The 114,587-nt window shown below is 32.9% G+C and carries 133 protein-coding genes, 3 tRNA genes and 12 pseudogenes (1 of these 148 cut by a window edge); 79 read left to right on the forward strand and 69 right to left on the reverse strand.

Annotated elements, in window-relative coordinates:
- From AAHN00_RS10330 to AAHN00_RS10340, 3 genes are all read right to left on the reverse strand, one after another.
- Positions 1-11, reverse strand: the 5' end (the start) of a protein-coding gene (locus AAHN00_RS10330; protein ID WP_342271208.1) for an AAA family ATPase. Its footprint begins 1,837 nt before the window's first position; only the first 11 of its 1,848 coding nucleotides appear in the window; it begins with the start codon at positions 9-11; the stop codon falls past the left edge of the window.
- 66 nt (positions 12-77) lie between these two features.
- The gene (locus tag AAHN00_RS10335; protein WP_342271209.1) at positions 78-314 is read right to left on the reverse strand and encodes a hypothetical protein; all 237 of its coding nucleotides are present in this window, start codon (positions 312-314) and stop codon (positions 78-80) included.
- Between the two features lie 133 nt (positions 315-447).
- Positions 448-1,155, reverse strand: a complete 708-nt coding sequence (locus AAHN00_RS10340; RefSeq protein ID WP_342270905.1) for an IS6 family transposase — start codon at positions 1,153-1,155, stop codon at positions 448-450.
- A gap of 126 nt (positions 1,156-1,281) precedes the next feature.
- On the opposite strand from AAHN00_RS10340, the gene AAHN00_RS10345 reads away from it, so the two are divergent.
- Positions 1,282-1,677 (forward strand): hypothetical protein, encoded by a 396-nt coding sequence (locus AAHN00_RS10345; protein WP_342271210.1) that lies wholly within the window; start codon positions 1,282-1,284, stop codon positions 1,675-1,677.
- Here the strand turns inward: AAHN00_RS10345 and AAHN00_RS10350 are convergent.
- On the reverse strand, positions 1,658-2,365 hold the full coding sequence (locus AAHN00_RS10350; RefSeq protein WP_342270905.1) for an IS6 family transposase: 708 nt from the start codon (positions 2,363-2,365) through the stop codon (positions 1,658-1,660). The two genes, AAHN00_RS10345 and AAHN00_RS10350, sit on opposite strands and share 20 nt — an antisense overlap.
- A 65-nt stretch (positions 2,366-2,430) precedes the next feature.
- Between AAHN00_RS10350 and AAHN00_RS10355 the strand changes: the two are divergent.
- Positions 2,431-2,835 (forward strand): annotated as a pseudogene (locus tag AAHN00_RS10355) (IS6 family transposase); the annotation flags it as partial.
- Between the two features lie 75 nt (positions 2,836-2,910).
- Here AAHN00_RS10355 and AAHN00_RS10360 read toward each other — a convergent pair.
- Positions 2,911-4,584 (reverse strand): ribonuclease J, encoded by a 1,674-nt coding sequence (locus AAHN00_RS10360; RefSeq protein WP_342271211.1) that lies wholly within the window; start codon positions 4,582-4,584, stop codon positions 2,911-2,913.
- A 246-nt stretch (positions 4,585-4,830) separates the two neighbouring features.
- On the opposite strand from AAHN00_RS10360, the gene AAHN00_RS10365 reads away from it, so the two are divergent.
- The 10 genes from AAHN00_RS10365 (at position 4,831) to AAHN00_RS10410 (ending at position 11,565) form a co-directional block, all read left to right on the forward strand.
- Positions 4,831-5,295, forward strand: coding sequence for a hypothetical protein (locus tag AAHN00_RS10365; protein WP_342271212.1), 465 nt, complete (start codon positions 4,831-4,833; stop codon positions 5,293-5,295).
- Positions 5,253-5,906: a transposase gene (locus AAHN00_RS10370; RefSeq protein WP_342271213.1), complete on the forward strand. Its 654-nt coding sequence runs from the start codon at positions 5,253-5,255 to the stop codon at positions 5,904-5,906. Before AAHN00_RS10365 ends, AAHN00_RS10370 begins: the two co-directional genes overlap by 43 nt.
- Positions 5,907-6,008: 102 nt before the next feature.
- Positions 6,009-6,299: a hypothetical protein gene (locus tag AAHN00_RS10375; protein ID WP_342271214.1), complete on the forward strand. Its 291-nt coding sequence runs from the start codon at positions 6,009-6,011 to the stop codon at positions 6,297-6,299.
- Positions 6,292-6,972: a phosphatase PAP2 family protein gene (locus AAHN00_RS10380; RefSeq protein ID WP_342271215.1), complete on the forward strand. Its 681-nt coding sequence runs from the start codon at positions 6,292-6,294 to the stop codon at positions 6,970-6,972. Before AAHN00_RS10375 ends, AAHN00_RS10380 begins: the two co-directional genes overlap by 8 nt.
- The gene (locus AAHN00_RS10385) at positions 6,963-7,730 is read left to right on the forward strand and encodes an NAD kinase (protein ID WP_342272649.1); all 768 of its coding nucleotides are present in this window, start codon (positions 6,963-6,965) and stop codon (positions 7,728-7,730) included. Before AAHN00_RS10380 ends, AAHN00_RS10385 begins: the two co-directional genes overlap by 10 nt.
- Positions 7,731-8,211: 481 nt before the next feature.
- Positions 8,212-8,382 (forward strand): hypothetical protein, encoded by a 171-nt coding sequence (locus AAHN00_RS10390; protein ID WP_342271216.1) that lies wholly within the window; start codon positions 8,212-8,214, stop codon positions 8,380-8,382.
- Positions 8,372-8,815 carry a DUF2335 domain-containing protein gene (locus tag AAHN00_RS10395; RefSeq protein WP_375331075.1) on the forward strand — a complete coding sequence of 148 codons (444 nt, stop codon included), beginning with the start codon at positions 8,372-8,374 and terminating at the stop codon, positions 8,813-8,815. The genes AAHN00_RS10390 and AAHN00_RS10395 overlap by 11 nt, the downstream gene beginning before the upstream one ends.
- A 37-nt stretch (positions 8,816-8,852) precedes the next feature.
- On the forward strand, positions 8,853-10,412 hold the full coding sequence (locus AAHN00_RS10400) for a patatin-like phospholipase family protein (RefSeq protein ID WP_342271217.1): 1,560 nt from the start codon (positions 8,853-8,855) through the stop codon (positions 10,410-10,412).
- Positions 10,355-10,723 (forward strand): hypothetical protein, encoded by a 369-nt coding sequence (locus AAHN00_RS10405; protein WP_342271218.1) that lies wholly within the window; start codon positions 10,355-10,357, stop codon positions 10,721-10,723. Before AAHN00_RS10400 ends, AAHN00_RS10405 begins: the two co-directional genes overlap by 58 nt.
- 410 nt (positions 10,724-11,133) lie before the next feature.
- Complete coding sequence (locus tag AAHN00_RS10410; protein ID WP_342271219.1) at positions 11,134-11,565, forward strand: MepB family protein; 432 nt, start codon at positions 11,134-11,136, stop codon at positions 11,563-11,565.
- A gap of 271 nt (positions 11,566-11,836) precedes the next feature.
- On the opposite strand, the gene AAHN00_RS10415 is transcribed toward AAHN00_RS10410, so the two are convergent.
- The gene (locus AAHN00_RS10415; RefSeq protein ID WP_342271220.1) at positions 11,837-12,979 is read right to left on the reverse strand and encodes a glycosyltransferase family 4 protein; all 1,143 of its coding nucleotides are present in this window, start codon (positions 12,977-12,979) and stop codon (positions 11,837-11,839) included.
- Positions 12,980-13,068: 89 nt separating this feature from the next.
- Here AAHN00_RS10415 and AAHN00_RS10420 point away from each other — a divergent pair, with 89 nt between their 5' ends.
- The 6 genes from AAHN00_RS10420 (at position 13,069) to AAHN00_RS10445 (ending at position 22,736) form a co-directional block, all read left to right on the forward strand.
- On the forward strand, positions 13,069-13,983 hold the full coding sequence (locus AAHN00_RS10420) for an NAD-dependent epimerase/dehydratase family protein (RefSeq protein ID WP_342271221.1): 915 nt from the start codon (positions 13,069-13,071) through the stop codon (positions 13,981-13,983).
- Positions 13,980-16,349: a glycosyltransferase gene (locus AAHN00_RS10425; protein WP_342271222.1), complete on the forward strand. Its 2,370-nt coding sequence runs from the start codon at positions 13,980-13,982 to the stop codon at positions 16,347-16,349. Before AAHN00_RS10420 ends, AAHN00_RS10425 begins: the two co-directional genes overlap by 4 nt.
- Positions 16,350-16,449: 100 nt before the next feature.
- Positions 16,450-17,346 (forward strand): PD-(D/E)XK nuclease family transposase, encoded by an 897-nt coding sequence (locus tag AAHN00_RS10430; RefSeq protein ID WP_342271223.1) that lies wholly within the window; start codon positions 16,450-16,452, stop codon positions 17,344-17,346.
- Between the two features lie 149 nt (positions 17,347-17,495).
- Positions 17,496-19,469 (forward strand): UvrD-helicase domain-containing protein, encoded by a 1,974-nt coding sequence (locus tag AAHN00_RS10435; protein WP_342271224.1) that lies wholly within the window; start codon positions 17,496-17,498, stop codon positions 19,467-19,469.
- A gap of 155 nt (positions 19,470-19,624) precedes the next feature.
- The gene (gene aspS, locus AAHN00_RS10440; protein WP_342271225.1) at positions 19,625-21,439 is read left to right on the forward strand and encodes an aspartate--tRNA ligase; all 1,815 of its coding nucleotides are present in this window, start codon (positions 19,625-19,627) and stop codon (positions 21,437-21,439) included.
- Between the two features lie 22 nt (positions 21,440-21,461).
- Positions 21,462-22,736, forward strand: a complete 1,275-nt coding sequence (locus tag AAHN00_RS10445; RefSeq protein ID WP_342272650.1) for an MFS transporter — start codon at positions 21,462-21,464, stop codon at positions 22,734-22,736.
- A 263-nt stretch (positions 22,737-22,999) separates the two neighbouring features.
- Here AAHN00_RS10445 and AAHN00_RS10450 read toward each other — a convergent pair whose 3' ends face one another.
- Positions 23,000-24,577, reverse strand: a complete 1,578-nt coding sequence (locus tag AAHN00_RS10450) for a lysine--tRNA ligase (RefSeq protein ID WP_342271226.1) — start codon at positions 24,575-24,577, stop codon at positions 23,000-23,002.
- Between the two features lie 136 nt (positions 24,578-24,713).
- Between AAHN00_RS10450 and AAHN00_RS10455 the strand changes: the two genes are divergently transcribed.
- A complete protein-coding gene (locus tag AAHN00_RS10455) occupies positions 24,714-25,238 on the forward strand; it encodes a disulfide bond formation protein B (RefSeq protein ID WP_341751902.1) in 525 nt (174 codons plus the stop codon).
- A 70-nt stretch (positions 25,239-25,308) separates the two neighbouring features.
- On the opposite strand, the gene AAHN00_RS10460 is transcribed toward AAHN00_RS10455, so the two are convergent.
- The 4 genes from AAHN00_RS10460 to AAHN00_RS10475 form a co-directional block, all read right to left on the reverse strand.
- Positions 25,309-26,217: a cell envelope integrity protein TolA gene (locus tag AAHN00_RS10460; RefSeq protein WP_342271227.1), complete on the reverse strand. Its 909-nt coding sequence runs from the start codon at positions 26,215-26,217 to the stop codon at positions 25,309-25,311.
- Complete coding sequence (gene tolR / locus AAHN00_RS10465; protein ID WP_342271228.1) at positions 26,207-26,641, reverse strand: protein TolR; 435 nt, start codon at positions 26,639-26,641, stop codon at positions 26,207-26,209. The genes AAHN00_RS10460 and tolR overlap by 11 nt, the downstream gene beginning before the upstream one ends.
- Positions 26,641-27,366 (reverse strand): protein TolQ, encoded by a 726-nt coding sequence (tolQ, locus tag AAHN00_RS10470; protein ID WP_342271229.1) that lies wholly within the window; start codon positions 27,364-27,366, stop codon positions 26,641-26,643. The genes tolR and tolQ overlap by 1 nt, the downstream gene beginning before the upstream one ends.
- Positions 27,367-27,667: 301 nt before the next feature.
- Positions 27,668-27,752: transfer RNA gene (locus tag AAHN00_RS10475), tRNA-Leu, on the reverse strand.
- Positions 27,753-28,300: 548 nt separating this feature from the next.
- Between AAHN00_RS10475 and AAHN00_RS10480 the strand changes: the two genes are divergently transcribed.
- Positions 28,301-29,146, forward strand: a complete 846-nt coding sequence (locus AAHN00_RS10480; protein WP_342271230.1) for a hypothetical protein — start codon at positions 28,301-28,303, stop codon at positions 29,144-29,146.
- On the opposite strand, the gene tnpA (AAHN00_RS10485) is transcribed toward AAHN00_RS10480, so the two are convergent.
- Positions 29,091-29,516 (reverse strand): IS200/IS605 family transposase, encoded by a 426-nt coding sequence (tnpA, locus tag AAHN00_RS10485; protein ID WP_342271231.1) that lies wholly within the window; start codon positions 29,514-29,516, stop codon positions 29,091-29,093. The two genes, AAHN00_RS10480 and tnpA (AAHN00_RS10485), sit on opposite strands and share 56 nt — an antisense overlap.
- A gap of 36 nt (positions 29,517-29,552) precedes the next feature.
- Here tnpA (AAHN00_RS10485) and AAHN00_RS10490 point away from each other — a divergent pair, with 36 nt between their 5' ends.
- Positions 29,553-29,750, forward strand: coding sequence for a hypothetical protein (locus AAHN00_RS10490; RefSeq protein WP_342271232.1), 198 nt, complete (start codon positions 29,553-29,555; stop codon positions 29,748-29,750).
- A 370-nt stretch (positions 29,751-30,120) separates the two neighbouring features.
- Here AAHN00_RS10490 and AAHN00_RS10495 read toward each other — a convergent pair whose 3' ends face one another.
- The gene (locus tag AAHN00_RS10495; RefSeq protein WP_342270912.1) at positions 30,121-31,305 is read right to left on the reverse strand and encodes an IS3 family transposase; all 1,185 of its coding nucleotides are present in this window, start codon (positions 31,303-31,305) and stop codon (positions 30,121-30,123) included.
- Between the two features lie 62 nt (positions 31,306-31,367).
- Here AAHN00_RS10495 and AAHN00_RS10500 point away from each other — a divergent pair, with 62 nt between their 5' ends.
- The 5 genes from AAHN00_RS10500 (at position 31,368) to AAHN00_RS10520 (ending at position 34,067) form a co-directional block, all read left to right on the forward strand.
- Positions 31,368-31,628, forward strand: coding sequence for a hypothetical protein (locus AAHN00_RS10500; protein ID WP_342271233.1), 261 nt, complete (start codon positions 31,368-31,370; stop codon positions 31,626-31,628).
- Between the two features lie 112 nt (positions 31,629-31,740).
- Positions 31,741-31,926, forward strand: coding sequence for a hypothetical protein (locus AAHN00_RS10505; RefSeq protein WP_342271234.1), 186 nt, complete (start codon positions 31,741-31,743; stop codon positions 31,924-31,926).
- Between the two features lie 33 nt (positions 31,927-31,959).
- Positions 31,960-32,166: a hypothetical protein gene (locus tag AAHN00_RS10510; RefSeq protein WP_342271235.1), complete on the forward strand. Its 207-nt coding sequence runs from the start codon at positions 31,960-31,962 to the stop codon at positions 32,164-32,166.
- 99 nt (positions 32,167-32,265) lie between these two features.
- Positions 32,266-33,144 carry an IS982 family transposase gene (locus AAHN00_RS10515; RefSeq protein WP_342271236.1) on the forward strand — a complete coding sequence of 293 codons (879 nt, stop codon included), beginning with the start codon at positions 32,266-32,268 and terminating at the stop codon, positions 33,142-33,144.
- Positions 33,145-33,332: 188 nt separating this feature from the next.
- Positions 33,333-34,067, forward strand: coding sequence for a Bax inhibitor-1/YccA family protein (locus tag AAHN00_RS10520; protein ID WP_341751895.1), 735 nt, complete (start codon positions 33,333-33,335; stop codon positions 34,065-34,067).
- A 465-nt stretch (positions 34,068-34,532) separates the two neighbouring features.
- On the opposite strand, the gene AAHN00_RS10525 is transcribed toward AAHN00_RS10520, so the two are convergent.
- The 4 genes from AAHN00_RS10525 to ubiG form a co-directional block, all read right to left on the reverse strand.
- Positions 34,533-34,697: a DUF6314 family protein gene (locus AAHN00_RS10525; RefSeq protein WP_342272651.1), complete on the reverse strand. Its 165-nt coding sequence runs from the start codon at positions 34,695-34,697 to the stop codon at positions 34,533-34,535.
- Positions 34,698-35,064: 367 nt separating this feature from the next.
- The gene (locus tag AAHN00_RS10530; protein WP_342271237.1) at positions 35,065-35,430 is read right to left on the reverse strand and encodes a DUF6314 family protein; all 366 of its coding nucleotides are present in this window, start codon (positions 35,428-35,430) and stop codon (positions 35,065-35,067) included.
- 17 nt (positions 35,431-35,447) lie between these two features.
- On the reverse strand, positions 35,448-36,857 hold the full coding sequence (gene gltX / locus AAHN00_RS10535) for a glutamate--tRNA ligase (protein WP_342272652.1): 1,410 nt from the start codon (positions 36,855-36,857) through the stop codon (positions 35,448-35,450).
- 13 nt (positions 36,858-36,870) lie between these two features.
- Positions 36,871-37,629, reverse strand: a complete 759-nt coding sequence (gene ubiG / locus AAHN00_RS10540) for a bifunctional 2-polyprenyl-6-hydroxyphenol methylase/3-demethylubiquinol 3-O-methyltransferase UbiG (protein ID WP_341747496.1) — start codon at positions 37,627-37,629, stop codon at positions 36,871-36,873.
- A 96-nt stretch (positions 37,630-37,725) separates the two neighbouring features.
- Between ubiG and AAHN00_RS10545 the strand changes: the two genes are divergently transcribed.
- A complete protein-coding gene (locus AAHN00_RS10545) occupies positions 37,726-38,490 on the forward strand; it encodes a metal ABC transporter permease (protein WP_342271238.1) in 765 nt (254 codons plus the stop codon).
- Between the two features lie 375 nt (positions 38,491-38,865).
- On the opposite strand, the gene mutM is transcribed toward AAHN00_RS10545, so the two are convergent.
- Positions 38,866-39,684 (reverse strand): bifunctional DNA-formamidopyrimidine glycosylase/DNA-(apurinic or apyrimidinic site) lyase, encoded by an 819-nt coding sequence (gene mutM / locus AAHN00_RS10550; RefSeq protein WP_342271239.1) that lies wholly within the window; start codon positions 39,682-39,684, stop codon positions 38,866-38,868.
- Between the two features lie 205 nt (positions 39,685-39,889).
- On the opposite strand from mutM, the gene ubiE reads away from it, so the two are divergent.
- The 4 genes and pseudogenes from ubiE to AAHN00_RS10570 all read left to right on the forward strand — a co-directional run.
- On the forward strand, positions 39,890-40,654 hold the full coding sequence (gene ubiE / locus AAHN00_RS10555) for a bifunctional demethylmenaquinone methyltransferase/2-methoxy-6-polyprenyl-1,4-benzoquinol methylase UbiE (protein WP_342271240.1): 765 nt from the start codon (positions 39,890-39,892) through the stop codon (positions 40,652-40,654).
- Positions 40,655-41,016: 362 nt separating this feature from the next.
- Positions 41,017-42,009, forward strand: coding sequence for a hypothetical protein (locus AAHN00_RS10560; protein ID WP_342271241.1), 993 nt, complete (start codon positions 41,017-41,019; stop codon positions 42,007-42,009).
- A 13-nt stretch (positions 42,010-42,022) separates the two neighbouring features.
- Positions 42,023-42,442 (forward strand): annotated as a pseudogene (locus AAHN00_RS10565) (IS6 family transposase); the annotation flags it as partial.
- Positions 42,443-42,796: 354 nt separating this feature from the next.
- A pseudogene (locus AAHN00_RS10570) lies at positions 42,797-43,072 on the forward strand (DDE-type integrase/transposase/recombinase); the annotation flags it as partial.
- 3 nt (positions 43,073-43,075) lie between these two features.
- On the opposite strand, the pseudogene AAHN00_RS10575 reads toward AAHN00_RS10570, so the two are convergent.
- A pseudogene (locus AAHN00_RS10575) lies at positions 43,076-43,387 on the reverse strand (transposase); the annotation flags it as partial.
- A 93-nt stretch (positions 43,388-43,480) separates the two neighbouring features.
- On the opposite strand from AAHN00_RS10575, the gene AAHN00_RS10580 reads away from it, so the two are divergent.
- The gene (locus AAHN00_RS10580) at positions 43,481-44,107 is read left to right on the forward strand and encodes a transposase (RefSeq protein WP_342271242.1); all 627 of its coding nucleotides are present in this window, start codon (positions 43,481-43,483) and stop codon (positions 44,105-44,107) included.
- Here AAHN00_RS10580 and AAHN00_RS10585 read toward each other — a convergent pair.
- From AAHN00_RS10585 to AAHN00_RS10605, 5 genes are all read right to left on the reverse strand, one after another.
- Positions 44,099-44,455 (reverse strand): transposase, encoded by a 357-nt coding sequence (locus tag AAHN00_RS10585; protein WP_342271243.1) that lies wholly within the window; start codon positions 44,453-44,455, stop codon positions 44,099-44,101. The genes AAHN00_RS10580 and AAHN00_RS10585 overlap by 9 nt on opposite strands.
- Entirely contained in the window at positions 44,439-45,008 is a 570-nt protein-coding gene (locus AAHN00_RS10590; RefSeq protein WP_342271244.1) for a transposase, read from the reverse strand. The genes AAHN00_RS10585 and AAHN00_RS10590 overlap by 17 nt, the downstream gene beginning before the upstream one ends.
- A 12-nt stretch (positions 45,009-45,020) precedes the next feature.
- Positions 45,021-46,205: an IS3 family transposase gene (locus AAHN00_RS10595; protein WP_342270912.1), complete on the reverse strand. Its 1,185-nt coding sequence runs from the start codon at positions 46,203-46,205 to the stop codon at positions 45,021-45,023.
- Between the two features lie 75 nt (positions 46,206-46,280).
- The gene (locus tag AAHN00_RS10600) at positions 46,281-47,156 is read right to left on the reverse strand and encodes an IS66 family transposase (RefSeq protein WP_342271245.1); all 876 of its coding nucleotides are present in this window, start codon (positions 47,154-47,156) and stop codon (positions 46,281-46,283) included.
- Between the two features lie 215 nt (positions 47,157-47,371).
- Positions 47,372-47,605: a hypothetical protein gene (locus AAHN00_RS10605; RefSeq protein WP_250310741.1), complete on the reverse strand. Its 234-nt coding sequence runs from the start codon at positions 47,603-47,605 to the stop codon at positions 47,372-47,374.
- Between the two features lie 301 nt (positions 47,606-47,906).
- Between AAHN00_RS10605 and AAHN00_RS10610 the strand changes: the two are divergent.
- Positions 47,907-48,548: pseudogene (locus AAHN00_RS10610) on the forward strand (IS256 family transposase); the annotation flags it as partial.
- A 127-nt stretch (positions 48,549-48,675) separates the two neighbouring features.
- On the opposite strand, the gene AAHN00_RS10615 reads toward AAHN00_RS10610, so the two are convergent.
- From AAHN00_RS10615 to AAHN00_RS10625, 3 genes are read right to left on the reverse strand one after another with little or no spacing between them, the layout of a single operon-like run.
- Positions 48,676-50,013 carry an IS1634 family transposase gene (locus tag AAHN00_RS10615; RefSeq protein WP_342271246.1) on the reverse strand — a complete coding sequence of 446 codons (1,338 nt, stop codon included), beginning with the start codon at positions 50,011-50,013 and terminating at the stop codon, positions 48,676-48,678.
- 12 nt (positions 50,014-50,025) lie between these two features.
- The gene (locus tag AAHN00_RS10620; RefSeq protein ID WP_342270912.1) at positions 50,026-51,210 is read right to left on the reverse strand and encodes an IS3 family transposase; all 1,185 of its coding nucleotides are present in this window, start codon (positions 51,208-51,210) and stop codon (positions 50,026-50,028) included.
- Between the two features lie 34 nt (positions 51,211-51,244).
- Complete coding sequence (locus AAHN00_RS10625; protein WP_342271247.1) at positions 51,245-51,706, reverse strand: hypothetical protein; 462 nt, start codon at positions 51,704-51,706, stop codon at positions 51,245-51,247.
- Between the two features lie 338 nt (positions 51,707-52,044).
- Here AAHN00_RS10625 and AAHN00_RS15155 point away from each other — a divergent pair, with 338 nt between their 5' ends.
- Entirely contained in the window at positions 52,045-52,326 is a 282-nt protein-coding gene (locus AAHN00_RS15155) for an IS66 family transposase (RefSeq protein ID WP_410521447.1), read from the forward strand.
- Here the strand turns inward: AAHN00_RS15155 and AAHN00_RS10630 are convergent.
- The 4 genes and pseudogenes from AAHN00_RS10630 to AAHN00_RS10645 all read right to left on the reverse strand — a co-directional run bounded on the left by AAHN00_RS10630 (position 52,239) and on the right by AAHN00_RS10645 (position 55,859).
- Positions 52,239-53,132 (reverse strand): IS66 family transposase, encoded by an 894-nt coding sequence (locus tag AAHN00_RS10630; RefSeq protein ID WP_342271248.1) that lies wholly within the window; start codon positions 53,130-53,132, stop codon positions 52,239-52,241. The genes AAHN00_RS15155 and AAHN00_RS10630 overlap by 88 nt on opposite strands.
- A 92-nt stretch (positions 53,133-53,224) precedes the next feature.
- A pseudogene (locus tag AAHN00_RS10635) lies at positions 53,225-54,413 on the reverse strand (IS256 family transposase).
- A gap of 520 nt (positions 54,414-54,933) precedes the next feature.
- Positions 54,934-55,266: a LysM peptidoglycan-binding domain-containing protein gene (locus AAHN00_RS10640; protein ID WP_342271249.1), complete on the reverse strand. Its 333-nt coding sequence runs from the start codon at positions 55,264-55,266 to the stop codon at positions 54,934-54,936.
- Positions 55,267-55,463: 197 nt separating this feature from the next.
- Positions 55,464-55,859, reverse strand: coding sequence for a tyrosine-type recombinase/integrase (locus tag AAHN00_RS10645; protein WP_342271250.1), 396 nt, complete (start codon positions 55,857-55,859; stop codon positions 55,464-55,466).
- Positions 55,860-55,940: 81 nt separating this feature from the next.
- On the opposite strand from AAHN00_RS10645, the gene AAHN00_RS10650 reads away from it, so the two are divergent.
- The 5 genes from AAHN00_RS10650 to AAHN00_RS10670 all read left to right on the forward strand — a co-directional run bounded on the left by AAHN00_RS10650 (position 55,941) and on the right by AAHN00_RS10670 (position 59,791).
- Entirely contained in the window at positions 55,941-56,267 is a 327-nt protein-coding gene (locus tag AAHN00_RS10650) for a transposase (protein ID WP_342271251.1), read from the forward strand.
- Positions 56,268-56,317: 50 nt separating this feature from the next.
- Complete coding sequence (locus tag AAHN00_RS10655) at positions 56,318-56,608, forward strand: transposase (RefSeq protein WP_342271252.1); 291 nt, start codon at positions 56,318-56,320, stop codon at positions 56,606-56,608.
- Between the two features lie 11 nt (positions 56,609-56,619).
- On the forward strand, positions 56,620-57,423 hold the full coding sequence (locus tag AAHN00_RS10660) for an IS3 family transposase (RefSeq protein WP_342272653.1): 804 nt from the start codon (positions 56,620-56,622) through the stop codon (positions 57,421-57,423).
- A gap of 44 nt (positions 57,424-57,467) precedes the next feature.
- A complete protein-coding gene (locus AAHN00_RS10665; RefSeq protein ID WP_342271253.1) occupies positions 57,468-58,523 on the forward strand; it encodes an IS256 family transposase in 1,056 nt (351 codons plus the stop codon).
- Between the two features lie 83 nt (positions 58,524-58,606).
- Positions 58,607-59,791 carry an IS3 family transposase gene (locus tag AAHN00_RS10670; RefSeq protein ID WP_342270912.1) on the forward strand — a complete coding sequence of 395 codons (1,185 nt, stop codon included), beginning with the start codon at positions 58,607-58,609 and terminating at the stop codon, positions 59,789-59,791.
- A gap of 50 nt (positions 59,792-59,841) precedes the next feature.
- Here the strand turns inward: AAHN00_RS10670 and AAHN00_RS10675 are convergent, their stop codons facing one another.
- Positions 59,842-59,976, reverse strand: a complete 135-nt coding sequence (locus tag AAHN00_RS10675; RefSeq protein ID WP_342271254.1) for a hypothetical protein — start codon at positions 59,974-59,976, stop codon at positions 59,842-59,844.
- Positions 59,977-60,081: 105 nt separating this feature from the next.
- Between AAHN00_RS10675 and AAHN00_RS10680 the strand changes: the two genes are divergently transcribed.
- Genes AAHN00_RS10680 through tnpA (AAHN00_RS10690) form a run of 3 tightly spaced genes read left to right on the forward strand, consistent with a single transcriptional unit; the run spans position 60,082 to position 62,454 of the window.
- Entirely contained in the window at positions 60,082-61,149 is a 1,068-nt protein-coding gene (locus AAHN00_RS10680) for an IS256 family transposase (RefSeq protein ID WP_342271255.1), read from the forward strand.
- A gap of 15 nt (positions 61,150-61,164) precedes the next feature.
- Positions 61,165-62,061, forward strand: a complete 897-nt coding sequence (locus AAHN00_RS10685; protein WP_342271256.1) for an IS982 family transposase — start codon at positions 61,165-61,167, stop codon at positions 62,059-62,061.
- 9 nt (positions 62,062-62,070) lie between these two features.
- Positions 62,071-62,454 carry an IS200/IS605 family transposase gene (tnpA, locus tag AAHN00_RS10690; RefSeq protein WP_342272654.1) on the forward strand — a complete coding sequence of 128 codons (384 nt, stop codon included), beginning with the start codon at positions 62,071-62,073 and terminating at the stop codon, positions 62,452-62,454.
- A 6-nt stretch (positions 62,455-62,460) separates the two neighbouring features.
- Here tnpA (AAHN00_RS10690) and AAHN00_RS10695 read toward each other — a convergent pair whose 3' ends face one another.
- On the reverse strand, positions 62,461-62,589 hold the full coding sequence (locus tag AAHN00_RS10695) for a hypothetical protein (RefSeq protein ID WP_342271257.1): 129 nt from the start codon (positions 62,587-62,589) through the stop codon (positions 62,461-62,463).
- A gap of 302 nt (positions 62,590-62,891) precedes the next feature.
- Between AAHN00_RS10695 and AAHN00_RS10700 the strand changes: the two genes are divergently transcribed.
- Positions 62,892-64,154, forward strand: a complete 1,263-nt coding sequence (locus AAHN00_RS10700) for an IS256 family transposase (protein ID WP_342270914.1) — start codon at positions 62,892-62,894, stop codon at positions 64,152-64,154.
- Here the strand turns inward: AAHN00_RS10700 and AAHN00_RS10705 are convergent.
- Positions 64,123-65,088: a transposase gene (locus tag AAHN00_RS10705; RefSeq protein ID WP_342271258.1), complete on the reverse strand. Its 966-nt coding sequence runs from the start codon at positions 65,086-65,088 to the stop codon at positions 64,123-64,125. The two genes, AAHN00_RS10700 and AAHN00_RS10705, sit on opposite strands and share 32 nt — an antisense overlap.
- Before the next feature lie 74 nt (positions 65,089-65,162).
- Between AAHN00_RS10705 and AAHN00_RS10710 the strand changes: the two are divergent.
- A pseudogene (locus tag AAHN00_RS10710) lies at positions 65,163-65,843 on the forward strand (IS256 family transposase); the annotation flags it as partial.
- Positions 65,844-65,858: 15 nt separating this feature from the next.
- A complete protein-coding gene (locus AAHN00_RS10715) occupies positions 65,859-66,188 on the forward strand; it encodes an IS66 family transposase (protein ID WP_342271259.1) in 330 nt (109 codons plus the stop codon).
- On the opposite strand, the gene tnpB (AAHN00_RS10720) is transcribed toward AAHN00_RS10715, so the two are convergent.
- The 4 genes from tnpB (AAHN00_RS10720) to AAHN00_RS10735 are packed head-to-tail and all read right to left on the reverse strand — an operon-like array spanning position 66,185 to position 68,947.
- On the reverse strand, positions 66,185-66,538 hold the full coding sequence (gene tnpB / locus AAHN00_RS10720; protein WP_341752109.1) for an IS66 family insertion sequence element accessory protein TnpB: 354 nt from the start codon (positions 66,536-66,538) through the stop codon (positions 66,185-66,187). The genes AAHN00_RS10715 and tnpB (AAHN00_RS10720) overlap by 4 nt on opposite strands.
- Entirely contained in the window at positions 66,526-66,975 is a 450-nt protein-coding gene (locus AAHN00_RS10725) for a hypothetical protein (RefSeq protein ID WP_342271260.1), read from the reverse strand. The genes tnpB (AAHN00_RS10720) and AAHN00_RS10725 overlap by 13 nt, the downstream gene beginning before the upstream one ends.
- Positions 66,976-67,031: 56 nt before the next feature.
- Positions 67,032-68,294, reverse strand: a complete 1,263-nt coding sequence (locus AAHN00_RS10730) for an IS256 family transposase (protein ID WP_342270914.1) — start codon at positions 68,292-68,294, stop codon at positions 67,032-67,034.
- A 44-nt stretch (positions 68,295-68,338) separates the two neighbouring features.
- Entirely contained in the window at positions 68,339-68,947 is a 609-nt protein-coding gene (locus tag AAHN00_RS10735) for a type IV secretion system DNA-binding domain-containing protein (protein WP_342272656.1), read from the reverse strand.
- A 48-nt stretch (positions 68,948-68,995) separates the two neighbouring features.
- Between AAHN00_RS10735 and AAHN00_RS10740 the strand changes: the two genes are divergently transcribed.
- Entirely contained in the window at positions 68,996-69,421 is a 426-nt protein-coding gene (locus AAHN00_RS10740) for a hypothetical protein (RefSeq protein WP_342271098.1), read from the forward strand.
- Complete coding sequence (gene tnpB / locus AAHN00_RS10745; RefSeq protein WP_341752109.1) at positions 69,409-69,762, forward strand: IS66 family insertion sequence element accessory protein TnpB; 354 nt, start codon at positions 69,409-69,411, stop codon at positions 69,760-69,762. The genes AAHN00_RS10740 and tnpB (AAHN00_RS10745) overlap by 13 nt, the downstream gene beginning before the upstream one ends.
- On the opposite strand, the gene AAHN00_RS10750 is transcribed toward tnpB (AAHN00_RS10745), so the two are convergent.
- From AAHN00_RS10750 to AAHN00_RS10770, 5 genes are all read right to left on the reverse strand, one after another.
- A complete protein-coding gene (locus AAHN00_RS10750) occupies positions 69,759-70,058 on the reverse strand; it encodes an IS66 family transposase (RefSeq protein ID WP_342271261.1) in 300 nt (99 codons plus the stop codon). The genes tnpB (AAHN00_RS10745) and AAHN00_RS10750 overlap by 4 nt on opposite strands.
- Complete coding sequence (locus AAHN00_RS10755) at positions 70,051-70,953, reverse strand: IS3 family transposase (protein ID WP_342272567.1); 903 nt, start codon at positions 70,951-70,953, stop codon at positions 70,051-70,053. The genes AAHN00_RS10750 and AAHN00_RS10755 overlap by 8 nt, the downstream gene beginning before the upstream one ends.
- Positions 70,911-71,201: a transposase gene (locus AAHN00_RS10760; RefSeq protein ID WP_342270937.1), complete on the reverse strand. Its 291-nt coding sequence runs from the start codon at positions 71,199-71,201 to the stop codon at positions 70,911-70,913. Before AAHN00_RS10760 ends, AAHN00_RS10755 begins: the two co-directional genes overlap by 43 nt.
- Before the next feature lie 61 nt (positions 71,202-71,262).
- Positions 71,263-71,715, reverse strand: a complete 453-nt coding sequence (locus AAHN00_RS10765) for a hypothetical protein (protein ID WP_342271262.1) — start codon at positions 71,713-71,715, stop codon at positions 71,263-71,265.
- A 215-nt stretch (positions 71,716-71,930) separates the two neighbouring features.
- A complete protein-coding gene (locus AAHN00_RS10770; protein WP_342271086.1) occupies positions 71,931-72,164 on the reverse strand; it encodes a hypothetical protein in 234 nt (77 codons plus the stop codon).
- A gap of 374 nt (positions 72,165-72,538) precedes the next feature.
- Between AAHN00_RS10770 and AAHN00_RS10775 the strand changes: the two are divergent.
- Positions 72,539-72,637 (forward strand): annotated as a pseudogene (locus AAHN00_RS10775) (transposase); the annotation flags it as partial.
- A 14-nt stretch (positions 72,638-72,651) separates the two neighbouring features.
- Here AAHN00_RS10775 and AAHN00_RS10780 read toward each other — a convergent pair.
- The gene (locus tag AAHN00_RS10780) at positions 72,652-73,305 is read right to left on the reverse strand and encodes a transposase (protein ID WP_342271263.1); all 654 of its coding nucleotides are present in this window, start codon (positions 73,303-73,305) and stop codon (positions 72,652-72,654) included.
- Between the two features lie 56 nt (positions 73,306-73,361).
- Here AAHN00_RS10780 and AAHN00_RS10785 point away from each other — a divergent pair, with 56 nt between their 5' ends.
- Positions 73,362-74,624: an IS256 family transposase gene (locus AAHN00_RS10785; RefSeq protein ID WP_342270914.1), complete on the forward strand. Its 1,263-nt coding sequence runs from the start codon at positions 73,362-73,364 to the stop codon at positions 74,622-74,624.
- Between the two features lie 172 nt (positions 74,625-74,796).
- Here AAHN00_RS10785 and AAHN00_RS10790 read toward each other — a convergent pair whose 3' ends face one another.
- The 11 genes and pseudogenes from AAHN00_RS10790 to AAHN00_RS10840 form a co-directional block, all read right to left on the reverse strand.
- Positions 74,797-75,099, reverse strand: coding sequence for an ATP-binding protein (locus tag AAHN00_RS10790; RefSeq protein WP_342260130.1), 303 nt, complete (start codon positions 75,097-75,099; stop codon positions 74,797-74,799).
- 40 nt (positions 75,100-75,139) lie between these two features.
- The gene (locus AAHN00_RS10795) at positions 75,140-75,400 is read right to left on the reverse strand and encodes a hypothetical protein (protein ID WP_342271264.1); all 261 of its coding nucleotides are present in this window, start codon (positions 75,398-75,400) and stop codon (positions 75,140-75,142) included.
- A complete protein-coding gene (locus tag AAHN00_RS10800; RefSeq protein WP_342271236.1) occupies positions 75,384-76,262 on the reverse strand; it encodes an IS982 family transposase in 879 nt (292 codons plus the stop codon). Before AAHN00_RS10800 ends, AAHN00_RS10795 begins: the two co-directional genes overlap by 17 nt.
- A 339-nt stretch (positions 76,263-76,601) precedes the next feature.
- Positions 76,602-76,745 (reverse strand): hypothetical protein, encoded by a 144-nt coding sequence (locus tag AAHN00_RS10805; protein ID WP_342260128.1) that lies wholly within the window; start codon positions 76,743-76,745, stop codon positions 76,602-76,604.
- A gap of 143 nt (positions 76,746-76,888) precedes the next feature.
- Positions 76,889-77,827, reverse strand: coding sequence for an Rpn family recombination-promoting nuclease/putative transposase (locus tag AAHN00_RS10810; RefSeq protein WP_342272658.1), 939 nt, complete (start codon positions 77,825-77,827; stop codon positions 76,889-76,891).
- 29 nt (positions 77,828-77,856) lie between these two features.
- A complete protein-coding gene (locus AAHN00_RS10815) occupies positions 77,857-78,114 on the reverse strand; it encodes a hypothetical protein (RefSeq protein WP_342271265.1) in 258 nt (85 codons plus the stop codon).
- Positions 78,035-78,196: a hypothetical protein gene (locus AAHN00_RS10820; protein ID WP_342271266.1), complete on the reverse strand. Its 162-nt coding sequence runs from the start codon at positions 78,194-78,196 to the stop codon at positions 78,035-78,037. The genes AAHN00_RS10815 and AAHN00_RS10820 overlap by 80 nt, the downstream gene beginning before the upstream one ends.
- Before the next feature lie 20 nt (positions 78,197-78,216).
- The gene (locus tag AAHN00_RS10825; protein ID WP_342271267.1) at positions 78,217-78,489 is read right to left on the reverse strand and encodes a hypothetical protein; all 273 of its coding nucleotides are present in this window, start codon (positions 78,487-78,489) and stop codon (positions 78,217-78,219) included.
- A gap of 65 nt (positions 78,490-78,554) precedes the next feature.
- Positions 78,555-78,722, reverse strand: a complete 168-nt coding sequence (locus AAHN00_RS10830) for a hypothetical protein (RefSeq protein ID WP_342271268.1) — start codon at positions 78,720-78,722, stop codon at positions 78,555-78,557.
- Positions 78,723-78,852: 130 nt separating this feature from the next.
- Positions 78,853-79,788 (reverse strand): annotated as a pseudogene (locus tag AAHN00_RS10835) (toprim domain-containing protein); the annotation flags it as partial.
- Positions 79,789-79,851: 63 nt separating this feature from the next.
- Positions 79,852-81,099 carry an IS3 family transposase gene (locus tag AAHN00_RS10840; protein ID WP_342271269.1) on the reverse strand — a complete coding sequence of 416 codons (1,248 nt, stop codon included), beginning with the start codon at positions 81,097-81,099 and terminating at the stop codon, positions 79,852-79,854.
- A gap of 153 nt (positions 81,100-81,252) precedes the next feature.
- On the opposite strand from AAHN00_RS10840, the gene AAHN00_RS10845 reads away from it, so the two are divergent.
- The 3 genes and pseudogenes from AAHN00_RS10845 (at position 81,253) to AAHN00_RS10855 (ending at position 84,599) form a co-directional block, all read left to right on the forward strand.
- Complete coding sequence (locus AAHN00_RS10845; protein WP_342270981.1) at positions 81,253-82,143, forward strand: IS982 family transposase; 891 nt, start codon at positions 81,253-81,255, stop codon at positions 82,141-82,143.
- A 147-nt stretch (positions 82,144-82,290) separates the two neighbouring features.
- Positions 82,291-83,202 (forward strand): transposase, encoded by a 912-nt coding sequence (locus AAHN00_RS10850; RefSeq protein WP_342271270.1) that lies wholly within the window; start codon positions 82,291-82,293, stop codon positions 83,200-83,202.
- Positions 83,203-83,335: 133 nt separating this feature from the next.
- Positions 83,336-84,599, forward strand: a pseudogene (locus tag AAHN00_RS10855) (IS256 family transposase).
- On the opposite strand, the gene AAHN00_RS10860 reads toward AAHN00_RS10855, so the two are convergent.
- The 5 genes from AAHN00_RS10860 to AAHN00_RS10880 form a co-directional block, all read right to left on the reverse strand.
- Positions 84,568-85,824, reverse strand: a complete 1,257-nt coding sequence (locus AAHN00_RS10860) for an IS256 family transposase (RefSeq protein ID WP_342271271.1) — start codon at positions 85,822-85,824, stop codon at positions 84,568-84,570. The pseudogene AAHN00_RS10855 and the gene AAHN00_RS10860 overlap by 32 nt on opposite strands.
- A gap of 80 nt (positions 85,825-85,904) precedes the next feature.
- Positions 85,905-86,087: a hypothetical protein gene (locus tag AAHN00_RS10865; RefSeq protein ID WP_342271272.1), complete on the reverse strand. Its 183-nt coding sequence runs from the start codon at positions 86,085-86,087 to the stop codon at positions 85,905-85,907.
- The gene (locus AAHN00_RS10870) at positions 86,081-86,434 is read right to left on the reverse strand and encodes a helix-turn-helix domain-containing protein (protein WP_342271273.1); all 354 of its coding nucleotides are present in this window, start codon (positions 86,432-86,434) and stop codon (positions 86,081-86,083) included. Before AAHN00_RS10870 ends, AAHN00_RS10865 begins: the two co-directional genes overlap by 7 nt.
- 9 nt (positions 86,435-86,443) lie before the next feature.
- Positions 86,444-86,971, reverse strand: coding sequence for an IS630 family transposase (locus AAHN00_RS10875; RefSeq protein WP_342271274.1), 528 nt, complete (start codon positions 86,969-86,971; stop codon positions 86,444-86,446).
- On the reverse strand, positions 86,971-87,693 hold the full coding sequence (locus AAHN00_RS10880) for a winged helix-turn-helix domain-containing protein (RefSeq protein WP_342271275.1): 723 nt from the start codon (positions 87,691-87,693) through the stop codon (positions 86,971-86,973). The genes AAHN00_RS10875 and AAHN00_RS10880 overlap by 1 nt, the downstream gene beginning before the upstream one ends.
- A gap of 363 nt (positions 87,694-88,056) precedes the next feature.
- On the opposite strand from AAHN00_RS10880, the gene AAHN00_RS10885 reads away from it, so the two are divergent.
- From AAHN00_RS10885 to AAHN00_RS10910, 6 genes are all read left to right on the forward strand, one after another.
- Entirely contained in the window at positions 88,057-88,299 is a 243-nt protein-coding gene (locus AAHN00_RS10885) for a hypothetical protein (RefSeq protein WP_342271276.1), read from the forward strand.
- Between the two features lie 348 nt (positions 88,300-88,647).
- Positions 88,648-88,965, forward strand: coding sequence for a 50S ribosomal protein L21 (rplU, locus tag AAHN00_RS10890; protein ID WP_341751386.1), 318 nt, complete (start codon positions 88,648-88,650; stop codon positions 88,963-88,965).
- Positions 88,966-88,989: 24 nt separating this feature from the next.
- The gene (gene rpmA, locus AAHN00_RS10895) at positions 88,990-89,238 is read left to right on the forward strand and encodes a 50S ribosomal protein L27 (protein WP_341755317.1); all 249 of its coding nucleotides are present in this window, start codon (positions 88,990-88,992) and stop codon (positions 89,236-89,238) included.
- Positions 89,239-89,396: 158 nt separating this feature from the next.
- On the forward strand, positions 89,397-90,617 hold the full coding sequence (locus AAHN00_RS10900; RefSeq protein ID WP_342271277.1) for an aspartate kinase: 1,221 nt from the start codon (positions 89,397-89,399) through the stop codon (positions 90,615-90,617).
- Positions 90,618-90,625: 8 nt separating this feature from the next.
- A complete protein-coding gene (locus tag AAHN00_RS10905) occupies positions 90,626-91,225 on the forward strand; it encodes a phosphatidylglycerophosphatase A (RefSeq protein WP_342259898.1) in 600 nt (199 codons plus the stop codon).
- 574 nt (positions 91,226-91,799) lie between these two features.
- A tRNA-Arg gene (locus AAHN00_RS10910) sits at positions 91,800-91,876 on the forward strand.
- Positions 91,877-92,385: 509 nt separating this feature from the next.
- Here AAHN00_RS10910 and AAHN00_RS10915 read toward each other — a convergent pair.
- Together AAHN00_RS10915 and AAHN00_RS10920 are read right to left on the reverse strand one after the other, a co-directional pair.
- Complete coding sequence (locus tag AAHN00_RS10915) at positions 92,386-92,628, reverse strand: hypothetical protein (protein WP_342271278.1); 243 nt, start codon at positions 92,626-92,628, stop codon at positions 92,386-92,388.
- A 719-nt stretch (positions 92,629-93,347) separates the two neighbouring features.
- Positions 93,348-93,515 (reverse strand): hypothetical protein, encoded by a 168-nt coding sequence (locus AAHN00_RS10920; protein ID WP_342271279.1) that lies wholly within the window; start codon positions 93,513-93,515, stop codon positions 93,348-93,350.
- A 52-nt stretch (positions 93,516-93,567) separates the two neighbouring features.
- On the opposite strand from AAHN00_RS10920, the gene tnpA (AAHN00_RS10925) reads away from it, so the two are divergent.
- On the forward strand, positions 93,568-93,993 hold the full coding sequence (tnpA, locus tag AAHN00_RS10925; protein ID WP_342271231.1) for an IS200/IS605 family transposase: 426 nt from the start codon (positions 93,568-93,570) through the stop codon (positions 93,991-93,993).
- A gap of 97 nt (positions 93,994-94,090) precedes the next feature.
- On the forward strand, positions 94,091-94,528 hold the full coding sequence (locus AAHN00_RS10930; protein WP_342271280.1) for a hypothetical protein: 438 nt from the start codon (positions 94,091-94,093) through the stop codon (positions 94,526-94,528).
- A gap of 30 nt (positions 94,529-94,558) precedes the next feature.
- On the opposite strand, the gene AAHN00_RS10935 is transcribed toward AAHN00_RS10930, so the two are convergent.
- Positions 94,559-94,633, reverse strand: a tRNA-Ala gene (locus AAHN00_RS10935).
- A gap of 80 nt (positions 94,634-94,713) precedes the next feature.
- Positions 94,714-94,917, reverse strand: coding sequence for a hypothetical protein (locus tag AAHN00_RS10940; RefSeq protein ID WP_341748342.1), 204 nt, complete (start codon positions 94,915-94,917; stop codon positions 94,714-94,716).
- A 153-nt stretch (positions 94,918-95,070) separates the two neighbouring features.
- Here AAHN00_RS10940 and AAHN00_RS10945 point away from each other — a divergent pair, with 153 nt between their 5' ends.
- The 19 genes from AAHN00_RS10945 (at position 95,071) to AAHN00_RS11040 (ending at position 109,971) form a co-directional block, all read left to right on the forward strand.
- Entirely contained in the window at positions 95,071-95,577 is a 507-nt protein-coding gene (locus AAHN00_RS10945; protein WP_342271281.1) for a DNA-3-methyladenine glycosylase, read from the forward strand.
- A gap of 182 nt (positions 95,578-95,759) precedes the next feature.
- Positions 95,760-96,326 (forward strand): ribonuclease HI, encoded by a 567-nt coding sequence (locus AAHN00_RS10950; protein ID WP_342271282.1) that lies wholly within the window; start codon positions 95,760-95,762, stop codon positions 96,324-96,326.
- On the forward strand, positions 96,314-96,655 hold the full coding sequence (locus AAHN00_RS10955; protein WP_342271283.1) for a complex I NDUFA12 subunit family protein: 342 nt from the start codon (positions 96,314-96,316) through the stop codon (positions 96,653-96,655). The genes AAHN00_RS10950 and AAHN00_RS10955 overlap by 13 nt, the downstream gene beginning before the upstream one ends.
- Positions 96,655-97,110: an outer membrane lipid asymmetry maintenance protein MlaD gene (gene mlaD / locus AAHN00_RS10960; protein WP_342271284.1), complete on the forward strand. Its 456-nt coding sequence runs from the start codon at positions 96,655-96,657 to the stop codon at positions 97,108-97,110. Before AAHN00_RS10955 ends, mlaD begins: the two co-directional genes overlap by 1 nt.
- Positions 97,111-97,517: 407 nt before the next feature.
- On the forward strand, positions 97,518-98,237 hold the full coding sequence (locus AAHN00_RS10965; RefSeq protein ID WP_342271285.1) for a virB8 family protein: 720 nt from the start codon (positions 97,518-97,520) through the stop codon (positions 98,235-98,237).
- Positions 98,224-98,676: a TrbG/VirB9 family P-type conjugative transfer protein gene (locus AAHN00_RS10970; protein ID WP_341751373.1), complete on the forward strand. Its 453-nt coding sequence runs from the start codon at positions 98,224-98,226 to the stop codon at positions 98,674-98,676. Before AAHN00_RS10965 ends, AAHN00_RS10970 begins: the two co-directional genes overlap by 14 nt.
- Before the next feature lie 69 nt (positions 98,677-98,745).
- Positions 98,746-100,188 carry a TrbI/VirB10 family protein gene (locus AAHN00_RS10975; RefSeq protein WP_342271286.1) on the forward strand — a complete coding sequence of 481 codons (1,443 nt, stop codon included), beginning with the start codon at positions 98,746-98,748 and terminating at the stop codon, positions 100,186-100,188.
- Positions 100,185-101,177, forward strand: a complete 993-nt coding sequence (gene virB11 / locus AAHN00_RS10980; protein WP_342271287.1) for a P-type DNA transfer ATPase VirB11 — start codon at positions 100,185-100,187, stop codon at positions 101,175-101,177. Before AAHN00_RS10975 ends, virB11 begins: the two co-directional genes overlap by 4 nt.
- Positions 101,178-101,179: 2 nt before the next feature.
- Entirely contained in the window at positions 101,180-102,949 is a 1,770-nt protein-coding gene (locus tag AAHN00_RS10985; RefSeq protein WP_410521448.1) for a type IV secretory system conjugative DNA transfer family protein, read from the forward strand.
- 30 nt (positions 102,950-102,979) lie between these two features.
- Positions 102,980-104,422 carry a Ppx/GppA family phosphatase gene (locus tag AAHN00_RS10990; protein ID WP_341755306.1) on the forward strand — a complete coding sequence of 481 codons (1,443 nt, stop codon included), beginning with the start codon at positions 102,980-102,982 and terminating at the stop codon, positions 104,420-104,422.
- 137 nt (positions 104,423-104,559) lie between these two features.
- Positions 104,560-104,964, forward strand: coding sequence for a preprotein translocase subunit YajC (gene yajC, locus AAHN00_RS10995; protein ID WP_342271289.1), 405 nt, complete (start codon positions 104,560-104,562; stop codon positions 104,962-104,964).
- Between the two features lie 3 nt (positions 104,965-104,967).
- Entirely contained in the window at positions 104,968-106,521 is a 1,554-nt protein-coding gene (gene secD, locus AAHN00_RS11000; protein ID WP_342271290.1) for a protein translocase subunit SecD, read from the forward strand.
- Positions 106,522-106,542: 21 nt separating this feature from the next.
- The gene (locus AAHN00_RS11005; protein ID WP_342271291.1) at positions 106,543-107,340 is read left to right on the forward strand and encodes a hypothetical protein; all 798 of its coding nucleotides are present in this window, start codon (positions 106,543-106,545) and stop codon (positions 107,338-107,340) included.
- Positions 107,341-107,429: 89 nt separating this feature from the next.
- Positions 107,430-107,867: a transposase gene (locus AAHN00_RS11010; protein WP_342270975.1), complete on the forward strand. Its 438-nt coding sequence runs from the start codon at positions 107,430-107,432 to the stop codon at positions 107,865-107,867.
- Complete coding sequence (locus tag AAHN00_RS11015; RefSeq protein ID WP_342271292.1) at positions 107,834-108,292, forward strand: hypothetical protein; 459 nt, start codon at positions 107,834-107,836, stop codon at positions 108,290-108,292. Before AAHN00_RS11010 ends, AAHN00_RS11015 begins: the two co-directional genes overlap by 34 nt.
- Positions 108,293-108,297: 5 nt before the next feature.
- Positions 108,298-108,756 carry a transposase gene (locus AAHN00_RS11020; RefSeq protein ID WP_342272659.1) on the forward strand — a complete coding sequence of 153 codons (459 nt, stop codon included), beginning with the start codon at positions 108,298-108,300 and terminating at the stop codon, positions 108,754-108,756.
- Positions 108,757-108,908: 152 nt separating this feature from the next.
- Positions 108,909-109,088: a hypothetical protein gene (locus AAHN00_RS11025; protein ID WP_342271293.1), complete on the forward strand. Its 180-nt coding sequence runs from the start codon at positions 108,909-108,911 to the stop codon at positions 109,086-109,088.
- 113 nt (positions 109,089-109,201) lie between these two features.
- A complete protein-coding gene (locus AAHN00_RS11030; protein ID WP_342271294.1) occupies positions 109,202-109,579 on the forward strand; it encodes a hypothetical protein in 378 nt (125 codons plus the stop codon).
- Positions 109,580-109,812: 233 nt separating this feature from the next.
- Positions 109,813-109,971 carry a hypothetical protein gene (locus AAHN00_RS11040; RefSeq protein ID WP_342271132.1) on the forward strand — a complete coding sequence of 53 codons (159 nt, stop codon included), beginning with the start codon at positions 109,813-109,815 and terminating at the stop codon, positions 109,969-109,971.
- On the opposite strand, the pseudogene AAHN00_RS11045 reads toward AAHN00_RS11040, so the two are convergent.
- The 5 genes and pseudogenes from AAHN00_RS11045 to AAHN00_RS11065 all read right to left on the reverse strand — a co-directional run.
- Positions 109,904-110,782: pseudogene (locus AAHN00_RS11045) on the reverse strand (IS256 family transposase); the annotation flags it as partial. The gene AAHN00_RS11040 and the pseudogene AAHN00_RS11045 sit on opposite strands and share 68 nt — an antisense overlap.
- A 14-nt stretch (positions 110,783-110,796) precedes the next feature.
- Positions 110,797-111,777: a transposase gene (locus tag AAHN00_RS11050; protein WP_342271025.1), complete on the reverse strand. Its 981-nt coding sequence runs from the start codon at positions 111,775-111,777 to the stop codon at positions 110,797-110,799.
- Positions 111,778-111,779: 2 nt separating this feature from the next.
- Positions 111,780-112,262 (reverse strand): transposase, encoded by a 483-nt coding sequence (locus AAHN00_RS11055; RefSeq protein ID WP_342271295.1) that lies wholly within the window; start codon positions 112,260-112,262, stop codon positions 111,780-111,782.
- A gap of 93 nt (positions 112,263-112,355) precedes the next feature.
- Positions 112,356-112,649, reverse strand: a pseudogene (gene tnpA, locus AAHN00_RS11060) (IS200/IS605 family transposase); the annotation flags it as partial.
- A gap of 884 nt (positions 112,650-113,533) precedes the next feature.
- Positions 113,534-114,424, reverse strand: coding sequence for an IS982 family transposase (locus AAHN00_RS11065; protein ID WP_342270939.1), 891 nt, complete (start codon positions 114,422-114,424; stop codon positions 113,534-113,536).
- Positions 114,425-114,587: the final 163 nt, after the last annotated feature.

Consider the following 114,587-nt stretch of genomic DNA (forward strand, 5'->3'; position numbering starts at 1 on the left):
TTAAAGGTCATATTATTTGATAATTTACTTGGTTGTATGAAGGTTTAGTTTTTATAACGAAACCTTTATGGTATTAATCAATTTAATGTGTAAGGTTCTCTAGCATATAAGAACCATTGTTCCATGATTTCTTTAGCCCACATCTTTTTAAACATTAATTCAGGGTCTTTATAAATTTTCATGTATAATTTAAGGTTTTCTTTGGTTAACGCCATCTTAGATATTTGTTTTATCATCTTGATAGCATTGCTTGCTGCTTTAGAAGTTAATACTAAACAAACTGATGATAGTAAATACTCCTGATTTACCTTCACTACACGACACCCTATAATATCTCCTATCTCCATATCTGAGTTACTGTCTATGCCTTGTATGGTAATTGGTTTGGGTTTTGTCGCATCTATAAATCATACTACATCAAGATTGTTAAAACTAAGGTTTTGGACATTATGATGCCATTAACATAGCAAAATTCTCAAAAGTAGAAAGATTATCATTAGCTCCAATTATTTGTCTTTTTTGCATCATACGAATATTTTCTATACCGGTAATAGTCATTTCTGCAGAATGAAAACTCTTAAAACCAAGCATTGGCTTTGTACGTTTTTTGATAAACCTATGATCTTGTTCTACAAGATTATTCAGGTATTTGGTCTGAATAACCTTAATTTTATAATCTTTAGGAACTTCTGTATTCAAATCATTAAGAGCAGCCGTATTACTACCGCTTTTATCAATTACTACTTTCTCAGGAAAATTATTCTCTCTAAAGGCTTTACGAAAAAATGCAAGTGCTGCAGGCTTGTCTCTATGCTTACGTAGCAGAAAGTCTACAGTATTACCAAGACTATCTAGTGCTCTATATAAATAAACCCATTTACCGTTTAATTTAATATAAGTCTCATCCATTCTCCAACTACTACCAACTGGCTTCTTTCTTTTTCTAACCACCTGATCTATCAATGGTACAAATTTTATAACCCATCTTTGTAATGTAGAGTGATCAATTTTTGCTCCCCTTATACTCATCATTTCTTCCAAATCTCGATAACTTAAAGAAAATCGGCATTTCATATAGACAAATAACATTATTATTTCTGGTGAAGAACAAAATCCTTTGAAATATGATAATAATCTTGCAGTAATACGAAACATCTTAACATCTTTTTTAGATCATTATATCAATCTTTTTTCTATTGTCCAACATATGCGACAGAACCACAATATTTAGATGTTTGGCAAGAAGGTGGTGGAGCTGAAATTTACGGGGTATTATTGGAAATGGCTGCCGAATGTAGTTCACTGAACCTTGATGATACTAGAGCTAGGATTTTAGAAATTACTATAGCCAATAAGAAATTACGTACTCAAAATAAGAAAGGACGCAGCTGTTATACTACTACAATATGTGCTAAGACTGCAAATAATGAGGTGATAGTTTTATATTTTACCGGTAATAGGCATGGTGGAGAAAATATAGGTAACGTACTAAAGAATCGTAAGAATAGAACAGATTCTATCCAATTAATGACTGACGCAAGTAACAATAATAACCCGGTATTATCAGAAGCAGATCAAGAATTACTGGCAATAATAGGGTTTTGTCGCATCTATAAATCATACTACATCAAGATTGTTAAAACTAAGGTTTTGGACATTATGATGCCATTAACATAGCAAAATTCTCAAAAGTAGAAAGATTATCATTAGCTCCAATTATTTGTCTTTTTTGCATCATACGAATATTTTCTATACCGGTAATAGTCATTTCTGCAGAATGAAAACTCTTAAAACCAAGCATTGGCTTTGTACGTTTTTTGATAAACCTATGATCTTGTTCTACAAGATTATTCAGGTATTTGGTCTGAATAACCTTAATTTTATAATCTTTAGGAACTTCTGTATTCAAATCATTAAGAGCAGCCGTATTACTACCGCTTTTATCAATTACTACTTTCTCAGGAAAATTATTCTCTCTAAAGGCTTTACGAAAAAATGCAAGTGCTGCAGGCTTGTCTCTATGCTTACGTAGCAGAAAGTCTACAGTATTACCAAGACTATCTAGTGCTCTATATAAATAAACCCATTTACCGTTTAATTTAATATAAGTCTCATCCATTCTCCAACTACTACCAACTGGCTTCTTTCTTTTTCTAACCACCTGATCTATCAATGGTACAAATTTTATAACCCATCTTTGTAATGTAGAGTGATCAATTTTTGCTCCCCTTATACTCATCATTTCTTCCAAATCTCGATAACTTAAAGAAAATCGGCATTTCATATAGACAAATAACATTATTATTTCTGGTGAAGAACAAAATCCTTTGAAATATGATAATAATCTTGCAGTAATACGAAACATCTTAACATCTTTTTTAGATCATTATATCAATCTTTTTTCTATTGTCCAACATATGCGACAGAACCGATAGTCTTGGTAATACTGTAGACTTTCTGCTACGTAAGCATAGAGACAAGCCTGCAGCACTTGCATTTTTTCGTAAAGCCTTTAGAGAGAATAATTTTCCTGAGAAAGTAGTAATTGATAAAAGCGGTAGTAATACGGCTGCTCTTAATGATTTGAATACAGAAGTTCCTAAAGATTATAAAATTAAGGTTATTCAGACCAAATACCTGAATAATCTTGTAGAACAAGATCATAGGTTTATCAAAAAACGTACAAAGCCAATGCTTGGTTTTAAGAGTTTTCATTCTGCAGAAATGACTATTACCGGTATAGAAAATATTCGTATGATGCAAAAAAGACAAATAATTGGAGCTAATGATAATCTTTCTACTTTTGAGAATTTTGCTATGTTAATGGCATCATAATGTCCAAAACCTTAGTTTTAACAATCTTGATGTAGTATGATTTATAGATGCGACAAAACCTTAATCAACTAGTTTTCAATAAGCTTTTTCCACATTGACTATGATAATGGGTGATTTATTTATCTCATGTTTCAATGTCTTACGAATAGCTGATCTTACAGCATTCTCAATCTGTTCATTGAGAATGTTACCTTTTGATTTCCTCTGAATTTCTATCGTTTCAGTAATATCATCTTTAATCATATTAATTAGTTGTGCATCATCGTCAGGGTCAAGCAGACCCGGCATAGATAAAATAGGTCTGCAACTAAGGCTACCATTCTTATTTATTACCAAACTTGCCACTACTATACCAGAATCACGCATACGTCTACGAGTTCTAAAAATCGATGAGTCTGCTGGTAAAAGATAATTGCCATCTACAGCTAAATAACCTGTTGTTACCTTGGATAAAATACGAGGATTATGAGGATCAAGTAATACTAAGCTACCATTTTCGACTTCAACAGCATGTTTTATACCATTTTTACGAGCTAATTTCGCGTGTTCATGTATATGTACCGGCTCACCATGCACTGGTACGCAAATCTGAGGTCTAATTAGAGAGTACATGTGTTTGAGTTCGTCAATTGATGGATGCCCAGAAACATGTACAAAGTGATCTCGTTCAGTTACCACTTCAATTCCTGACCTCACAAAAATATTAAACATACGGAAAATTTTCTTTTCATTGCCAGGAATAATTTTTGAAGAAAATATAATTGTATCTTTAGGAGCTAACTTTATACTAGGGTGACTATTATTTGCCATTTTTGCACTAGCTGCTAGAGGTTCACCTTGGCAACCAGTAGCAATAACTAAAAGTTCTTGCCTTTTAAATCTTGCTATATCTCGTTCATCGATCAAAGGGGCAATATCTTTCATATAACCACTTTCCTGTGCTGCAAGCAAAATTCTATGCAAACTTCTTCCCGATAGGACAACTTTTCTTTTTGCCATCTGACCTGCGTGAATTAGAGTCTCAAGACGAGCCAAATTTGAGGCAAAAGTTGTTACCACAACCATCTGAGAGCAACCTGCTATAATATCTACTAAACTTTTACGCACTTCTCCTTCTGAACCAGAAGTTCCTTCATTAAATACATTAGTTGAGTCACAGACTAAAGCTAGAACCCCTTCATCACCATAAGATTTTAGTAGAGCTTCATCAGCTTTCTTACCAAGTACCGGATCATTATCAAATTTCCAGTCTCCTGTATGGAGAATATTGCCAGCTTCTGTACGTATCATAATCGCCTGCATTTCTGGAGCTGAGTGGGTTAGCGGTATCATCTCTAGTTGGAATGGATCAAGATTTATTTTTGCCGAAGGCTTTACTTCATGAATTTTTATAGTTTTAGCAAAATTATATTCTGCTAATCTAAGTTTTAGAAAATTTGCTGTAAAGGTAGTGGCATATATTGGACATTCTAGGCTACTCCACAAATATTGGATTGCTCCCAAATGGTCTTCATGTGCGTGAGTTAGAACTAAACTTACTATATCTTTTTTATAGCGTTCAATAAAGCTAATATCAGCAATTATCATGTCAACACCTGGTAAATAATCATCGGCAAAACCGCTACCGCAGTCAACCATCAACCATTTTCCTTGATAATGATATAGATTGACATTTATGCCTATTTCATTTGCACCACCAAGTGGTAAAAATAGTAAATCATTTTTATGGTTTTTAATGTTAAATGACATATTAACTTCTATATGATGTAGGATTTAAGTATACTTTTATAACTTATTTTTGGCTTTTAGTCTATGATTAACTCACCTTACGCAGGGGAAAGAAAAGCTGGATAAAAATAACGATGTAAATATAGTTAGTTGTATCAAGTTAACCACTCTGCACTGCAAGTGCAGAGCTTAATATTACGGCATGAATGCCTCATGTATGTACTAACTTAAAAGTTAGAAACTATTTGTGTATGGCTCATTTAGAAAGTGTCACAACACAAAAAGAATATATCTGTGAAGTGTAAGATTTTGTTAAAAAATATCTGTATGATTCATTCTTATCTTTTCTTGATAAGATATTTAAAATTTATGTTGAAACGACGCACTGCAAGTGCGGGGTTTTTCTCCCAAAGTGGGACAATAAAAATGCATGAGACCTTAGATATCTATAGTGATTATTTAATTTGCCAAAATAACAAAGCAACAGCTACTGGATTAGCTGATTTATTATGCGGCGAGATAAGTCATGATAAGTTTACTAGATTTTTAAATGGTAAGGCTTTAGGTTCAGCAGAACTTTGGATTTACATCAAAGGCGAAGTCAGGAGAAATGAGAAGAAAGCAGGAGGTGTTTTAATATTAGACGATTCAATTGAAGAGAAGCCATATACTGATGAGAACGAGATTATGTGTTGGCTTCGCATGCTAAATCTAGGCATGTTAAAGGTGTAAATATACTATCATGCCTTGTTCGTTATGGAGACATTACACTACCAATAGGATATGAGATTACCCATAAGGATGTAGTTTTTTCTGATATAGCCAGTAAAAAAATCAAGAAGAAAGCTAGCCTAACTAAAAACGAACATTTTCGTAATTTGATAAAACAAAGTATGACAAACAAAGTGTTGTTTGAATATGTACTAGCCGATAACTGGTTTGGAGCAAAAGATAATTTGGAATATATACATAATTTGAATAGGTATTTTATAATCGGTATAAAGTCAAATCGTACTTTTGCTTTGTCGCTAGAAGATAAAATAAAAGGTCAATTTCAACAAGTAACATCATTAAATCTGAAAGATGGTCAGTCGATTAAGGTGTGGCTTAAGGGGCTAGAATTTCCTGTAATGCTCATTAAAAAAGTCTTCATAAACGAAGATAACTCAACTGGTATTCTCTATTTAGTTTCAAATGATCTTAACCATGATGCTGATCATCTATACGAAATATACCAAAAACGGTGGCAAATAGAGGTTTATCATAAATCAGTTAACCACTCTGCACTGCAAGTGCAGAGCTTAATATTACGGCATGAATGCCTCATGTATGTACTAACTTAAAAGTTAGAAACTATTTGTGTATGGCTCATTTAGAAAGTGTCACAACACAAAAAAATATATCTGTGAAGTGTAAGATTTTGTTAAAAAATATCCTATCTTTTCTTGATAAGATATTTAAAATTTATGTTGAAACGACGCACTGCAAGTGCGGGGTTTTTCTCCCAAAGTGGGACAATAAAGCAAAATGCTAGTTTAGCGAAATCACCAACAAAAAAGGTTATATCACAATCGAATCATATTTTTGCTTCAATTATAGCCTTTTGCAAGCTTGAGATACTTCAATTAAAAACTTGTATGAATCATTTTGCACTTAAGTATAAATTAATTTTACGAGCAAATCAGGCTGCCATGATAGAACTACAAAATTTACGTAAATTATTACCAAATGCGTAAGGTGAGGATTAATACTAATTTAGTTTATACTAGTATATTCACCTTTGGTATAGTTTTATTATTAACTATACTATTTCCTAATTTGGATATAGATTTCTCAAAATTATTCTACGACAGCAATAATGGATTTATCTATCGTAACAATAATATTGTACAATTATTATTTGAAGTTATTCCAATATTAACTACTATACTGACTATAGTAATATTATTATACCTATTTTACTTAATTGTTAAGTACAAAACTTTTAATAAGCTTATTATTTCAGGGGGTTTTTATATAATTTTATCTACAGCAATAGGTCCTGGACTACTAGTAAATTATATATTTAAAGAAAATTTTGGTAGGGCTCGTCCGCTGCAGATTAAAGAGTTTAATGGTACAAAAAATTTTACTAGAGCCTTCTCAATCTCTAATGAATGTTTACATAATTGCTCATTTTCATCAGGTCATGCAGCTATGGCGTATAGCTTAACTAGTTTTGCTTATGTTGCTCCTTTGATATTTTTCTCAAGAATTTATAGTATCACATTGATTTTTGGTACATTAGTTGGACTAAGTCGTATATTAATGGGAGGACATTTTTTAAGTGATGTACTGGCTTCATGTGTTGTTACACTAATAATTAATCATCTATTATATTTATGTTGGCAAAAACTAAAATTAATTTAAATAAAATTGCGATTGTTTATAATAGTGCTAAAAAATCATTAGAGCTAGTTAGACAGCTTGAATTAGTTTATAAGTTTTGTAAGGTAGAAGAAGCTGAAATAATTGTTGTAGTTGGAGGGGACGGAGAATTACTACATGCGATACACCGTTATATGCATCTTGATGTTTCTTTTTATGGAATTAATTCTGGTAACATTGGATTTTTAATGAATCCAGTTATTGTTGAAAAGTTAATGGATAATTTACAAGAATCTATAATTTCTCATTTATACCCTTTAAAAATGCAAGCCGAAAGCATAGACAATAAAACCTATACTGCCCTAGCTATTAATGAAGTATCAATATTTCGTAAAACCAACCAAGCTGCTAAATTCAAGATCGAAATTGATCAAGTTGAGCGTATGAGTGAATTAGTAGCCGATGGGGCAATGGTTGCAACCCCAGCTGGCAGTAGTGCATACAACTTATCTGCTGGAGGTCCTATTTTGCCACTTGAGTCAAACGTATTATGCCTCACATCAATTTGTCCTTTCCGTCCAAGACGCTGGCATGGTGCGTTACTACCATTTTCTACTACTATAAAGTTTGAAATCTTAGAAAGTAATAAAAGACCAGTAAATGCAGCTGCAGATTTTCAAGAGTTTGATAATATTAAGTCAGTATTAATTAAATCTGTAAAAAACAAGAAGATAAAGTTACTATTTGATAAGAAAAATAGCCTTGAAAATCGAATTATTAAAGAGCAATTTAATGAGTAATTCACCTTACGTATAACATAAAAGTCATAGGGAGAATAGCCTAGAGCTATTAGCGAGGAGTTACTTTGGTGACATCCCCCCTAATGGCGATGATTACTTGAGTCTACTATAATTTATTACATTGAACTGAGGTTAAAAAAATAATTTTTATCAAAACTAAAGATTATTTCTCCCATTTTTCTTAAAGCTTTGTTATAATCACTCTAGGTGCTGTGAACCTAGTATCATAGTATCTTACATTTTTCTATAATCGTCATAGCAAGGCTCTTTAGATGCCGTGGCGATCTAGGTAAACAGCGAAGCTGTTTTTTTAGAGTAACGCTTCGCGTATCCTAGATTGCCGCGTTGCTGCTTTTTCGTGACTCCTCGCTAATAGACGCTCGGAAGGATTCTTAACAGTAGTGACATAAAAAATGTAGGATTGCTATGACCTAGTATACTTTTGCATACTTGCTAATCTTATAATTTAATATGAGAATAAATGAATAAAGAATTTGTAAGACATTTCCTAATAGGCTTTTTTAGTGTATTTAAAATATCTCAAACGACAGTAAGAAAAAAGCCAGAGACAGATTTACTTGAATACTTTATTAGAGTAGAAAAAGATATTAATTCAACATTTAAAGAAATAAGAAAAGAATATGAAAGATAGTAAAAGTTTTTTTGCTAATAACAATAGGTTGAATAAAGGATATTTAAAAGTTAGTAATCCTAAGGAGTCGGATAATAGCTTCTATAGTAAGAAGTTTGCACATGTTTTGCCACCTGTAGATTTAATGGCAGAATATGAAAATATTTATCCAGGAACATTGACAAAGCTAATTGCCATGGCAGAAAAAGAGCAAGTACATAGACATCAGATGGATATTAAAAGTATTGAGGTTTATGAAAGCGTAACAAAAAAAGGTAGAATAAGTAGCATTATATTCATGATAATGGTCTGTATTACTACTGTAGTTTTGGCTGTGTTGGGGCATTTTATGATTGCCAGTATTTTCACGGTTTCAGTATTGTTAGGTATAGGAACTGGAGTATTCTTGTCTTCTGCTAAATTTACTAAGCGGAAAGACTATACTAGAAGGTAAAATTATATAAGAATCTTATAATAATTGAGTAAAGATTATGAGTAAATTACAAAAAGAAATGCAAGAAAGGCAGCAAAGTCCTTTTAAATATGTGGCTTTTAGTGGTGGTGGAGCTAAGGGGGCTGGATATTCTGGTGTTTATGAGGGTTTGAATGAATCTAAAGTAATTGAAGGGGTAGAAGCAGTTGCAGGATCATCGGCAGGGGCAATAGCTGCTGCAGTGACTGCATTTGGTATACCACCTAAAGAATATGAAGCTATTTCAAAAAATACAAACTTCAAAGATTTACTTGGGACTCAAGGATTTTCAATTGGTCCGGTACCGCTTAGCAAAGATGGTACTCCATTATACGAGCTTGTAGATAAGACTATAAGAAAAGGTGCTTATAATTTTTTAAAGGGCAAAAATTTTGTGGAACTTGCTACAGCGAGACATGAAAGGATTTCAGAAGAACTGAGAGAGTTAGACAAAAAAAGGCAAGATCTTTTAAATACGATTGAAACATTAAAACAACAAGATGATAGTAATAGTCAGCAGATTGCTGATATAAATGAAAATATTCAAGGTTTAGATTTTCAGGAACAAAATTTTAAAAAACAATCCAAGAAAACTCAAGCTATAATAGAATCTAACGGGAAAGAATTCATTGAATTAACAGACAAATGTCAAAAGGGTGGTGAACTCCTTTTTAAGGATTTAGCTCTTTTAAGACTTCTTGATCCAGTGCAATTTAAAGACTTATTAATTACTGCAGTAAGGCGAGATGATAGTACTTTGCAAATTTTTAGTGCTGAAAATACTCCTGATGTTCCAATTGCTAGAGCTTGCCATGCTTCCGCTTCTCTTCCTTTAGTTTTTCAACCTGTAAAAATTGATGGTGTCGAGTATGTCGATGGGGGGTATAGAGACAATACTCCTATAGACTATTTCCCCGAAAATGACAGTAAAATCGATGTTGCGGAAGAGTTGGATGGTTTTGAGAATGTTACCCTAGCAAAAAAGCAAGGTAGGGTTTTAGCTCTTGCCTTCGCTAGTGGTATGGATGATTCAGCAAATATTGCTATATATAGTGCTAAGAATTTTGAAGGTCCAAATGCCCTAGTGAAATTTTTAATTGATGTAGTATATAAAATGCTAGCTAAAGTTGGTGGAAATCTTATACACACAGAAACTAATAAAAAGACTTTTGATGATTTACGTGAGAATGCATTAAATACGGTTGCATTAAATACTCAAGGTATATCTACTCTCAGCTTTGATGATGCTGAACAATATGCAAGTTACTTACATATTAAAGGTCGTTTTCAGACTTTGGAGTATTTAGATAATTTTGAACTTGGTAAAGAGGTAGATAAAGCATTTGAACAACAAAAATTTCTCCTAAATGTTTATGAAGTTTATGATAATGAAAATTTGAATAAAACTTTTTTTAATAAGCTATTAAATCACATAGCCCCACCCCCACCGGAAGAAACTAAAAAAAAAACTCTTGGCGAGATCGTGATGTTATGCGAAATCATCAAGAAAAAGCTGACACATTGTTATCTTTTTGTACGGAAGAACGCTGGAAGGGGAAAGATAACAAGGCTGTATTAAAAGAGTATGTAATAGTTGCAGCAACTGCACGCAATAATGAACTTAAAAATGATACCAAGTCTATAGAATCACTGATTAAGACCTTAAATAATCCAACAACACCGAGTAAAATTAAAAATGATTTTGTAGAATTATTAGCTATTGATAAAAAACAAGATCAGAGATTTGATACAAGTAAAAGTCCAGCAAAGAATATTACTGAGTTTAAGTTTACAAAAGAAGATTTTAAAGATTTTCTAGGTAAAAATAAAAGTGAGGCATTTCGAATTAATAGTGGAGGAAAGGGAGTAGGGCAGGCTAAGGGGGAATGACCATAAATATAGAAATTAATTATGGGAATAATTATGCAAATTACCACGTCTATTATCGAATAAGTAGCGAAGCACTACGAAGCAATCTATTTTTGGTTACTTTTATGTATAATATTCGTTGTAATGACTCTTTGTTCATTATATCATCTCGTTGAATAGCTGGATATTTATAAACAAAGGGGTGCTAATTATCCCAATTCGGGATAAGAATTAGTTAATTCTTATCCCGAATTCGCGTTAATTCAAAAGCTATTCTCAACTTTTAACAAATCTGTGGTACTATGGTGAATAATCTTATTTGTAATCCTACCAGCAAACCTTGGAGTACTAATGATTTAATCCACTCGGAACTTATTACATCGAGAGAACTAATATATAATCCATGTCAGTTTATATGTTCTGAACCAGTAATGGAAAGTGAAAGTATTGCATATGGAGCCTACATGTTCAAGTTAAATTCTATGAATATTAGATTTCGTGTTGCTAAGATTACTCCTACAAAAATTGGTCAATTTGTAACACTATGGAAGAGAATTGGGAATGGATCAATTCAGCCGTATGATATTGCAGATTCAATTGATCTTTTTATTGTAACAACGCGTAAAGGAGATAAGTTTGGTCAATTTATATTTCCACAATCTGTTCTGTATAAATATGATATAGTCTCGCATAATAACCAAGGTGGTAAGAGAGCAATAAGGGTATATCCACCTTGGGACATTGTTATAAACAAGCAAGCTAAAAAAACTCAAGCATGGCAACTAGAATATTTTTTAGAAATTCCAAGAAATAAACCAATTAACTACGCAAGAGCACAAATGCTTTATAATCAAGTTAAATAGTCATTACTAATTTTGGATCAAGGCAATAGATTGGCTTGCCTATGTCTAATCTCTTGATTGCTGCATTGCAGCTCCTCGCAATGATGGTGGTACTCTTACTGACAAAATATTTGTGGGTAATGCTAAGAAATAGGCTTTTCGTAGTGACGTAAGTTTGGTATATAGTTAAACCTATTGAATTAGGTGATATAAATAGAAAAAATATCATTAACCTTTAAGAAATTATTGTTATATTCTTGTCACCTAATATTACAGGTTTTACTATAAATACTTATTCGGGATAGTCGTAGAAATTAACCATCTTCTCGGATATTAATTGGCAATCATATTTTTCTAAAATATCTTGTCGAATTTTTTTACCTAGGTGTTTTCTAAGTAGAGGCATAGTGATTAATAGCTCCATAGCTCTTGCTAAATCTTCTGTATTTTGCGGTTTAACTAATAATCCGTTTATTTGGTCTTGTATTAATTCTCTACCACCTGGGGCATCAGTAGTAATAATGGCTCTACCATATGCTCCAGCCTCTAAAAGACTACGACTTAGCCCTTCACGGTAGGAAGGTAATACTGCAATATGTGCTTTTTTCCATATTTCTTCTATATTTTTCTGATAACCAAGATATTTGATATATCCTAGATTTTGATAGTCTTCTAATATTGATTGTGCTATTGATTGCTTATTATCTTTGTCAGGTTCGCCAACTAACCAAAACTCAGCATCTATACCTTTTTGTTTTAATATTTTTGCAGCATATATAAATTCATATATACCTTTATCAATAATCATTCTAGCTACCAATGCCACCACTATTTTACTACCTAGTGGTTCTAGAAGAAAAGGAAACTTTTCAGTTTCTATACCAACGCTGCATTGTTTAACAATTAAATTTTTGGGTGCTATAGCTAATTTTACCAGTAAGGCTAAATCATCATCGTTTTGTACGACAAATAACATACTTCTATAATATCCTATTATGGATATTATTCTAACTATAATGCTTCTAACTAATCTTAGCAAAAAATTGCTACTTATAAAAATTAAACCCATACCAACAAAAGTGTTAATAACTTGCGGTAAACTCTTCTGTTTTGAGCATATACTGCATAAGAAGGCAGTTATACTCCCATAAAAAATTGGTTTTATAGTAAAATTATGCAATATATCCGGTTTCTCTTTATTTAATATGCTAATTAACTTGATTAATAATAGTAAATCAGTAAAAGGGTTGATACTTCCACGCTTTATTGAAATTGGGATTACTTGTAAACTATGCTGTTCTATCTTATCTTTGAATTCACTAATATTTGTTAACACTTTAACTTCATAGCCTTGCATTTTAGCAGTTAAAGCAATTGGTAGAAGATGGGCATAAAAGTGCCAATCTGTATTTGTGAAAATGATAATTTTTTTCATTTGCTTTTCTTAATAAGAATTCTATAAATATACCTATAGAGCAAATACCCACTTAATTATATCATAAAAATTAATTGCACTAATAGCATATGTCAAATTATTTAGTTACTGGAGGTGCTGGTTTCATCGGTTCACATCTTGTTAACTTACTAGTAAAAGAAGGTAATCAGGTTGTAATATTAGATGATCTTTCAACAGGTAATTTCAATAATTCGTTTAATAAAAATGTTGAATTTGTTCAAGGAAATATCTTAGATCAAGATATTTTAGAAAAACTATTTAGAAATATTGATGGTTGCTTCCATCTTGCAGCGATAGCAAATGTACAGGAATCAATTGATAATTGGTATCACAATCATCAAGTGAATTTAACAGGAACTATTAATATATTTCTTCAGGCAAGTAAACAGAATATACCCGTTGTATATGCATCATCTGCTGCCGTTTACGGCACAGTAAGTGACTTTCCTTTACAAGAGAATGGTAAGGTAAACCCGCTTTCTCCTTATGCAGTGGATAAATTAGCCTGTGAGTTGCAAGCTAAGGTTTTTGGTGGGCTTAAATCTCTTAAAACTTGTGGTTTACGCCTTTTTAATGTTTATGGTAAAGGGCAACTTAGAGGTTCTGATTACTCTAGTGTAATATCAATATTTAAACAGAAAGTAGAAGAGGGTAAGGAGCTGGTTGTTTTTGGTGATGGTAATCAAAGTCGTGATTTTATACATGTTTCAGATGTTACCAATATGTGTGTTAGAGCCTTGTCTATTGCGAGTAGCTCAGCCCCTATACTAAATGTTTGTACGGGACGTACCTACTCTATAAATGAACTTATTCAACTAATTAATAAGATTGCTATTGTCAAAGGGGTAAAATATCTACCAACTCAGGCCGGGAGTATAAATATTTCTGTTGGCAGCACAGAATTGGCTCAGCAGCTTTTAAATTATATGCCAGTATATGAGTTAGAAGCTGGATTATTAGAGCTATTTAGTGTAAATTTATGAATTCAAAAGAAACCCTGATTTTAGTATCTGATATTAGGGGATGGGCTTTTGATAACGTCGCTCAATATGTTCAATCTTTGCTAAGCAACCAATATGATTGTCATATTATTTACAGCTGTGATTACAAAACATATAAGGATTTTTTAATCAAATTAAACCAATATACTTCTATTAAATTAATACATTTTTTCTATCGTGGCTATCTGACAGAATTACTAAGAAGCATAGCAGATAATTCTAGTAATAGTAAGGCTACAGGAGAAATATTAGTAAATACTACCATTACCACTAGCATACCTGATCATCTATTTATTGAAAGTGAAAGTGAAATATTAAAAAATTTACCAACTTTCCAATTTATTGATAACTACTACACTACTTCTAAAAGATTATATGATATTTATGTAAATATCATAGATTATCCAAAGCCTTGGCAAGTAATTTATGATAATGTACTAATTCATGATGCGGAATCAAGTCATGATGAAGATCATGCAAGTTTAGTTGTAACATGGATTGGTAATAGTTCTTGGGGAAGTTGGTATAGTAGCACTCCTGATTATAAAGGTCTAAAAACAGTAATTATACCGGCACTAGAACAGATTGATAAAGATGGAATTCATATCAAAAGATGTATAGTGGATAAAAATGAGCGAATACGTTCTAAACAAGAAATTTGGGAGATTTTAAAAAAAACAGACATTTTGCTAATAGCATCTGTGCAAGAAGGAACGCCGCTAACCATTATTGAAGCTATGGCATTTGGTTGTGCAATTATTACTACGGATGTAGGTATTGCTAGGGAGGTGTTACCTGAGGTGCAACATGAATTTATAATTAACCGGAATCATACAGGATTTATAAATGCAATAAAAAAATTAAATGTTGAAAGGGAACTATTAGCAAAGATTAAACAACAAAACTGTCTGTCTTATCAAGAAATCTTTGCAAATAAAACTCAAATGCAAAACTTATGGTATTCATTTATAGAAGATTCAGTAAATAATCATACTAAAAAACAGATATTACAAACAAAACAACAAATTTTAAGAAATATAGAGCTTGTTAATAATAAAGATTCTTCCTTTGTAACGTATAGACTACTCTCAAGACTCCTTTCCTTACCCTTTCTTAAGAAAATAGCGCGATTTCTTCTAAAATATTCTTGGGTTAAGTTGCCTGTTAGACGAATAATTACTATATTCTATTCTTTTTTTTCAAAAAATGACTATGATAATTTTAAAAATTTTATAATCAAATATCAAGGACAAAAACAATATCGATGTCATTCCAGCAACGGCGGAAATCTAGACCCGCTGCCTCTAGGACAAAAAGATATGGATGATATTTATGTAATTTATCCTAGCATTTTTCCTGGAGTTGCTAATTCTACTAAAGGATTATTTAATAAAACCATTCCTTTTCCTATGGGGAAACTCAACGTTTTGATAAGTTATATTAACTCGTATTTACCTGACAAAATTATTACTCAAATAGCAAAATTACTTATAAAAACAGGTATTAAAAACTTAATTATATCTGGAGGGCTTGATGTTCATATGCAATTAGTAGAGAAGCTACATGAAGTGAAAGGGGATAATTGTTTAAATATCTACTATTTATGGCATGGCTCTCCTGCCCAATGGGTAGGTATTGGTCATTGCCAAACTTTTTATAAATGGTTGTATTTATATAAGCAGCATAAAATTAAATCCATTATCACTCTGAAAAATGGTCTAGAACAATTTCTTATAGCCAATGGTGTACAATCTTATCTATTACAAAACTTCATACCATTGCTGCTAGAAAAAAAGATAATTTCCCGAGAAACTGGTAAATTTAAAATTGGTATATGGAGCACATCAAACATATGGATCAAGAATCTCTACCCTCAATTTGCGGCGATAAGTATGTTCAAAGATCGAGTTTGTTGTTATACTAATTTCTCTTTTGATAACAATAAATATGCTTCTTGGATGATGGAAGATGTAGAACTTAAAGTTTTTCCTGAGAATTTACCACATAAAGAATTAATAAAATTGATGGCAAATACTAATTTAACTTTATACATTACTAATTCGGAATGTTCCCCTATGATAGTTTTAGAAAGCCTAGGTTTAGGAGTGCCTTGCTTAGTTGGTCCTACAGCAGATGTTTATGATGATGAATTTTTACGTGATATGTTAACGGTTAACCGTGTTGACTGTCCGTTAACTATATTTAATGCCATAGAAAAGGTTCAACAAAATATTGATATAATCTGTTCTAAGCTACCTGACTTCATTAAAAAATATAATGAAAAAGCTCTTGTTTTAAAAAACTCTTTGCTGACAGTTATAAAAGATAATCATAATACTACAGTGTAGATTTATCAGGGTAATTTAATAATGAAGCTAGTAGTACTATTGATTTTATGCTATATTAGCTTTAATAACTTCACACAGCCTAACAACATAAATAATGATTATGAATAATGATAAACCATTAATTTCCTTTCACTATGCTATTAAATACCTTCTGAAAGATAAAGGCGATTATTCTATAGCAGAAGGTTTTATCTCAGATCTTCTTAAGACCAAGGGTTATAAAGACGTTAAAATAGTAGCATTACTTGAGAGCGAGAGTAACAAAGAAGACAGTAAAAGTAAAAGAAGTCTAGCTGATGTAATTGTAGAAGACGAAGATCACCATAAATATATTATTGAAATCGAGCGTAATGTTAAGGATTCTTTTATTCATAAGGCATGTTTTAATACCTCAAGACTTATAGTTGATACTCTTGCCCAAAGAGAAGATTATACTCAAATAATCAAGATATTTCATATATCGCTACTCTATTTTCCTATAGGAAATGGTAATGGAGTTATTTACCATGGTAAAACTATTATTCATGAGGTAGAAACTAATGAAAGATTAAATGTGCATATTAAAAATATGGAGACTTCTGAGGTTTTTGATGCTACTAACATCCTACCAGAATATTTTTATATATCAGTACCTTTATTTAATGATCGTTTAGAGAAAGAGATTGATGACTGGCTACATGTCATGAAATATGATGAAGTCCCACCAAACTATCATTCGCCTTATATGAGACAAGTAGCAGACAAGCTGAGCATTCTCAAAATGACCAAAGAAGAGAGGGCAAACTACTCCTATTACCAAAAAAAGCTTTATAACGATAGAGATGAATTGCAAGCTGCTGAAGCTAGAGGAGAAGCTAGAGAAAAAATTGTTATAGCTAAAAATTTACTTAAAGCTGGATTATCAATTGATATCATTGCTAAGTCTACTGGTTTGAGTACAGAGGAAATCCAAAAATTAACTCTTGTAGCTAATGAACCCATAACTGTTAAAAGTTAAAAACCGTCCATTAGCTAAGTGCTATTGTAAGGTTTAAAAGTCTATTAGCAGTTGTGTGGATAACACCGAAGCTGCTTAAGTTAACAAAACGCACACTTGGTAAACTATCTGACTATAACTCCACTAATCTACAATTGTAGTACTAGATCATGACACAACAAAGTTTCCTAAACTCATTAAATCCTCAACAACTGCTAGCAGTGTCCCATGTACATGGTCCTATTCTTGTGCTTGCTGGAGCAGGGACTGGTAAAACTAAAGTGTTAACGACTAGAATAGCCAACATAATCCAGCAAGGGTTAACTCTACCTCAAAATATTCTAGCAGTTACTTTTACTAATAAAGCTGCTAGAGAAATGCAAGATCGAATCAACAAAATGATTGATTGTTATGGGCTAAATATAGGTACATTTCATTCTATAGCAGCAAGAATTTTGCGTCAGCAAGCAGAACATTTGAATTTTAGCTTGAATAGTAGGTTTACTATTATTAGCCCTGATGATCAACTTAAATTGGTTAAAGATATAGTTAAGCAGAAAAATATAGATACCAAAAAATATGTTCCCAAACTTTTACATATTATTATTTCGTGTTGGAAAGATCAGGGATTATTGCCGTATAAACTTTCTGAATCTGATATTAAGCTACCAATTCATAAAGTGGCTCAATTTGTCTATGACGAATATCAGCAAAATTTACTAGCATCTAATGTAGTAGATTTCGGGGATTTACTACTTTACAATAATGAATTGTTTATAAAAAACCCTATAATATTAAAGTATTATCAGGAACAATATAAATATATTCTGATTGATGAGTATCAAGACACTAACGCTGTTCAGTATCTTTGGGCGAGGATGCTGGCAAGTAGCTCAAAAAATATCTGCTGTGTTGGTGATGATGATCAATCTATATATAGTTGGCGGGGTGCAGAAGTCGGTAATATATTACGTTTTGAAAAGGATTTTCCAAATGCTACAATAATAAAATTAGAACAAAATTATAGATCTAGTTCAAAAATTTTATTAGCTGCATCAAGTGTAATTAACCATAATAAGAATCGTCACGGTAAAACATTATGGACTGATAAAAATGATGGAGAAAAAATTAAAATTATATCTTGTTGGAATGATAAAGAAGAAGCAAGATTCGTTGTATCTGAAATTAGCAAGTTAGTTACAGAGGGAAAGTATAATGCAGGATTAGTTGCGATATTAGTTAGAGCAGGTTTCCAAACTAGAGCATTTGAAGAAGTGTTTATTAGTAATGCATTACCATACAAAATTATAGGTGCTCTTAAGTTTTATGAACGAATGGAGATACGTGACTTACTTGCCTATATACGTATCACTTTAAATCATAGTGACAATCTTGCTCTTGAACGCATAATAAATGTTCCAAGGAGAGCAATTGGTAATATCACATTAAAACAAATAAAAGATTATGCGGTTGAACATAATATACCTATTATTGCTGCCATTCGTCAGATGTTACAAGCAGAAATTTTTAAAAATAAAGTCAAAGATAGTCTAAACAAATTTATTAGTAATATCGATAATTGGAGTTTACGATATAGAAATGACCCAGCTATTAATGTCACTAAGTCTTTACTAGAAGAATCAGGTTATCTTGAGATGCTACAAGAAGAAAAAACAGATGAAGCAACTGGCAGAATTGAAAATATTAATGAAATGCTTAGAGCAATCGCGGAATTCGATAATATTCAAGATTTTATAGAACATTCTAGTTTGGTAATGGAAAATGAGGAATTAGAATCAAATTTTGGTGGTTCTGTTAGCATTATGACTCTTCATGCTGCTAAAGGTCTTGAATTTGATCTAGTTTTTCTACCAGGTTGGGAAGAGGGGGTGTTTCCACATCAGCGATCACTAAGAGAGGGGGAAAAAGGTCTAGAAGAAGAGAGAAGAATCGCCTATGTGGGTATTACTAGAGCTAAGAAAGACCTGTATATTACTTATGCAGAAAGTCGTTTTATGTTTTATGAAATAATAAGATCCTCTCCTTCTAGGTTTCTTGGAGAAATACCAGGTAATGTTTGTATTAGAACTTCTTCAACCAAACAACTTAATTATTTAGGTACAAAACACAAAGTTTCTTTTTAATCTTTATAAAATTATTTCATAAATGGTATTAGTGTATTCAAATTTTATGATATATTGTTTACAAGTTTTAAGAGAAATTTAGCTTGCAAGGATGAAGAAGCTTATTGCTTAATGGAGATATTTTTATATAATCCTTTCATTTTAAGAGATATAGAATGCATAAATACAGGACGCATAATTGTAATGAATTGCGATTAAAGGATGCTGGGCAAAGGGTAAAATTATCCGGCTGGGTACATAGAAGAAGGGATCACGGTAATTTAGTCTTTATTGATCTTAGGGATCATTTTGGTATAAGCCAGTTGGTATTTACTGATCAAAATCCAAGTTTAATGGATGATGCTAGTCGGTTAAGGTATGAATCAGTTATAACTGTTGTAGGTAAAGTGATAGCAAGGAGTGATGAAACAATAAACGACTCGTTAATGACTGGTAAAATTGAAATATTGGCAAGTGAGTTTATAGTTGAGTCTAATGCTGAAAATTTACCATTGTTAGTCAATTCTGATCAACCTGCCCCTGAAGACACTAGACTAAAATATCGCTTCTTAGATCTTAGACGCGAGAAATTACATAATAACATTATGTTAAGATCGCAAGTTATTGCTCACGTGCGGCATCTGATGACGCAAAAAGGGTTTACGGAGTTTCAAACACCGATTCTAACAGCTAGTTCACCAGAAGGAGCTAGGGACTTCTTGGTTCCAAGCAGATTGCATCCTGGTAAATTTTATGCATTACCGCAAGCTCCTCAGCAATTTAAACAATTACTGATGGTATCAGGATTTGATCGCTATTTTCAGATAGCTCCTTGTTTTAGAGATGAAGATGCTAGGGCTGATAGGTCACCAGGCGAATTCTACCAATTGGATGTAGAGATGTCTTTTGTTACGCAGGAAGAGGTATTTAATACCATTGAGCCGGTAATGTATGAGATATTCAGCAAATTTTCTGATAAAGAAGTATCAAATACACCTTTTGTACAAATTCCATATGAACAAGCAATGTTAAAATATGGTTCTGATAAGCCAGATCTTAGAAACCCACTGATCATTGCAGATGTTACAGAATTATTTAGAAATTCTAACTTTGCTATTTTTAAAGAAAATATAAAAAATGGCTCTGTTGTTAGAGCTGTGCCAGCTCCTAAAGCTTCTGCTTTACCTAGAAGCTTCTTTGACAAAATGGCAGAATTTGCAACTTCCGAGGGAGCAAGCGGGCTTGGTTATATCCAGTTTCTAGAAAATGGACAAGCTAAAGGACCTATTGTTAAATTTCTAACAGATGAGCAATTATTGAATTTAAAGTCTTTAGCGAATCTACAAAATGGTGATGCTGTCTTCTTCTCTAGTGATAAAGCTGATAAAGCATCTAAACTTGCTGGCAAGCTACGAACTAAATTAGGGGAAGAATTAGACCTACTTAAAAAAGATTGTTTTGAGTTTTGTTGGATAACAGATTTCCCATTTTATGAATTAAATGAGCAAACCAAGAAAATAGATTTTAGCCATAACCCATTTTCTATGCCTCAAGGTGGCATGGAAGTGCTAGAATCAGCCAAAACAGTAGATGATTTACTAGCCATCAAAGCATATCAATATGATATTGTTTGTAATGGTATTGAGTTATCTAGTGGAGCAATTAGAAATCATAAACCGGAAATAATGTATAAAGCTTTTGAGATTGCTGGATACCCCCCGGAAATTGTTGATAAAAGATTTGGTGGAATGATCATAGCATTTAAATTTGGTGCTCCGCCACATGGAGGGATAGCCCCCGGCATAGATAGGATTGTTATGTTATTAACTGATTCAACTAATATTAGAGAGGTAATAGCTTTCCCATTAAATCAACAGGCAGAAGATTTATTGATGAATGCTCCTGATTATATTGATGAAAAAGCTTTAAAAGAGCTTAATATTAACTTAGCACCTTTAGTTAGAAATAAATTGTTAACTGAAGGCTCTTAAACAGAGTACTAAAGAGCAGTATATAGTGAAAAAAAAAACAAGAAATAAAATTATCGGAGCATTTCTAGGTACAATAGTTGAATATTATGATTATGGTTTGTATGGTTTCTCTGCTGGTATTATGGCAGCAAAATTCTTTCCAAATACTGATTATCTAACTAATCTAATAAATGTTTTTGCTATTTATGCGATAGCATATTTATCAAAACCTATGGGATCACTGATTTTTGGCCGTATCGGAGACTTGTATGGGCGTAAAACTGCATTAAGTATAACCATCGTAGGTATTGGAATACCTACGATGGTTATAGGCTTCCTGCCAGAATACTCATCTATTGGTGTGTGGGGTGCAATAATTTTGGCTTTGTGTCGCTTTATGCAAGGTTTTTTTATAGGTGGAGAATATGATGGAGCGGCTATTTATGTTATCGAACATTTAGGGGAGAAATACCGATATACAGCTTCAGCAATAACTCGTTGTACTGGGGTTGTAGGTTTATTACTAGGGAATGGGGCAACCAATTTTTTTAATGCCCATATTTTTCCAGATTGGAGTTGGCGTATTCCTTTTTTCTTTAGTTTACCTTTAGCTTTAATCGTTTTATATTTTCGCCGAACATTTGATGAAACACCGGAATTTAAAAAGAATCAAGACAGTAAAACGAAGACGCAAAGCTTAGCTATTTTAATTAAGAAGCAGTGGCGAGTTATTTTGATGGCAGTGTTTCTTGCTGGTGGATTTGGTGCGACTTATCAAATATCCGTTATGTTTATGAAACAATATTTGCCTATGATCCTACCGCAAACTAGTTTCATTATTAGTACATTTTCAGTTTTAATAACCATATGTTTTGCCATTCCTATGCCTATTGCTGGCTTGTTAGCAGATCGGCTTAGTCAAATGTTAGTATTTAAGTTTAGCTTATTTGGTACTATTGTATCTAGTCTATTATTTATTATATCCGTTAACTATCAGATGGTTAATTTAACTTTGGGTTCTTGTTTAATGCTAGCATGTTTTGTTGCTCCTTTCAATGCTCTTTCGCATGGTATAATGACAAAAGCTTTTGCTGTCAATGATCGTTATCGTGCAGTAAGTCTTGGTCATAATATTGGGTCAATGTTGATGTCTGGCAGCGCTAATTCTGTTTGTTTAATATTAATGAGATACCTAAATTTTCAATTATTGCCAATCATATATCTTATGTTCTTTGCAATATTAGCATATTTTATGGCAAAATGTTTTGAGAAAGATTATAAAAACAAAATTAAGTTGCAAATTGATATCAATTTATAAAATTATACTACTATAGTTGTAGTACTAGCGTCAAAACAATATCATCCCACAACTGTTGAAAGTTAGTAAATACAGCTTCTTTATACGTCTATTAGCGAGGAGAGGCGATGGAATCGCCAACGCGGCAATTTTGTTGTGAAGTAGGGACAAGTATTACTTCAAAAGATTGCTACGACGACGCTTTCCGCAACTCCCCGCTAATAGACGTATTTTTTAATAATTCTAAAAAACTTGATTATCGAGTCTTACATCGACACTTAAGATTAAACTAGTTTCTGTTGAATTAAATTTATAGAGTCGTTAATACCAAAAAGCTTAATAAAAGACCCAAGCCTTGGTCCTTCAGTTTGCCCAAGTAATATTTGATATAATTCTTTAAAATAATCTCTTAAATTATTATAACCATGCTTATTACCAATATCATAAATTTTTTCTTGGATTTGCTCGGAAGTAATATCTCCCGGCAAAACATTTAACATAGCGATAATTTCTTGTAAGATAATTTTTTGCTGATCATTAGGAACTAAATAGCACTTATTAGTTTTAATAAAGTCATTATAATAACGAGTGGCAAAATCTGTCAAATGATCAAGGTACGGGGCATTTTGTTTCGTTGCATTCGGGGCGTACTTACTGATAAATCCCCAAAGTACCGATTTATCTTCAGGATTGCAAACCGATGCAAGGTTTAGCAATAAGCTAAAACTAATGCCAAAAGTTTCGATATTAGGCACATTCCCGTGATGAATATGATGTACTGGATTGGCAAAACGCTTTACTTGATCTAGTTCTAAATGATATTTTTTATTGAAGGTAATATATTCATCAACATTTTTAGGTATCACATCAAAATGTAAACGTTTGGCTCTTGTTGGATTTTGGTACATAAATAACGACATACTTTCCATCGGTGCATATTGCAGCCATTGTTCAACAGTAATGCCATTGCCTGTAGATTTAGAGATTTTCTCTCCGCTTTCATTAAGAAATAATTCATAAAAAAATTGTACTGGTGGAATCCCCTCTAAAATTCGACAAATCTCAGAATATAACCTAGCATTAGGCATATGCTCCTTACCATACATTTCATAATCCACTTGCAGGGCAGCCCACCGCATACCCAAATCAGCTTTCCATTGCAGCTTACAATGTCCCTTTGTCACAGGAACTTCCACAAACTTCCCTTCATTGTCTTTATAGGTAATAGTAGCGGCTAAGCGATCGATCTTTGCAATAGGTACTTGTAATACAATACCGGTTTTTGGACAAATTGGCATAAAAGGTGAATAAGTTGCCTGTCGTTCTTCTCGAAAAGTTGGTAACATTAGAGCCATTATTTCATCATATTTGTCTATAACTTTAAGCATCATCTGATCAAATAAACCGGATTTATAACATTCTGTACTACTAAAAAATTCATATTTGAAGCCAAATCTATCTAAAAATGAGCGAAGCTTAGCGTTCATATAATGTCCATAACTTTCACATTCGCCAAAAGGGTCAGGAATAGATGTTAAAGGCTTGCCAATATGTGATGCCACCATATCAAGGTTTGGGATATTATTTGGGACTTTACGCAAACCATCCATATCATCAGAAAAACAGATAATCTTAGTTGGGATATTGGATAGTTGTTTAAATGCTTCTTGCACCATTATAGATCTAGCAACTTCTGCAAATGTACCTATATGTGGTATCCCTGACGGTCCATAACCAGTTTCAAATAATACATAACCTTTAGCTGGAATTTTGCTACCCAGTTGATCTAATATTTTTTTTGCTTCTAAAAAAGGCCAAGCATTTGACTTAACAGCATCTTCTAAAATTTCTAATTCTGACATCTATATATCCATTTCCATATAGTTTGATTTCGCATATTGAATATAATATACGTGGTTTCTATAAATTTATAAATTTATCTCTTGAGTTTTTTCTAATATTCTTAGACAATAGCGGATTAAAAATTAGTATTTACTTATGACTATTCTTTCTATTGTCCATTTTATTCGCAAAGATAGCTTTAGAGTTTTACATATAGCCCTAATTTGCACATGCATCTTTGCCTTATCTTTGGCTTATTTTGTCGAATATATATTACATTTTTCACCTTGCCCTTTGTGTATTTATCAAAGATTCCCATATTTATTTATAATCAAGATTTCAGTTGTAGCGATTCTTATCAAGAAAATCAGCAAATATACTTTATTTTTTATCGTTCTAAACTTATTAGGTGCTTGCATATTAGCAGGCTATCATAGTGGAGTGGAAAGAGGGATATTTGAACCAAGTAGTCTTTGTTCAACTTTAATCCATATTCCAAAGCACTTATCCATTCAAGATATTAAAGAAATATTTTATAGCCAACCTATTGCGACTTGCACAAAACCGGCAGTTAAATTATTTGATATATCTATGACAGAATGGAATTTACTACTAAACCTATCTTTATTATTTGCCGTACTCTTTATTTGGTTTTATCCTAATCCCAAATCTAAAAATTAATACTAATATAGAGGAAATTTGACTAGCACTAAGTATAAATCTTGAAAAATATAATAATTATGCAAATATTTTACATACTTGGATCAAAAAGAAAATTAAATTCTTTCCAGCTATTGTAACGCTGAGGGTCTAGATTATTAATAGGACTTGCTTGCCATACTGCTCTCATTGCACTGTCAGATAGAGCGTCACAAGCTATTTTTGTTATATTTGGGCATATTGTTTCTTTGACTTTTACTTCTTTGACACTGCCATCTTGATTTAAAGCTATATACAAAGTTACCCGTAGCTGCTCAAGGTTTTGTATCCCAATAGGTTTACTCCATACTCTCTCTATTTGTTGTTTAATTAGAGATATTTCACTGATGGAAAGAGGCAATGTGTCATCGTAAGGACCTTTTGATTCTTGGGTTTCTTTATTTTCTTTGGACCTAGCTTGTTTATTTGATTTTGCACTCGACCCTTCAGATGATTGTTCTAAATTTTTAAGCAAAGAATCTAAGTCACTTTTATTAGGAATTTTCTTTTTTTTCTCGAGTGGCTTCTTTGTTTCTACAGGTTTTTTTTCTTCTGCAGGCTTCTTCTCTTCTATAAGTTTTTTATCTATAATCTTCTTTTCCTCGATAGGAAGCTTGTCTTCAATAGGTTTCTTTTCTTCTATAGGCTTTGTATCTACAGGTTTCTTTTCTTCTAGAAGTTTCTCTAGAGGCTTCTCTAAGGGTCTCTTCTCTTCTGTATCATCAGGTTTGCTTTGTTCTACTTTTTTTGCATCTTGATTTTCTATAGCTTTTTCAGGTTGTTTGGTTTTATTGGGTATATTAGATTTAGTATTAATTGGTAACATTTCAAAAACTATTACTTGTTCTTCAGGAGATTTTTTAAACAATGATGGAAGACCAAATAAGAAAAAATATATTATTAGTAAATGAAGTACTACGGAGCAAATAAAAGAAATAGAAAAAATATTATTATTTTTCATTATATTTAATATTTGAAACTAGTGCTACCTTAGAAAAGCCTGCTGCATGGATTTCAGATACAACGCTAACTACCTCGCCATATGGCACATTTTTGTCGCCTCTTACAAAAATTCTAATATCTTTTTTTTCTTTTGTAATATTAGTTAGCTTAGTAGCTAAATTTTGTCTCTCTATTTTAGATTCCAATAAATATAATTCTCCTTTGTTGTTAATACTAATCACTAACGGTTCATCTTGCCCTGACAGGGGGGTAGAAGTTGTTTCTGGTAAATCAACATTAATACCGGATACTAGCATTGGAGAGGTTATCATAAAGATGATCAATAGCACTAACATGACGTCAACGAGTGGTATAACGTTGATCTCACTGACTAAATTACGTCTAGATCTTTGATTGTTTGCATTTGGTAATTGTATAGCCATTACATTTTCCCTTCATCTATGGCTCTTGATAGTATAGAACTAAGCTCATTAATGAAATCATCAATTTTGTTATTAATCTTAATTATTTGTGAAGAAAGGTAGTTGTAAAAAATCACTGCCGGAATTGCTGCAAATAGACCTATTGCTGTTGCAAGTAGAGCTTCTGCAATGCCAGGAGCTACGATAGCAAGTGAGGTATTTTTTGATGCTGCAATAGATTGAAAACTATGCATAATCCCCCAAATAGTACCAAATAACCCTATAAATGGTGTACTAGAAGCAACAGTTGCCAAAAAACCTAAATTTTGCTCTAATCTTTCAAGTTCACGATTCCTTATCAAGTACATAGATTGTATTATTCGCTCTTTATGGCTAATTTTAAGTGCATCAGTGAGGTTGTTAGGATTTTGGCGTTTACATTCGTTCATAGCTGCTACAAAAACTGCGGCAAGAGGATTATTCATTGTTCTTTTAATAGTTTCATATAACTGATCTAAAACTGCTCCAGACCAAAAAGTAGCTTCAAAAATTGTAATTTTCTTTCTTATTTGAACTAAATGAACTATTTTATCTATAATTATTGTCCATGCCCAAATTGAAGCAATTACCAAAATTATCATAACAGATTTTCCTATAATATCAGTGGATGATATCATAGAGAAAATTGATGAACCACTTTGTGCTGTAATTTCTACAACGTCATTAATATTGTTATGTGTACTCATTTGATGTAACTAACCTTCATTGCTTAAATATTGTTTCTGTATATATACTCAGCTAGACCTTCAAGAATTAAGGTTATCGTACCCTAAAAAGATCAAAGTTGTTCTGTTACTCATGTATACTGCTCGTAAATGAAGAGCTGCTAGACGATAGTATAACTTCAAGAAGAGCTAGGCAGTAGCAAAGTCGAGCAGCGTAGCGTACATGAGTAACGGAGCAGCTTCGATCTTTAGACACGACAACGCCAATTCTTGAAGTTCTACCTGAGTATACGCACAGCTAGCTCTTCTTGAAGTTATACGATGGTACCTCTGACCGGACTTGAACCAGCAGGCCTTTTGAGCTGTAGATTTTGAGTCTACCGTGTCTACCATTCCACCACAGAGGCATTAAATCCCTAAAAATTAGTTCATATTTTTTAACTTTTGTAGACAAAATAGCAATATCTTTGTATCATGTAAATAACTAAATTAGACTTGCTGCATAAATCAAAGAAGCTTTCGGGATTTTTAGGAGAAACGAAGCCGAGTGCCGCAGCGTACACAGACGTACGTGAGGAGCGGAGGCGAGTTTCGACGACAAAATCACCAACTAGATTGGCTTATGCAGTAAGTCTATTGCCTTGGACTAAATTCCGTTACAAATTCGAGAACGGAAATAACAATCTATAAGACCATTAGATAGAAATGTCCCCACAACCTAAATTATCCTTGTCGTATTTATTATCTTATCTTGACAAAGTGATAAAAAGTATAGTTAATTATAGTTAGTTTTAATTAATTAAGATTCCTTATGAAAAATATATCCAACCCAAAACCAGTTTCTGTTAGTTACTAGAACATAGACCTTACAAATTCTAAAGAAAAAGCAAAATTAATAACACAGCTAAGAAAAAAGAATGTCGATGCTCTTGATTTATCTAATAGTAAGGTTCAATTGGACAAAGAGATATTAGAGGCTATTATAGGAAATCCAATTTCCGAGTTTGATTTATCTGGTAACAATTTGGGAGATACCGGAGCTAAGGCAGTTGCAGGCATTATTCAGAATAATACTAAGCTTAAGATTCTAAAGTTAAGTAACAACCAAATTGGAGGTGAGGGCATGGGAGCTTTGTCATCCGCTTTTGATCATAATAAAACTGTTACTGATCTTGATCTATCGAATAATTATCTAGGAGATGAAGGAGCTAAAGAAGTTGCAACACTTCTTACTAATAATTCTACTATTACTGATATAAATTTAGATCATAACGAAATTGGAACAAACGGTCTGATACATTTACCATTCTCTCTTCTTAATCGAAACACTACTAATATTTCTTTAGCTGCTGCTGATATTCCAGAACAAGCTGTTGCACGTTTTGCAAAAGTGTTACAACAGAACGGAAACGTACACTCAATTAACTTCGTGGATAAAGAGCAAAATGGTAATATAGAAGTGTATGCTCAAAAATTAGTTGATACTATAATTAAAATTAGAGATTCCAATGGTCTTGATAAAGAAAGTCAGAAAGAATTTAATAACCTAGTTTGGGAATGTATTGTCCCACGTCCCAAGTGGAAAGATCTTTTTAAGGACTTAGTAACAAACTCTAAGGAACCTTACTTATTTGACCCGAATACTCTTGATGCAGACGGAAAGCGAATGTTATCCCAAGTCAGAACGCCCTCGCAAAGCGAGGGGCTTGACGGTTATGAGCAGCCCAAAGGGCTGCCATTGTTAATTAAAATTCTCCTGATTCGTCAGAGCCTAAACTATCAAGTTGCTCTTGATTCTTAATGTAGTGTTTGATCTGATTCTCTTCAAATCCTACAGTTGAGACCGCATAACCTCTAGCCCACAACTTTTCTCCATTAAAATTACGTTTTCGTCCACCAAACTGCCTAGCAACGGCTATAGCACTTTTCCCCTTGATATAGCCTATTACTTCAGCTACAGAATATTTAGGAGGAATCTTGATGAGCATATGCACATGATCTTGTACCATATGCCCCTCTATGATCTTGCTCCCACGTTGAAAAGCTAACTCATGGAATACGTTCCCAAGATATTTTCTAACCTTCCCGTACAATTCTTTTTTACGACACTTTGGAGTTAACCACTCTGCACTGCAAGTGCAGAGCTTAATATTACGGCATGAATGCCTCATGTATGTACTAACTTAAAAGTTAGAAACTATTTGTGTATGGCTCATTTAGAAAGTGTCACAACACAAAAAAATATATCTGTGAAGTGTAAGATTTTGTTAAAAAATATCCTATCTTTTCTTGATAAGATATTTAAAATTTATGTTGAAACGACGCACTGCAAGTGCGGGGTTTTTCTCCCAAAGTGGGACAATAAACACAATATGATATTTGCAATCCCATTTAGAATGATTTAAACTTTCGTATGTTGTCATATATTTTCTCCTTTGACCGTCAAGCCAAAGAAGTTATATATGATAACTTTTTATAGTCACCTTTTTGGTTAAAACCCCCAGCTTCAGCTGGGAAAGACTTCAGTCCTTGTTCTAATATTTCAATTCACTATAACTTGAATATATGATATTTTAATATACATAAGAGCAAGCTCTTCATGTATATTAAAATATCATATATGACAGATTATAACAAGACTAGCCACACTGTATTTTACCATCGCTTTCATGTTGTTTGGATCACTAAATATCGCTACAAAGTATTGCAGGGGAAACTGGACTGATTTTTCAAGACAAATTTTTCACTAATTTTGTTTCCCATTTTACATAATTTTTAAGCTGCATTTTGTAAGTAATCAAGATACACGTTCATCGGTTTTTTATAACCAATACTTGAATGGAATCTTTGATTGTTATATTTATCCATGTATTTATCAATACCATCTTTAAGTTCTGCGATATTTTTAAAATCATTTATAAATATACAATTATATTTTAAAGTTCTAAAAAATCTTTCAATCACAATATTATCAATGCTTCTACCCTTACCGTTCATTGAGATTTGTATATTATTCTCTTTTAGAATTCCCGTATGCTCATGTCCAGTATATTGACTACCCTGATCACTATTGAATATTTGTGGTGCAGGGTATTTATTCAGTGCATCTTTTAATACATCGGTTACAAGTGATGCATCCATAGAATTAGATACTTTATAACTTAGTATTGCCTTACTATGCCAATCTATAATCGCCACAAGATACATAAATCCTCCGTTAGTTCTAATATAAGTAATGTCACCACTCCACACTTGATTAACATAAGGTACATGAATAGTTCTATTCGTTCCTGATTTGTGCCAGTACGGCTCAAGCAAATAGCTATAAATTTTATGTTGACCATCCTTCACAGAAGTAGATTGCTTTTTATGAGGATGAATAGCTTCTATACCCATTATTCCCATATATTTAAGCACCCTATCTCTGCCCACATTAAAGCCGTCTTCCAATAATTGTTTGTATATATAACGATAACCATACTCAGGGTTATCCGTATATATTTCATCTATTCTATTTAAAATATCAAGATTATATAAGCTCATTACTTTAGCTTTATAATATACTCCAGATCTGCTTATCTTTAATAGTTCACATTGCCTTGTCTTTGCTAACGTACTCAGCTTGGGGTCGACAAGACTTTTCTTATTTGATAAGTCCAAGCTGTTTAGCTTTCCCACCGCCCAGTCCCTCTCGACTGTAGCCTTACCTAATGCTTTTGCAAGTTCATCGTTTTGATTCTTAAGTTCACTAATCTGCCCTTTGTACTCACTAACAGCTTTTGCTGGCTCAAATGCCAATGACGCATTATCTAAAAATTGTCGTTTCCAGTTTTGCATAGTTTTAGCCGTTACTTCATATTTGACCGATAACTGACCTATTGTTGATTCTTCTTTTAACATCTCTAATACTATTTTAGTTTTTGCTTCTGCACTAAAATTTTTAATTTGTTTTTTACCCATTTGTTTCTCTTTAATTTTATTTATTATTCTATACTTATTGAGAAACAAAAATACCTGCTTCTTTGTCTAATTTTTTCAGTCCATTATACTCACATCTTGACCTACTAACTAGGACAATTGTTCATGGTCAAGATGTATCAACAACAGATAGATTATCGTCCGTTGCTCCTAAAAAAGCTACACCAGAATATAACCCAAAAATGCAAGTAGCGGTAGAAAAGCTGGGAAAAACTATGTCTTCATATATGGCTTCCACATCTCAAAGTAATGCTACACCCAATACAGGCAAAAAACATGAGCAATCTAGTGGTTTTACAAGATAACTTAGTTAACCACTCTGCACTGCAAGTGCAGAGCTTAATATTACGGCATGAATGCCTAATTTATGTACTAACTTAAAAGTTAGAAACTATTTGTGTATGGCTCATTTAGAAAGTGTCACAACACAAAAAGAATATATCTGTGAAGTGTAAGATTTTGTTAAAAAATATCTGTATGATTCATTCTTATCTTTTCTTGATAAGATATTTAAAATTTATGTTGAAACGACGCACTGCAAGTGCGGGGTTTTTCTCCCAAAGTGGGACAATAAAAACTCATAGGATCGATATCTACTTTTAATTTTATAAATCTTACATTTGACATAAATATTGTATGCCCAAAAAAACTAAAAACATAAAAGATGATATAGACAAGGGCTATCTAGCTGACTTAGAAGATAATGAAGATAAATTACCTAAAAATAGAAGTACTAAAATTTATAATATTTCTATTTGGGACGAAATGAATGCGGCGGATGGCAAGATACATGAGCTGAAACTTGCTGGTAATGATGATAATTCTGATAGTGTTAGTGAATAATAAATAACCCCAGTTGCCAATTAAATAGGAGAGATGAAAGGTAGATTTTAAAAGGGACATAGGTTATTTTATCTTTTTCAACCAATAACAAAATAACCTATGAAAAAAGATTTTACCGCAATTTACTGTTTTGTCGACGATTTTATAAAGAATTTGGAAAATAATTTGCCTACAATTAATAGTAGTAAATTTAAACCTGGTGTAAGTAATTATTTATCAATAAGCGAAGTAGTAACCATATTAATTGGTTACTATGATTCATATTGTGATTGTTTTAAGCATTATTACAAACAAGTAATCTTACATAATTATACAGAAGATTTTAAACTTGTTAGCTATGAACATTTTACTAAATTGATAGGTAGAAGTATGCCTTATTTAGCAATATTACTGAATCATTTGCTTGCTGAATGCACAGGTCTGTCTTTTGTAGATGCTACAGGTATAGCCGTATGTAAGAATTATCGTATAAGTTCACATAAGGTTTTTAAAGGAATAGCGGCAAGAGGAAAAACCACTAAGGGGTGGTTTTATGGACTAAAGTTACATTTAATCATAGATACCGAAGGTAATCTGATAAAGGTATCTTTCAGCAGTGGTAATAAGGATGATAGGAAAGGGCTTAAAGGAATGATATCTGGTATATATGGCAAAGTTTTTGGCGATCGCGGTTATATATCTAAAGAATTATTTGATGATTTGCATGACAAAGGCATCCAACTTATTACTCGGGTTAAAAAGAATATGAAAAATATATTACTCCCTATTACAGATAAGGTTATGTTGCTCAAAAGAACTCTGATAGAAACCGTAATAGGCAAACTTAAATTTCTTGATAAATTGGAGCATTCTAGACATAGATCAGTTACAAATGCATTTAGTCATATGCTATCCTGCCTAATCAATTATCAGTTGCTAGAAAACAAACCTTCTATCAAAACTTTGCTGCCTATAGAACTTTTTGATATACCAAATTAATTGGCAACTGGGGTTAAATATTAATCTAGGAAACTAAATTATAAAATTTCCTCTCTAATCTTTTCTTTGCTTTTATAAACGTTTCATGATAATTTAAATAAATATTTCACTATTTTCTTCTTGAAAAGAAAAGGTATGAAGCTTATACTATTATAGTATAAATAATAACATGATTCATGGGGTTTCTTATGATTGATTACACAAAGACTTTTACTGCTACTCAGAAAACATATGATGTCGGACTGAGAGAATATATGCTTAAGGTCTATAATTATATGGCGTTAGCTCTTGTGCTAACTGGAGTAATGGCTTTTGCTACTATATCATTTGAGCCATTAACTAGGCTTTTATTTCAAGTTGAAGCAAATGGACAGTTCATGGGCTATACCGGTTTAGGAACATTGGTAATGATTTCTCCTGTGGGAATTGCTTTGTACTTTTTTATGGGATTTGGCAGGATGAGTCTAGATACTACTAAAGTATTGTTTTGGGTTTATGCTGCTTTAACTGGTATGTCTTTAGCATCCCTCGGGCTTATCTATACAGGAGAGTCAATTGCTCGAACTTTCTTTATTTGTGCATCTGTTTTTGGTGCAATGAGCCTTTATGGGTATAGTACCAATAGGGATTTGACATCAATGGGGTCATTTCTTATCATGGGGTTATTTGGTCTTATCATTGTGTCACTAGTCAACATATTTTTACAAAGCTCAGCTATATATTTTGCAACGTCTCTCATTGGGGTTGGTATATTTATGGGTATTATTGCATGGGATACTCAAAAAATTAAGTCTATGTATTTTATGTCTGGAGGTGGAGAGTTAGGACAAAAAATGTCCATAATGGCCGCTTTTAATTTGTATTTAGACTTTATTAATTTGTTCTTACATCTTCTAAGATTCTTTGGTAATAGAAGAAACTAGTATTACAGTTGTAGTTACGAACTACCATTCCCGTGAAGGCACAACAGTTGTGAGTTATAAAAAACCGTCTATTAGGCACGAGGTGCTGTTGTTAAACCGTCATTGCGAGGAGTCGCTGTAAGCGGCGACGTGGCAATCCAAAAATTGCAGTGGCAAAAAATAAAACAGCAAGCTGTTTATTTGGATTGCCACGCCACTTTGTGGTTCACGATGACAATTATTTGTTTCTATAATAGACCTCTTTCGAAACTCGCTTATGTGCAAGGGTGTGAAGGAGACGCTTCACCTCGAACCACAGCGTACTCTAATTCCGTTACGGATTCGAGTGCCGCATCATTGTCCAAATCACCAACTAGAAGTAGAGTTTCGAAAGAGGTCTAATTTAGTATTTTCTGTCATTAGTTGAGACCTTTAAACTACCCTAGGGTGACATTGAAGGTACGGTAATGTTAGATTATATTGAGTTCAGGATATTCTAGTAAAACTAGTTTTTATCGTATAATTTTTGTTAGGGCCTAAAACTTTATAACTCAGTTCAAAAGAATTCTTATTTAAAAATGTGTAATTAGCTTGATAAATATCCAAGTTACATTGATGTGTACCTTTAGCCTGAAAAGGAGTATTAGAGATAAAATGTAATTGGTAAACTCAATAACAACCAGCTGAAGCTGGTGGGTTGATATCTAGACTGGAAGTCGCTATTACTCTAAAGAGATATTACTAATGCCTGTGCTATCTCTCTGATCCTAATTCTTATAAGTTACCCTGCAATACTTTTGTAGCGATATTTAGTGATCCAAACAACATGAAAGCGATGGTAAAATACAGTGTGGCTAGTCTTGTTATAATCTGTCATATATGATATTTTAATATACATGAAGAGCTTGCTCTTATGTATATTAAAATATCATATATTCAAGTTATAGTGAATTGAAATATTAGAACAAGGACTGAAGTCTTTCCCAGCTGAAGCTGGGGGTTTTAACCAAAAAGGTGACTATAAACCATTGTTATTTTCATTAACAAAATATTTAACAATTTTGTTTTGCTCTAGAGAGTATAGATACTCCTTAAAAGCTTTTACCCTATTGGTATTAGCATAATATTCAACATCAAGCTCCTCTCTGTATAATATACGTGAATGAGGTGAGCTATGTCCTTTATCTTCTATAAAGTAAGCGATTCCTTTAGCTGTACCATAATTGCCTAAAATTCTCGTAATAGCATATGTTCCAACTAGGTTGTGAAATATATTTAAGTGATTCTCTAAATTAGTTCTCGCAAATACTTGCTGGGAATTCACGTACTGACGTACTTCATGTATAGCTAGTCCGCTCATCCCTTGTTTATTGTCCCCATTCATAGGATCATTTAAATCTATTAAATCATTTGAGTACATTTCAACCTAGCAATAGCATTTTCTTTACCAATTATGGCGATAATTTCAAAAATACTTGGAGAAGCAGTCATGCCTGTTATTAGAGATCTAATGGATTGCATGAGATTTGCAAGTTTAATATTATTATTCTTGGCTATTTCTTTAAATTTTATTTGAATTGAGTCTTTATCAGAATTTTGTAAATTTTTTAATTCCTCAATAACTTGCTCTAGCAAATTTTTATCACAATTCTTGATTATCTCTTTGGCTTCCTCAGAGTAGATAATAGGAACGTTAATCAAGTAAATCTTGGCTAGTTCAGCTAATTCGACTAAATTTGTGCTTCTTATCTTCAAGTTTGGCATTGCTTGCTTAATATATTCCGTTTCTTCCGTGGTAATTTTATAAGTTTTTTGCAAATTCTCACAAATCATTTTTGTTAATAGCTTAGCATCAAGCTGACGTAGATAATGAGCATTTAAATTATCCATTTTGGCAAAATCAAGACGGGAAGGTGATTTACCAAGCCCTTCAAGGTTAAACCATTCTATAGCTTGTTGTCTTGAAATAATCTCATTATCTTTGTGACTCCATCCTAACCTTAGTAAATAATTACACAAGCTCTCGGGTAAATATCCCATATCTTGGTATGCTTTTATTCCAAGAGCACCATGTCTTTTAGATAATTTTGTTCCATCATCACCGTGTATTAATGGTATATGTATCATATGTGGTACATCCCAACCAAAGGCTTGATAAAGTAGGGTTTGACGAGCAGCATTAGTTAAATGGTCATCCCCCCTGATAATATGGGTAATCTGCATATCGTGGTCGTCCACTACTACTGCCAACATATAGGTGCTACTTCCATCGCTACGTAACAGCACCATATCATCTAGGTGGGAGTTTTCAATGGTAACATCCCCTTGTAAAGCATCATGGATAGTTGTATAGCCAGTTCTTGGAGCTTTCAGCCTAATCACTGCTTTTGTGGATCGGTAACCTTTCGGAAAGTTACAAGGGTCAGCATCTCGCCAAGGACTTTGAAATAAAAAATGTTGTTTATTAGCTATAGCATTATCTCGCTGCCGATCTATTTCTTCTTGAGGTGTAAAACAATAATAAGCTTTTCCTTCATCTAGTAATTTCAGAGCTGCTTTTTTGTATAAATCATTTCTTTTAGACTGAAAAACCACTTCACCGTCCCAGTCTAAACCAAGCCATTTCAAACCAGAAAATATAGCATTTACTGCATCTTCGGTTGATCTTGTTTTATCAGTATCCTCAATTCGAAGTAAAAATTTGCCATTATGGTGTTTGGCAAATAAATAATTAAACAATGCTGTCCTTGCCCCGCCAATATGCAAGAAGCCACTAGGGGAGGGGGCGAATCTAGTAATTATAGTCATAATATTTCCTTGAAAGTTAATCTAGAGGGAGTTCTGCAAGAGGTCTAGTTAAATAAGCAAAATAATTTACCTCTATATCATCACTCAACTGCCAACTTCTATTGACAATATTATAAGTTAAGCCCTTAAGCTCTTTAAGCTCTATGTTATTTTTACTAAACATAGAATAAATTTCAGATGGTTTAAGAAATTTACTATGGTCATGGGTTTTTTTTGGTATCCAATTAAGCAGGTATTCTGCCATCAAAATAGCTAACATATAAGCTTTTACAGTACGGTTAATTGTTGAAATTATAATCATGCCATTTGGTTTTACTAGATTGGCAAGGTTTTTTACAAAATCACTAGGATTGTCTATATGTTCCATAACTTCTAAACATAGTACCACATCATACTGTTTGCTATTTGAGTATACTAATTCCTCAGCAGTAGATTTAAGATATTGTATATTCAAATTTTCTTCTTCAGCATGCTTCATCGCAATATCTATATTACTTTGTAGTGCATCTATGCCAGTAATTGTGCCATTTAGTTTACAGAGAGCAGAGGTAATTAATCCCCCGCCACATCCTACGTCTAAAATATCTAATTTTGAAGGTAGTACTACATCATCATCTATATTAAAATGATCTTTTATCTTATCTATTATGTAACCAAGACGAATAGGATTTATTTGATGAAGAATTTTAAACTCTCCATCTTCCTGCCACCACCCGCTAGAAATTTTACTAAACTTTTCTAGTTCTATTTGATTAATAGAAGATTTTGTAGACATATTTCTTTACTGGTTATAGAATCCATTCCTAATATACCATAGAAATCATGAAGCACTAAGTGCTATTCTCAAATTATTTAGCAAAAATCGTATAAAATGACTATAATAATATTAACTATAATTCTAATCAGTCTAATTTTTGCTCCTCTTGGTTGTATAAGCTTATGGAAAAAATATATTTATTTTGGTGATGGTCTTTCGCACGCGAGTTTACTGGCTGGAAGTATTAGTATCCTTGTCCATTTGCCTGTTGTTTATTCAGGACTAGTTGTTGCCGTTATATTTGCTATCTTGGTGTTTACGTTAAAACATAGGTCAGGTGGTAGTAGCGTGGTAATGTTAATATCAAGTTTTATGTTATCTTTAGCCTTAGTAGTAGGTTATATGTACCCACTACAGATTAAGATCACTAACCTATTATTTGGCGATATTTTATCTGCCTCTTTAAATGATATATTAACCTTATCAATTATACTTATATTCGTTATTTCTTTCGTTTGGTATTTCTATAGCCAAATTATTCTAATTGTCATTAATAGAGATATTGCACAAATTAAGGGGGTGAAAGTAAGAACGATTGAATTGGCATTTTTGTTACTGTTATCTTTATCAGTATTCTTGACTATTAAGATTGTTGGGGCATTACTCGTTACTAGTATTTTGCTGATTCCAGCCATGACTGCTAGGATGATTTCTAGTAATCCAGTACAAATGATTATCAATTCAGTTATCGTAGCTTTAATTGTAGACTTCCTTGGCTTAGTAGTGTCATTATATCTTGACATACCAATTACCCCAATAATTACGGTAATAAACACCATAGTTTATTGTTTATTCTATATAATTTCACGGGCAAGTTAACCACTCTGCACTGCAAGTGCAGAGCTTAATATTACGGCATGAATGCCTCATGTATGTACTAACTTAAAAGTTAGAAACTATTTGTGTATGGTTCATTTAAAAAGTGTCACAACACAAAAAGAATATATCTGTGAAGTGTAAGATTTTGTTAAAAAAATATCTTATCTTTTCTTGATAAGATATTTAAAATTTATGTTGAAACGACGCACTGCAAGTGCGGGGTTTTTCTCCCAAAGTGGGACAATAAAACAGGATTTTTTAGATTATAGTCAATTGATAAGAGTTTGGTAACGTCGTCTTCGATCGCTTCCCTATTATCTAGAGGCTTCGTTCCATCGTTCCTGCTATCCAATTCTCCTGAATTGATTATATCTCTTATTTTTGGCAAATAGAACAATAGAAACTAGTTCTGCCGGATTGTTTTATTTTCCTTATTATTCCCTCGCAGTTTAGACATTTTTGATTTTCTCGTGCATAGACCTGTAATTCTTGTTGGAAGTAACCAGGTTTACTATCACCGCTAACAAAATCTTTGAGAGTAGTACCTCCTGCTGATATTGCCTTTGTTAAAACATTTTTAATGGCTAATACCAAATTACTTATTTCCTTGTTTGACAAACTACTACCCAGTCTGCTTGGGTGTATTTTAGCAATAAAAAGGCTTTCAGAAGCATATATATTACCAACACCGACAATAATCCGATTATCCATTAATAAATTTTTTATCGGAACAGAGCGATTTAATAATTTTGTTTTTAGATACTCATCAGACATATCATTTGACAAAGGTTCTACACCTAAATTTAGTAAAAACTTTTCTTGGGCAAGGTTTGTTAGCATACTATAAATCATCCCGAAACGTCGTGGATCATTAAAAACTAATTTCTCACAAGTTGTCAAAGATATAACTACGTGATCATGCGTTTGTAGCCTATAATCACTAGGTTGTAGGGTCAGCCTACCAGTCATGCCAAGATGTACAATAATGGAATAATAATTATCCAAATCTATTAGCAAATATTTTGCCCTACGTCTTAAAGCTACAATTCTTGCTAACTCTACATTTGACTCTAACTGATCGCTTAGTTTATAGCGTATATCATCTCGTTTCTTATCGAGTTTATTGATGGTAGCCCCTACTATTCGCTGTTCTAGACAACGTTTTAATGTTTCAACCTCAGGAAGTTCTGGCATTTTTACATTTTAACACTATTAATTATTCATTATATATCATAATATAACATATACTCGGTGAACTTCAAGAATTGGCGTTGTCGTGTCTAAAGATCGAAGCTGCTCACGTACTAATGTACGCTCCGCTCCCCGACTTTGACACTCCTAGCTCTTCTTGAAGTTGACCTTCGTCTACCAACTCTTCATTTACGAGCAGTATAGTAATATGAAAAATAATGATAACCAATCTGAGCAAGTAAATTTTGGCTTCTCAAAAGTGAGCTTTGATCAGAAAAGAGATTTAGTTAAAGATATCTTTTCTAGTGTTGCTAATAAATATGATGTAATGAATGACTTAATGAGTTTGGGAGTACATCGTTTGTGGAAAGATGAATTTGTTAGACATATCCCCAATTTAAAATCAAATATATTGGATGTGGCAAGTGGCACAGGTGACATAGCTTTTAGAATAATAAAGCGAGCATCGACAAAAAATATATTAGTGCAGTTGACAATGTGTGATATAAATCATGATATGCTGGAGGTAGCACGTCACAAAGCTGTTGATACTAATATATTACAGGGATTAGAGTATGTCGTCGCTGATGCAGAAAGCTTACCTTTTGCTGATAATAGTTTCGATTATTATACTATAGCATTTGGTATTAGGAATGTGGCAAAAATTGACAATGCCCTAAAAGAAGCATATCGAGTACTAAAACCTGGGGGTAAATTTTTATGTTTAGAATTTTCTAAAGTGGAATACGATTGTTTGAAGCAATTATACCAGTTTTATTCGTTTAATATTATTCCTAAGATTGGTAAAATTATAGCAAACAACGAATCAGCTTATCAATATTTGGTGGAAAGTATTAATGTATTCCCAGCTCAGGAGAGTTTTGCAATTATGCTAAAGGATGTCGGCTTTACTGATGTTAGTTATAAGAATCTTACTTTAGGTGTTGCTGCTATTCATAGTGCTTATAAATAATAGACTTGCTGCATAAATCAAAGATAGTTGAGGGATTTTTAGGAGAAACGAAGCCGGCTACCTTCGCGTACACAGACGTACGTGAGGAGCGGAGGCGAGTTTCGACGACAAAATCACCAACTAGATTGACTTATGCAGCAAGTCTAATGAAGATGTTGCTAAAATATCAACTGAGATCAGAGAGTTATTGACCATCATTCACATATACCATGCTAGTGAATTATTGGATATTGTTTTTATAGATAAAAAATATTAGAATAATAGTTACAATTTAAGAATGCTTGACTAATAATTTAGTATTAGTTTTAATAATAAAATAGTTAACCAAACCCTAATATGGTGAAATATAAGTGAAATATAAAATGACCAATGATTTAGATAATGATGCTTCTAAGAGGAATTTTATTAAAAAAGAGTATGAGAAATTTGAGGGAAGGGTACGTAATGCTACTTCAAGGACACAATTAGCTTTGATTATAGCTGATGCTGGTAGTTTAGCTTTAATGGCTAGTCAGCTAGGGATAGATATTGGAATACTGGAATTAATAGCAACTGCAGTAAGTAAAACTCTTGGTTATGAAACAACTGAGCAAATCCAAGTTGTGGATTTCAATGAGGGCATAAGATTAGCAAAAGAACAAGAAAAAATTGATAGAGAGCATAAAGTTCAAGGCATTTATAAAGCTTTTGATTCTTTTTATGATGATTCTCTTAATAGACAAAGGAAAGATAATGAAAGTTTACACGAAATCTTTGAAGCTACAAAAGCAGGTCGGAAACTTACTGAGGAAGAAAAGCAGAAATTTAGTAAAACACCTGAACAAATAAAAGAAGAAAACGCTCGTAGTAAACACATGCGGCTAACTAAAAAGCTAGCTAAAATAGAACGAGAACATCACTCTAATGAAATAAAGAAAATTGAGGAATATGAGGAACAAGTTAAGCATTTATCAGAGAATCACCTGGAAAGAATCTTGTTGGCTAATCAGAAAAAACATCATGAAGATTACTGTAATTTAGTTAATAAGAAAATAGATCAGTACAAAGCATACAAGCAAGGAATAAAACAACAGGCTTACAATATTTGTCTTAATAAAGAGTTAGCTGAGAACAATAGATGTAACGAAGATGCGGCACAATTTTGGGAGGAAGTATTTCATAAGGTATACGATGTTACTCCAGAGGAAATGGCTAAAAAGTTAACTCCAATGGAAAAACAGCCCCAAACTTTTATTACTTTGCCACCTTCAAAAGCTAGAAGTACATTATCGTCAAAAATCCTAGCCATTCCAGCATCTCAACAGGTTCTGTCGCATATGTTGGACAATAGAAAAAAGATTGATATAATGATCTAAAAAAGATGTTAAGATGTTTCGTATTACTGCAAGATTATTATCATATTTCAAAGGATTTTGTTCTTCACCAGAAATAATAATGTTATTTGTCTATATGAAATCCCGATTTTCTTTAAGTTATCGAGATTTGGAAGAAATGATGAGTATAAGGGAAGCAAAAATTGATCACTCTACATTACAAAGATGGGTTATAAAATTTGTACCATTGATAGATCAGGTGGTTAGAAAAAGAAAGAAGCCAGTTGGTAGTAGTTGGAGAATGGATGAGACTTATATTAAATTAAACGGTAAATGGGTTTATTTATATAGAGCACTAGATAGTCTTGGTAATACTGTAGACTTTCTGCTACGTAAGCATAGAGACAAGCCTGCAGCACTTGCATTTTTTCGTAAAGCCTTTAGAGAGAATAATTTTCCTGAGAAAGTAGTAATTGCTCAATAACAACCAGCTGAAGCTGGTGGGTTGATATCTAGACTGGAAGTCGCTATTACTCTAAAGAGATATTACTAATGCCTGTGCTATCTCTCTGATCCTAATTCTTATAAGTTACCCTGCAATACTTTGTAGCGATATTTAGTGATCCAAACAACATGAAAGCGATGGTAAAATACAGTGTGGCTAGTCTTGTTATAATCTGTCATATATGATATTTTAATATACATAAGAGCAAGCTCTTCATGTATATTAAAATATCATATATTCAAGTTATAGTGAATTGAAATATTAGAACAAGGACTGAAGTCTTTCCCAGCTGAAGCTGGGGGTTTTAACCAAAAAGGTGACTATAAAAGCGGTAGTAATACGGCTGCTCTTAATGATTTGAATATAGAAGTTCCTAAAGATTATAAAATTAAGGTTATTCAGACCAAATACCTGAATAATCTTGTAGAACAAGATCATAGGTTTATCAAAAAACGTACAAAGCCAATGCTTGGTTTTAAGAGTTTTCATTCTGCAGAAATGACTATTACCGGTATAGAAAATATTCGTATGATGCAAAAAAGACAAATAATTGGAGCTAATGATAGAGTCTTTCTAATTAAGTGTGTAAATTTTTCATAGGGCTTAAATTCTACCTTCAAATTTTATCAAAAAGTGAGCCATAGCTGCGTTCCAGTTTGGAATCGGCATAACCCATTTCTTGGTCATATAATCAATTGCCAAATATAAGGTCTTAAAAACAGCATTATCATTTGGAAAAACCCGTTTATTCTTAGTAACCTTACGTAATTGGCTATTGACAGATTCTACACTATTAGTTGTGTATATTACTTTCCTTATCGCCTCAGGGTATCCTAGAAAAACCATTAAATTTTCCCAATGAACATACCAAGATTTAGCAATTTGTGGATACTGTTTACTCCATTTAGCTTCAAAAGATTCGAGTCTGTCCTATAGTTTGTGTAAGTTGCAAAGAAAGCAGTAAGAGATTACTGTAAAAAAAGTAACTTAAGCAAGCAAGGAGGAATTATGGCTAAAAAATTAGATACAGATAAAGATACATTAGACATCAGTAATCAGCTAGTAGAAGAATTATTATCAAAAGCAGATCCATCGGAGTTATTTGGTCGAGATGGTTTATTTCAACAGCTAAAGAAGCAAATAGTTGAGAAAATATTAGCAAGTGAGTTGGATCATGAATTAGGATATTCAAAACATAGCAAGATGCCAAAAGTAGATAATAATCGTCGTAATGGTAGCTATGAGAAGACAGTAATTGATGGGGATGGTCGTAAGCTGACAGTAGAAGTACCAAGAGATCGGGAAGGAGAGTATAATCCTCAATTAATACCAAAAGGGCTGAGGAGATTTAATGGATTTGATGAGAAAGTGATATCCCTTTATGGTCGCGGTATGACAGTCAGCGAGATCCGAGGGCATTTAGAAGAAATATATCAAACTGATGTATCTGGTGACTTGATATCCACCATAACAGATGGGGTGATAGAAGAAGTAACTAGGTGGCAAAATCGTTGTTTAGATAGGGTGTATCCAATATTATACTTGGACTGTATCTATGTAAAATCTAGAGACAATCACATAGTAATAAATAAAGCAGTATATTTAGCACTTGCTGTAAATATAACCTCAGTTTGATGCAAGATGAAGGTTGAGATTGTTTAATTTTCCAAAAGCTACAGAAATTTTATTAGGTTTGAAAACATAGGCAAGTAGCCCAGCTAATACATTAGTTTGAAAATTCATAACAGATCTATGCCTTGTATGGTCTATATGAAAAAGGTTTTTCAATTGATCATTAATGGTTTCAATAATGTGCCTTTTATTTAAAAACTGCTTTTTAATAGGATCTATTATTCTTTCTTTCATATTACTTTTAATTTTTGTTATTAGTTCTAAACCTTGATTAGCAAGGGATTGAGTGAGTTTTTGAGCCTTTCTAATTAAGTGTGTAAATTTTTCATAGGGCTTAAATTCTACCTTCAAATTTTATCAAAAAGTGAGCCATAGCTGCGTTCCAGTTTGGAATCGGCATAACCCATTTCTTGGTCATATAATCAATTGCCAAATACAAGGTCTTAAAAACGGCATTATCATTTGGAAAAACCCGTTTATTCTTAGTAACCTTACGTAATTGGCTATTGACAGATTCTACACTATTAGTTGTGTATATTACTTTCCTTATCGCCTCAGGGTATCCTAGAAAAACCATTAAATTTTCCCAATGAACATACCAAGATTTAGCAATTTGTGGATACTGTTTACTCCATTTAGCTTCAAAAGATTCTAAAGCAAGATGTGCTTCTTCCTCTGTGCTAGCAGTATATATAGGCTTTAAATCAGCCGCTAATTCTTTTCGGTCTTTATATGATACATATTTTAAACTATTTCTAATCTGATGTACAATACATAATTGATGTTCGGTTTTCGGAAAAACTGCTTCTATTGCCTCAGACATACCGGTTAAATTATCACTGCAAGCAATAAGGAAACTGGACTGATTTTTCAAGACAAATTTTTCACTAATTTTGTTTCCCATTTTACATAATTTTTAAGCTGCATTTTGTAAGTAATCAAGATACACGTTCATCGGTTTTTTATAACCAATACTTGAATGGAATCTTTGATTGTTATATTTATCCATGTATTTATCAATACCATCTTTAAGTTCTGCGATATTTTTAAAATCATTTATAAATATACAATTATATTTTAAAGTTCTAAAAAATCTTTCAATCACAATATTATCAATGCTTCTACCCTTACCGTTCATTGAGATTTGTATATTATTCTCTTTTAGAATTCCCGTATGCTCATGTCCAGTATATTGACTACCCTGATCACTATTGAATATTTGTGGTGCAGGGTATTTATTCAGTGCATCTTTTAATACATCGGTTACAAGTGATGCATCCATAGAATTAGATACTTTATAACTTAGTATTGCCTTACTATGCCAATCTATAATCGCCACAAGATACATAAATCCTCCGTTAGTTCTAATATAAGTAATGTCACCACTCCACACTTGATTAACATAAGGTACATGAATAGTTCTATTCGTTCCTGATTTGTGCCAGTACGGCTCAAGCAAATAGCTATAAATTTTATGTTGACCATCCTTCACAGAAGTAGATTGCTTTTTATGAGGATGAATAGCTTCTATACCCATTATTCCCATATATTTAAGCACCCTATCTCTGCCCACATTAAAGCCGTCTTCCAATAATTGTTTGTATATATAACGATAACCATACTCAGGGTTATCCGTATATATTTCATCTATTCTATTTAAAATATCAAGATTATATAAGCTCATTACTTTAGCTTTATAATATACTCCAGATCTGCTTATCTTTAATAGTTCACATTGCCTTGTCTTTGCTAACGTACTCAGCTTGGGGTCGACAAGACTTTTCTTATTTGATAAGTCCAAGCTGTTTAGCTTTCCCACCGCCCAGTCCCTCTCGACTGTAGCCTTACCTAATGCTTTTGCAAGTTCATCGTTTTGATTCTTAAGTTCACTAATCTGCCCTTTGTACTCACTAACAGCTTTTGCTGGCTCAAATGCCAATGACGCATTATCTAAAAATTGTCGTTTCCAGTTTTGCATAGTTTTAGCCGTTACTTCATATTTGACCGATAACTGACCTATTGTTGATTCTTCTTTTAACATCTCTAATACTATTTTAGTTTTTGCTTCTGCACTAAAATTTTTAATTTGTTTTTTACCCATTTGTTTCTCTTTAATTTTATTTATTATTCTATACTTATTGAGAAACAAAAATACCTGCTTCTTTGTCTAATTTTTTCAGTCCATTATAGCTTGTCCAAGCCTACTATTAGGCTCAACTTTCTTGTCGTTAAATAATTCGTCTATTTTGTTATATATGTTTTCTATATATTTACTGCTATGTTCCTGATGATACCCAAGTTTTTCTTCAGGACTCATCTCTTTACATTGATGTTCATTGTGGTAAATCCCTCGTGTTTGTTTGAGAAAATATCCGCATTCTTCAGGGTAATATAGTTCATTCTCTGTAAATTTTCTCTGACCATGTGACAAACAATTGATCATCACTATTATTGCCAGTAATTCTTGATCTGCTTCTGATAATACCGGGTTATTATTGTTACTTGCGTCAGTCATTAATTGGATAGAATCTGTTCTATTCTTACGATTCTTTAGTACGTTACCTATATTTTCTCCACCATGCCTATTACCGGTAAAATATAAAACTATCACCTCATTATTTGCAGTCTTAGCACATATTGTAGTAGTATAACAGCTGCGTCCTTTCTTATTTTGAGTACGTAATTTCTTATTGGCTATAGTAATTTCTAAAATCCTAGCTCTAGTATCATCAAGGTTCAGTGAACTACATTCGGCAGCCATTTCCAATAATACCCCGTAAATTTCAGCTCCACCACCTTCTTGCCAAACATCTAAATATTGTTGCCAGAGCGAGCTATATGCCACAGGAACACCACTTAAACTTTGCAGCCTAGATAAACGGTAGAAAGGAGTACCATAGGTCTTTTGTAACACTATTGCACTTCTGCTACTATTTGTCCATTTGTTGATATTTTTATTGTTCATAACTATATAATCACAAGCATTACAACGTAGCGTTTTCTTTACATATCTGTTGACTGTAATTGGAGCATTACCTGTAAATTGTAGCAATTTTCTAGCTTCACTATTATATAGTTTGCCATTACAACAGTGAGGACAGCTATCACCACTACAAAAATTCTCAGGAGTTAAATAGCTGGTATTCGCATCCTTATAATCATCAAACCCATATTTACCTTGCCAATTACTACGATCTATCTTTTTGGGCTTATCGCACTCTTCTTCATTACCACCATTCCCGTTATCAGATTCACTTGGCGGTTCTTTTAATGAATCTGAACTATCTTTTTTTTGTTATCTGCCTTAAAACCAATCAGCATTTCCTTAAGCTTATTTATACTGATATTTGATGATGCTAGCTTGTCTATTAGCTCATTACAAAATTTCACAAGTTCTACTATCGTTTGCTGTTCATCTCCCGTTAATGAACTTTCCTTGACATGTTGTATTAGTTCTTCTCGTTCTTCAGCACTTAAGGTCGCTACTTTTGGTTTTTTCATTTGATTAATTATCATTATTATTAATATTTCAAATGTTATAATATAATTGGTACTTTTTCAACTAGTTTTTATTACAAAACTTACGCTATGTTATCTCAAGTATGACTAAAAACCTTGGCTGAAAGCCATTTTTTCATAGTAAAGAATTTTAATAATATCTCAGTACAAAGCCACTTATCATAAAACATAGCGTAAGTTTTGATTAATCGGTGATATTTGCATAGTAGAAACCCAAATTTATACAATAAATTCATACTAGCAAAAAAATTAGATAGTGTTACGCAGTTTTGCTGCAAGTATACAAAAGGAGTTACTTGGCATTTGGATAGGCAAAAATGAAGGTGCTAAATTTTGGATGCAAGTAGTTACTGAGTTAAAGAATCGAGGAATTGAACAAATTTATGTTGCTTGTGTGGATGGTTTAAAGGGCTTTCCAGAAGCTATAAGCAGTGTATTCCCGAGTACTATAGTACAATTATGTATTGTACATATGGTTCGCAATTCAGTAAAGTATGTGTCATATAAAGATTTAAAAGAGGTCACATCAGATCTAAAACAAATTTATACAGCTAATAATGACGAAATGGCACGTTTAAAACTTCAGCAATTTGGTGTAAAATGGGATAAAAAATATCCGGTAATTTCTGATATTTGGCAACGTAATTGGTCTGGGATAATACCGTTTTTTGCCTTTCCTGAAGAGATCAGAAAGGTAATTTATACTACTAACACTATAGAATCTGTAAATCGTCAAATTAGAAAAATTATCAAAAATAAGGGGGTGTTTCCAGATGATAAGTCAATTCAAAAAATAATATTTTTATCCCTACAAAATGCAGCCAAAAAATGGACCATGCCTATTAAAGATTGGTCTTTAGCTTTAAATCAATTTGAAATACTTTGTGGAGATTTTAAATATGATTTATTGGAAAATAAAAAATGAACTTACACAAATTAAATGATTGACTCAATTCATACTAGCAAAAACATTAGATAAAGTTATGCAGTTTTGCTGCAGGTATACAAATAATCCTATAATAATTATTAGCTTTACTACTTGATTATTTCTTTTACTCTCCTGATGATATTAAATAAGGAATAGTGCTAATCGGTAAATTCATTGCTTTATAAATAATCTTTGCCTCATCTGATACCGGGGATGGAATGCCAAATACTCTTTTATCTTTAATGTGTACTACACTGGTAATCTCCACCCCAATTAGTGCCTTACGTAATCGTTCCGGTGATAGTTTAATTGACTGTAAATTTACTCGATATTCTAAATGCCTGATACATACTAACGCCATAAAACATAAAGCAATATGTGCCTTGATTCTGCTAGGACTCCAATGATAAATTGGTCTAATCTTAATATCGTGTTTACTAATTCGAAATGTTTCTTCAATTTGCCACAATCCTTTATAACGAGACAATATATACGCTACATCAACATTTTCTAGGTTACTAATAACTCCATGCAAACCGTCCCATTTGCTATCTTCCTCTATCTTTTGCTCGTTTACTGTAAACTTATCATTATTATTAATTATTAAATATTTTTTATAACCACTAGCAGAAATTAACGACTTAACTCCTTTACTTTTTTTCATTTTTTTCATTAATTTCTTCAATGCTTGCTCTCTATCTTGAGCATCTTTATAAGCCCTTTTGCTACTATAGCTCATAATCAGTTTGCGACCCTTTTCAGCTAGTTCAATTATTTTTCCCTTATATTCTTCTGCATCAACGGTTAATGGCTGATAATCATCATTATTTAAGATTTTAGCTGTAATATCCTTAGTCATATTCTTAATTTTAGCACCTACTATATATTGATAGCCAGCCTGTTCTAATAGAGCTAAATTTTCATTATTCAACATATCGCTGTCTGCTACAAACACTACTTTATCAATAGCAAACCTGCCTTTCAAGCTATCTAAAGCTTTCAATAAAGTATGACCTTCATAGGTCGCCCCAGGAAATATCTCATAACCGATTGGAATACCATTATTAGTAACAAAAATGCTCAGCATTACCTGTACTTCATTGAATTTATGATCTTTACTAAACCCCTTACTCTTCAACTCATCTTCAGTAAATGATTCAAAATAAAGAGTTGTTGCATCATAAAATAGTACATCGATTTTTTCTTTAAACAACTTTTGAGTGCTAAGTAAAGCACACTGCTCGATTTTCTCAACCACCTTATCATCTATTTTATCCATAGTTTTGTATACCGAATCAAGCTTTAAATCTACTCCATAATTATTGACCAATAAATTGACTGTTTCACGCTTACTAGTTGGGTTAGCAATACGAGCTAAAACAACATTGCGTATTATGTTTATGCTTGACACGAAACTGGACTGATTTTTCAAGACAAATTTTTCACTAATTTTGTTTCCCATTTTACATAATTTTTAAGCTGCATTTTGTAAGTAATCAAGATACACGTTCATCGGTTTTTTATAACCAATACTTGAATGGAATCTTTGATTGTTATATTTATCCATGTATTTATCAATACCATCTTTAAGTTCTGCGATATTTTTAAAATCATTTATAAATATACAATTATATTTTAAAGTTCTAAAAAATCTTTCAATCACAATATTATCAATGCTTCTACCCTTACCGTTCATTGAGATTTGTATATTATTCTCTTTTAGAATTCCCGTATGCTCATGTCCAGTATATTGACTACCCTGATCACTATTGAATATTTGTGGTGCAGGGTATTTATTCAGTGCATCTTTTAATACATCGGTTACAAGTGATGCATCCATAGAATTAGATACTTTATAACTTAGTATTGCCTTACTATGCCAATCTATAATCGCCACAAGATACATAAATCCTCCGTTAGTTCTAATATAAGTAATGTCACCACTCCACACTTGATTAACATAAGGTACATGAATAGTTCTATTCGTTCCTGATTTGTGCCAGTACGGCTCAAGCAAATAGCTATAAATTTTATGTTGACCATCCTTCACAGAAGTAGATTGCTTTTTATGAGGATGAATAGCTTCTATACCCATTATTCCCATATATTTAAGCACCCTATCTCTGCCCACATTAAAGCCGTCTTCCAATAATTGTTTGTATATATAACGATAACCATACTCAGGGTTATCCGTATATATTTCATCTATTCTATTTAAAATATCAAGATTATATAAGCTCATTACTTTAGCTTTATAATATACTCCAGATCTGCTTATCTTTAATAGTTCACATTGCCTTGTCTTTGCTAACGTACTCAGCTTGGGGTCGACAAGACTTTTCTTATTTGATAAGTCCAAGCTGTTTAGCTTTCCCACCGCCCAGTCCCTCTCGACTGTAGCCTTACCTAATGCTTTTGCAAGTTCATCGTTTTGATTCTTAAGTTCACTAATCTGCCCTTTGTACTCACTAACAGCTTTTGCTGGCTCAAATGCCAATGACGCATTATCTAAAAATTGTCGTTTCCAGTTTTGCATAGTTTTAGCCGTTACTTCATATTTGACCGATAACTGACCTATTGTTGATTCTTCTTTTAACATCTCTAATACTATTTTAGTTTTTGCTTCTGCACTAAAATTTTTAATTTGTTTTTTACCCATTTGTTTCTCTTTAATTTTATTTATTATTCTATACTTATTGAGAAACAAAAATACCTGCTTCTTTGTCTAATTTTTTCAGTCCATTATACACTTCCCTGGCAGGATTAGGTAAGATTCTATTAAAACCAAGTTGGTCATAAATTTTTCCATACACCTCATGAATGCCGATGATAGTGCTTCCTTGACTACGTAAATTGCTGATATCATCAATAGGTTGTGGTTGTATTTGTTCTTTCTCGTACCGCTGTCTAGCTGACATTGCCATCGATACTATATCCTTGTCTGGGATAAGATTAGGTTGAGTGCTACTAGCGATTTCAACCTTAATGAATTCAGCAAGCTCTATTAGTTTAGTTATTTCTTCTTGGTCTGATGCACTACCAATATGTCGAACAACCCGTTGTTTTACTTTATTAGTTATGGGATCGCGTATCCCTTCTACTAGTTGAACAGCGTTAACATTACGGGTAGCAGATTTTTTGACTCTAACGAACATATCAGTAGCATATTTAAAACTAATTGTTGGTTAGTATATCTACTAAAATATTGTATGTCAATAATAAAAATATATGGAGGCACAACAAACGCCCTCTAATTAACAAAACCTTTTTTCTCCTGCTTTTTCTATACACTTATCTTTAACTATTTTCCGAAGTCAGGAAAAGTATAAATCTGGACTTGATGATTATAAATTATTAGGTAAGAACGCTGAAAGTATAATTAGTGCTTTGAGTAGATTTTTTAATAATAGTAAGCGAGAAGTTCAAGGCATTTTAAGTCAAATATTTAATCTTAATATAAGTCTTGGTTTGATCTCAAAATACGGAAAGGAGTATATCTAATACACTGGAATCAAACTACAACAAGCTAGTGGAGTTAGTTAAAGCAAGTAGCTATGTTCATCTAGATGAAACAAGTGCAAAAAATAAGGGAGATAAGCATTGGTGTTGGGTAGCAACAAATAAATCTTCTACGGTATTTAAGATAGCTAATTCAAGAGGGAAAAAAGTCAAAACTTACGCTATGTTTTATGACAAATGGCTTAATACTGGGGTTTTATTAAAATACTCCATTATAAAAAAATGCCTTCTAGCCAAGGTTTTTAGTCGCATTTGAAATAACATAGCGTAAGTTTTGCCTCTTGAATTAGCTATCTTAAATACCGTAGAAGATTTATTTGTTGCTACCCAACACCAATGCTTATCTCCCTTATTTTTTGCACTTGTTTCATCTAGATGAACATAGCTACTTGCTTTAACTAACTCCACTAGCTTGTTGTAGTTTGATTCCAGTGTATTAGATATTCTCCTTTCCGTATTTGAGATCAAACCAAGACTTATATTAAGATTAAATATTTGACTTAAAATGCCTTGAACTTCTCGCTTACTATTATTAAAAAATTCACTCAAAGCACTAATTATACTTTCAGCGTTCTTACCTAATAATTTATAATCATCAAGTCCAGATTTATACTTTTTGTTACATGCAGAACATCTTTTCTCATGCAACTTATATTCTGTTACAACAGGCTTAATAATAGGAATTTCTATTTTTTGATATGTAGTATATTCTTCCAATACCAATGGATTGCCACATATGCAAGTTTCTTCATCAGGAATAACATCTATATTTATGTCAGGAGTTTTCTTTTGATAACTATTATATTTATGACCTATTTGTGCCCCAGGACTCCTGTCACTTTTTGGCTTTGATTTCTTTTCTATTCGATAAACTTCTCTAGAAGTCGGAAGACCAGAATTGCTAGAATTTATATTTAACTTGTCTTTGAGTTGAATTATTATATTTTTGAGTTGAATAACCTGAAGTTTTAATCTTTCATTTTCAAGTAGTAACTGTTGATTCTGTGATATCAGTTGTACTAGGGGTAATTCTGCAACTTGTTCTTCTGGATCAATTGCCATTACTAATTCACTATAATTTATCTGTCCTATAACTTACAAAATCTTATACCTATTTTTAACTACTTTTTTTTATCTTTAATACTCGTGAACGGTCACTGAGCCATAGCTTCGTTCCAGTTTGGAATCGGCATAACCCATTTCTTGGTCATATAATCAATTGCCAAATATAAGGTCTTAAAAACGGCATTATCATTTGGAAAAACCCGTTTATTCTTAGTAACCTTACGTAATTGGCTATTGACAGATTCTACACTATTAGTTGTGTATATTACCCTCCTTATCGCCTCAGGGTATCCTAAAAAAACCATTAAATTTTCCCAATGAACATACCAAGATTTAGCAATTTGTGGATACTGTTTACTCCATTTAGCTTCAAAAAATTCTAAAGCAAGATGTGCTTCTTCCTCTGTGCTAGCAGCTATAAATAGGCTTTAAATCAGCCGCTAATTCTTTTAGGTCTTTATATAATACATATTTTAAACTATTTCTAATCTGATGTACAATACATAATTGATGCTCGGTTTTCGGAAAAACTGCTTCTATTGCCTCAGACATACCGGTTAAATTATCACTGCAAACAATCAGCATGTCTTGCATACCTCTGTTCTTCATCTCAGTAAAATTACCAAACCAAAATTTCGCTCCTTCATTTTCACTGATCCACAATCCTAAAATATCCTTTCTGCCACATCAATCAATACCTAATGCTATATATACAGACTTATTGATAATTCGTTTATCTTGACGTACTTTTACTACTAAACAGTCAAAAAATACTATAGCATATACTCGATCCAATGGTCGGCTTTGCCATATCTTAACATCCTCAATTACATCATCAGTAATTTGACTTATCAAACTTTCGCTAACGTCAGCTCCATACAATTCTTGCATTTGAATCTTAATATCAGATAAGCTCATTCCTTTAGCGTATAACGATATTATTTTATCATCAAATCCTTCAATACGTCTTTGACGCTTCGGAATTAATGCAGGTTCAAATGTACTACTTCTATCCCTTGGAACCTCAATCTCTACAACTCCATTATTTGTTACTAGATTCTTTACATTCCTACCATTACAAACATTATCACTATCAGTATGACAATATTTATCATATCCTAAGTGATTATTCATCTCTGACTGCAATGCCTTCTCTACAAGCCGCTTGGTTAATTGTTTTAATAAACCATCCTCTTTAAGTAATGTTGATATATCTGTATCATTATTTATTAATAAATCTATCGCTTGATTCATTGCTTCATTTTGTTTTTGGTGCATTATAATTTCTCCTTTTGTTATATTATATTTTTATATAACCTTTGAGAAATTTCCACACTTCTATATCCCCTCTCAGCTCCCTTGGGTTTTACTCTTGTCGGCTGATACTTCAAAAAAATGGAAGAGAATATAGGATATCCCACGTTCATAGATAAACTTTTATTACATGCCATGCTCTCCGACCCCGGAAACCTAAACCTATATCTGCCTAATTTACGATATAGATAATGTTGCATTCCTTTATCGTAACAAAGTCTGCGATCTCATATAACATTTTTAACGTGGCTCAATCACTACGACCTGTAATATCTCTGCCTACGCTTAGCATAATTGTTGCCAATTTCTGCCCAAGGCTCGATACTTAGTGTGCTAGGTCAACACTTCTAAGACTGTTCTTTCAACAGCTAGTTTATCTACACTTCGTGGCATACTAAGATCAAATCTTGACTTCTACAAACCTTTTGGTACTATTTTGTCAGACAATTTCAATTTTTTAAAACTAACACTTGCTCTATAAATATTAGGATATTTTGAATACATACACCTTATCACCAGGGTGAATCAAATCTGGATTATTTATAAATTGTTGATTTTCTGCAATATCTAATAATTGTCTGAGTGTCATATTATAGCGTTGAGCAATTTTTGTCAAAGTATCACCTAAGACAACCGAGTAAGCCACACCATCCGTACTAAGATATACTACATTGCCTGGATAAATCAAATCTGGATGTGCTTTATACCTCTCATTCCCTGGAATATTCAATAACTGCTCTAGAGTCATTTTATACTCATGTGCAATTCCACTTAAAGTATTTTCTGGTTTAACTACATATGTAATTTTAATGTTCATAATATGATGTCTCCTAATTTTATTCATTAATGGATTAATAAGTTTGTACATAATATGCTTCCAAAGCATAACATCTTTTACAAGAGAGTCAATATTATTTGCAAAACTTACGCTATGTTTTACAACAAGTGGCTTAGTACTAGGATATTATTAAAATTCCTTACTATGAAAAAATGGCTTTTAGCTAAGGTTTTTAGTCATACTTGAGATAACATAGCGTAAGTTTTGTAAGGTTGTATCAAAGCATCATCAATACCTTGCTTTTTCATCCAGGTAAATAGAAAATGTCTTAATTTATGAGGAGTTATAGTATGATTCATATTGGCTTGTTGAGTATAAGTCATTAGAATCTTCCGAATACCACGCTCAGAATAAGGTTTATTCCAATTTGACTCAAATAAGTATTCTACTTTCTTCTTGTTCTTTATACTTTTAATATAAAGAGCTAACACTTCTCTAAAACCTGTTGGGAAAGGTACTATCCTGTCTTTTTTACCTTTGCCATCATTAATGCGTATCTGACACTTATTAAGCTCGACATCATCTGCTTTAATTTTTACCAACTCACCTACTCTAACTCCAGTATATAGCATTGTTTATAATGGTCCCCATATTTTGGACAAAAAAACAGAAGAAATGAGATAGAATTCTTTAGCCAAAAAGGAGAGCTAGAGATGAAAAAACAAGTAAGGCAATATAGTGCTGAGGAGAAATCAAGAATTGTCATAGAGACAATCAAGGGTGAGCTAACAATAGCCCAGATAACTAGTAAGTATGGTGTTCATACAACACAGATAAGTAATTGGAAAAAACAGGGGCTTGAATTATTAGTACAAGGCTTTAAGAGTAAAACACAGAGTGCTGATCCAAATCAGCAGGAATTAATTAAGAATCTATATGAGCAAATTGGTCAGTTAAGTGTGGAGCGTGACTGGCTCAAAAAAAATCTGCATTGTTTGGAGTCAAAGGTTAGGTGTAATATGATAGTGATGTGGTTATAGTTTTCCGGACAGTTAATAGGAGACAATATTAACAGAAAGGAAGTACAAAAATGACTAATAGCACACCAAAGGTTTATCCGGCTGAATTTAAAGAGTCAGCAGTTAAATTAGCAATTGAGTCCAAGCGACCTGTGTCACAAACAGCTAAAGAGTTAGGTATTACTAGAAATACTCTATATACTTGGGTAGATAAATATTCCAAACCTAAAGAATCAATAATGCGAACAGATGAACATCTCTATGATGAATTAAAAAGATTAAAGAAAGATTTAGCTAGGGTAACGCAGGAGCGTGATCTATTAAAAAAGGCTGCCGCGTACTTTGCGAAAGAGTCCCAATAAAGTACGCATGGATAAAGAAGCATAAAGGTGATTTTTCAACTGCGATTATGTGCAAATTTATGAAAGTATCACGTAGTGGCTATTATGAATGGTTAACTACCCCTGAATGCAATAGGGACAAAGAAGATAATGCTTTAACCTGTAAGATTAAAACAATTTTTCAAGAAGGTAGAAGGAATTATGGATCTAGACCCATTAAAAAGGAACTATCTAGACACGGTATAATTGTTAGTCGGAAGCGGATTGCAAGGCTAATGAATGAAGCTGGTTTAGTATGTAAAAGCAAACATAAATTTAAAGCAACTACTGATTCTAGTCATAATAAGCAAGTTGCTCCTAATTTATTGGATAGAAAGTTCAAGGTCTATGCTGCTAATTGTTATTGGGTTGGGGACATCACATATGTTCCAACTGAAGAAGGTTGGCTGTACTTAGCAACCGTTATTGATCTATTTTCTAGGAAAATTATAGGGTGGTCAATGAATAGTAACATGAAAGCTGATTTAGTTAATAATGCTCTGCTAATGGCAATATGGCAACGTAAACCACCTAAAGGACTTATTTGGCATACTGATAGAGGTAGTCAATATTGTTCTGATAGCCATTCAAAACTTACAAAACAACATGGTATTATACAGAGTATGAGCGGTAAAGGAAATTGTTGGGATAATGCTGTTGCTGAAAGCTTTTTTCACACTATAAAAACAGAACTAATTTATCAATATAAATTTAAAACTAGGGAGGAAGCAAAATATGCCATATTTGAATATATGAGTCTGTCCTATAGTTTGTGTAAGTTGCAAAGAAAGCAGTAAGAGATTACTGTAAAAAAAGTAACTTAAGCAAGCAAGGAGGAATTATGGCTAAAAAATTAGATACAGATAAAGATACATTAGACATCAGTAATCAGCTAGTAGAAGAATTATTATCAAAAGCAGATCCATCGGAGTTATTTGGTCGAGATGGTTTATTTCAACAGCTAAAGAAGCAAATAGTTGAGAAAATATTAGCAAGTGAGTTGGATCATGAATTAGGATATTCAAAACATAGCAAGATGCCAAAAGTAGATAATAATCGTCGTAATGGTAGCTATGAGAAGACAGTAATTGATGGGGATGGTCGTAAGCTGACAGTAGAAGTACCAAGAGATCGGGAAGGAGAGTATAATCCTCAATTAATACCAAAAGGGCTGAGGAGATTTAATGGATTTGATGAGAAAGTGATATCCCTTTATGGTCGCGGTATGACAGTCAGCGAGATCCGAGGGCATTTAGAAGAAATATATCAAACTGATGTATCTGGTGACTTGATATCCACCATAACAGATGGGGTGATAGAAGAAGTAACTAGGTGGCAAAATCGTTGTTTAGATAGGGTGTATCCAATATTATACTTGGACTGTATCTATGTAAAATCTAGAGACAATCACATAGTAATAAATAAAGCAGTATATTTAGCACTTGCTGTAAATATAGAAGGGAAAAAGGAGTTACTTGGCATTTGGATAGGCAAAAATGAAGGTGCTAAATTTTGGATGCAAGTAGTTACTGAGTTAAAGAATCGAGGAATTGAACAAATTTATGTTGCTTGTGTGGATGGTTTAAAGGGCTTTCCAGAAGCTATAAGCAGTGTATTCCCGAGTACTATAGTACAATTATGTATTGTACATATGGTTCGCAATTCAGTAAAGTATGTGTCATATAAAGATTTAAAAGAGGTCACATCAGATCTAAAACAAATTTATACAGCTAATAATGACGAAATGGCACGTTTAAAACTTCAGCAATTTGGTGTAAAATGGGATAAAAAATATCCGGTAATTTCTGATATTTGGCAACGTAATTGGTCTGGGATAATACCGTTTTTTGCCTTTCCTGAAGAGATCAGAAAGGTAATTTATACTACTAACATATAATGGACTGAAAAAATTAGACAAAGAAGCAGGTATTTTTGTTTCTCAATAAGTATAGAATAATAAATAAAATTAAAGAGAAACAAATGGGTAAAAAACAAATTAAAAATTTTAGTGCAGAAGCAAAAACTAAAATAGTATTAGAGATGTTAAAAGAAGAATCAACAATAGGTCAGTTATCGGTCAAATATGAAGTAACGGCTAAAACTATGCAAAACTGGAAACGACAATTTTTAGATAATGCGTCATTGGCATTTGAGCCAGCAAAAGCTGTTAGTGAGTACAAAGGGCAGATTAGTGAACTTAAGAATCAAAACGATGAACTTGCAAAAGCATTAGGTAAGGCTACAGTCGAGAGGGACTGGGCGGTGGGAAAGCTAAACAGCTTGGACTTATCAAATAAGAAAAGTCTTGTCGACCCCAAGCTGAGTACGTTAGCAAAGACAAGGCAATGTGAACTATTAAAGATAAGCAGATCTGGAGTATATTATAAAGCTAAAGTAATGAGCTTATATAATCTTGATATTTTAAATAGAATAGATGAAATATATACGGATAACCCTGAGTATGGTTATCGTTATATATACAAACAATTATTGGAAGACGGCTTTAATGTGGGCAGAGATAGGGTGCTTAAATATATGGGAATAATGGGTATAGAAGCTATTCATCCTCATAAAAAGCAATCTACTTCTGTGAAGGATGGTCAACATAAAATTTATAGCTATTTGCTTGAGCCGTACTGGCACAAATCAGGAACGAATAGAACTATTCATGTACCTTATGTTAATCAAGTGTGGAGTGGTGACATTACTTATATTAGAACTAACGGAGGATTTATGTATCTTGTGGCGATTATAGATTGGCATAGTAAGGCAATACTAAGTTATAAAGTATCTAATTCTATGGATGCATCACTTGTAACCGATGTATTAAAAGATGCACTGAATAAATACCCTGCACCACAAATATTCAATAGTGATCAGGGTAGTCAATATACTGGACATGAGCATACGGGAATTCTAAAAGAGAATAATATACAAATCTCAATGAACGGTAAGGGTAGAAGCATTGATAATATTGTGATTGAAAGATTTTTTAGAACTTTAAAATATAATTGTATATTTATAAATGATTTTAAAAATATCGCAGAACTTAAAGATGGTATTGATAAATACATGGATAAATATAACAATCAAAGATTCCATTCAAGTATTGGTTATAAAAAACCGATGAACGTGTATCTTGATTACTTACAAAATGCAGCTTAAAAATTATGTAAAATGGGAAACAAAATTAGTGAAAAATTTGTCTTGAAAAATCAGTCCAGTTTCGTTTTAGCCGTTACTTCATATTTGACCGATAACTGACCTATTGTTGATTCTTCTTTTAACATCTCTAATACTATTTTAGTTTTTGCTTCTGCACTAAAATTTTTAATTTGTTTTTTACCCATTTGTTTCTCTTTAATTTTATTTATTATTCTATACTTATTGAGAAACAAAAATACCTGCTTCTTTGTCTAATTTTTTCAGTCCATTATAATTCAAAACATAGCAAGATGCCAAAAGTAGATAATAATCGTCGTAATGGTAGCTATGAGAAGACAGTAATTGATGGGGATGGTCGTAAGCTGACAGTAGAAGTACCAAGAGATCGGGAAGGAGAGTATAATCCTCAATTAATACCAAAAGGGCTGAGGAGATTTAATGGATTTGATGAGAAAGTGATATCCCTTTATGGTCGCGGTATGACAGTCAGCGAGATCCGAGGGCATTTAGAAGAAATATATCAAACTGATGTATCTGGTGACTTGATATCCACCATAACAGATGGGGTGATAGAAGAAGTAACTAGGTGGCAAAATCGTTGTTTAGATAGGGTGTATCCAATATTATACTTGGACTGTATCTATGTAAAATCTAGAGACAATCACATAGTAATAAATAAAGCAGTATATTTAGCACTTGCTGTAAATATAGAAGGGAAAAAGGAGTTACTTGGCATTTGGATAGGCAAAAATGAAGGTGCTAAATTTTGGATGCAAGTAGTTACTGAGTTAAAGAATCGAGGAATTGAACAAATTTATGTTGCTTGTGTGGATGGTTTAAAGGGCTTTCCAGAAGCTATAAGCAGTGTATTCCCGAGTACTATAGTACAATTATGTATTGTACATATGGTTCGCAATTCAGTAAAGTATGTGTCATATAAAGATTTAAAAGAGGTCACATCAGATCTAAAACAAATTTATACAGCTAATAATGACGAAATGGCACGTTTAAAACTTCAGCAATTTGGTGTAAAATGGGATAAAAAATATCCGGTAATTTCTGATATTTGGCAACGTAATTGGTCTGGGATAATACCGTTTTTTGCCTTTCCTGAAGAGATCAGAAAGGTAATTTATACTACTAACACTATAGAATCTGTAAATCGTCAAATTAGAAAAATTATCAAAAATAAGGGGGTGTTTCCAGATGATAAGTCAATTCAAAAAATAATATTTTTATCCCTACAAAATGCAGCCAAAAAATGGACCATGCCTATTAAAGATTGGTCTTTAGCTTTAAATCAATTTGAAATACTTTGTGGAGATTTTAAATATGATTTATTGGAAAATAAAAAATGAACTTACACAAATTAAATGATTGACTCCCCTCTTACGGAGATTTTCTGCTTAATTGATGATTTTTGCAAGCATTTTGATACGGAGCGAAATAAATATATATTACCAAATCCTAACCGTAAGCGTAAAGTGGGCTGCAGTATAGGACTCTCAGAGATTATTACTATTATAGTAATGTTTCACTTGAGTCACTACCGTACCTTTAAAGATTTTTATTTATGCTGCCTATGCCAAAGTTATAGAAAGGAATTTCCAAAACTTGTGAGCTATAGTCGTTTTGTTCAGTTAATGCCAATGAGCTTCATGCCCATGGTGTTACTGCTAAAAAGCCTAACAGGAAAACAAACTGGTCAATATTATATCGACTCTACTAAACTTCCTGCTTGCCATAATTTAAGAATTAATAGACATAAAGTATTCAAAGACATAGCAAAAAGAGGTAAGACTTCCACTGGGTGGTTCTTTGGCTGTAAGCTACATATTGTCATTAACAGTTGCGGAGAGATTATGAGTTTTTCTTTAACTCCTGGAAATGTCGATGATAGAGCAGTGGTGGAAAATTTAGTAGATAAATTACAAGGCTGGCTTTTTGGTGATCGTGGGTATATCAGTAAAAAACTCACTCAATCCCTTGCTAATCAAGGTTTAGAACTAATAACAAAAATTAAAAGTAATATGAAAGAAAGAATAATAGATCCTATTAAAAAGCAGTTTTTAAATAAAAGGCACATTATTGAAACCATTAATGATCAATTGAAAAACCTTTTTCATATAGACCATACAAGGCATAGATCTGTTATGAATTTTCAAACTAATGTATTAGCTGGGCTACTTGCCTATGTTTTCAAACCTAATAAAATTTCTGTAGCTTTTGGAAAATTAAACAATCTCAACCTTCATCTTGCATCAAACTGAGGTTATCATATAGTTTGGGTAACGAAGTATAGATATAAAGTATTAATAGGAGATATTGGGAGACGCACCAAAGATCTAGTACAGGAGATATGTAAAGATAATGGAGTTGAAATAATAAGAGGCAAGGTTGCCGCTAATCACGTGCATATATATGTATCAATACCTCCATATCAAAGTGTTAGCAAGCTGGTACAATATTTGAAGGGTAAGAGTTCTAGAAAGATTCAGCAAGAATTTCCGGAATTAAAAAAGAGATATTGGGGTAAACATTTATGGGCTACAGGATATTTTGTAAGAACTACAGGTAATGTCACAGATCAGATGATCAAAGCCTACATAGAAAAGCATGAAGGTAAAGATGATGCTGTGGGAGACTTTCAAGTTGAAAATTAGCTGAGGCTAAAGGCATTTATGCCGTAATATTAAGCTCTGCACTTGCAGTGCAGAGTGGTTAACTGTCCCACTTTGGGAGAAAAACCCCGCACTTGCAGTGCGTCGTTTCAACATAAATTTTAAATATCTTATCAAGAAAAGATAAGATATTTTTTTAACAAAATCGAGTCAATCATTTAATTTGTGTAAGTTCATTTTTTATTTTCCAATAAATCATATTTAAAATCTCCACAAAGTATTTCAAATTGATTTAAAGCTAAAGACCAATCTTTAATAGGCATGGTCCATTTTTTGGCTGCATTTTGTAGGGATAAAAATATTATTTTTTGAATTGACTTATCATCTGGAAAGAGTCTGTCCTATAGTTTGTGTAAGTTGCAAAGAAAGCAGTAAGAGATTACTGTAAAAAAAGTAACTTAAGCAAGCAAGGAGGAATTATGGCTAAAAAATTAGATACAGATAAAGATACATTAGACATCAGTAATCAGCTAGTAGAAGAATTATTATCAAAAGCAGATCCATCGGAGTTATTTGGTCGAGATGGTTTATTTCAACAGCTAAAGAAGCAAATAGTTGAGAAAATATTAGCAAGTGAGTTGGATCATGAATTAGGATATTCAAAACATAGCAAGATGCCAAAAGTAGATAATAATCGTCGTAATGGTAGCTATGAGAAGACAGTAATTGATGGGGATGGTCGTAAGCTGACAGTAGAAGTACCAAGAGATCGGGAAGGAGAGTATAATCCTCAATTAATACCAAAAGGGCTGAGGAGATTTAATGGATTTGATGAGAAAGTGATATCCCTTTATGGTCGCGGTATGACAGTCAGCGAGATCCGAGGGCATTTAGAAGAAATATATCAAACTGATGTATCTGGTGACTTGATATCCACCATAACAGATGGGGTGATAGAAGAAGTAACTAGGTGGCAAAATCGTTGTTTAGATAGGGTGTATCCAATATTATACTTGGACTGTATCTATGTAAAATCTAGAGACAATCACATAGTAATAAATAAAGCAGTATATTTAGCACTTGCTGTAAATATAGAAGGGAAAAAGGAGTTACTTGGCATTTGGATAGGCAAAAATGAAGGTGCTAAATTTTGGATGCAAGTAGTTACTGAGTTAAAGAATCGAGGAATTGAACAAATTTATGTTGCTTGTGTGGATGGTTTAAAGGGCTTTCCAGAAGCTATAAGCAGTGTATTCCCGAGTACTATAGTACAATTATGTATTGTACATATGGTTCGCAATTCAGTAAAGTATGTGTCATATAAAGATTTAAAAGAGGTCACATCAGATCTAAAACAAATTTATACAGCTAATAATGACGAAATGGCACGTTTAAAACTTCAGCAATTTGGTGTAAAATGGGATAAAAAATATCCGGTAATTTCTGATATTTGGCAACGTAATTGGTCTGGGATAATACCGTTTTTTGCCTTTCCTGAAGAGATCAGAAAGGTAATTTATACTACTAACACTATAGAATCTGTAAATCGTCAAATTAGAAAAATTATCAAAAATAAGGGGGTGTTTCCAGATGATAAGTCAATTCAAAAAATAATATTTTTATCCCTACAAAATGCAGCCAAAAAATGGACCATGCCTATTAAAGATTGGTCTTTAGCTTTAAATCAATTTGAAATACTTTGTGGAGATTTTAAATATGATTTATTGGAAAATAAAAAATGAACTTACACAAATTAAATGATTGACTCTGTTGATATAAAGTAATTTTTTCATTTATCCTCCTTTTGTTCATATCGAGCCAAGCAAATACGGCAAGGCAAATATGATTTCTCTGAGCTCGACCCGTGCGTGCCTGACAGCGTTCAATACCACAAGTTTGTTTTAATTCTCGATGATAAACTTCTATAGACCACCGTGCCTTAACAATTTTCTCTATTTGTTCACGTGTTGGATTTTCTAAGTTAGTTGTTATGTAATCAATGCGACCATTTTTTGCCACAAACTTAAATACCGTAACCCAACCGTATCCACGTAGGTGAATTTTTAGTCCCTCATCAGGAATCTCTAAACTTTCTAAGCTAACATTATGATTAACTTTTCTATTTTTTCTTAGGTTACTAACCCATGTCCAACCTAAATTACGTATATGTTTCAAATTCTCCAAACCGCTATACCACGCATCCATTACTACTGCATCAGGATTGATCCCTCTTTCCTTAGCTAAAGTAAGCATATCACAAAAATGCTCATTCTTTGTTTTTCCATCAGTTTCTTTATCATATATTCTATAATCTACAGGGGTAGATTGATCAGTTTTAGCATTGTAATGCAGTAAGTTGACCATCCCTATACCAGGTATAACATCATGTACAGCTCCAGAATATTGATAATGTACAAGCTCAATTTTCTTACTGTATTGCTTTGACAATAACGTGTCATCTCCCACTAATAAACAAGAAGCTTCCCTATCAATATATTTTGACACTTCTCTGTAGATCCCGCTAGGGCGGAAATCCTTACTATTTAACCATCGACTTGCACTATCATGAGATAGGTTTATTGGACTTACTTCAGATAATGCTTTACCACTATATCTTACGCTACTTGCTTGTAAAAATGATTTATATAAGTCTTTGCTACATTTTGATCTTGCCATGCTTAACTAAAACTCTTTCTTGCTAGATTAACATATTTTTTGCTAAGTGCGAAACTCCTGACATAGTAATAAATAAAGCAGTATATTTAGCACTTGCTGTAAATATAGAAGGGAAAAAGGAGTTACTTGGCATTTGGATAGGCAAAAATGAAGGTGCTAAATTTTGGATGCAAGTAGTTACTGAGTTAAAGAATCGAGGAATTGAACAAATTTATGTTGCTTGTGTGGATGGTTTAAAGGGCTTTCCAGAAGCTATAAGCAGTGTATTCCCGAGTACTATAGTACAATTATGTATTGTACATATGGTTCGCAATTCAGTAAAGTATGTGTCATATAAAGATTTAAAAGAGGTCACATCAGATCTAAAACAAATTTATACAGCTAATAATGACGAAATGGCACGTTTAAAACTTCAGCAATTTGGTGTAAAATGGGATAAAAAATATCCGGTAATTTCTGATATTTGGCAACGTAATTGGTCTGGGATAATACCGTTTTTTGCCTTTCCTGAAGAGATCAGAAAGGTAATTTATACTACTAACACTATAGAATCTGTAAATCGTCAAATTAGAAAAATTATCAAAAATAAGGGGGTGTTTCCAGATGATAAGTCAATTCAAAAAATAATATTTTTATCCCTACAAAATGCAGCCAAAAAATGGACCATGCCTATTAAAGATTGGTCTTTAGCTTTAAATCAATTTGAAATACTTTGTGGAGATTTTAAATATGATTTATTGGAAAATAAAAAATGAACTTACACAAATTAAATGATTGACTCAAATAATAAAGAAGGTTTGACCCAATTTTTAAAAATCCCAGTTAGCAATCTTGATAATAATTGGGCTGAGAGATCACTGCGTACCATTATTTTACAAAGGAAGAATTCATTATTCTTTAAAACAATCAATAGTGCTGAGATACATAGTGGTCTGTATAGTATAGTAAAGACTTGTAGTGAGAACGAGATCAATGCCTTTAAATATTTAAATTGGCTACAAGAGCAGAGTAGCAAAGCAAAGAAGCGTCCTGCGAATTATACGCCTTTTGCCTATGCAAGATATATGAATAATACGGAATTAATCGAGACAGCAGCTTAAACGACAGGAAGCCAATCATTAGAGAATTTGGCAGAACTAGGATCACCATTATGAATAAGAATGTGTAAGGTTCTATAACAAATTTGATAAGATGAATTATCAGATGGGAAAAGTTTTGCGGTAAATTTACCTTTGGATAGGCGTTTAGAGCATAGCCAAAAGCCTTGACCGTCAAAGGACAAAATTTTAATGGCAGTTCTGTTTTTATTATAGAATAAAAACAAGGAACCATTAAGAGGGTCAGAAGAAAGTTTTTGTCTACAAACAGCGATTAAGCCATCGATACCCTTGCGAAAATCGATGGCAATAGTGGCAACAAAAATAACTGACGCCGGGGTTAGTTGCAGCATAAAAATGTCTGAATTATGGTTTTTGGTTCTAGTGTTTGGATAATAAGTTTGGTACCATTTGGTTTAATAATGTGACAAGTATAGTGATTTTGTTTGGGGGCAGCTACAGGATCGGTATCTATAGAATTTAATAGTTGAAATGGGAGAAAATTAATATTTTGTTGTAGAGCTTGATTTGAAGTTGAGACAGGAGAAGTTTTGAGGGTAGGCTCATGGGCTTTTTTAATTGAACTGATTGTTGCTTTTTTAATTGAACTGATTGTTGCTTTATTAATATTAAGATGTTTAGCTATCTCTTGGTAAGAATAATGATGGAGTAATTGGTAAACTAATTCCTTTAGATGGTTTGGTATAGGATCAAACTTATTAGTTTTAGTTTGACGCCAGGCTTTAAATTGCTGAGCTACTTGCTCAATAGTAATTGATGGTATTTGCATAGTATGAAACCCAAATGTATAAAAAATTCAGAGTCAATCATTTAATTTGTGTAAGTTCATTTTTTATTTTCCAATAAATCATATTTAAAATCTCCACAAAGTATTTCAAATTGATTTAAAGCTAAAGACCAATCTTTAATAGGCATGGTCCATTTTTTGGCTGCATTTTGTAGGGATAAAAATATTATTTTTTGAATTGACTTATCATCTGGAAACACCCCCTTATTTTTGATAATTTTTCTAATTTGACGATTTACAGATTCTATAGTGTTAGTAGTATAAATTACCTTTCTGATCTCTTCAGGAAAGGCAAAAAACGGTATTATCCCAGACCAATTACGTTGCCAAATATCAGAAATTACCGGATATTTTTTATCCCATTTTACACCAAATTGCTGAAGTTTTAAACGTGCCATTTCGTCATTATTAGCTGTATAAATTTGTTTTAGATCTGATGTGACCTCTTTTAAATCTTTATATGACACATACTTTACTGAATTGCGAACCATATGTACAATACATAATTGTACTATAGTACTCGGGAATACACTGCTTATAGCTTCTGGAAAGCCCTTTAAACCATCCACACAAGCAACATAAATTTGTTCAATTCCTCGATTCTTTAACTCAGTAACTACTTGCATCCAAAATTTAGCACCTTCATTTTTGCCTATCCAAATGCCAAGTAACTCCTTTTTCCCTTCTATATTTACAGCAAGTGCTAAATATACTGCTTTATTTATTACTATGTGATTGTCTCTAGATTTTACATAGATACAGTCCAAGTATAATATTGGATACACCCTATCTAAACAACGATTTTGCCACCTAGTTACTTCTTCTATCACCCCATCTGTTATGGTGGATATCAAGTCACCAGATACATCAGTTTGATATATTTCTTCTAAATGCCCTCGGATCTCGCTGACTGTCATACCGCGACCATAAAGGGATATCACTTTCTCATCAAATCCATTAAATCTCCTCAGCCCTTTTGGTATTAATTGAGGATTATACTCTCCTTCCCGATCTCTTGGTACTTCTACTGTCAGCTTACGACCATCCCCATCAATTACTGTCTTCTCATAGCTACCATTACGACGATTATTATCTACTTTTGGCATCTTGCTATGTTTTGAATATCCTAATTCATGATCCAACTCACTTGCTAATATTTTCTCAACTATTTGCTTCTTTAGCTGTTGAAATAAACCATCTCGACCAAATAACTCCGATGGATCTGCTTTTGATAATAATTCTTCTACTAGCTGATTACTGATGTCTAATGTATCTTTATCTGTATCTAATTTTTTAGCCATAATTCCTCCTTGCTTGCTTAAGTTACTTTTTTTACAGTAATCTCTTACTGCTTTCTTTGCAACTTACACAAACTATAGGACAGACTCTTTCTACCTTCTGCCATCATAGGTGATAAAGCAGGAAGTTTACCAAGGGCTGGCAGCTCATCGATAACAATCCATACTCTGTGTTTACTATCTATGCCTATTTCCATAAGCTGCGTTAATGCAAGTTCAGTTAAACAAGATATTAGTGGTAAGGTTAATGCACGACTGCTGGGTTTGGTTGCTAGAAAGAACCATGCTTTGTGTCCTGTCTGAAGATTAGCAAAGTATTGTTTAATTGAAAATGCTCCATTGTCATCGGCAAGCTGTAGGTACATAAGTGGTTTGCTATTTGCTGCCAGTACCGCTACAATAGAGCCAGATGTTTGTTTGGAGTCATTTGTAAGGTATCTAGCGGCTTCAGTACCTCCTAGTACGGTTTTTAGATATTCTATATCTGCATGACATGCCATATTTACTACATCTTGTACGGAGGCATTTTTCCCTCTCAAAAACTCAACGCAGCTATTGAGGACAGTTTCGGCAGCTGTTTCCCAAAAAAGATCAGAGTGACTGCTCGATTGCTTTCTGTTAAAACGTATACCTGCAGCAAAACTGCATAACTTTATCTAATGTTTTTGCTAGTATGAATTTTTTATACATTTGGGTTTCATACTATGCAAATACCATCAATTACTATTGAGCAAGTAGCTCAGCAATTTAAAGCCTGGCGTCAAACTAAAACTAATAAGTTTGATCCTATACCAAACCATCTAAAGGAATTAGTTTACCAATTACTCCATCATTATTCTTACCAAGAGATAGCTAAACATCTTAATATTAATAAAGCAACAATCAGTTCAATTAAAAAAGCCCATGAGCCTACCCTCAAAACTTCTCCTGTCTCAACTTCAAATCAAGCTCTACAACAAAATATTAATTTTCTCCCATTTCAACTATTAAATTCTATAGATACCGATCCTGTAGCTGCCCCCAAACAAAATCACTATATTTGTCACATTATTAAACCAAATGGTACCAAACTTATTATCCAAACACTAGAACCAAAAACCATAATTCAGACATTTTTATGCTGCAACTAACCCCGGCGTCAGTTATTTTTGTTGCCACTATTGCCATCGATTTTCGCAAGGGTATCGATGGCTTAATCGCTGTTTGTAGACAAAAACTTTCTTCTGACCCTCTTAATGGTTCCTTGTTTTTATTCTATAATAAAAACAGAACTGCCATTAAAATTTTGTCCTTTGACGGTCAAGGCTTTTGGCTATGCTCTAAACGCCTATCCAAAGGTAAATTTACCGCAAAACTTTTCCCATCTGATAATTCATCTTATCAAATTTGTTATAGAACCTTACACATTCTTATTCATAATGGTGATCCTAGTTCTGCCAAATTCTCTAATGATTGGCTTCCTGTCGTTTAAGCTGCTGTCTCGATTAATTCCGTATTATTCATATATCTTGCATAGGCAAAAGGCGTATAATTCGCAGGACGCTTCTTTGCTTTGCTACTCTGCTCTTGTAGCCAATTTAAATATTTAAAGGCATTGATCTCGTTCTCACTACAAGTCTTTACTATACTATACAAACCACTATGTATCTCAGCACTATTGATTGTTTTAAAGAATAATGAATTCTTCCTTTGTAAAATAATGGTACGCAGTGATCTCTCAGCCCAATTTGATCTGTCAACAGTTTTCCGGACAGTTTGTTTAGGCACATTTTTGCATTTTCTCGTATTGTACAGGTGATAGATAGTCATTAGTTGAATGCATCCTTATACGATTATAAAATACTTCTATATATTCAAATATGGCATATTTTGCTTCCTCCCTAGTTTTAAATTTATATTGATAAATTAGTTCTGTTTTTATAGTGTGAAAAAAGCTTTCAGCAACAGCATTATCCCAACAATTTCCTTTACCGCTCATACTCTGTATAATACCATGTTGTTTTGTAAGTTTTGAATGGCTATCAGAACAATATTGACTACCTCTATCAGTATGCCAAATAAGTCCTTTAGGTGGTTTACGTTGCCATATTGCCATTAGCAGAGCATTATTAACTAAATCAGCTTTCATGTTACTATTCATTGACCACCCTATAATTTTCCTAGAAAATAGATCAATAACGGTTGCTAAGTACAGCCAACCTTCTTCAGTTGGAACATATGTGATGTCCCCAACCCAATAACAATTAGCAGCATAGACCTTGAACTTTCTATCCAATAAATTAGGAGCAACTTGCTTATTATGACTAGAATCAGTAGTTGCTTTAAATTTATGTTTGCTTTTACATACTAAACCAGCTTCATTCATTAGCCTTGCAATCCGCTTCCGACTAACAATTATACCGTGTCTAGATAGTTCCTTTTTAATGGGTCTAGATCCATAATTCCTTCTACCTTCTTGAAAAATTGTTTTAATCTTACAGGTTAAAGCATTATCTTCTTTGTCCCTATTGCATTCAGGGGTAGTTAACCATTCATAATAGCCACTACGTGATACTTTCATAAATTTGCACATAATCGCAGTTGAAAAATCACCTTTATGCTTCTTTATCCATGCGTACTTTATTGGGACTCTTTCGCAAAGTACGCGGCAGCCTTTTTTAATAGATCACGCTCCTGCGTTACCCTAGCTAAATCTTTCTTTAATCTTTTTAATTCATCATAGAGATGTTCATCTGTTCGCATTATTGATTCTTTAGGTTTGGAATATTTATCTACCCAAGTATATAGAGTATTTCTAGTAATACCTAACTCTTTAGCTGTTTGTGACACAGGTCGCTTGGACTCAATTGCTAATTTAACTGCTGACTCTTTAAATTCAGCCGGATAAACCTTTGGTTTGCTATTAGTCATTTTTGTACTTCCTTTCTGTTAATATTGTCTCCTATTAACTGTCCGGAAAACTATAACCACATCAAACTATCACCTCATTATTTGCAGTCTTAGCACATATTGTAGTAGTATAACAGCTGCGTCCTTTCTTATTTTGAGTACGTAATTTCTTATTGGCTATAGTAATTTCTAAAATCCTAGCTCTAGTATCATCAAGGTTCAGTGAACTACATTCGGCAGCCATTTCCAATAATACCCCGTAAATTTCAGCTCCACCACCTTCTTGCCAAACATCTAAATATTGTTGCCAGAGCGAGCTATATGCCACAGGAACACCACTTAAACTTTGCAGCCTAGATAAACGGTAGAAAGGAGTACCATAGGTCTTTTGTAACACTATTGCACTTCTGCTACTATTTGTCCATTTGTTGATATTTTTATTGTTCATAACTATATAATCACAAGCATTACAACGTAGCGTTTTCTTTACATATCTGTTGACTGTAATTGGAGCATTACCTGTAAATTGTAGCAATTTTCTAGCTTCACTATTATATAGTTTGCCATTACAACAGTGAGGACAGCTATCACCACTACAAAAATTCTCAGGAGTTAAATAGCTGGTATTCGCATCCTTATAATCATCAAACCCATATTTACCTTGCCAATTACTACGATCTATCTTTTTGGGCTTATCGCACTCTTCTTCATTACCACCATTCCCCTTATCAGATTCACTTGGCGGTTCTTTTAATGAATCTGAACTATCTTTTTTTTGTTATCTGCCTTAAAACCAATCAGCATTTCCTTAAGCTTATTTATACTGATATTTGATGATGCTAGCTTGTCTATTAGCTCATTACAAAATTTCACAAGTTCTACTATCGTTTGCTGTTCATCTCCCGTTAATGAACTGTCCTTGACATGTTGTATTAGTTCTTCTCGTTCTTCAGCACTTAAGGTCGCTACTTTTGGTTTTTTCATTTGATTAATTATCATTATTATTAATATTTCAAATGTTATAATATAATTGGTACTTTTTCAACTAGTTTTTATTACAAAACTTACGCTATGTTATCTCAAGTATGACTAAAAACCTTGGCTGAAAGCCATTTTTTCATAGTAAAGAATTTTAATAATATCTCAGTACAAAGCCACTTATCATAAAACATAGCGTAAGTTTTGATTAATCGGTGATATTTGCATAGTAGAAACCCAAATTTATACAATAAATTCATACTAGCAAAAAAATTAGATAGTGTTACGCAGTTTTGCTGCAAGTATACGTTAAAACCGATTAATATCTTGGAAAATCGCTCTAAATCCTCACGAGATTCACAATCTTTCCAAAAGTCCCAAAATATCCGGTAATTTCTGATATTTGGCAACGTAATTGGTCTGGGATAATACCGTTTTTTGCCTTTCCTGAAGAGATCAGAAAGGTAATTTATACTACTCAGGAGTTTCGCAGTTAGCAAAATTGCGAATCAGCTAAAAGGCATCTAATGTTGTTCTGAATTGATGTTTTTATAACTTCCCAAGTTTGTTGATATAAAGTAATTTTTTCATTTATCCTCCTTTTGTTCATATCGAGCCAAGCAAATACAGCAAGGCAAATATGATTTCTCTGAGCTCGACCCGTGCGTGCCTGACAGCGTTCAATACCACAAGTTTGTTTTAATTCTCGATGATAAACTTCTATAGACCACCGTGCCTTAACAATTTTCTCTATTTGTTCACGTGTTGGATTTTCTAAGTTAGTTGTTATGTAATCAATGCGACCATTTTTTGCCACAAACTTAAATACCGTAACCCAACCGTATCCACGTAGGTGAATTTTTAGTCCCTCATCAGGAATCTCTAAACTTTCTAAGCTAACATTATGATTAACTTTTCTATTTTTTCTTAGGTTACTAACCCATGTCCAACCTAAATTACGTATATGTTTCAAATTCTCCAAACCGCTATACCACGCATCCATTACTACTGCATCAGGATTGATCCCTCTTTCCTTAGCTAAAGTAAGCATATCACAAAAATGCTCATTCTTTGTTTTTCCATCAGTTTCTTTATCATATATTCTATAATCTACAGGAGTCTGTCCTATAGTTTGTGTAAGTTGCAAAGAAAGCAGTAAGAGATTACTGTAAAAAAAGTAACTTAAGCAAGCAAGGAGGAATTATGGCTAAAAAATTAGATACAGATAAAGATACATTAGACATCAGTAATCAGCTAGTAGAAGAATTATTATCAAAAGCAGATCCATCGGAGTTATTTGGTCGAGATGGTTTATTTCAACAGCTAAAGAAGCAAATAGTTGAGAAAATATTAGCAAGTGAGTTGGATCATGAATTAGGATATTCAAAACATAGCAAGATGCCAAAAGTAGATAATAATCGTCGTAATGGTAGCTATGAGAAGACAGTAATTGATGGGGATGGTCGTAAGCTGACAGTAGAAGTACCAAGAGATCGGGAAGGAGAGTATAATCCTCAATTAATACCAAAAGGGCTGAGGAGATTTAATGGATTTGATGAGAAAGTGATATCCCTTTATGGTCGCGGTATGACAGTCAGCGAGATCCGAGGGCATTTAGAAGAAATATATCAAACTGATGTATCTGGTGACTTGATATCCACCATAACAGATGGGGTGATAGAAGAAGTAACTAGGTGGCAAAATCGTTGTTTAGATAGGGTGTATCCAATATTATACTTGGACTGTATCTATGTAAAATCTAGAGACAATCACATAGTAATAAATAAAGCAGTATATTTAGCACTTGCTGTAAATATAGAAGGGAAAAAGGAGTTACTTGGCATTTGGATAGGCAAAAATGAAGGTGCTAAATTTTGGATGCAAGTAGTTACTGAGTTAAAGAATCGAGGAATTGAACAAATTTATGTTGCTTGTGTGGATGGTTTAAAGGGCTTTCCAGAAGCTATAAGCAGTGTATTCCCGAGTACTATAGTACAATTATGTATTGTACATATGGTTCGCAATTCAGTAAAGTATGTGTCATATAAAGATTTAAAAGAGGTCACATCAGATCTAAAACAAATTTATACAGCTAATAATGACGAAATGGCACGTTTAAAACTTCAGCAATTTGGTGTAAAATGGGATAAAAAATATCCGGTAATTTCTGATATTTGGCAACGTAATTGGTCTGGGATAATACCGTTTTTTGCCTTTCCTGAAGAGATCAGAAAGGTAATTTATACTACTAACACTATAGAATCTGTAAATCGTCAAATTAGAAAAATTATCAAAAATAAGGGGGTGTTTCCAGATGATAAGTCAATTCAAAAAATAATATTTTTATCCCTACAAAATGCAGCCAAAAAATGGACCATGCCTATTAAAGATTGGTCTTTAGCTTTAAATCAATTTGAAATACTTTGTGGAGATTTTAAATATGATTTATTGGAAAATAAAAAATGAACTTACACAAATTAAATGATTGACTCAGTTAAGACTTTTAGATGATTATATGCAACGACAGCTTCGTTCTCCATCTTTACACTATTTAGAACCTTCCATAGCGTAAGTTTTGTAGATATAGATATTTTTAATAATTATTTATTGCAACGGTGGTTGATAGTCAATTATTGATTTATAACCTCTTATTAGCTATATCGTTAATCATGTCTTCAATAATATCTTCAACTAGTGGTAATTTAACTGGTACTTGTACAGTAAAAGTTGTACTCTTACCTTGATAGCTGTTAACATTAATTTTACTATTTAGTTCAAAGATAAACTGTTTGACTAAATTTAAGCCTAAACCTAAGCTTAAATCCACTTCCTCAGCACTATCTTTACTAGTAGAAGAGTCAAGACTGTTTAATTGTTTATAAAGATATTGTTGTTGGTCTTTGGACATACCTATACCGGTATCATGAACGATGAATTGCAAAATATCTTCCTTAGCACGGGTATTTTTAATATTATTTTCATTATAGATATTTTCCTAATTCGAAGGTTGGAGCAGCAAAAAAATTGGTGGTAATAATAATACTACCTTTCTCGGTAAAATTAATGGCGTTACTAACTAATTGATCTAATATTGCCTCAAGTCGGTAACTATCGGCAATGACCACATCCGCAAGATCATGCTGAAAATTAGCAACGAGCTTTATGCCTTTATAATTAGCAGCTGGTATTAGTTTAGTAATAACTCTATTTAACCCCAGTTGCCAATTAATTTGGTATATCAAAAAGTTCTATAGGCAGCAAAGTTTTGATAGAAGGTTTGTTTTCTAGCAACTGATAATTGATTAGGCAGGATAGCATATGACTAAATGCATTTGTAACTGATCTATGTCTAGAATGCTCCAATTTATCAAGAAATTTAAGTTTGCCTATTACGGTTTCTATCAGAGTTCTTTTGAGCAACATAACCTTATCTGTAATAGGGAGTAATATATTTTTCATATTCTTTTTAACCCGAGTAATAAGTTGGATGCCTTTGTCATGCAAATCATCAAATAATTCTTTAGATATATAACCGCGATCGCCAAAAACTTTGCCATATATACCAGATATCATTCCTTTAAGCCCTTTCCTATCATCCTTATTACCACTGCTGAAAGATACCTTTATCAGATTACCTTCGGTATCTATGATTAAATGTAACTTTAGTCCATAAAACCACCCCTTAGTGGTTTTTCCTCTTGCCGCTATTCCTTTAAAAACCTTATGTGAACTTATACGATAATTCTTACATACGGCTATACCTGTAGCATCTACAAAAGACAGACCTGTGCATTCAGCAAGCAAATGATTCAGTAATATTGCTAAATAAGGCATACTTCTACCTATCAATTTAGTAAAATGTTCATAGCTAACAAGTTTAAAATCTTCTGTATAATTATGTAAGATTACTTGTTTGTAATAATGCTTAAAACAATCACAATATGAATCATAGTAACCAATTAATATGGTTACTACTTCGCTTATTGATAAATAATTACTTACACCAGGTTTAAATTTACTACTATTAATTGTAGGCAAATTATTTTCCAAATTCTTTATAAAATCGTCGACAAAACAGTAAATTGCGGTAAAATCTTTTTTCATAGGTTATTTTGTTATTGGTTGAAAAAGATAAAATAACCTATGTCCCTTTTAAAATCTACCTTTCATCTCTCCTATTTAATTGGCAACTGGGGTTATTTACTAACTTCTTAGGATCAATTTTTTGTACGATGTGAGGTGCTAATGCTGTGGTAGCTGTCAAGCTTGAATGTGACTTAGCAAAGTCTAATATATCACCGGAGTAATTGATAAGCTCCTTGGCACAATTGGTAATGTTGGCTATAGATTGCTTCTTGCTAGGATCATTCTCTACTTCATATAGTACCAAAGCACCTGAGCAAATGCTGATACAGGGAGTTTTTATACTAAGTGATACATTTTTTATAAAGTCTTGGTGATTAAATTAGCTAATTTGAGTTTTTTCTTAACTTGTTCTAGCTCAAGAGAAATATCATTATCGATATTATTTGTTTCATTGCTAGTTTTAGTTGTGTCTTCATTGGTAGTGTTATTATTTTCTGCCATTAAAACCTATTATCTATAAGACTTATAGAGTTTTGCCGGACAGACTAGCTTTAAATCAATTTGAAATACTTTGTGGAGATTTTAAATATGATTTATTGGAAAATAAAAAATGAACTTACACAAATTAAATGATTGACTCGGGTTTATTTTTTCTGAGTAAGAGAATGAATAAAAGATTTGCTAAGACCAGTTACAGCAGAAATAAAAGCAACATCAGAGCCTTGAGCTAACATTTTCTTTGCTATTTCAACTCTCTCTTCAGCTTTACCTTCAGCTTTACCAACCTGGATGCCTTGGACTATACCCTCATCAATATATTTCTCAGCAATAGTTCTCATAATATTCCCCTCTTCTGTTGCAGTTAAATGACTCGCTATTAGCCTCTCTAGCTCTTGTTGCTTACCTTCTTCTATCTTAGCCTCACTATACCATAAAAACGATCTTATGTAAATATAGCCTGTTGACTTATCTATACTAATATAGGATTTAAAATTTGTTAAAAGTTCATCCCACACCTTCAATATATCTCGCTTCTGTATATTTTTCATCATAAATTGTAACATACCGAAATGTTGCTTCTGCTTTATCTCATCATCAGACATTGATTGTAAATCTATTAGCTTATAATCCTCACACATCAATTGCTTTGCAAGTTTGGGATCACTAAACAACTCAAACAAGTTCTTTGGCACATTAAATCTTCTAGTACCATGATAAAACACCATTGGTACTATCAACGGTATTTTATTCCTACCTTTTTTATGTCTTTCAGCTAATAGCAACATATATTTCCATAATTTGAGTGCCATCCAATATTTTGGTCTTATCTCCGCCTCAATCAACACATACACAAAGGCTTGCTCATTATCTTTAGTCTTAACAGAATAGACTAAATCACTAAGAGCTCTTTTTAGGTCATCCTCAACAAATGATTCTTTCTCTATTGTTATTTTGGTTAAATCAACTATTTCCTTAACCTCTTCTGGTAAATAATGCTCCAAAAATTCTTGAGCTGCTATTTGATTGACCATTATCTTTTTAAATAATGCATCATGTTTTAGTTGAGTTGAGATATTCTTGATTAGTTAATTATTATTATTTTTAATATAACCTATATAGTAGCTTTAACTATTATTCCCTGGTTTTTCTGAGTCTCTGCTGCATTTTGTAATTCATTTTTTATTTCCTTACCTATTACTGATTGTGGATTAATATATTGCATCACTTGTTTATCTTTGCCTATGGCAACTAAGTAATCTTCTGGTACGGCGTAGCTTTTACCTCTAAAATCATTTATTGTCCCACTTTGGGAGAAAAACCCCGCACTTGCAGTGCGTCGTTTCAACATAAATTTTAAATATCTTATCAAGAAAAGATAGGATATTTTTTAACAAAATCTTACACTTCACAGATATATTTTTTTGTGTTGTGACACTTTCTAAATGAGCCATACACAAATAGTTTCTAACTTTTAAGTTAGTACATACATGAGGCATTCATGCCGTAATATTAAGCTCTGCACTTGCAGTGCAGAGTGGTTAACTACTATATCGCAGAATCTAACATTACCTAAATTATAATTAGGAGCAAACTTATTTTTCATTATTTGCAAATCTTTTGTTATTTTCTGCTCAATAGCTTTAGAACAACTATTCTTGCTATAGAGAATAAAAGACTCTATGCCTTTTTCCTTATATATTTGCAAGGCTGTATTTATGTTCTCCTTAGTAGTAAATCTTTCCAATGATTTTATTTGCCATTGAAACTTCTGTAATATATCGCGATTTGCTGATTTTCCAAGTTCTAGTTCTATAGATTTGATTTGTGATTTATTGTCCCACTTTGGGAGAAAAACCCCGCACTTGCAGTGCGTCGTTTCAACATAAATTTTAAATATCTTATCAAGAAAAGATAAGATAAGATATTTTTTAACAAAATCTTACACTTCACAGATATATTCTTTTTGTGTTGTGACACTTTCTAAATGAGCCATACACAAATAGTTTCTAACTTTTAAGTTAGTACATACATGAGGCATTCATGCCGTAATATTAAGCTCTGCACTTGCAGTGCAGAGTGGTTAACTATTGTCAGCATTATTAACTGGTTTTAATGACTCAGTAAATTTAGTTGTTTTTTCGTTTAGTGTTTCATTTGATATTAATTTTGCTATTTCAGGTTCTATAAACTTTTTAATAGATTCTGCTCCTTGAGCTTTGAGCATATCATTAAAATCCCCCATATCTTGCGGCATTATTACTGATACTACTGCACCCTTAGCTGTTAATTGTTCTTTAGCTTTAATGACACTACTAACTGATACGGCACTTTGTCCATCATTATCTGCCGCAATGATTATCTTCTCTCCTTTTGTAGGTTGATAATTCTTAATATTACTTATACCTAAACTACAGATGATTTTACCTTTAATACCTGCTTCCTGCAAACTTAAAGCTGTTTCTACTCCTTCTGCTATAATTGTTATGTTACTCCTTGAGTTATCCCCTTGTTGATTATCTTGTTGAATTTCTACAAAACAACCACTAATTTTACCAAATGAACGTTTATTAACGGCAATATCAGCTTTAGCACCTGTTTCTTGGTTTAAATAGATCGATTGTCCACCAGTGATTCTACCTTCTTGATCTCGTGCGAAGGCAATTAAGGCTGGATAATATTGTTTGCTGCCATTATCCCACATCATGTTAGTTTTAAGGTCTTGGCTTAATTGGAATTTTTCTAATACTGTTTCAATTCCACGGTGCTTACCTAAATATTGTCTAGCTACATTATTATTGGTAGAATATAGTACAGAACTTGATTTTTCATATAATCCTTCCGCTTGTTTTATCTTAGCTATCTCTCTGTTTTGTTCTTGTTGATTCTGGATTTTAGCTTGCCTGTAAGACTTATCTACTACCAAATCTACTAATAGGTCTTGTTTATAGACAGTTGGCATACCAACCATTTCTTGTAAATATTTCTGAGCTTGAATAAAGTTACATTTTCTTTCTCTCTGTACTAAAGTAAATAAGTCTCCACCGAAACTGGACTGATTTTTCAAGACAAATTTTTCACTAATTTTGTTTCCCATTTTACATAATTTTTAAGCTGCATTTTGTAAGTAATCAAGATACACGTTCATCGGTTTTTTATAACCAATACTTGAATGGAATCTTTGATTGTTATATTTATCCATGTATTTATCAATACCATCTTTAAGTTCTGCGATATTTTTAAAATCATTTATAAATATACAATTATATTTTAAAGTTCTAAAAAATCTTTCAATCACAATATTATCAATGCTTCTACCCTTACCGTTCATTGAGATTTGTATATTATTCTCTTTTAGAATTCCCGTATGCTCATGTCCAGTATATTGACTACCCTGATCACTATTGAATATTTGTGGTGCAGGGTATTTATTCAGTGCATCTTTTAATACATCGGTTACAAGTGATGCATCCATAGAATTAGATACTTTATAACTTAGTATTGCCTTACTATGCCAATCTATAATCGCCACAAGATACATAAATCCTCCGTTAGTTCTAATATAAGTAATGTCACCACTCCACACTTGATTAACATAAGGTACATGAATAGTTCTATTCGTTCCTGATTTGTGCCAGTACGGCTCAAGCAAATAGCTATAAATTTTATGTTGACCATCCTTCACAGAAGTAGATTGCTTTTTATGAGGATGAATAGCTTCTATACCCATTATTCCCATATATTTAAGCACCCTATCTCTGCCCACATTAAAGCCGTCTTCCAATAATTGTTTGTATATATAACGATAACCATACTCAGGGTTATCCGTATATATTTCATCTATTCTATTTAAAATATCAAGATTATATAAGCTCATTACTTTAGCTTTATAATATACTCCAGATCTGCTTATCTTTAATAGTTCACATTGCCTTGTCTTTGCTAACGTACTCAGCTTGGGGTCGACAAGACTTTTCTTATTTGATAAGTCCAAGCTGTTTAGCTTTCCCACCGCCCAGTCCCTCTCGACTGTAGCCTTACCTAATGCTTTTGCAAGTTCATCGTTTTGATTCTTAAGTTCACTAATCTGCCCTTTGTACTCACTAACAGCTTTTGCTGGCTCAAATGCCAATGACGCATTATCTAAAAATTGTCGTTTCCAGTTTTGCATAGTTTTAGCCGTTACTTCATATTTGACCGATAACTGACCTATTGTTGATTCTTCTTTTAACATCTCTAATACTATTTTAGTTTTTGCTTCTGCACTAAAATTTTTAATTTGTTTTTTACCCATTTGTTTCTCTTTAATTTTATTTAACCTGAGTTTGACGTAAGCACCAAACAAAATGCTAAGCATTATGTAATAACATAAACAAACTGTTGGTGGTGAGCTATGGTAAAAATAAAACCTTCTTTTAAACTAGTGTGTTAGGAGAAAGAATATTTGAAAAGTAAGAAGGGAGGGATTATAAAGTTCTCGAATAATAACAACAAAATTGGAGAATATATTATGATCCCTCTTACGGAGATTTTCTGCTTAATTGATGATTTTTGCAAGCATTTTGATACGGAGCAAAATAAATATATATTACCAAATCCTAACCGTAAGCGTAAAGTAGTTTGCAGTATAGGACTCTCAGAGATTATTACTATTATAGTAATGTTTCACTTGAGTCACTACCGTACCTTTAAAGATTTTTATTTATGCTGCCTATGTCAAAGTTATAGAAAGGAATTTCCAAAACTTGTGAGCTATAGTCGTTTTATTCAGTTAATGCCAATGAGCTTCATGCCCATGGTGTTACTGCTAAAAAGCCTATCAGGAAAACAAACTGGTCAATATTATATCGACTCTACTAAACTTCCTGCTTGCCATAATTTAAGAATTAATAGACATAAAGTATTCAAAGACATAGCAAAAAGAGGTAAGACTTCCACTGGGTGGTTCTTTGGTTGTAAGCTACATATTGTCATTAACAGTTGCGGAGAGATTATGAGTTTTTCTTTAACTCCAGGAAATGTTGATGATAGAGCAGTGGTGGAAAATTTAGTAGATAAATTACAAGGCTGGCTTTTTGGTGATCGTGGGTATATCAGTAAAAAACTCACTCAATCCCTTGCTAATCAAGGTTTAGAACTAATAACAAAAATTAAAAGTAATATGAAAGAAAAAATAATAGATCCTATTAAAAAGCGGTTTTTAAATAAAAGGTATATTATTGAAACCATTAACGATCAACTAAAAAACCTTTGTCATATAGACCATACAAGGCACAGATCTGTTATGAATTTTCAAACTAACGTATTAGCTGGACTGCTTGCCTATGTTTTTAAGCCTAATAAAATTTCTGTAGCTTTTGGAAAATTAAACAATCTCAACCTTCCTCTTACATCAAACTGAGGTTATTTATTATTCTATACTTATTGAGAAACAAAAATACCTGCTTCTTTGTCTAATTTTTTCAGTCCATTATAACCTTCACCTTTACAGGAGTTTCGCACTTAGCAAAAAATATGTTAATCTAGCAAGAAAGAGTTTTAGTTAAGCATGGCAAGATCAAAATGTAGCAAAGACTTATATAAATCATTTTTACAAGCAAGTAGCGTAAGATATAGTGGTAAAGCATTATCTGAAGTAAGTCCAATAAACCTATCTCATGATAGTGCAAGTCGATGGTTAAATAGTAAGGATTTCCGCCCTAGCGGGATCTACAGAGAAGTGTCAAAATATATTGATAGGGAAGCTTCTTGTTTATTAGTGGGAGATGACACGTTATTGTCAAAGCAATACAGTAAGAAAATTGAGCTTGTACATTATCAATATTCTGGAGCTGTACATGATGTTATACCTGGTATAGGGATGGTCAACTTACTGCATTACAATGCTAAAACTGATCAATCTACCCCTGTAGATTATAGAATATATGATAAAGAAACTGATGGAAAAACAAAGAATGAGCATTTTTGTGATATGCTTACTTTAGCTAAGGAAAGAGGGATCAATCCTGATGCAGTAGTAATGGATGCGTGGTATAGCGGTTTGGAGAATTTGAAACATATACGTAATTTAGGTTGGACATGGGTTAGTAACCTAAGAAAAAATAGAAAAGTTAATCATAATGTTAGCTTAGAAAGTTTAGAGATTCCTGATGAGGGACTAAAAATTCACCTACGTGGATACGGTTGGGTTACGGTATTTAAGTTTGTGGCAAAAAATGGTCGCATTGATTACATAACAACTAACTTAGAAAATCCAACACGTGAACAAATAGAGAAAATTGTTAAGGCACGGTGGTCTATAGAAGTTTATCATCGAGAATTAAAACAAACTTGTGGTATTGAACGCTGTCAGGCACGCACGGGTCGAGCTCAGAGAAATCATATTTGCCTTGCCGTATTTGCTTGGCTCGATATGAACAAAAGGAGGATAAATGAAAAAATTATGAGCCTTTCTAATTAAGTGTGTAAATTTTTCATAGGGCTTAAATTCTACCTTCAAATTTTATGAGTCTGTCCTATAGTTTGTGTAAGTTGCAAAGAAAGCAGTAAGAGATTACTGTAAAAAAAGTAACTTAAGCAAGCAAGGAGGAATTATGGCTAAAAAATTAGATACAGATAAAGATACATTAGACATCAGTAATCAGCTAGTAGAAGAATTATTATCAAAAGCAGATCCATCGGAGTTATTTGGTCGAGATGGTTTATTTCAACAGCTAAAGAAGCAAATAGTTGAGAAAATATTAGCAAGTGAGTTGGATCATGAATTAGGATATTCAAAACATAGCAAGATGCCAAAAGTAGATAATAATCGTCGTAATGGTAGCTATGAGAAGACAGTAATTGATGGGGATGGTCGTAAGCTGACAGTAGAAGTACCAAGAGATCGGGAAGGAGAGTATAATCCTCAATTAATACCAAAAGGGCTGAGGAGATTTAATGGATTTGATGAGAAAGTGATATCCCTTTATGGTCGCGGTATGACAGTCAGCGAGATCCGAGGGCATTTAGAAGAAATATATCAAACTGATGTATCTGGTGACTTGATATCCACCATAACAGATGGGGTGATAGAAGAAGTAACTAGGTGGCAAAATCGTTGTTTAGATAGGGTGTATCCAATATTATACTTGGACTGTATCTATGTAAAATCTAGAGACAATCACATAGTAATAAATAAAGCAGTATATTTAGCACTTGCTGTAAATATAGAAGGGAAAAAGGAGTTACTTGGCATTTGGATAGGCAAAAATGAAGGTGCTAAATTTTGGATGCAAGTAGTTACTGAGTTAAAGAATCGAGGAATTGAACAAATTTATGTTGCTTGTGTGGATGGTTTAAAGGGCTTTCCAGAAGCTATAAGCAGTGTATTCCCGAGTACTATAGTAACAATTATGTATTGTACATATGGTTCGCAATTCAGTAAAGTATGTGTCATATAAAGATTTAAAAGAGGTCACATCAGATCTAAAACAAATTTATACAGCTAATAATGACGAAATGGCACGTTTAAAACTTCAGCAATTTGGTGTAAAATGGGATAAAAAATATCCGGTAATTTCTGATATTTGGCAACGTAATTGGTCTGGGATAATACCGTTTTTTGCCTTTCCTGAAGAGATCAGAAAGGTAATTTATACTACTAACACTATAGAATCTGTAAATCGTCAAATTAGAAAAATTATCAAAAATAAGGGGGTGTTTCCAGATGATAAGTCAATTCAAAAAATAATATTTTTATCCCTACAAAATGCAGCCAAAAAATGGACCATGCCTATTAAAGATTGGTCTTTAGCTTTAAATCAATTTGAAATACTTTGTGGAGATTTTAAATATGATTTATTGGAAAATAAAAAATGAACTTACACAAATTAAATGATTGACTCAATTTTATCAAAAAGTGAGCCATAGCTGCGTTCCAGTTTGGAATCGGCATAACCCATTTCTTGGTCATATAATCAATTGCCAAATACAAGGTCTTAAAAACAGCATTATCATTTGGAAAAACCCGTTTATTCTTAGTAACCTTACGTAATTGGCTATTGACAGATTCTACACTATTAGTTGTGTATATTACTTTCCTTATCGCCTCAGGGTATCCTAGAAAAACCATTAAATTTTCCCAATGAACATACCAAGATTTAGCAATTTGTGGATACTGTTTACTCCATTTAGCTTCAAAAGATTCTAAAGCAAGATGTGCTTCTTCCTCTGTGCTAGCAGTATATATAGGCTTTAAATCAGCCGCTAATTCTTTTCGGTCTTTATATGATACATATTTTAAACTATTTCTAATCTGATGTACAATACATAATTGATGTTCGGTTTTCGGAAAAACTGCTTCTATTGCCTCAGACATACCGGTTAAATTATCACTGCAAGCAATAAGCATGTCTTGCATACCTCTGTTCTTCATCTCAGTAAAATTACCAAGCCAAAATTTCGCTCCTTCATTTTCACTGATCCACAATCCTAAAATATCCTTCCTTTCAGATAAATCAATACCTAATGCTACATATACAGACTTATTGATAATTCGTTTATCTTGACGTACTTTTACTACTAAACAGTCAAAAAATACTATAGCATATACTCGATCCAATGGTCGGCTTTGCCATATCTTGACATCCTCAATTACATCATCAGTAATTTGACTTATCAAACTTTCGCTAACGTCAGCTCCATACAATTCTTGCATTTGAATCTTAATATCAGATAAGCTCATTCCTTTAGCGTATAATGATATTATTTTATCATCAAATCCTTCAATACGTCTTTGACGCTTCGGAATTAATGCAGGTTCAAATGTACTACTTCTATCCCTTGGAACCTCAATCTCTACAACTCCATTATTTGTTACTAGATTCTTTACATTCCTACCATTACGAACATTATCACTATCAGTATGACAATATTTATCATATCCTAAATGATTATTCATCTCTGACTGCAATGCCTTCTCTACAAGCCGTTTGGTTAATTGTTTTAATAAACCATCCTCTTTAAGTAATGTTGATATATCTGTATCATTATTTATTAATAAATCTATCGCTTGATTCATTGCTTCATTTTGTTTTTGGTGCATTATAATTTCTCCTTTTGTTATATTATATTTTTATATAACCTTTGAAAAATTTACACACTTATTTGTACAGAGCCAAAACATTAGATAAAGTTATGCAGTTTTGCTGCAGGTATACATTGCTGTTGCCGAACTTTACGGGGTCTAGTGCCACGCTTAGCCCATATACGAGTTAAGCTACCTTGTTGCCCAACTCGAGTTTCATCTTGAGACCATATATCAACTTTACATCTATCGATATTTTTTGGTAATAATTCTGTTAACATATCTGGAAAGTTTTTTTATATGTATTTTGAGTCTCTTGATTTGACTTTGGATGCATTGAACGAGAAGTAATCCAGCTAAAACCAAGGCGGTGCATAGTATTGTAGACTGTTTTTAAAGCACATTTAGCACCATATTCCTCAAGTAACATGATATGTAACTCCTTTCCAGTTATATACCCACCAGTTTTACTTTCACTGAGCGTATTGATTTTATCAAAAAGAGCAGACTCTTGTATAGTGTTAATCTTCCTAGGGGCACCGCTTCTTTGTGATTCAAATAATCCTTCAAAACCATGATTCCTAAATCTTCTGAGCCATGATTGCACAGTTTTCCAGTGTGACTTCACTATTTCATACTAATTATCTTTCAAAACAGAATTAATAGGATTAATAATCCAATTCCAACTAGTGATAGATTTAACAATTTGAGGACTTGCTTCATATTTTAATATAGCATCTGACATTCTATTTAACACATCCTCCATTGAATGAAATAATTTATTGTAAAAGAATTTTTCTTTTATTTCCTCCCACATATTTTCAGCAGGATTTAGTTGAGGAGACAAAGGTGGAAGATGATGAATCATTATATTTTGTGGTATTGTTATAGAAGTTTGACGATGATTTGCTGCACCATCACATATCAGCAAAATAAACTTATCCGGATGCCTTGAGGATAATTCTTGTAAGAAAATATTCATACATTCTGATGTCATATAAGGTAAGATTAACATATCCGATACTCCAGTCATTGGACTAAATGCTCCATAAATATAACTATATTCCCGGATAACTTGTTTAGCGACAGCAGGTCTGTTACCTTTGTAACTCCAACATCTTTTTATATCATTTATTCGTCCAAAACGAGACTCATCTTGAAACATCACTTGTAACTCAAGTCCCTCCGACTTAGACCGGACATTGGCGGCGGTAACCACTGAGCCGAAGTTTTTTTAAAAGATTCCATCTCATCTTTATTTTGGTTTGGATGATGAGGACGGGGAAAAACTTTACGCCAATGATGACGATGTAAAAGTTTGTAGATTGCTGATTTAGTTACTTTCTTCTGCAAAACCTCTTCATATTTTTTCTGTATTTCTCTGACTACTACAACTTCTCCTTGAGATGCCCTATGATTAAAAGATTTCAGTATTTTACTTTCATTAGACTCATCCATATAACAATGATTCCTACCTCCTCTTTTAGTTTCTTTTAATACTGATTCTCCTTGCTGATAATAAGCAGTATGAATTTGCCTAACTCGACTAATACTTAAACCGGTAATTTCAGAAATCTGCTTAGGTAAATATGAAAACTTGGCACGCAAATAAATACATTGTATCTTGCGAAACGCTATTAATTCTGGTGCCAATTTTAACAAAAATTCCATCCGACAAATTGTTTCAGGTGGATAAACATATTGATAACCTGACATTACTTTTTTTATTTTTATTGTCCCACTTTGGGAGAAAAACCCCGCACTTGCAGTGCGTCGTTTCAACATAAATTTTAAATATCTTATCAAGAAAAGATAAGAATGAATCATACAGATATTTTTTAACAAAATCTTACACTTCACAGATATATTCTTTTTGTGTTGTGACACTTTCTAAATGAGCCATATACAAATAGTTTCTAACTTTTAAGTTAGTACATACATTAGGCATTCATGCCGTAATATTAAGCTCTGCACTTGCAGTGCAGAGTGGTTAACTTTATAACCTCATTATACCATATTAATTCTATTTTGAAAGATAATTAGTATCAGATATGGCTTTAAAAGATTTGCCTAATTGAAGGTGATACATCGCCAATAAACGTATACGATTTCGACCATGCGGCTCATGTTTCATCATTTTTATAAAATCATGACCTTCAAAACCTTACGGTAATATTAACCTAGCTATTTGATTACCTTTTATCAGTTAAAAAACCATTTTATAACACTGCGTTAATTATTGCAATTGGTATGACTAGTAAAGATTTCTCAAATATATTTGGCAAAGCTAAGGCAGATATATCTCGTTTATTTAAAGAACTACAACAGTTAAGTGCTGTAACCAGTAAAAGAGATGATAACATTTTAAGCGTAGTGTATCACTTAGAGGATATCGAACTGTATATCAAAAGTATTTTGAGCATACTTGAACAACAAGAAAAGTGTAAGACAACTGAAGAGTCAACAAATAAATCCAAAATAAGTAATAGTTAAAACTAAAATAAAATTATAGCATAGAAGACAGAATGTGTGGTTGTGATAAGGCAAGCAACTATCGTTGTTATACTCAAATGATTTGAAGAATTGGATTTGAAAATGAATGGTGAACATGCGAATCCATGGTATTGTTCAAAAAACAATTCGTAGGAGCAGAAGAGTATACTAATCATGTCAACAATACAAGGTCAATAATAATGATTAGAAACTGTATTATTATAAATAATACGGGCTATCTTTTATTTATAGCAGTATCTATTTAATTACGAATTGCTATTGACTAAAATAGTTGCTGGTAATATAATGTCGACTTAATTTGTTTAAATTTTAGTTAGGATATTTTTCATGTTCGCAATCGTCAAATCAGGCGGGAAACAGTATAAAGTCGGCAAAAACAGTGTCATCAAAGTAGAAAAAATTGACGGTGAAAGAGGTGCAAAAATCCAATTTGACCAAATATTGATGATTGGTGAAGATTCAAAGCCATCTTTTATAGGTACGCCAATGGTTAAAGGAGCTCTTGTTACTGCCGAAATTACTAACCAGTTTAAAGATAGTAAGGTTATTGTCTTTAAGAAAAAACGTCGACAGAATTATCGTCGCAAGACTGGTCATAGGCAGGAATTGACCGAACTGAAAATATTAGACATTACTAAACTATAATAGGATTTATTTAAGGATATATAAATGGCAACTAAAAAAGCTGGTGGTAGTTCTAGAAACGGCAGAGACTCGATCGGTCGTAGGTTGGGTGTTAAAAAATATGATGGACAATATGTGATACCAGGTAACATTATTGTTAGACAACGTGGTACTAAATTTTACCCAGGTAAAAATGTTGGACTTGGTAGAGATCATACGTTATTTGCATTGATTGCAGGCAAAGTAGAATTTTCTAGTAAGAGAGACTATAAAATAGTCAATATTGTGCAGTGATGATGCTATTTCTGCCTGCAGATGTCATCCCTATTCACCACACAATGTTACCCCTACGTAGACAGAGGCCTAAAAAAGTTTAACAAACCGTCTTGGTCTATTTTTTTAGGTTCTGCTACCTACGTAGGAATGACATCGAAAATTACGCTTGCAGATTTATGTCAATAATAGTTCAAAAATTTGGTGGAACTTCCGTTGCTAACATTGCAAGAATAAAAGAAATTATTCCAATAATTAAGCTTGAAAAGCAGCATGGCAATCAAGTAATAATTGTCGTTTCAGCTATGACCGGGGTTACCAACCAACTAGTTACTCTATGTAATGAAGTCTCTAGTCTTAAGACCAATTCAGAACTCGCAGAATATGATGCCGCTCTTTGTAGCGGGGAGATGGTAACAGCATCTTTACTAGCCCTTAAACTACAAGAACAAGGCATGAGTGCAAGATCTGTGCTGGCATGGCAATTACCGATTCTAACCAATGATAATTATAGCAAAGCTTTGGTTGAACAACTCTCTACTAGTTTGTTAATAGAATGTATTAAGCAAAACATCATTCCAATAGTTGCTGGATTCCAAGGTGTTACCAATAATAATAGGTTGACAACGCTTGGTCGAGGAGGATCAGATACTACCGCCTCTTTAATTGCAGCTGCTATGAAAGCTGATAGATGTGATATATACACTGATGTGGAAGGAGTGTTTACTGCCGATCCTCGCATTGTCCCGGGAGCAACAAAATTATCACAGATTAGTTTTGAAGAAATGCTAGAATTTACATCTTGTGGAGCTAAAGTGTTGCATCCACGTTCCTTAGAGGTTGCTATTAGATATAATGTACCCATACGCGTTTTATCGTCGTTTTTATTCCCATTATACCATGAAAAAAATGGTACACTAATAACATCTAGAGATAAAATTATGGAAAATAGGCAAATTACTGGTATTACTTCCAACAAAAATTTATTACAATTACTGGTATCCTCCCAATTGAGTTTTTCTAAGATATGCAAACTCATCGCTGACCATAATATTCACCTAGAATTAATGGAAAATATTAAGACAAATATACAATATAGTTTCATTATCCAACTATCTGATAAAAATAAATTACAACATTTACTAGATGATCTAAAAAATACTAATCAAATAAATAATTTTATCATTGATAGTCAAATTTCTATAGTATCAATTATTGGTTATGGTATTAAAAATGATCAGACCCTACTTGGTATGGTATTAAATGAACTAGAAAAAGAAAATATATCAGTGAAAAAGATACAAATCTCAGAAATTAGAATTTCTATCCTAATAAAAGATCTAGATACCGAGAAAACAATACGTTGTTTGCATCAATTATTTGAATTATCAGAAAATTAAGCAGAATTATGTCTAAAAGAAAAAAATTTGTAGAACTTTTTGTAACTTTTTTCTATATAGGTAGAATAAAATATTGTCCTGGTACATTTGGGTCTTTAGCTGCTTTCCCTTTGTGCTATTTGATCTTATATCTTTCTATAACTAATCAACTAATTTTTTCATTTACTAATTTCACAACTTTACAAGCACAACTTATTACTCTCTTTATTATTACTCTTTTGATTTGCCTATTGTTATTTATATTAGGCACGTACTTCTCTTCAATATATATACAGTATGATACACAGGACGATCCAAAAGAAGTGGTGATTGATGAGGTAGTTGGTCAAATGCTAACAATAATACTAAGTTGTTTTTCTGTGGTTTTCGTAAACTACTCAGGACTTACAAAATATTTAAGTTCACAACTAATAAATTTTATCTTTTTATTTGCTTTGCCCTTAGTGTTATTTAGATTTTTTGATATAATAAAACCATGGCCAATAAATTGGCTCGATGCTAATATCAAAGGGGGTGTTGGTATTATGGTAGATGACATTGCAGCAGCAATCTTTGCTTCAGTCATGCATTATGCTATCACTTTTACTTTAATAAATTGGTTTGGCTAAATAATATTTTAATTAGGCTGTTCTAGGTTCAGGGCAGTTTAAAAATTCCAACTTTAAGTTGAAAATAATTTAAATAACCTATGTCTATAATTGTTAAAATTTTCTCTAGTTTCAGTAATTTTGTTTGAAAATAAAGTTATTACAGAAAGAGTTATTGTCCTCAATAATGACATTATTAACGGTGCTTTTCCAGTACTAATAGTTGACTTATCTTCTTCAAAAACCTTATCTTTTATCCAGTTTAAATTATTCTCGCATGACCAATGACTTCTGTTAAATTTTAACAATTCTTCTAGACTAAACTTTTTGCAAACCTCGATATCTATTCTTCTGTTCTAGGTTTGGAAACTTATGATCTTGACATAATAGGAGTTTAGGGATATAGTATACTCTTTCTAAAAATTTTCAATTTTAAGATGTTTTATAAAAATGAACACACTATGCTATCTAGGATTCAAGTATACTCGAATGGTCTTACGAATTGAAAATGAATTAGGAACGCACTCAGCGTACTTTGGTACGTGAATCCAATAATATCTCAAAAAGCAATTCTTTAAACAGAAGAGTATATATAGCACCCGTAGCTCAATTGGATAGAGTATATGACTACGGATCATAAGGTTAGGGGTTCGACTCCTCTCGGGTGCGCCAAACTCTTTCCACATCTGCGACCATCCACATTATGGCTTTACTGGCTGATGTGCTATTAATGTAGCTACTTCAGACAATAGCATAAAGGAAACCTTATCTCACTAATTGTTGATGGGTTACCTCAATTAAATCAGTAAGTTGTTGCCATGTGTAACCTTTTGCCAATCTCAGAGAAGAAAATTTTTCCAATAAATTGATCAACTTGCTTTCATGTAGTGATTTTTTCTTGCCATTCTAGTAAATGAATTATAAACTCATGTCTATATAGTAACATATGAAATAGCATAATTCAATCGTAAATTATTGCATTATACATACTTAGATTACAAATACAATAGAAATAATAACCTATAGTTTTAATTGCTAACTAAATAATTATATAGTAAATCAGATTGAATTAGGTGACAGAATATAATATAAAGAAGAGAGAAAATATCAACAAGCCCATATAGTCAAGATTTAAAAGAAATTATAGATTGGATTTTGATATGTTAATTACGATTGATCTACTAATCATTATGAAAAGAATTAGCATGTAATTTTTCTTTCTCAAATAATTTATCAGAAAGCCTATGGAAATCATTAGCTGAAACTGCCCCCAAAGTTGCAATATAAATTTTAATAATGACATCATGCATTGGCATAACATCTTCATGGATATATTTATGTACTTGACTTCTATTCTTACCTATTCTCTTAGCAAATATATGAATTTGCATTTGTTGCAGCTCTAACCACTTTTCTAATCTCATATAGCCTTAAAATAATTAACCTGTAAATTAAAAATATCTTCATTCAGCAAAGTATCACTTACAAAGCTAAAATTAAAGTTAAATGCAACAAAATCTTAAAAAACAAATTATTTTTTGTTACATGTCATGAATTCACAGTTGTGTAATATAAAATTATGTTGGATGCTAAGATAAAATTATAAAAATAAAAAGAGCTAAAATATTATACCTATAAAAGAATGTAATGAACGTACCAAGGAAGACAACGAAAATAACAATTCACAGTAAAAAAACTGTTATTGACTTTAGGGGAGTATAGTTTAGAATTAAAAATGAAGTAACTGTAAAGTTACTTTGGGGTGTCGAAACCTGTAATCCATTCATGGTAATCATCAGCCATTAAATGATGAATCCTCGACTGTAATGGTCGGGGAGATGTTAGCTATGTTCAGGGCTTAAGGTTTTTTCCTTAAGCCTAAAGGCTAGCGTAACTGTTGAATGGCAGTTTTTCAAACTCCCCGATCGCCAAAGCAATCTATCAAGATTCTTTGGTGGTTAAAACTTAATAACTCAATGATAGGTAAGCCACTAGTTTGACTAGTGAGACCATCAAGGCTTGGCCTTTAGATTTAGTATAAAATAAAAAGTTATCATATATAACTTCTTTGGTTTGACGGTCAAAGGAGAAAATATATGACAACATACGAAAGTTTAAATCATTCTAAATGGGATTGCAAATATCATATTGTGTTTATTGTCCCACTTTGGGAGAAAAACCCCGCACTTGCAGTGCGTCGTTTCAACATAAATTTTAAATATCTTATCAAGAAAAGATAAGAATGAATCATACAGATATTTTTTAACAAAATCTTACACTTCACAGATATATTCTTTTTGTGTTGTGACACTTTCTAAATGAGCCATACACAAATAGTTTCTAACTTTTAAGTTAGTACATACATTAGGCATTCATGCCGTAATATTAAGCTCTGCACTTGCAGTGCAGAGTGGTTAACTCCAAAGTGTCGTAAAAAAGAATTGTACGGGAAGGTTAGAAAATATCTTGGGAACGTATTCCATGAGTTAGCTTTTCAACGTGGGAGCAAGATCATAGAGGGGCATATGGTACAAGATCATGTGCATATGCTCATCAAGATTCCTCCTAAATATTCTGTAGCTGAAGTAATAGGCTATATCAAGGGGAAAAGTGCTATAGCCGTTGCTAGGCAGTTTGGTGGACGAAAACGTAATTTTAATGGAGAAAAGTTGTGGGCTAGAGGTTATGCGGTCTCAACTGTAGGATTTGAAGAGAATCAGATCAAACACTACATTAAGAATCAAGAGCAACTTGATAGTTTAGGCTCTGACGAATCAGGAGAATTTTAATTAACAATGGCAGCCCTTTGGGCTGCTCATAACCGTCAAGCCCCTCGCTTTGCGAGGGCGTTCTGACTTTAAGTTTAATCATAAAGGGGATACCATCATGACAGATAAAACAACTTTACCTTCCAAAGCAATAATTTTTTCTGATCCAGCTTATGACCTTAGTCTTAGAGATGATGTCATTATTACCAGCCAACAAGAAGGACTAACAATAGTAGAAATTATTGAATCTAAAGGACCTTATGATTATTGTACTCTTGGCAAATTAATTCGCCGAGTAATGACTTGTAGTGATAAATCTGTCATCATTCTAATTGACGAGGACTTGCTATATACACCAATTAATACGTTACTTTGGGCTGTGCTTGGTACTTTGTCATCTGCCGGCTTAATTACCGTTACTACTTACGAAAGATTCTATAAAAAAGTACTCTTGAAAAAAGTGAATATAGAGGATGATTATTTTTTATACGTTGCTGCTACTTATTGTAAGAGATACCATACATTTGGTAGTAAAAAACCAAATTTAAATATATGATGAATAAACTTATTAATTAAAATAGGAGAGTGGTGGAGACGAAGGGAATCGAACCCCCGACCCTCTGCGTGCAAAGCAGATGCTCTACCCCTGAGCTACATCCCCAAGCCGTATGAATGATAGGTAGCTTATATACCTTTTTACATGTAAGGTCAACAAACTTGTTTGAAAACTTAATATTTAGGCTAAATCTTTGTTCTGTCCCAAGGTAATGCCTTGCCATCAGATCCAAGTACCAAATCTCCTGATACATCATATTCTGCTGCCAAAAAAGAAGATTTACCGGATATAAGTTTTACAGGTCTAATTTTTTGTCCATTATGAAAATACTCCTTTGCCTGTTCTCTAGAGGTTGGGTTATTTTTAGATGCTGTTTTAGCTTTTGACATATATGTAATAATCTCAAATATCTTTCTATAATATACAAATCTAAGTACAAAATATCTCACCTTTAATATTTGTCAAGAAAAAGCTGTGAAATGATGTAATAGTGAATTATATTGCATCAATACAATTATATCATATTTTATTAAACCACTAAGATGTTTAAAATACTTCCAAAAACATTTTATGAAAGAAATACGCTTATTGTCTCACAAGAGTTACTTGGAAAGGTTTTGTGCTTTGGTAATATAGAAGCACGAATTATTGAAACAGAAGCTTATGTTGGAGAAGATGATCCTGCTTGTCATGCAGCAAAGGGTATAACGTCCCGTACAAAGATTATGTATGGTTCTGCAGGTCATGCATATGTATATTTGATTTATGGTATGTATTATTGTTTAAATATAGTAACAGAACAACAGGGATTTCCAGCTGCTGTATTAATTAGGGGAGTGTATCAATATAGTCCTTTACAAGTTTTACTTGATGGACCTGGTAAATTATGTCGTACTCTTGGAATTAATAAAACCCAAAATGGTCAAGATGTAACTACTAATAAGTCTTTTTGTATTATTGATGTAGGTAATACCCCTAAATTTATTAATACTCCTAGGATTGGTATTAGCAAAGGTACAGACAGACTTTGGCGTTATTTAGAGGTATAGTCAATTGATGAGAAGTTGGTGACGTCGTCACTCGTCGCTCGCCTATTACATATAGGCGTCGCTCCATCGCTCCTAGCACCAAATCCTCCTGAATTGACTATATAATTTACGCGAATTCGCATAACTCAGGTTAAATTATAATGAATATACAAGACCCAAGTATTTCAAAGAGTCAAGCTACTTTGCCTAAGGTTACCATATACACTGATGGAGCTTGCTCAGGTAATCCTGGACCAGGTGGCTGGGGAGCGTTATTACAGTTTCATGGAGCTAGTGTAGAGCTAGATACAAATGCTTTGAAAAATTGGTATAACAAAAAAAAGTTAAACATGTTAGATATATGTGAGAACTCTACGAAGTTTCATGATAGCTTGCCTTTAAAGCAGAAGAGTATATTCGGTCATGAACTATATACCACTAATAATCAAATGGAAATGACAGCAGTAATTGAAGCATTAAAAGTTCTTAAAAAATCATGCTATGTAGAAGTTTACACAGATAGTAAGTATTTACAGCTTGGAATAACACAGTGGATTAACACATGGATAAAAAATAACTGGCATAAAAACAACAATGATCCCGTCAAGAATGTTGATTTATGGAAAAAATTGTACGAAGAGTTAAGTAAACACTATATTATTTGGAATTGGGTTAAAGGTCACAATAATAATGAAGGTAATGAAGTGGCTGATAGACTAGCTGTGCAAGGAAAAAAAACTGCTATAAAAATACTTAAATGTTATTCATAGATAATTTTTTTATACCTATTTTCTCTAAGGAGATTGGAAAAGATCAATTTGGTAACAAATATTATCAAAGTAAAAAGCAGAATTATTTAGGTCAAGCTAAAAGACAGGTGGTTTATAAAGGTAAAGTGGAAGCATCGAAAGTTCCTCCCATGTGGCATGCTTGGTTGCATTATATGACTAATGAAGTACCAACTAACAATAATAAATTTGACTGGCAACAAAATTATCTCCTTAATATTACTGGCACTAGCTTATCTCATAACCTAATAAAAAATAGTACAACTGAAGCTAAATATAGTAGCTGGAAACCTTTAGATAAATCAAAATAATGAAACATAATGTTATAGAAACTTTAGTTGGCTTTATAGTACTACTAGTTGCTTTAGCCTTTTTTGTTTTTGCTTATAAAATTGGTAACTCATCAAAAGTTGCATCTGGGTATATAGTTAAGGCAAATTTTCAGAATGCGGAAGGGATAGTTCAAGGCAGTAGTGTGATGTTAGCGGGTATAAAAATCGGATCAGTAACTAACATAACTCTAGATAAAACTAGCTTTTTTGCCTTATTAACCATTAACATCAATAATGATATAAAGTTACCTAAAGACACTAGTATAGCAATAGTCACAAGTGGAATACTTGGTAGTAGATATATATCCGTAACTCCCGGTTCATCTGAAGAAAATTTGGCTGGAGGTGATCAGATAAAATACACCCAGTCAGCAGTTAATATTGAATCCTTAATAGGTAAATTAATCTATTCCTTTGGTAGTGGTCGTAAGTAACCGAAAGTTCGATGTAACAAGTTACATCGAACTTCCGGGATATATTGATATATATAGAAACAATCAGGTTTGAAGCGGCTGCTCACCTGATTGTTAAATATTAATTTGCTAATAATTTTATTTTTATAAGTATAAAAATAAAATTATTAGCGGTAATAGATTAAAATGCATTCGTGCCAGCCGCTTCAAGAATGCATTCTTCATTATAAGAAGCCAATTCGATATAAGAATTAGTAATTCTTATATCGAATTGAGGTTAAATAATATTTTTGAATTATGACAAATAACCTATTAGTGTAGCTCGAAATTAGTGTATACTGCAAAAATATTGAGAATTTATGATTATATTGTTTGAATTAATTTATTCACTAACTTGTCTTAGGTTTTACAAGTAGTGGGGATGTACAATGTTTAAGTTAGCTAATATATTAAATATACTAAAATCACCTTCTGATGTGGTAGAGAACCAAAGCGTTCAGTCTAATAACTTTGTTAAAGCTACTAGGAATTGGTACGAGGAAAGATCTGATAGGTTAATTGTACAACGTAATATCTTGTTGGTATTATCTATATTACTAATAATACTTATAATGGCATCCATAGCAGCGGTAACTATAGTGGTAAATTCAAGAGAGTTTAGTCCTTTTGTTATCCAAATTGATGATAGTACGGGAATGGCAACGATTGTAAATCCAATATCTTCGGAGATACTAAACGGTGACGAGGCACTTTCAAGGTATTTTATTAAAAAATACCTCATAGCTAGAGAAACATATAATCCTGTTGATTTTGATACTGAAGCAAGGAAAAGCGTTAGATTATTATCTTCAAGTTCAGTATATTATAACTATCTAGGATATATACAAAATAAAGATGTAAATCCAGTTTTAATATATGGTCAAAACAACACAACTTTTTTAATAATTAAATCTTGGTCAGGAGTAGAAAAAAATAAATATATGGTTAGGTTCTCTATTAATGAAACAACAGGCAATAAAAGGGTTTTCAATAAAATAGCTGTGGTAAGTTACGCATATATTCCAATGGAATTAACAGATGCAGATCGAGATATTAATCCAGTAGGTTTTCAAGTTAATGATTATAGGGTAGATGATGATAATAGCTAGACTTCTTTTCGTAGCGGCAATATTATTACATTCGGTTATTGCCAACGCTTGTGCAGGTAATATGCATATAGATAATGATGTAGATGATCTAGCCATAACTACTGATAACAGAATTAAAACTTATATACATAATCCTAATGAAGTTTATTTATTAGTTCTGCATTTTGGTTTTCAGTCAAGTATAGAATTTGCCAAAAATGAGGAGATCCAAAATATTGTTCTAGGGGAATCCTATGCTTGGAAAATGACTCCGTTGGCAAATAGATTATTTATTAAGCCATTGGAAAAAAACATTAGAACAAATATGACTATCATAACTAATAAAAGGACTTACCAATTCGATGTTGTATCCAAAGAATTGGAAGAAGGTCGTGAAAAAGACTTGGTATATGTAGTTAGGTTTTATTATCCTAAAAAAAGGTTTAGTACTTCACAATAATACCTCAATCCGGGATAAGAATTAATTAATTTTTATCCCAAATTCGCGTAATAATGATATTAATTTACTATGGCAAAGCAAAATAACACCTCTTCTCAAATCAGTACACAGAGTGTAGAGGAACAAGACATACCAGAAGTTCAAAATGAGCTATCAAAAGTTGCCACTAATCCTAAGCAAAGCATTCTGATTCTACTTGTCATTTCTGCTGTCTTTATATTTATTTTTTTTAAACTTTTTATTGCTGATAATAAACCACCTGAGGTGGTAGCTCCATCAGCACCTACTGATATTACTAAACCGACACAAGATAATTCTAAAAATCTACCAGAGATTCCAAAATTACCAGAAGCACCTAAACTCGAAACACCTGTGGAGCTTCCACCACCTCCACCACCTCCACCACCTAAAGTTGCTGATGTGCCAAAGCTTCCTTTACCTACTACTTCAGTAGATAATAATAGTGCTGACAAAGTTTCTCTTCCTTCCGTTGTATTATCACCCCTTCCTGGAGGAATAGCTGAAAGTGACGAGGAAAAGAAACGCCGTGAAGCAAAGAGAAAATCTTCTATAGTATTAATTGCAGGAGTTCCAGAGAAAAAAACACCAAGTCAAATTGCCGAAGAAGCAAATTTTCAAGATCGTGGAGATATGGCATTTGTTCTTGGTCGTGGTAAGATAATTGAAGCGGTACTAGAGACTGCTATTAATACTGATTTAGGTGGAGAAGTAAGGGCAATAATTAGCAGAGATGTATTTTCTGAAAGGGAGAAGATTATTTTAGTTCCTAAAGGATCAAAGATTTTTGGTGCTTATACAACTGGTATTGATGGAGCGTATGGTCGAATTGCAATAATATGGAATCGTATTGATCTGTCAAACGGTTATACTATTACCTTAGATGCTATAGCTGTTGATAATCTTGGAAGGAAAGGTGAGCAAGGAAGAGTAGATAATAAATATAAAGAACGATTAACCAATGCTGTATTATTATCGGCATTTAATATTGGACTTGCCAATGCCCTTGACAAAGTGGTAGCTCCCCCAGTTAATTCACAAGCTGCTGCTGCTAATGCTGCTGTTGCTAATATACAAAGTTTAGCACAAAGTATTAATAATGGTCCTGGTACTGAGGATGTTAAAATTTCACAGATATGTTCTAGTGTCATGAACGCCATTTCCGATAAGACCTCATCAGCCTATATTTCCATGATGCAGGCTTGTAATACTGCACAAAATCCAACTGGATCACAGCCTGGTCAAAGGCTTGTTGCATTAATGACTGCAGTAACTAATGCAGCAGCTAGTTTGCTAACTAGCACTCCAACCCAAGCACAAGCAGCTTCAAAACAAGCTTTTACTGATATCAGTAATACTATGAAAGGTATGATTCAGCAACATGAATTTAAACCAACTATTACTATAGATCAAGGTACGGTAATTAAAATTTATGTCAATAAAGATTATAAATTTCCTCAATCTGTACTAAGAAAATCAAGATTGATAAAATGAGTGATAATTTTGCTGCATTAGAGACTTTTCTATTACCATTTAAAGAACTGTTCGCAGAAGATGGTGTTAATGAGATCATGGTAAATAAACCAGGAGAAGTATGGGTTGAGAAGAAAGGAGATTTGTTTTGTAAATCAGTACCTGAACTTGATTTTGAACATCTTATATCTCTTGGTAGGCTTGTAGCTCAGTCAACTGATCAGACAATTTCTGAGGAAAAACCTTTACTCTCTGCGTCCCTACCAAATGGCTATCGTATCCAAATAGTATTCCCTCCTGCTTGTGAACCAGGTCATGTCGGATATGCTATCAGGAAAGGTAGTACAATGAACCTTACACTAGATCAATATGCCAAGATGGGAGCTTTTGATTCAACATCTACTGGAGAATTAATTGACGAGAATGCAAAAATCTTAAATAATTATTTAAAAGAAAATAAAATAAAAGAATTTATTCAACATGCTGTAATTTCTAAAAAAAATATTATTATTAGTGGTGGTACATCAACTGGTAAAACAACCTTTACTAACGCTGCTTTAGCAGAAATTCCAAATAGCGAGCGATTAATTACTGTTGAAGATGCTAGGGAGGTAATTTTAGCAAATCACCCTAATAAATTACATCTCCTCGCTTCAAAAGGGGGGCAAGGTCGTGCAAAAGTTACTACTCAGGATTTGATTGAAGCGTGTTTACGTCTAAGACCTGACAGAATTATTGTAGGTGAACTTAGAGGAGCTGAAGCATTTAGTTTCTTACGAGCAATTAATACAGGTCATCCTGGCTCTATATCTACTTTACATGCTGATGCACCAGCAATGGCCATAGAACAACTTAAGCTAATGGTTATGCAAGCTAGTTTAGGCATGCTACCAGAGGAAGTGAAAAAATATATATTAGCGGTCGTCGATATTGTGATACAATTAAAACGTGGTAGTGGTGGGAAGAGATATGTCTCAGAAATATACTATAGTCAGAATAGGCAAGACTAATGATGGGATTGGAGAGAATAGTAAACATTATCCGTAACCTCTTAGGTCATTTTATAATACACCCTTTGGTAGTATTTTGTACGATATGGATTAGTGGAGTGCTAGTTGCATTTACTACTAACGAGATTAGAGCTATAAATGTTGACTTAACAGCCATAGATATAGCTTATAAGTGGACTTATTGGCTAGTTAGTGTATGGTCGCAATTAACTTTTCAAGCATATAACTACTTAAAAGTTAAGTTAATATTATCCCTTACTATACCGACAATTATAGTTATCATATTTTACTGGAAAAATTTTAAAAGAATAAAGAATTTACAATTTTTTATTCAACCGGAAAAAGTTTATGGTGATGCTAGTTGGGCTACTGAAGCTGATGTAGATAAAGCCGGTCTACGTTCAAAGCATGGTATGTTGCTTGGCACCAATAGCGGAGGATATTTTGTTGCTGATGGATTTCAGCACGCTTTGCTTTTTGCCCCAACCGGTTCAGGTAAGGGGGTAGGATTTGTAATTCCTAATTTATTATTTTGGGAACACTCTATTATAGTACATGACATTAAGCTAGAAAATCATGGTCTTACAAGTGGATGGCGGCAGAAACAAGGACAACGAGTATTTGTTTGGGAACCTTCCAATCCTGATGGGATAACTCATTGTTACAATCCTATAGATTGGGTAAGTACCAAACCAGGTCAAATGGTGGATGACGTACAAAAAATCTCAAATCTGATTATGCCTGAAAAAGATTTTTGGAATAATGAAGCACGAAGTTTATTTCTTGGTGTAGTACTATACTTAATTGCTGACCCGACAAAAACTAAATCCTTTGGCGAAGTGGTCAGGACAATGCGTAGTGATGACGTAGTGTACAACTTGGCAGTAGTTCTAGATACTTTAGGTAAGGTAATACATCCTGTGGCCTATATGAATATTGCTGCATTCCTACAAAAAGCAGATAAAGAGCGTTCAGGTGTTATCTCTACAATGAACTCTTCTTTAGAATTATGGGCAAACCCGCTAATTGACTCAGCTACTGCATCATCTGACTTTAATATACTTGAGTTTAAGAAGATTAAAACAAGCGTTTATGTTGGTTTAACTCCGGATAATATACAGCGTTTACAAAAATTGATGCAGGTTTTTTACCAGCAAGCTACAGAGTTTTTAAGCCGCAAAATGCCTGATTTAAAAGAAGAACCTTATGGGGTTATGTTTCTACTTGATGAATTCCCTACTTTAGGCAAAATGGATACATTTAAGGCTGGTATCGCATTTTTCAGGGGATATAGAGTTCGCCTATTCTTGATTATACAAGATACTCAGCAGCTCAAAGGAACTTATGAGGATGCTGGAATGAACTCATTCTTGTCAAATGCTACATATCGTATTACTTTTGCAGCTAATAACTATGAAACAGCCAACCTGATATCACAGCTAGTGGGTAATAAAACAGTTGAACAACGATCTTATAGTAAACCACTATTTTTTGATCTTAATATTTCAACAAGAACGCAGAATGTATCACAAGTTTCAAGACCTCTGCTTTTGCCTCAAGAAGTAATTCAATTACCAAAAGATGAGCAAATTGTTTTAATTGAATCTTTCCCACCTATTAAATCTTTAAAAATTAAGTATTATGAGGATAAGTTCTTTACAAATAGGTTATTACCGCCTACATTTGTTCCAACTCAAAAACCTTATGATCCAAATAAAAATAATGTAGATGAGGAACAAGAAAATACAGATTCTACTACTAAAGAAGATTAATTTTTTAAGTAAGCAATAAGATAAAACTCTATGCGTTCAGCCATTATTGATATTGGTTATAATGCCATAAGAGCTGTAGTTTATGAATGTGATAGACTTGGAGCTCCAGAAATTTTCAATGATAAATTTAAAAGTGATATTATCAATTTACTTAATCTAGATGACCTAGAAGTAAAGCATCAAGTATATTTATCACTACAATATTTTGTACATATTTTTGATAGGTTATCAGTAACAGATGTTAAATGCGTTGCTACTGCTGTACTTAGAGGGCATCCAAGAGCTGAAGAATTTAGAGAAATAGTTAAAAGAAAATTTAATATTAATATTGAAATTATTTCTGGTAATCGCGAGGCCTATCTTACAGCTGCCGGATTAATTTCTGGTATCAATGATGCTTGTGGCATAGCAGCAGACCTAGGTGGAGGTAGCCTTGAGCTTGCCCAAATCAAAGACAAAAAAGTGGGAATCTTAAAATCTCTACCTTTAGGCACTAGCTTAATCACTAATAATCATTTTGACGATATTAATATAATTAGCCAAATGATTAACAAAGAGTTTGGAGAGGTATACCCAAATCATTCGGGTATACAACAATGTCAACAAGGGTATCATTGTCCAAACTTATACTTAATAGGAGGAGCTTTAAGGCTAATTGGACGCTCTTACATGGAGTTTGTTCATTATCCTCTTAAGAACTTACATAACCTTGAAATAAATCGTAGAGAATTTGAACTATATCTCGAAAAATTAGCTCATGCTCATAGTATGAGAACACAATATAAATCAAGAATTCATTCTAACGCAGTTTTGGTGGCAAAATCTATGCTGAATGTCTTTTTACCTGAAAAGGTAATAATTTCAAATTATGGTTTAAAAGAAGGTGTTAGATTTGCTTGTCTCCCTAAAGAAGAACAGGAGAAAGATATTATTTATGAAAGAATCAAGACATTAGTAAATTTTGATGAAACTACTTGTAATATCAAAAATTATACAGAAGTCATTAAGCCTATCTTAATTCAACCAGATACAACAACAATTAGTATAATTACTTTGGTCATAATGCTTGCACAATATAATAAAAATATCGATAAAACTCTTCGCTCTAATTTTATTGTTGAATTTATTTTAGCTTCAGATATTCCTTTTAGTCATCGTCAGAGGTTGATGCTTAGTATTGCTCTTGCACTTACCTATACAGCAAGAAGTGATACATATATTAATAGATTAGCAAAAAGAATGATTAATTCATATGATTATTGTAACAGTCATATAATAGGTAATTTTATAAAAATTGCTAGGGAAATTGATGGACCAAGATTTCAGTCACCATCTTTTTCTCTTGAGTTAAAAGATAATAGATATATTGAAATTTCTACACTAAATATTTTACCAAAAGCGGTGTTTGAAAAAGTGTGCGAACGTCTGAAAGCTATAGGTTTCGCCCGAAAAATATTTATTGAAATAAAATGATAACAGTCTTATATTGCAAGTGTACAAGCTTTTTTAGAGTACGCGAGTTCCTCATTGTCAAAAAACAATTCTTTAAAGCAGAAGAGTATACAATAAATTAATACAACTACTTTTACATAATACGTCAGGAGATATATATGTTTATAGAAAATGCCTATGCAGATAACAATGATACAATATCAATAACAGAAACTGAAGAAGTAACTCCAGTAGCTGAATCATCATCTACTCAATCAATATTAACAAGCCTTGTACCGATGGTATTAATCTTCGTTGTATTCTATTTTTTTCTAATTAGACCACAAGATAAACGCCGTCGTGAGAAAGAGGCTATAGTTGATAGTGTTAAGAAAGGAGAAGAGGTGGTAACTAATAGTGGAATTTTCGGAGTAGTAAGCAAGATTAACGATGCTGACAACACGGTAGATCTTGAAGTAGCTGAAAATATACGAATCAAAATTCTGAAATCTTCAATACTTGATATTACAAGTCGTCATAAAACAGAAGTTAGTGCCAAAAGTAAAAAAGATAAAGGGAAATGAGCTGTGTATAATATTCCTAAATGGAAAATATTCCTTTCTATTTTATGTACAATAGCAGCCTTTATTTGTGCTTTACCTAATTTTACAACTATAGATTCTAAAATACTGCCAAACCATAAGGTGAATCTTGGTCTTGATTTAAGAGGTGGTGCTCATCTATTGCTAGATGTAGATTTTGATAGTTACTTAAATGATGTAATGGACAGTCTAGCTGACCATTTACGAAAATATTTACGGGAAGATAAAATAGGTTATAAAAATCTTGTTGTTAAGAACAAGGCGGTGCAGTTTGAATTGAGAAACCTAGAAGATTATAAACAGGTCAAAAAGATATTAGGTAAAGTCGACCGAGAAATTACTGTAGAAAACGATAATACTAATATTAAGCTTAGCTATAGTGATTCGAAGCTTGCTGAATTAAGGTATCAAGTTATTGCCCAATCAATTGAAATAATCAGAATGAGAGTGGATAGCACCGGTACAACAGAACCTAACATACAAAGGCAAGGTGATAAACATATATTACTGCAAGTACCAGGTGAGGAAAATCCACAACAACTCAAAAATATTCTTGGCAAAACTGCGAAACTAACCTTTCATTTACTAGATGAAACTGCCAACATACAACAAGCATTAAATGGACATTTACCCTTTGGTTCAATTTTAGTGAAAGGGGAAAATGAAAATAAGCAAGAATATTACGTAGTTGTTAAGAAAAAAGCTATTGTTAGTGGTGACCAGTTAACAACTGCCCAAGCTTCTTTCAATCAAAATTCCCAACCTGCTGTTGCTTTTTCTTTTAATAATCTTGGTAGTAAATTATTTGCAGAAATAACCAAGAATAATTCTGGCAAGAGGCTTGCTATCGTGCTTGATAACAAATTATTAAGTGCACCAGTAATTAATGAACCAATTCTTGGAGGAAGCGGTATAATTTCAGGTAATTTTACTGTTGAATCAGCAAATGAATTAGCGTTATTACTTAGGGCTGGTTCGTTGCCAGCCCCTTTAAAAATAATAGAGGAAAGAACCGTAGGACCAAATCTTGGAGCAGATTCAATAGAGGCAGGCAAGAAAGCAGGTATGATTGGTTTTGTTAGTGTGGTAATATTCATGATTTGGTCTTACGGAATTCTTGGCATTTTTGCCAATATAGCATTAAGCCTAGCTTTACTTTATATTTTAGCGTTATTGTCACTTTTTCAAGCTACATTAACTCTGTCAGGAATTGCTGGTATAATCCTAACGATTGGTATGGCAGTTGATGCCAATGTACTCATTTATGAAAGGATAAGGGAAGAACTTAAAAAAGGTGTATCTAATCTATATGCCATAAGGATGGCATTTGAATCAGCTTTTGCTACAATCCTTGATTCAAATGTTACAACTTTGATTGCAGCATTTTTACTTTTTATATTTGGAGCTGGAGGTATAAAAGGTTTCGCAGTAACACTAACTATTGGTATAATATCATCTATGTTCTCTGCGATTATTATTACTAAGTTGTTGATTGATACTTGGATTAAGTATCAAAAGCCCAAAAATCTAGGGTTATAATTAAACGAAGAAAATTATATTATGCTTCAAGCCTTAAAAAGAATGCTACTATCTGTAACAGTTGCCCTAACTACCAGCGTAACATACGGGGATTATAAACATTCATCAGAACTTTCAGGATTCGAATTAGCTGCTAGCAAATTAGGTTTTACCTCACCAACCCAGCAAGAAGCTTTGTTAAAGATTTTTTATCTAGCTGGATATTTTGAACCACAAAAATTATGGCACGATCTAGTATGTTTTGACAAGACTAATGCAGACAAAATATTTCGTTTGATTCAGGGCAGTTTGGCTAAAGCTGGTGCTAATCAAAACGTTCCTAGTAAATTCAATGCTAAATCATTGCGTAAAAATTTATTTAAATCTATTAATGAGGTAAATGTACGAAATATTGAAGATTGGTTACTATTTGTTGCTCAGGATGCGTTTGATCTTAATCTTGGTCAGGAACGGAATGAACTGACCACTAAAGATTGGATGACTAAATATAAGTCTCAATATATTGTAGATGCTAGACAATTGGGACTTATTAATGAAATAAAACCTAACTATCAAGAATACGACGAGGCTTGGATTGCCGGGGCAGCTAGAATTAGGTTATTGACACGTATAATCTATTATAATAAATTAACAGAACAAATTAAAGTTAACGGATTAGTACTAGTATTAACAGGAGCAAGGTCCTTATGGGCTAATCTCGATGGCATTAACCCCAAAACATACACTGAATTGCTAGAAGCATGGCAAGGAAAGGCAGATATTAATAGATTGGATACTGTACCATTAGTTGGTCTCCCCGTCAAAAGTCTAGAAGGATAATATATAATATGCTTAGCAGATAAAAATATATAGAGAATCCATAAGAAAAAGCTATAATATTGGCAAAAAACTTAAGGATTATCTGATTAATGCCGATAGAAAATATAACAAAGTTGCAAAGACAAGGACAACTTTTTGGTTACAAACTGACCGAAGAATTAAACCACAATAATAAATTATATAAATTAAGATCATTAATAAATTGGTCTAGTTTAGAGGAATGGTTGTCAGCAAATGTTGATATTAAGAAATTTGGTAGGAATCGCAGATGTCACCGCCTGTTACTTGGGGTGACTATGCTGCAAGCGATGTATAACCTGTCAGATGCAGCGACTGAGGAAGAGTTAAGAGAGAACGTATATTGGCAGTATTTTTGTGGTTGGGAATATTTGCAGAAAGATGCTGAAATATCAGAAGCTAGTATCCGTCGGTTTCGTACTATATTAGGAGAAGATGGCTACAATGAGATATTAAAGGAGCTGATAAGAATCGGATGCAAAGCAGGTGTAGTAAAAAAAAAGACTTAGCATCGATAATAGTTGATACTACTGTACAAATTAAGAATATTAAGTATCCCCATGATGTGTACTTGATGGATAAGGCAAGAATAGAGCTAGTAAAGCTATGTCATGCCTTAGGCATCAAGTTAAATGAAACATATGCCAAGCAATATAAAAGAGATATATTAAAATTATGGAAATATAAGGATAATAGTAAAGCCAAGAAGCGTAAGAAAATAATGAGGCATTTAAAAGTATTACTGGGTCGTTTAGTTAGGATATGTCAGCGAGAAATAGCTAAAGCAAAGTTAAGTTTATCGGCAAGACAACAAGAAATACTGAATAAGATAAAAAAGATACAAGTACAATCTATATTGAGTAAAGCAGAAAAAGAACAATATAAAGAAGAGAAGAGAATAAAATATTATATAGTTTTCATGCACCGGAGGTAGAGTGCATTGGTAAAGGGAAATTAAACAAGCCATACGAGTTTGGTAATAAGGTTTCGATAGCAGTAAGTGGTCGGGGTAACTTTGTATTAGGGACAAAATCTTTTCATGGCAATCCATATGATGGGCATACATTATCGGAGACTGTAGAGATTGTAAAAGAATTAACAGGAGTTGAAGTAGCAAGAACCTTTGTTGACTCAGGTTACAAGGGGAATAATTTTAAGGAGAAGGGCAAAGTGTATAGCCCATATTGCAAGAAGAAACTATCGTCAGATGATAAGGCAATGCTCAAGAGACGGAGTGCCATAGAACCGATAATAGGGCATCTTAAAAGTTATGGTAGAGTTGGCAGAAACTACCTGAAAGGGGTAATAGGAGATGTCATTAATCCGTTAATTTCCGCTGTAGGATTGAACTTACGGTGTATTGCGAATCATTTACTCAAAACAAATTTTTCTACATAGAAATTAGTCAGTAAAAAAATAATCAAATAATTACAAAATCGTTAGTTAACCACTCTGCACTGCAAGTGCAGAGCTTAATATTACGGCATGAATGCCTCATGTATGTACTAACTTAAAAGTTAGAAACTATTTGTGTATGGCTCATTTAGAAAGTGTCACAACACAAAAAGAATATATCTGTGAAGTGTAAGATTTTGTTAAAAAATATCTGTATGATTCATTCTTATCTTTTCTTGATAAGATATTTAAAATTTATGTTGAAACGACGCACTGCAAGTGCGGGGTTTTTCTCCCAAAGTGGGACAATAAATCATCATGCAAAAATTCTCTAAAAATCATCTTTTTGTACCAAAAATTTAAAGCAAAAAAATTAAACTCTCAAATTTTATACAAGAATTTTTGGCTAAGGTATTAAATTTTGAATTTTTCTTAATTTTTAGCACTTTTGACGGGGAGACTAGTTGGAAATGATTCAGCTTGTATTGAGGAAGGTGAAAGATATATCGAGTCTCTTGCTAAAGATTACGGTATTAAGTTAAATAAAGCTCAGCCATTTATTCAATATAAAACACAAGAAGAATGTCCATTAGGTCTTTTTCCTAGAAGATTCTATCCTAATTATGCAAGTAGCAATGAGAGAAAACTCACAGAAGACCTGATGAGTAGTGACCTAGTAAACAAGTTCCTTAATAAGGATCAAGTCAGAACGCCCTCGCAAAGCGAGCGGCTTGACGGTTATGAGCAGCCCAAAGGGCTGCCATTGTTAATTAAAATTCTCCTGATTCGTCAGAGCCTAAACTATCAAGTTGCTCTTGATTCTTAATGTAGTGTTTGATCTGATTCTCTTCAAATCCTACAGTTGAGACCGCATAACCTCTAGCCCACAACTTTTCTCCATTAAAATTGAGTCAATCATTTAATTTGTGTAAGTTCATTTTTTATTTTCCAGTTAACCACTCTGCACTGCAAGTGCAGAGCTTAATATTACGGCATGAATGCCTCATGTATGTACTAACTTAAAAGTTAGAAACTATTTGTGTATGGCTCATTTAGAAAGTGTCACAACACAAAAAGAATATATCTGTGAAGTGTAAGATTTTGTTAAAAAATATCTTATCTTATCTTTTCTTGATAAGATATTTAAAATTTATGTTGAAACGACGCACTGCAAGTGCGGGGTTTTTCTCCCAAAGTGGGACAATAAATCATATTTAAAATCTCCACAAAGTATTTCAAATTGATTTAAAGCTAAAGACCAATCTTTAATAGGCATGGTCCATTTTTTGGCTGCATTTTGTAGGGATAAAAATATTATTTTTTGAATTGACTTATCATCTGGAAACACCCCCTTATTTTTGATAATTTTTCTAATTTGACGATTTACAGATTCTATAGTGTTAGTAGTATAAATTACCTTTCTGATCTCTTCAGGAAAGGCAAAAAACGGTATTATCCCAGACCAATTACGTTGCCAAATATCAGAAATTACCGGATATTTTTTATCCCATTTTACACCAAATTGCTGAAGTTTTAAACGTGCCATTTCGTCATTATTAGCTGTATAAATTTGTTTTAGATCTGATGTGACCTCTTTTAAATCTTTATATGACACATACTTTACTGAATTGCGAACCATATGTACAATACATAATTGTACTATAGTACTCGGGAATACACTGCTTATAGCTTCTGGCAAGCCCTTTAAACCATCCACACAAGCAACATAAATTTGTTCAATTCCTCGATTCTTTAACTCAGTAACTACTTGCATCCAAAATTTAGCACCTTCATTTTTGCCTATCCAAATGCCAAGTAACTCCTTTTTCCCTTCTATATTTACAGCAAGTGCTAAATATACTGCTTTATTTATTACTATGTGATTGTCTCTAGATTTTACATAGATACAGTCCAAGTATAATATTGGATACACCCTATCTAAACAACGATTTTGCCACCTAGTTACTTCTTCTATCACCCCATCTGTTATGGTGGATATCAAGTCACCAGATACATCAGTTTGATATATCAGGAGTTTCGCAGTTAGCAAAATTGCGAATCAGCTAAAAGGCATCTAATGTTGTTCTGAATTGATGTTTTTATAACTTCCCAAGTTTGTTGATATAAAGTAATTTTTTCATTTATCCTCCTTTTGTTCATATCGAGCCAAGCAAATACGGCAAGGCAAATATGATTTCTCTGAGCTCGACCCGTGCGTGCCTGACAGCGTTCAATACCACAAGTTTGTTTTAATTCTCGATGATAAACTTCTATAGACCACCGTGCCTTAACAATTTTCTCTATTTGTTCACGTGTTGGATTTTCTAAGTTAGTTGTTATGTAATCAATGCGACCATTTTTTGCCACAAACTTAAATACCGTAACCCAACCGTATCCACGTAGGTGAATTTTTAGTCCCTCATCAGGAATCTCTAAACTTTCTAAGCTAACATTATGATTAACTTTTCTATTTTTTCTTAGGTTACTAACCCATGTCCAACCTAAATTACGTATATGTTTCAAATTCTCCAAACCGCTATACCACGCATCCATTACTACTGCATCAGGATTGATCCCTCTTTCCTTAGCTAAAGTAAGCATATCACAAAAATGCTCATTCTTTGTTTTTCCATCAGTTTCTTTATCATATATTCTATAATCTACAGGGGTAGATTGATCAGTTTTAGCATTGTAATGCAGTAAGTTGACCATCCCTATACCAGGTATAACATCATGTACAGCTCCAGAATATTGATAATGTACAAGCTCAATTTTCTTACTGTATTGCTTTGACAATAACGTGTCATCTCCCACTAATAAACAAGAAGCTTCCCTATCAATATATTTTGACACTTCTCTGTAGATCCCGCTAGGGCGGAAATCCTTACTATTTAACCATCGACTTGCACTATCATGAGATAGGTTTATTGGACTTACTTCAGATAATGCTTTACCACTATATCTTACGCTACTTGCTTGTAAAAATGATTTATATAAGTCTTTGCTACATTTTGATCTTGCCATGCTTAACTAAAACTCTTTCTTGCTAGATTAACATATTTTTTGCTAAGTGCGAAACTCCTGTATATTTCTTCTAAATGCCCTCGGATCTCGCTGACTGTCATACCGCGACCATAAAGGGATATCACTTTCTCATCAAATCCATTAAATCTCCTCAGCCCTTTTGGTATTAATTGAGGATTATACTCTCCTTCCCGATCTCTTGGTACTTCTACTGTCAGCTTACGACCATCCCCATCAATTACTGTCTTCTCATAGCTACCATTACGACGATTATTATCTACTTTTGGCATCTTGCTATGTTTTGAATATCCTAATTCATGATCCAACTCACTTGCTAATATTTTCTCAACTATTTGCTTCTTTAGCTGTTGAAATAAACCATCTCGACCAAATAACTCCGATGGATCTGCTTTTGATAATAATTCTTCTACTAGCTGATTACTGATGTCTAATGTATCTTTATCTGTATCTAATTTTTTAGCCATAATTCCTCCTTGCTTGCTTAAGTTACTTTTTTTACAGTAATCTCTTACTGCTTTCTTTGCAACTTACACAAACTATAGGACAGACTCTTAAAAACGTTTTCGTCCACCAAACTGCCTAGCAACGGCTATAGCACTTTTCCCCTTGATATAGCCTATTACTTCAGCTACAGAATATTTAGGAGGAATCTTGATGAGCATATGCACATGATCTTGTACCATATGCCCCTCTATGATCTTGCTCCCACGTTGAAAAGCTAACTCATGGAATACGTTCCCAAGATATTTTCTAACCTTCCCGTACAATTCTTTTTTACGACACTTTGGAATAAACACAATATGATATTTGCAATCCCATTTAGAATGATTTAAACTTTCGTATGTTGTCATATATTTTCTCCTTTGACCGTCAAGCCAAAGAAGTTATATATGATAACTTTTTATTTTATACTAAATCTAAAGGCCAAGCCTTGATGGTCTCACTAGTCAAACTAGTGGCTTACCTATCATTGAGTTAAACGTACTGAAATAATCAATACTAAAGTAGGCAAGAATAACGAAAGGCCTGATACAGCCACTACTGCTCATGATGCAGCAGTTAATTTTGCTGAAAGAATTTTAAGTAGAAAATTTGGTAGACAAAAAGACTTTGTTATTTTATTTGTCAGTAATAATCCTCATATTGAACGCCAAACAATTGTTGCTCAAAGAGAAGTTGATAAAGTATTACAACAATATGGATTAGATAAACAGGGTTATCATATTAAAATTGCAGGGATAGGTGCTAGTGCCGTACCGGATATTCCAATTATTCATTCTGAACTGGGTAAGTTGATAACGGCAAAATGGATAAATAAAAATCTACTAAGCACTGATAAATTTGGGCATTCTATTGATCAATTAATGTTCCAAACTCGTAAATGCCCTGATCCTAAATCAATACCTCCAATACCAAAAATTAAAGAAATATAATATAACCTGAATTCGATGTAACTTGTTACATCGAATTCAGTGTTATATATAGAAACAATCAGGTTTGAAGCGGCTGTCCACCTGATTGTTAAAATATAACACTCCATTCAATATGTGATTTTAATAATTAAAATCACATATTGAATGATGAAAAGAGTTAAAATGTACTTGCGTCAGCCGCTTCAAGAGTACATTTTTCCTTATAATAAAGCAAGTATCGATATAAGAATTATTAATTCTTATATCGAACTCATACAATAAAAAAACCATGATAAATATAACATGATCAGTTATATATAACCTCAGTTTGATGCAAGATGAAGGTTGAGATTGTTTAATTTTCCAAAAGCTACAGAAATTTTATTAGGTTTGAAAACATAGGCAAGTAGCCCAGCTAATACATTAGTTTGAAAATTCATAACAGATCTATGCCTTGTATGGTCTATATGAAAAAGGTTTTTCAATTGATCATTAATGGTTTCAATAATGTGCCTTTTATTTAAAAACTGCTTTTTAATAGGATCTATTATTCTTTCTTTCATATTACTTTTAATTTTTGTTATTAGTTCTAAACCTTGATTAGCAAGGGATTGAGTGAGTTTTTTACTGATATACCCACGATCACCAAAAAGCCAGCCTTGTAATTTATCTACTAAATTTTCCACCACTGCTCTATCATCGACATTTCCAGGAGTTAAAGAAAAACTCATAATCTCTCCGCAACTGTTAATGACAATATGTAGCTTACAGCCAAAGAACCACCCAGTGGAAGTCTTACCTCTTTTTGCTATGTCTTTGAATACTTTATGTCTATTAATTCTTAAATTATGGCAAGCAGGAAGTTTAGTAGAGTCGATATAATATTGACCAGTTTGTTTTCCTGTTAGGCTTTTTAGCAGTAACACCATGGGCATGAAGCTCATTGGCATTAACTGAACAAAACGACTATAGCTCACAAGTTTTGGAAATTCCTTTCTATAACTTTGGCATAGGCAGCATAAATAAAAATCTTTAAAGGTACGGTAGTGACTCAAGTGAAACATTACTATAATAGTAATAATCTCTGAGAGTCCTATACTGCAGCCCACTTTACGCTTACGGTTAGGATTTGGTAATATATATTTATTTCGCTCCGTATCAAAATGCTTGCAAAAATCATCAATTAAGCAGAAAATCTCCGTAAGAGGGATCATAATATATTCTCCAATTTTGTCATTATTATTAGAGAACTTTATAATCCCTCCCTTCTTAATTTTCAAATGTTCTTTCTTACGTCAAACTCAGGTTATATAGTGGTAGGATGGGTAAACTGTATGGCGAATTGAAGCTTTGAATTTTAAAGACTTCATACCTCAG

This window comes from Candidatus Tisiphia endosymbiont of Parasteatoda lunata (assembly GCF_964030955.1).
In the GTDB taxonomy this organism is placed as follows: domain Bacteria; phylum Pseudomonadota; class Alphaproteobacteria; order Rickettsiales; family Rickettsiaceae; genus Tisiphia.

Bases quoted from the DNA above. Each gene is read 5' to 3' on its own strand.
- AAHN00_RS11010 (WP_342270975.1), top strand. From the start codon at position 107,430: ATGCCGATAGAAAATATAACAAAGTTGCAAAGACAAGGACAACTTTTT.
- AAHN00_RS10650 (WP_342271251.1), top strand. From the start codon at position 55,941: ATGAAAAAACAAGTAAGGCAATATAGTGCTGAGGAGAAATCAAGAATT.
- AAHN00_RS10345 (WP_342271210.1), top strand. From the start codon at position 1,282: ATGGCTGCCGAATGTAGTTCACTGAACCTTGATGATACTAGAGCTAGG.
- AAHN00_RS10360 (WP_342271211.1), bottom strand. From the start codon at position 4,584: ATGTCATTTAACATTAAAAACCATAAAAATGATTTACTATTTTTACCA.
- AAHN00_RS10560 (WP_342271241.1), top strand. From the start codon at position 41,017: ATGACCAATGATTTAGATAATGATGCTTCTAAGAGGAATTTTATTAAA.
- tnpB (WP_341752109.1), bottom strand. From the start codon at position 66,538: ATGCTGCAACTAACCCCGGCGTCAGTTATTTTTGTTGCCACTATTGCC.
- AAHN00_RS10700 (WP_342270914.1), top strand. From the start codon at position 62,892: ATGGCTAAAAAATTAGATACAGATAAAGATACATTAGACATCAGTAAT.
- AAHN00_RS10380 (WP_342271215.1), top strand. From the start codon at position 6,292: ATGCGTAAGGTGAGGATTAATACTAATTTAGTTTATACTAGTATATTC.
- AAHN00_RS10860 (WP_342271271.1), bottom strand. From the start codon at position 85,824: ATGCACCAAAAACAAAATGAAGCAATGAATCAAGCGATAGATTTATTA.
- AAHN00_RS10460 (WP_342271227.1), bottom strand. From the start codon at position 26,217: ATGAAAAATAATAATATTTTTTCTATTTCTTTTATTTGCTCCGTAGTA.
- tolR (WP_342271228.1), bottom strand. From the start codon at position 26,641: ATGGCTATACAATTACCAAATGCAAACAATCAAAGATCTAGACGTAAT.
- yajC (WP_342271289.1), top strand. From the start codon at position 104,560: ATGTTTATAGAAAATGCCTATGCAGATAACAATGATACAATATCAATA.
- ubiE (WP_342271240.1), top strand. From the start codon at position 39,890: ATGAAAAATAATGATAACCAATCTGAGCAAGTAAATTTTGGCTTCTCA.
- AAHN00_RS10520 (WP_341751895.1), top strand. From the start codon at position 33,333: ATGATTGATTACACAAAGACTTTTACTGCTACTCAGAAAACATATGAT.
- AAHN00_RS10450 (WP_342271226.1), bottom strand. From the start codon at position 24,577: ATGTCAGAATTAGAAATTTTAGAAGATGCTGTTAAGTCAAATGCTTGG.
- AAHN00_RS10675 (WP_342271254.1), bottom strand. From the start codon at position 59,976: ATGGGTAAAAAACAAATTAAAAATTTTAGTGCAGAAGCAAAAACTAAA.
- AAHN00_RS10770 (WP_342271086.1), bottom strand. From the start codon at position 72,164: ATGAAAAAACCAAAAGTAGCGACCTTAAGTGCTGAAGAACGAGAAGAA.
- AAHN00_RS10705 (WP_342271258.1), bottom strand. From the start codon at position 65,088: ATGGCAAGATCAAAATGTAGCAAAGACTTATATAAATCATTTTTACAA.
- AAHN00_RS10840 (WP_342271269.1), bottom strand. From the start codon at position 81,099: ATGCTTAGCATTTTGTTTGGTGCTTACGTCAAACTCAGGTTAAATAAA.
- AAHN00_RS10640 (WP_342271249.1), bottom strand. From the start codon at position 55,266: ATGAACATTAAAATTACATATGTAGTTAAACCAGAAAATACTTTAAGT.
- AAHN00_RS10530 (WP_342271237.1), bottom strand. From the start codon at position 35,430: ATGAATGGGGACAATAAACAAGGGATGAGCGGACTAGCTATACATGAA.
- AAHN00_RS10785 (WP_342270914.1), top strand. From the start codon at position 73,362: ATGGCTAAAAAATTAGATACAGATAAAGATACATTAGACATCAGTAAT.
- AAHN00_RS10740 (WP_342271098.1), top strand. From the start codon at position 68,996: ATGCAAATACCATCAATTACTATTGAGCAAGTAGCTCAGCAATTTAAA.
- AAHN00_RS10760 (WP_342270937.1), bottom strand. From the start codon at position 71,201: ATGACTAATAGCAAACCAAAGGTTTATCCGGCTGAATTTAAAGAGTCA.
- AAHN00_RS10395 (WP_375331075.1), top strand. From the start codon at position 8,372: ATGAAAGATAGTAAAAGTTTTTTTGCTAATAACAATAGGTTGAATAAA.
- tnpB (WP_341752109.1), top strand. From the start codon at position 69,409: ATGCTGCAACTAACCCCGGCGTCAGTTATTTTTGTTGCCACTATTGCC.
- AAHN00_RS11015 (WP_342271292.1), top strand. From the start codon at position 107,834: ATGCAAAGCAGGTGTAGTAAAAAAAAAGACTTAGCATCGATAATAGTT.
- AAHN00_RS10905 (WP_342259898.1), top strand. From the start codon at position 90,626: ATGTCTAAAAGAAAAAAATTTGTAGAACTTTTTGTAACTTTTTTCTAT.
- AAHN00_RS10390 (WP_342271216.1), top strand. From the start codon at position 8,212: ATGAATAAAGAATTTGTAAGACATTTCCTAATAGGCTTTTTTAGTGTA.
- tnpA (WP_342271231.1), bottom strand. From the start codon at position 29,516: ATGAGGCATTCATGCCGTAATATTAAGCTCTGCACTTGCAGTGCAGAG.
- AAHN00_RS10425 (WP_342271222.1), top strand. From the start codon at position 13,980: ATGAATTCAAAAGAAACCCTGATTTTAGTATCTGATATTAGGGGATGG.
- AAHN00_RS10400 (WP_342271217.1), top strand. From the start codon at position 8,853: ATGAGTAAATTACAAAAAGAAATGCAAGAAAGGCAGCAAAGTCCTTTT.
- AAHN00_RS10805 (WP_342260128.1), bottom strand. From the start codon at position 76,745: ATGGCAGAAAATAATAACACTACCAATGAAGACACAACTAAAACTAGC.
- AAHN00_RS10800 (WP_342271236.1), bottom strand. From the start codon at position 76,262: ATGAAAAAAGATTTTACCGCAATTTACTGTTTTGTCGACGATTTTATA.
- AAHN00_RS10945 (WP_342271281.1), top strand. From the start codon at position 95,071: ATGTTTAAAATACTTCCAAAAACATTTTATGAAAGAAATACGCTTATT.
- AAHN00_RS10590 (WP_342271244.1), bottom strand. From the start codon at position 45,008: ATGGGAAACAAAATTAGTGAAAAATTTGTCTTGAAAAATCAGTCCAGT.
- mlaD (WP_342271284.1), top strand. From the start codon at position 96,655: ATGAAACATAATGTTATAGAAACTTTAGTTGGCTTTATAGTACTACTA.
- rplU (WP_341751386.1), top strand. From the start codon at position 88,648: ATGTTCGCAATCGTCAAATCAGGCGGGAAACAGTATAAAGTCGGCAAA.
- AAHN00_RS10730 (WP_342270914.1), bottom strand. From the start codon at position 68,294: ATGGCTAAAAAATTAGATACAGATAAAGATACATTAGACATCAGTAAT.
- virB11 (WP_342271287.1), top strand. From the start codon at position 100,185: ATGAGTGATAATTTTGCTGCATTAGAGACTTTTCTATTACCATTTAAA.
- AAHN00_RS10615 (WP_342271246.1), bottom strand. From the start codon at position 50,013: ATGGGAAACAAAATTAGTGAAAAATTTGTCTTGAAAAATCAGTCCAGT.
- AAHN00_RS10420 (WP_342271221.1), top strand. From the start codon at position 13,069: ATGTCAAATTATTTAGTTACTGGAGGTGCTGGTTTCATCGGTTCACAT.
- AAHN00_RS10820 (WP_342271266.1), bottom strand. From the start codon at position 78,196: ATGGCTCATTTAGAAAGTGTCACAACACAAAAAAATATATCTGTGAAG.
- AAHN00_RS10900 (WP_342271277.1), top strand. From the start codon at position 89,397: ATGTCAATAATAGTTCAAAAATTTGGTGGAACTTCCGTTGCTAACATT.
- AAHN00_RS10970 (WP_341751373.1), top strand. From the start codon at position 98,224: ATGATAATAGCTAGACTTCTTTTCGTAGCGGCAATATTATTACATTCG.
- AAHN00_RS10665 (WP_342271253.1), top strand. From the start codon at position 57,468: ATGGCTAAAAAATTAGATACAGATAAAGATACATTAGACATCAGTAAT.
- AAHN00_RS10865 (WP_342271272.1), bottom strand. From the start codon at position 86,087: ATGTTAACAGAATTATTACCAAAAAATATCGATAGATGTAAAGTTGAT.
- AAHN00_RS11055 (WP_342271295.1), bottom strand. From the start codon at position 112,262: ATGGCTAAAAAATTAGATACAGATAAAGATACATTAGACATCAGTAAT.
- AAHN00_RS10340 (WP_342270905.1), bottom strand. From the start codon at position 1,155: ATGTTTCGTATTACTGCAAGATTATTATCATATTTCAAAGGATTTTGT.
- AAHN00_RS10410 (WP_342271219.1), top strand. From the start codon at position 11,134: ATGGAAAGTGAAAGTATTGCATATGGAGCCTACATGTTCAAGTTAAAT.
- ubiG (WP_341747496.1), bottom strand. From the start codon at position 37,629: ATGTCTACAAAATCTTCTATTAATCAAATAGAACTAGAAAAGTTTAGT.
- AAHN00_RS10990 (WP_341755306.1), top strand. From the start codon at position 102,980: ATGCGTTCAGCCATTATTGATATTGGTTATAATGCCATAAGAGCTGTA.
- AAHN00_RS11005 (WP_342271291.1), top strand. From the start codon at position 106,543: ATGCTTCAAGCCTTAAAAAGAATGCTACTATCTGTAACAGTTGCCCTA.
- AAHN00_RS10625 (WP_342271247.1), bottom strand. From the start codon at position 51,706: ATGTTCGTTAGAGTCAAAAAATCTGCTACCCGTAATGTTAACGCTGTT.
- AAHN00_RS10885 (WP_342271276.1), top strand. From the start codon at position 88,057: ATGACTAGTAAAGATTTCTCAAATATATTTGGCAAAGCTAAGGCAGAT.
- AAHN00_RS10845 (WP_342270981.1), top strand. From the start codon at position 81,253: ATGATCCCTCTTACGGAGATTTTCTGCTTAATTGATGATTTTTGCAAG.
- AAHN00_RS10605 (WP_250310741.1), bottom strand. From the start codon at position 47,605: ATGAAAAAACCAAAAGTAGCGACCTTAAGTGCTGAAGAACGAGAAGAA.
- AAHN00_RS10490 (WP_342271232.1), top strand. From the start codon at position 29,553: ATGGCTCATTTAGAAAGTGTCACAACACAAAAAAATATATCTGTGAAG.
- AAHN00_RS10850 (WP_342271270.1), top strand. From the start codon at position 82,291: ATGGCAAGATCAAAATGTAGCAAAGACTTATATAAATCATTTTTACAA.
- AAHN00_RS10670 (WP_342270912.1), top strand. From the start codon at position 58,607: ATGGGTAAAAAACAAATTAAAAATTTTAGTGCAGAAGCAAAAACTAAA.
- AAHN00_RS10940 (WP_341748342.1), bottom strand. From the start codon at position 94,917: ATGTCAAAAGCTAAAACAGCATCTAAAAATAACCCAACCTCTAGAGAA.
- tolQ (WP_342271229.1), bottom strand. From the start codon at position 27,366: ATGAGTACACATAACAATATTAATGACGTTGTAGAAATTACAGCACAA.
- AAHN00_RS10985 (WP_410521448.1), top strand. From the start codon at position 101,180: ATGGGATTGGAGAGAATAGTAAACATTATCCGTAACCTCTTAGGTCAT.
- AAHN00_RS10350 (WP_342270905.1), bottom strand. From the start codon at position 2,365: ATGTTTCGTATTACTGCAAGATTATTATCATATTTCAAAGGATTTTGT.
- AAHN00_RS10595 (WP_342270912.1), bottom strand. From the start codon at position 46,205: ATGGGTAAAAAACAAATTAAAAATTTTAGTGCAGAAGCAAAAACTAAA.
- mutM (WP_342271239.1), bottom strand. From the start codon at position 39,684: ATGCCAGAACTTCCTGAGGTTGAAACATTAAAACGTTGTCTAGAACAG.
- AAHN00_RS10620 (WP_342270912.1), bottom strand. From the start codon at position 51,210: ATGGGTAAAAAACAAATTAAAAATTTTAGTGCAGAAGCAAAAACTAAA.
- aspS (WP_342271225.1), top strand. From the start codon at position 19,625: ATGCATAAATACAGGACGCATAATTGTAATGAATTGCGATTAAAGGAT.
- AAHN00_RS10715 (WP_342271259.1), top strand. From the start codon at position 65,859: ATGATTGACTCAAATAATAAAGAAGGTTTGACCCAATTTTTAAAAATC.
- AAHN00_RS10725 (WP_342271260.1), bottom strand. From the start codon at position 66,975: ATGCAAATACCATCAATTACTATTGAGCAAGTAGCTCAGCAATTTAAA.
- AAHN00_RS10685 (WP_342271256.1), top strand. From the start codon at position 61,165: ATGATTGACTCCCCTCTTACGGAGATTTTCTGCTTAATTGATGATTTT.
- AAHN00_RS10455 (WP_341751902.1), top strand. From the start codon at position 24,714: ATGACTATTCTTTCTATTGTCCATTTTATTCGCAAAGATAGCTTTAGA.
- AAHN00_RS10915 (WP_342271278.1), bottom strand. From the start codon at position 92,628: ATGAGATTAGAAAAGTGGTTAGAGCTGCAACAAATGCAAATTCATATA.
- AAHN00_RS10930 (WP_342271280.1), top strand. From the start codon at position 94,091: ATGACAGATAAAACAACTTTACCTTCCAAAGCAATAATTTTTTCTGAT.
- AAHN00_RS10965 (WP_342271285.1), top strand. From the start codon at position 97,518: ATGTTTAAGTTAGCTAATATATTAAATATACTAAAATCACCTTCTGAT.
- AAHN00_RS10515 (WP_342271236.1), top strand. From the start codon at position 32,266: ATGAAAAAAGATTTTACCGCAATTTACTGTTTTGTCGACGATTTTATA.
- AAHN00_RS10955 (WP_342271283.1), top strand. From the start codon at position 96,314: ATGTTATTCATAGATAATTTTTTTATACCTATTTTCTCTAAGGAGATT.
- AAHN00_RS10630 (WP_342271248.1), bottom strand. From the start codon at position 53,132: ATGGCAATTGATCCAGAAGAACAAGTTGCAGAATTACCCCTAGTACAA.
- AAHN00_RS11065 (WP_342270939.1), bottom strand. From the start codon at position 114,424: ATGATCCCTCTTACGGAGATTTTCTGCTTAATTGATGATTTTTGCAAG.
- AAHN00_RS10415 (WP_342271220.1), bottom strand. From the start codon at position 12,979: ATGAAAAAAATTATCATTTTCACAAATACAGATTGGCACTTTTATGCC.
- AAHN00_RS10510 (WP_342271235.1), top strand. From the start codon at position 31,960: ATGCCCAAAAAAACTAAAAACATAAAAGATGATATAGACAAGGGCTAT.
- AAHN00_RS10545 (WP_342271238.1), top strand. From the start codon at position 37,726: ATGACTATAATAATATTAACTATAATTCTAATCAGTCTAATTTTTGCT.
- AAHN00_RS10580 (WP_342271242.1), top strand. From the start codon at position 43,481: ATGGCTAAAAAATTAGATACAGATAAAGATACATTAGACATCAGTAAT.
- AAHN00_RS10435 (WP_342271224.1), top strand. From the start codon at position 17,496: ATGACACAACAAAGTTTCCTAAACTCATTAAATCCTCAACAACTGCTA.
- AAHN00_RS10655 (WP_342271252.1), top strand. From the start codon at position 56,318: ATGACTAATAGCACACCAAAGGTTTATCCGGCTGAATTTAAAGAGTCA.
- rpmA (WP_341755317.1), top strand. From the start codon at position 88,990: ATGGCAACTAAAAAAGCTGGTGGTAGTTCTAGAAACGGCAGAGACTCG.
- AAHN00_RS10430 (WP_342271223.1), top strand. From the start codon at position 16,450: ATGAATAATGATAAACCATTAATTTCCTTTCACTATGCTATTAAATAC.
- AAHN00_RS10875 (WP_342271274.1), bottom strand. From the start codon at position 86,971: ATGTTTCAAGATGAGTCTCGTTTTGGACGAATAAATGATATAAAAAGA.
- AAHN00_RS10975 (WP_342271286.1), top strand. From the start codon at position 98,746: ATGGCAAAGCAAAATAACACCTCTTCTCAAATCAGTACACAGAGTGTA.
- AAHN00_RS10495 (WP_342270912.1), bottom strand. From the start codon at position 31,305: ATGGGTAAAAAACAAATTAAAAATTTTAGTGCAGAAGCAAAAACTAAA.
- AAHN00_RS10680 (WP_342271255.1), top strand. From the start codon at position 60,082: ATGCCAAAAGTAGATAATAATCGTCGTAATGGTAGCTATGAGAAGACA.
- AAHN00_RS10645 (WP_342271250.1), bottom strand. From the start codon at position 55,859: ATGCTATATACTGGAGTTAGAGTAGGTGAGTTGGTAAAAATTAAAGCA.
- AAHN00_RS11050 (WP_342271025.1), bottom strand. From the start codon at position 111,777: ATGGCAAGATCAAAATGTAGCAAAGACTTATATAAATCATTTTTACAA.